This window comes from Xanthomonas sp. NCPPB 3569 (genome assembly GCF_041475645.2).
GTDB classification, from domain to species: Bacteria; Pseudomonadota; Gammaproteobacteria; order Xanthomonadales; family Xanthomonadaceae; genus Xanthomonas; species Xanthomonas phaseoli.
In genome coordinates, this window is sequence record NZ_CM192969.1 from 631047 (window position 1) to 746100 (window position 115054).

Below are 115054 nucleotides of genomic sequence, written 5' to 3' on the forward strand. Positions count from 1 at the left end.
GCAGGCGCCTGGACCGGGGTCGGCTCGAAACCTTCGACCACACTGGTCGGCACGCGCAGGCCCTGGCGTTTTTCGATCAACCGCCACTGTTGGGCGCTATCTGCGGTGACCAAGCTGATCGCCACGCCGCTGGCACCGGCGCGTGCGGTGCGGCCGATGCGGTGGGTGTAGTCGACAGTGGAGCGGGGCAGATCGTAATTGAGCACCGCCGGCAGGGCGTCGACGTCGATGCCGCGCCCGGCCAGGTCGGTTGCCACCAGCACCTGTACCTCGGCCTGTTTGAAGGCGCGCAGCGTGCGTTCGCGACGGCCCTGGCTCAATTCGCCGTGCAGCGGCAAGGCGGCGATGCCGGTCTTGCTCAGTTTCTCTGCCACCTTGTCGGCGCTGTGGCGGCTGGCGACGAACACCAGCAGTTGCGGCCACGCGTGTTCCAACAGCAGGTGACGCAGCAGCTGGGTACGCTGGCCGGCATCCACTGCGATGGCGCGTTGCGCGATCGCCGGTGCGTGTTCGGGCATGGCATCGATGGTGATGCGCAACGGATCGCGCAGCCGACGCTTGGCCAGCGACGCGATGGCGGCTGGAAAGGTGGCCGAGACCAGCACGCTTTGCCGCTGCGCCGGCAGCAAGGCCAGGATGCGATCGAGCTCGGCGCCAAAGCCCAGCTCGAGCAGGCGATCGGCTTCGTCCAGCACCAGCGTGCTTACCTGCGAGAGGCGCAGCGCGTTGTGCTCGACCAGATCCAGCAAGCGGCCGGGCGTGGCCACCACAATGTCGGCGCCGCCACGCAAGGCCAGCAACTGCGGATTGATCGAACTGCCGCCAGTGGCTACCACCGTCTTCAGGCGACGCGGAAGATGCGCGGCCAGCTGGCGCAGCGTGTCGTCCACCTGCGCGGCGAGTTCACGCGTAGGCACCAATACCAGCGCACCCAGCACGCGTGGGGCACTCTCGGGTGCCAGGCAGCGTTGATGCAGCAATGGCAGCGCATAGGCCAGGGTCTTGCCCGAGCCGGTCTGCGCCATCGCAATCAGGTCGCGCCCGGCCAGCATCGGCGGAATCGCCTGCTGCTGGATCGGCGTGGGCGTGCGCACGCCGGCCTTGGCCAGCGCGGTAGCAAAGAACGGCTGTAGCTGCGGCGACAGCGAGAGATCGGAAAAGGGCATGCGCCCATTATCCAGGCATTCGTGCCGCAATGGCCGGTGGTGCCGCACGCCAGGCTGCTGTCGGGTAATGCCTCGATGGTCCGTGATGAGACGATGGCGACAGCAGCCATGTCTGGTAGCCCAGCGCCGTCGATCGAAGACGACTCGCATGCGCTGGGCAAGCGCATTGCATGGGACGCCCGCCCACTGCGCAGCGCTCACAACCCTGCGCACCGACACCTCCACTGGCCCTTGCACGCCAATCGGCAATGGATCTTTTGCAGCATAGATGCCGCAGAAGAGCAGAGCCGGCTGCGCTCACCTGGCGGTGAGCGAGGGGGTGTGCGAGCTGCTCAGTTGGCCAACGCCAGATCGTCCAGCAAGGCGCGCAGGAAGCGCGCCGCTTCACCGCCGGTGGCGGCGCGGTGATCGAAGGTTAGCGACAGTGGCATCACCTTGTGCGTTTCCACGCCGCCCATCACCGGGGTGAGCTGGTAGCGCGCACGGCCGGCGGCCACGATCGCCACGCAGGGCGGCACGACCACCGGCGTGGCGTAGCGACCGGCGAACATGCCGAAGTTGGACAGCGAGATGGTGTAGCCGCTCAGTTCGGACGCGGCGATGCTGCGGCTTTCCACCTGCTGGCGCAGCCGGTTGACGCCTTCGCGAATGCCGTGCGCATCCAGCATGTCGGCGTTGCGCAGCGCCGGCACGAACAGGCCTTCTTCGGTATCCACGGCAATGCCGATATCGACCTGGTGGTGCAGGGTACGGCTGAGGGCGTCGCCGTCGAACCAGGCGTTGAGTGCGGGCACTGCCTGGCAGGCGCGCACGATGCCGCGCACCAGACGCACGGTGACATCGTTGCCGGGCTGCCAGGCATGCAGGTCGGCGTCGTCGTTGAGCGTGGTCGGCACCACCTTGGTGTGTGCATCGGCCATCACGCGTGCCATGTTGCGGCGCACGCCCCTGAGTTGCTCGGGCTGGCCCTTGACGCTGGTGCCGGGCGATTGGGTGCGCATCGGCTTGCCGCTGGCAGAGAGTGTGGAACGCGCCGAGCTGCCCTCATCCGCCCTGCGGGCACCTTCTCCCGCAGGCGGGAGAAGGGTCGCCGTTGCCGGTCGATTCCTGCCGTCGGCAGCCATGTCAGCGGCTCTGCCACCTTCACCGAGCGGACCACCTCTCCCACTGTCGCCGAGCAGGCCACCTCTCCCGCTTGCGGGAGAGGTCGGCGCGCCTTGCGCGCCGAGTGAGGGCCGCGCGGCCGAGAGTTGCGCGGTCCCGGCCGCTGCGGCCTGCTGCACATCGGCCATCGTTACCGTGCCGTCCGGCCCGGTGGCTTGCACCTGTGCCAGGTCCACGCGCAGCTTGCGTGCGAGCGCCCGCACCACCGGCATGGCGCGCACGCCGCCGACAACGATGGCCTGTTCAGTCTGTACCGCATTGGAGCTTTGCATCGCACCGACCACGGTGCCGGCATCGTCGCGATCGCCGCTGCCCGTCTCACCGGCATCGGCAATCTCGCCGCCGTTGTCGGAGGCCACCACGCGCGCCGTGGGGCCGGCCGCGCTGTCGCCGGTGCTCGGTGTGGGTGAGTGCGTCGGCGCCGGCCCGTGCGAATGGCCGGTGTCTTGCCCGTCGGCGCGTTGCGGCTGCGAGGCATCGAGCGCGAACTGCGCCAGCACCGAGCCGGTCACGATCACATCGCCGGCGGCGCCGGCGAGCTTGACCACGGTGCCGGAAAACGGCGAGGGCACTTCGACCACCGCCTTGGCGGTTTCCATCGACACCAGCGGGTCGTCCAGGCGCACGCTGTCGCCCTCCTTGACGAACCATTCAACGATGGTGGCGTCGGGCAGGCCTTCGCCCAGGTCGGGCAGGTGGAAATTTTTGTTGTCGCTCATGGCAGGTTCTCTTGCGCGGCAGGCAGCTGCGGCGTGGTGTCGTCGAGGAGTTCAAGGTCGGCGGCCGGCAGCCAGCCCTGCGTGCCGTCGGCACGCTCGGACCACCACCAGCCACCGTGTTCGTGATGCAGCAACACGTCCTCGCCGGTCTGGGCATCGAGTTCGCGTGCGTCGTAATCGCGCAGGGCTTCGGCCCGGCCGTCCCCCGACGGGCGCAACCAGGCCAGCGGCGCCCAACCGGCGCGGCCGCTATCGGTGGTGACCCAGGCAAACGCCGGCCATTCTTCGTCGCGTACTCCCACGCCGACCTGCTGGCCGGCCTGGAAGCGGACCGGGTTGGCGTAGGCAGCGCGATGGTCGCAAAGCAGACGGGCGCGCATGTCAGCCGGCAGCCACCGCGCGACGTGCCGCGGTGACGATGCGCTCCACGCTCGGCAGGAACTTCATTTCCAGCCGGAATAGCGGGATATGCGTGTCGTAACCGGTCACGCGCTCGACCGGCGCCACCAGGTCGTACATCGACTGTTCGGCCAGGCGCGCGGCAATTTCCGCACCGAAACCGGCGGTGCGCGGGGCTTCCTGCACGATCACGCAGCGGCCGGTCTTGGCCACCGATTCGGCGATGGTCTCGAAGTCCAGCGGGCGCAACGTGGCCACGTCGATGACTTCGGCGCTGATGCCTTCGCCAGCGAGTTTGTCGGCCGCTTCCAGCGCCTCTTTCACTTGCGCGCCCCAGGTGACCAGGGTCACATCGGTACCGTCGCGCAACACGAAGCACACATCCAGCGGCAGCGCTTGCCCATCGTTGGCCACCACTTCCTTGTACTGGCGGTAGATGCGCTTGGGCTCCATGTAGATCACCGGATCCGGGTCGCGGATCGCGGCCAGCAGCAGGCCGTAGGCGCGCTGCGGCGAGGACGGCAACACCACGCGCAGGCCCGGCACGTTGGTGAAGATGGCTTCGTTGGCTTCGCTGTGATGTTCCGGCGCGCGGATGCCGCCGCCCCACGGCACGCGCAGCACCATCGGGCAATGCAGGCGGCCACGGGTGCGGTTGCGCAGGCGTGCGGCGTGGCAGATCAGATGGTCGACCATGGGATACACGAAGCCGTCGAACTGCGCTTCGGCCACCGGCTTCATGCCTTGCGCAGCCAGCCCGACGCTCAGGCCGGCAATGGTGGTTTCGTCCAGCGGCGTATCCAGCACGCGGTCGCTGCCGAAGCGTTGCTGCAGGCCGGCGGTGGCGCGGAACACGCCGCCGTTGATGCCGACGTCCTCGCCCAGCACCAGTACCGCGGGGTCGTGTTCCAGCTCCCAGGCCAAGGCCTGGGTGATGGCTTCGATCAGGGTAATGGGCGAACTCATGGCGATCTCTCCGCGCGTTGCCGCAGCGTTGTAAGGGGCACTGGCGTGCTGGGAGGTGTCGGCGGGCACATGGGTGAGCTCATCCATGGCGCGACTCCAGCGCCATCACCTCGGCGCGCTGTGCCAGCAACTCGGCCGGCGGGTCGCCGTAGAGGTAATCGAACATCGCTTCGACCGGCTGCACCGGCGTGTTGAGATAGGCGTTGACCTCTTCGTCCACGCGCGCGCTGCATTCGGCCTTCCAGGCGTCTTCCTGGGCGTCGTCCCACAGACCCTGCGCGGTGAGATAGCGGCGCAGGCGCAGCAGCGGTTCGCGCGCCCAGCCCTGCTTGACCTCTTCTTCGCCGCGATAACGCCGCGCGTCGTCGGCGGTGGTGTGGTCGGACAGGCGATAGGTCAAAAACTCGATCACCGTGCCGCCATCGCCGGCCAGTGCGCGCACGCGTGCCTGACGCATGGCTTCGAGCACGGCCACCAGGTCGTTGCCGTCCACCTGCAGGCAATGCAGGCCGCCGGCCAGGCCCTTCTGCGCAAGCGTCTGCGCGCCGGTCTGCGCCGAGCGCGGCACCGAGATCGCCCAGCCGTTGTTGATCACGCACAGGATCAGCGGCAGCTTGTAGGCGCCGGCCGAATTGAGCGCGGCATAGAAGTCGGTCTTGGAGCTGCCGCCGTCGCCGCAGCAGGCCACGGCTACTTGCGCTTTGCCCTGCAGTTTGAACGACAGCGCCGAGCCGGCGGCGTGCAGGCACTGGGTGGAAATGGGCACGCAGATCGGGAAGTCGATCGCCGCATCGGCATCGCGCGGATAGTCGCTGCCGCGCTCGTCGCCGCCCCAGTACAGCAGCACATCGCGCGGGCGCACACCGCGTTCGAACATGGTGCCGTATTCGCGATAGCTGGGTGCGAACACATCGCCGCTGCGCATCGAAGCGCCGATGCCCACATGCGTGGCCTCGTGGCCGATGCAGGCCGCATAGGTGCCCAGCTTGCCGGTGCGCTGCAAGGCCACCGACTTGGTGTCGAAGGTGCGCACGAACAACATGCGCTTGAACAGGGCGAGTAGCTGTTGCGGGTTGGCGGCGTCGGCCGGAAGGTCGTCGCGGACCCATTGGCCGTCCGCGTCCATGTATTGCAGATAGTCGATCTGGAACTGCGCGGCTACGCTCATTGCGACGACACCTTCATCAAGAAGTTTCAAATGATATGAGTTGCCATGTTAAGGACGGCGAAGCAAAACGCTGTCCTGCACCGCAGCAGACCATCATGCTGGCTTGCACAAAAAAAGGGCGCGGACCAGGCCGCGCCCTTTGTCGCAGTAGAAAACTGCGACGTGTTGCACTGCGATCAGCGGCGCCCATCACCTCCGCCGATCGGGGTGACGATCAGCGCAGTGTTGTCGGCTGGATTGGCATCGGGCGAGCTGGACGTAGCCGTGGCTTGCACCCGCACCGCGCCTTCGGCCGGGACGGGTTTGGCCGCGACCGTCAATTGGAAGGCTGCCTGGACGCCGGGCAATACCACCGCCGCCGTGCCGCACACAAAGCGGGCGCTGCGCAGCGACTGCACCTGCTTGTCGCAACGCCATCCCTGCGGCGGTACCAACTGCGACAACGCCGACACCGTATTGCCTTCGATCACCAGGCTGGGGCCTTGCGCCGGTGCGGCACCGACGTTGCTCACCAGCACACGATAGGTGGCGTTGAAGGCGGTGGTCGGCAGGCTGGCAGGGCCGTCGAAACGTACCGCCAGGTCGCTGCGGGGTTGCGGTCGTGCCTGCACCGTGACGGCCGCAGTGTCGGTGTTGTTGTCCGATTGCGGATCGGGCGATTGCGAGGCGACCGACCCGGCCAGCATCAAGGTGCGGCCTGCCAGTTCCGAGCCAGTATCGAGTTGCACCGCAAAGCTCTGCATGACGCCAGGGTTCAATGCGGGCAGATTGCAGGTGAACGTGGTCTGCGTGGCATTGGTCTGGTTCTGGCAAATCCAACCCGTCGGAGCCGTGATACGTGCCCGCACCGGCAGGTCGAACACCAGCGCCAGGGCCGTGAACGGTGCCCGATCCGGCCCGCGGTTTTCCACATCCACCGTGTAGTCGATGCGCTCGCCTTCAGTGACCTGCGCGCGTGCCGCCGTGACCGCCACGCCCAGGTCCGCGTTGACCTGTTTGCTCATGCGCAACAACACCACGGTGGGATCGTGATCGGACAAGCGCGTGGGCGTATTGGCATCGTTGCGCGCGGTGCCGGGGAAGTCGGCATTGATGCGCGCATGGCCTACCAACAACGAGGCGATCTGCGGCGAACGCATCAGCGCCTCGTTGGCCAGGATGTGATCCAGCGACTGCACGTTGCCGTCGAAGGCGTACGAATAGCTCTGGTCGGGCGTGTTGAACCAGGTCAGGTCGGTGTAGTCCGGGTTGACCAGATCGGCACCATCGCCGCCCACCACGGTCTGCGCATCCGGCGCCGGTTTGCCGGTGACCGTGCCCATCGCATCCACATAGCCGTCGTTGAATTCGAAGGCGTTGAAGTCGCCCATCACCAGTACTTTTTCGTCAGGGTTCACTTGCTGACGCGTCTGCAGCAGGCGCGCCAGATACTCGGCCTGCGCCTGGCGCTTGGCGCGGATGCGCATGCCGGCCGCATCGTCGGTCTCGGCGCCGTTGAGCGAACGCTGGTGCACCACGATGGCGGTCAGCGGCAGCGTGCGGCCATCGGCCTGATGCACGTTGGCGGTGAGCACCAGCGGTGGGCGGTCGTTGAGCAGGCTCACGCCGCCGCCCGGCTCGGTCCAGGTGGCGGTCTTGCCTTCCTGGGCGATGGAGAGCACTTCCACCCGCGGCACGCCGCCGGCGACCCAGGCGGTCTTTACCAGAAAACCGACGTCGATGCCGCCCACGTCGTTGCCTTCCTGCAGGTAGGCCACGTATTGCGGATTGGACTGCCCGCCGGCCACTGCGTCGGCATTGATGCGCGCCGCCAACGCCTGCAATACGCTCAGGCTTTCCACTTCCACCGTGCCCAGGATATCGGGCAGATGCAGATAACGGCGGATCGCCAGCGAGGCCTTGTTTAGGCGGGCCTGAAAGGCGGCCGGCGTGAGCACCGGTTCGCCGATCGCCGGGTCGTTCTGGTCGTCGAAGAAGCGCTCCATGTTGTAGGTGGCCACGGCCACGTCGTCAGCCTGCGGCATCGGTGCCGGACGCGGTTTATCCGCATCGTTACAGACCACCTGCGGGGTACGTTCCGGGTATAGCGTGTAGCGGCGGAAGCTGTAATCCAGCGGGCCGACCACGTTGAACACCATGCAGCCGGAGGCCAGATCCAGGCGCTCGGCGCCGACGCCGGCACTGCCGACCGCGATCACTTCCGGGTTGGTATTCCAGCGCGGCACCCCGGCTGGCGAACCGGCCGGCAGCGGGTCGGGCAACTGCACGCCCGGCTCGCGGAAGGCGCGCGGCACGCCGGTGACCACGGCATGGAACACGCCATTGCTGGTCGCCGTGGCATTGGTCTCGTTGACGCTGCCGCCGGTGGGGGTATTGACGGTGAGGCTGGCGGCGGCCACGCGCATGCCTTCCAGTGCTTCGAGCTGGTCATAAGCGCCGTTGCGGTTGGGAAGGTCGGGGCGCAGGATTATCGGCGACGGCAACGGGTTGCCGGTGGAATCGGCCAGTACGGTGACGCTGCCGCCGATCTCGGTCAGCGGTGGCTGGGTGGGGTCGGCGGTGGGTACGTATTCGATCACCGTGCCTTGCACGCGCACGCGGTTGCCGATGGCGGCCGCTTCCGGCGGTGCGCTGCCGGTGTAGACGTACACGCCTTCGGAGGTGGACGGGTCGGCGTCGGCCTCAATATCCGGCGCCTGCAAAAAGAACCCGGCGCTGCGGCGTGCCGTCACGATGCCCGAGGTGGCCACCACCTGGCCCTCCAGCGGCGAGCGCGCACCCTTGCCCTGGATGGCGTGGATCGGCAGCAGGCTGAAGTCGTCGTTGAGGATGATGCCGGTGGCACTCAGCGTTGCCGGCAGCGCACCGGTGAGGCCGCTGATCTGCAAGCGGAAGCTTTCATCCGGCTCTGGCGCGGTGTCGCCCAGCACATCGACGGCAATGGTGGTGCTGCGTTCGCCGGCGGCGATGCGCAGGCTGGTGGCGGGCAGGGCGACATAGTCGCTGCCGGCGGTGGCGGTGCCATCGACGGTGGCGGCGGTGAAGCTCACCCCAGCCGCACCGGCCGGCTGGCTCAGGCTTAGCGTGAACACCAAGCTGCGGGTGCCGGTATTGCCTTCGGCCTGGCTGACATCGGCCATGGTGGCAATCGGCTGGCCGCCGCCGCTGCACAGGCGCGCGGGGCTGGCGGCACTGCGCGGGGCCGGCGCGCCGGTAGCGAAATCGGCTGCGTTGTTGTCGGTGTCGGTGCAGCCGTCGTTGCCGCGCAGGACCGCCAGCGTGTTGCTGGGGGCCGGCGTGGGTGCGTTGCCTTCGGCGCAGCTGGCCGTGCTGCCATAGCCGACCAGGTCGGCATTGCCGGTAGGGCAGGTACCGCTCAGCGCGCCCGCCGTGGTACTCAGCGCCACCTTGCCGGCGGTGCCGCTCATGGCCAGCGTGCCGGTGGCGTCGGGTGCGGGCAGCGCCACGCTGCCGCCGCTGCCGTCGGCCTGCTTGATCAGGTAATAGCCGCCGGCCGCGACAGTGCCCGCCAGCGGGGTGACCTGCCAGCTGCTGCCGGCGGCGGAGGCGTACTGCACCGACCAGCCATCCAGGCTGACCGGGGCACTGCCGATGTTGTGCAGCTCGATGAAATCGCTGCGGAGGGTGGCGCCGCTATTGCCGCCACCGCCGTAGACCTGGCTGATGACGACCTGGGCATTGGCGTGACCGGCCACGGCCAGCGCACACAAGAATACGGCTGCACGACGCTGCAACACATGCATGAGATGAGAGTCCCCTGATCCTTGAGACGTGAAACGCTCCCCTGGTCCGGCCACGTCCCTGGCCGGCAGCGCCGTTCGATTCTGCATGAATTTGCAGACCTAGATTGACGATACGGTGACAGCGGCGCAGTGGCTGAGACCCCACCGCGCGCCTGCTGAGTGGTTCAGAGGTGAACGAAGCGGGCTCGACGCTGAGGCCTGCGCGTGCCAATCGTGCATACGGATTTTCTACGAGGCACCTGCGCAGGTATCTCGCTGGCCCAGATCCCCTCAAGCAATCCCGCCGGGGCTGCAAGCAGCCAGCCAGGGCCGGCGATGGCCGTGGCCCAATACGCTTCGTCATCTGCAATCTGCAATCTGCCATCCGCCATCCGCCATCCGCCAATCCCGAATCCCGAATCCCGAATCCCGAATCCCGAATCCCGAATCCCCGCCGCCGCTGCGCTACCCTGCGTGGCCCGATCTTCAGCGCGATGCCATGCCCGTCGACAAGAACCTGCGTGACCTGGAACCTGGCATCCACACCGACCTGGAGGGGCGGCTGACCTACGGCGGCTATCTGCGGCTGGACCAATTGCTGTCTGCGCAGCAGCCGCTGTCCGAGCCGGCGCATCACGATGAAATGCTCTTCATCATCCAGCACCAGACCTCCGAGCTGTGGCTGAAGCTGCTGGCGCACGAGTTGCGCGCGGCCATCGTGCATCTGCAGCGCGACGAAGTCTGGCAGTGCCGCAAGGTGCTGGCGCGCAGCAAGCAGGTACTGCGGCAATTGACCGAGCAGTGGTCGGTGCTTGAAACGCTCACCCCGAGCGAATACATGGGGTTTCGCGATGTGCTGGGGCCCTCCTCGGGCTTCCAGTCGCTGCAATACCGCTACATCGAGTTTCTGCTTGGCAACAAGAATCCGCAGATGCTGCAGGTGTTCGCCTACGACCCGCACGGTCAGGCGCGGCTGCGCGAGGCGCTGGAAGCACCCAGCCTGTACGAGGAGTTCCTGCGCTATCTGGCGCGCTTCGGTCACGCGATTCCGCAGCACTACCAGGCCCGCGACTGGACCGCCGCACATGTGGCCGACGACAGCCTGCGGCCGGTCTTCGAGCGCATTTACGAAAACACCGACCGCTACTGGCGCGAGTACTCGCTGTGCGAGGACCTGGTGGATGTGGAAACCCAGTTCCAGCTGTGGCGCTTCCGCCACATGCGCACGGTGATGCGGGTGATCGGCTTCAAGCGCGGCACCGGCGGCTCCAGCGGCGTGGGATTCTTGCAGCAGGCGCTGGCACTGACGTTTTTCCCGGAACTGTTCGACGTGCGCACCTCGGTGGGCGTGGATAGCCGCCCACCGCAAGGCAGTGCGGACGCTCGGAACGATTGAGCAGGGCGCCCAGCCGAGCGGGAGCGAACACGTCTGATGAGGGGTCGAACCGAGCAGCGCGAGCAGCTGAGCAGGGCAAGCGGCTCGGCGAGGCGAACGCTGCGCAGCGGTAAGGTGGAGTGCGCTGGAGCCCCTCTCCCGGCGGAGCGATAAGGCATTGCTGGCGCGCACGGGCGCGCGTGGATTGGCGCGCCCGCGCCGCCAGCGCGTGCCGGGGCGCGGAGCAGGGGGTGGGGTGAGGGTACGGGCTTCATCCTCTTGGATCAGCCTTGGATCAGCCAGCGCCGAGGCTGGTCCCGCAATCTGCGCTACCCAGTGAAACCGCACCCTCATCCGCCCTACGGGCACCTTCTCCCGGTGGGAGAAGGGAAGGCGGGCATATTCTCAAAGCCCCTCTCCTTTCGGGAGAGGGGTTGGGGTGAGGGTGCGCTTCAGCCTTATGGCTCAGCCAGCACCGAGGCTGGTCCCGCAATCGGCACCAGCCAGTGATACCGCACCCTCATCCGCCCTTCGGGCACCTTCTCCCAGTGGGAGAAGGGATGGCGGGCATGGCCGCCACCTTCTACCGGCGGGACAAGGGGGACGGTGCGGCGACGCAGGAGGTAAGGGCGGTGGGCACTGCCGACGCAGACGCCCCGTACCATCCTGGGGCCTGGAAAAGGTCTCCGCCCCGCTGACGGCAGACCCATCGCACCCGCCAAATCCCGCTTACGCCACCCACGGTCATCAGGCCGCTGACTCCGGCGAATTTGACGCGTACATGACGTCTAAGTGATCCTCGCGCGTCGCCCGGGCTCGCCTCGGTGCACCCAGCCATCACTGAATACGCAAGGGACCTCTATGAGCGTTGACGCGACCGCGCCGACATCCGCCTCCAAACCGCCGCAGCCGCCGGCGCCTCCCGAGTTCCCCACGTTGCTCGGCCACCCCCGGCCGTTGTGGCTACTGTTCATGACCGAATTCTGGGAGCGCTTCGCGTTCTACGGCATTCGCTGGGCGCTGGTGTTGTACATCGTGGCGCAGTTCTTCAATGGCGATGCCACCGGCCAGGCGCCGGCGGGGCGGACCTATGGCGCCTACCTGGCGCTGGTGTATGCGGCGGCGATCTTCGGCGGCTACGTGGCCGACCGCGTGCTCGGTTACCAGCGCTCGATCCTGGTCGGGGCGGCCGTCATGGCGACCGGCCTGTTCCTGATCGCCATTCCCGACCACACCATGTTCGAGATCGGCCTGGCCACCGTGGTGGTCGGCAACGGCTTGTTCAAACCGAACATTTCCACCATGGTCGGCAAGCTGTATTCGGTGGCCGATCCGCGCCGCGACAGCGGCTTCACCATCTTCTACATGGGCATCAACCTGGGCGCGATGATCTCGCCGGTGTTGACCCAGTTGCTGGCCGAAAAGGTGTTCGGCACCCAAGCCATGCCGTCCTACAAGATGGTGTTCATGGCCTCTGGCGTGGGCATGCTGATCAGCCTGGTGTGGTTCTGGTTCGGCCGCGTCCAGCTCAAGGGCATCGGCGCGCCGGCGCCGAACGCGCAGGGCATGGGCCGCTTGCTGATGGTGCTGGTGGGCTGCCTGCTGGCGATTCCGGGCGTGTACTTCCTGCTCGCGGTCGGCGCGGATGTGTTGCAGATCGTGCTGACCGTGCTGTTCATCGGCCTGTCGGTGATGCTGCTGGTGGAGGGCATCCGCGAAGGCAAGGTACAGCGCGATAAGGTGATCGCGATGCTGATCATCTTCGCCTTCAACGTGCTGTTCTGGATGTTCTTCGAACAGGCCGGCAGCTCGTTCACGTTCCTGGCCGACAACATCGTCAACCGCAACTTCGGCAGCTGGACCTTCCCCACCGCGTGGTTCCAGTCGGTGAACTCCATCGCCATCATTGCGCTGGCACCGGTCATTGCGTGGATCTGGGTCAAGTCCGGCCGCTTCAATCCGTCGATTCCACGCAAGTTCGGCCTGGGCCTGCTGTTCAACGGCCTGGCCTTCCTGCTGCTGATGTTTGCGCTGTCCAGCCTAGTCAACGACGCCGGCAAGATCCCGTTCTGGACCTTGTTCATGGTCTACGTCATCCAGTCGGTCGGCGAGCTGTGCCTGTCGCCGATCGGTCTGTCGATGGTGACCAAGCTGGCCCCGGTACGCCTGGTCGGTTTCGGCATGGGTGGCTGGTTCTTGTCCACCGGCATCGGCAACAACCTATCGGGCATTTTCGCCGGCCATGTCAGCGGAAACGAAGGCATGAGCGTGTCCTCGGCGCTGGGTGGGTATACGTTCGGGTTCTGGGCGCTGGTGGGCGCCGGCGCGTTGCTGTTCCTGATCGCGCCGCTGATCAATAAATTGATGCATGGTGTGAAGTGAGGAGAACAGCGATGCCGATCAAACCCCTTGTCTGTGGCCTGCTGCTGAGCGGTCTGTTGAGCGCCTGCGGGCAGACCAGCAGCCCGCAGGAGGCGCCAAAGCCGTTGGATACGTCGATGCAGAAGCCGCCCAGCGCCGATCCCAGCCAGCCGGTGTCCTCGGGCAACACGCCGACCGCGGCCGACATCGCCGCGGCCGCTGCGCTCAATGCGCAATACGACCCCTCGCGCGATCCGGCGGCCGATCTGGAGACGGCCAAGGTCGAGGCCAAGCGCGGCGGCAAGCGCATCGTGCTCAATGTCGGCAATGCCGCCTGCGAGCCCTGCAAGGCGCTGGACGAGTTGATGGGCGGCGATGCGGAGCTGCGCAGCTTCCGCGACGCGCACTTTGTGGTGGTCAAGGTCAATCGCGATGCAGCCAACGAGAACGCCGCCTTCCTGTCGGCGTTCGCCCAGCTCAACGATGCCCCGTCGCTGCTGGTGCTGGACAGCGACGGCAAGCTACTGACCACACAGTCCGGCCCGGAGTTGCGCAAGGGCGAGGGCTTCGACCGCAAGAAGCTGTTCGACTTCCTCAAGCAGTGGGCGCCACCGCAGGCCTGATTCTGCGCGGACGCGTCAAACAAGAACCCCCGCACTGCTGCGGGGGTTTTTGTTTTGCATCGTGTCGATGGCGATCGCCCTTGCGCGAACGCGGCCGGTTGCTTCGACGCGCGCAGACTGGCGCACCGTGATGATGTCTTGCTGTCGAAGTGGCGCACGCCGGCATGTGAGGCTCCGCGGCGATGCGCGCTGTGCGAGCCACCCCAGCGCCGCTGCCCATCGCGCGCTTACTACCGATCGAAATCCCGCCGACAGCGCCGCGGCACGGCCATCGATGCCAGTGCTGCGCCGGCGCTGTGCACCAGCATCCATGGCAACTGGAGCAGATCCTGCGCAGCGCCAAGGCACCGCGCATTCGCTCCCAGCGTGGCGCTGCTCAGTCCTTGCTGGCCATGCGCGGAAGACCGTCCTTGGCCAGCCGGTCGATCAGCTTTTCCAGCACTTGCTGTTCTTCGGCGCTGAACACCGACATCAGCCGTTGTTCCATCTCGTTGACCAGCGGCGCAACGGTCTCGTAGACCTGTCGCCCGGCCGGCGACAACGCCAGCATCGAGCGGCGGCGATCATCGCCGTGGGTCTCGCGGCGGATGAAGCCCCGCTCCAGCAGGCGCGCCACGGCGCGGCTCACTGCGACCTTGTCCATCGCCGTGCGATCGGAGACCTCGCTGGCCGACGAACCCGGATACAGCGCCAGGATCGTGATCACCCGCCACTCGGGAATCGCGATGCCGTAACGATCGCCGTATACCTTGGCAATGTTGCTGCTGATACGGTTGGACAGCACGCTCAGGCGATACGGCAGGAACTGCTCGAGGTTGAGCAGCACGGGATAGTGCGGCGGGTGGGGGCTGTCGAGATCGCTCATGTTGCACTGTGTCTTGATTTTGGTTTCATTTGCAACTACAAACCGAGGGTGGCCTGCGCATTCTCGCGGGTCTTCTGCTACTCCGCATAGCCCTGCGGCCCCCCAAGCGTGGAGAAAACGAAGATGAGCGCACAACCGAACACCACCGCAACCCGCCCCGATCCGGGCATGCAGGTCACCACCTTCGACAATCCGATGGGCATCGACGGCTTCGAATTCGTCGAGTTCGCCGCACCGGCCGGCCAGGGGGAGCAGCTGCACGATTATTTCCGCAAGATGGGCTTCAGCGCGGTGCTGCGTCACCGCAGCCGCCCCATTACCGTCTATCGCCAGGGCGGGGTCAACTTCCTGCTCAACGAAGATCCCGATTCGTTCGCCGCCGATTTCGCCGCCGCGCATGGCCCCTGCGCCTGCGGCTTTGCCATCCGTTTCCGTACCCCGGCCGAGACCGTGCTGCAGACCGTGCTGGGCAACGGCGGTGAAGCGGTACAGAACAAGCCCGACACCCGCGCGGTGCCGGCGCCGGTGGTCAAGGGGATCGGCGATTGCATGCTGTACCTGGTGGACCGTTATGGCGAGGCCGGCAGCATCTATGACGCCGAGTTCGAACCGATCGAAGGCGCCGACCAGCACCCGGCCGGCTTCGGACTGACCTTCATCGACCACCTGACCCACAACCTATATTTCGGCAACATGCAGCGCTGGTCGGACTATTACGAGCGCCTGTTCAACTTCCGCGAGATCCGCTACTTCGACATCAAGGGCGCCAAGACCGGGCTGGTGTCCAAGGCGATGACCGCGCCGGACGGCATCGTGCGCATCCCGCTCAACGAATCGTCCGACCCCAAGAGCCAGATCAACGAGTATCTGGACGCGTATCAGGGCGAAGGCATCCAGCACATCGCCTGCTTTACCGACGACATCTACACCAGCGTGGAAAAGATGCGCGCCGCCGGCGTGAGTTTCCTGGATACGCCGGATACGTATTTCGATGTGGTGGACCTGCGCATCCCCGCGCATGGCGAAGACGTCGAACGCCTGCGCCGCAACAAGATCCTGATCGATGCCGACCCCGACACCAAGCAGCGCAAGCTGCTGCAGATCTTCACCACCAACTGCATCGGCCCGATCTTTTTCGAGATCATCCAGCGCAAGGGCAATGAAGGCTTCGGCGAAGGCAATTTCCAGGCGCTGTTCGAGAGCATCGAGCGCGACCAGATGAAGCGTGGGGTGCTTTGAGGGCGGGGATTGGGGATTCGCTATTCGGGATTGGTGTCAGGCGCTGCGGCTTGGTTGTTAACGCCAGGTTGCATCGTTGATGCCAAAGCGTGATGTGGTTTGAGGGCCAGGGTTGGTGAGTCGCGATTGACCTCGGGGGCTGCAGTCTGGCCGCCAGTCGCGTTAGCCGAGGTGATGCGAATCGTAGGTGCATGAGGGCCGGTTAGATGGTACGAAGCGTGAAGTGCATCGAGGGCCAGTCATGTTCCGGCGTGGTGATGCAAGACGTGACCTTTCCGGCCATATCCCAGGGCAATCTGACTGATCAACGCAGTAAAGCCGCATGTGATCGAAGCCCCTCTCCCCGACGTGAGAGGGGTTGGGGTGAGGGTACGGTGGAGCGATGAAAATCAAACCGCCGTTACCCACGTTGCACTCGCCCACGCACGCGCATTGCGTCGCGATATGACCGACGCAGAGCGTGCACTATGGCGCGGTCTGCGTGGGATTCAGCTCCAAGGCTTCAAGTTCCGAAGGCAGCATCCGATTCCGCCGTACATCGCAGATTTTTGTTGCATTGAAGCCAAGTTGATTGTCGAGCTGGACGGATCGCAGCATCATGCAGTCGGCGATCAGACAAGAACGCGGTGGCTGCAATCGAAGGGCTGGGCGGTGCTGCGCTTCTGGAACAACGATGTGTTGCTTTCGCTGGATGCTGTGGTTGAGGCGATCTCCACGATAGTCGCGCCGCCGTACCCCCACCCCAGCCCCTCTCGCGGAGGGAGAGGGGCTTGAGCATTGCGCTTCTCTAATATCGCACCTCCCTGCAACGGTGGTGCCACAACCGAAGAGCCTACGCCCATGCATGACCAGACTTCCTACATGACCGGCTTCGGCAACGAGTTCGCAACCGAAGCGGTGGCCGGCAGCCTGCCGGTCGGGCAGAACTCACCGCAGCGCGTGGCGCATGGCTTGTACGCCGAGCAGTTGTCCGGCACCGCCTTCACCGCGCCACGCGGCGAGAACCGGCGCAGCTGGCTGTATCGCATTCGTCCAGCGGCCGTGCATGGCCGTTTCTCGCCGATCGAACAGTCCCAGCTCCACAACGACTTCGGCAGCGGCCCGGTGCCGCCGGACCAGATGCGCTGGAGTCCACTGCCGTTGCCGGCCACGCCCACCGATTTCGTCGATGGCCTGTACACCATGGCCGGCAACGGCAGCCCGGAGGCGATGACCGGCGTGGCCGTGCATCTGTACGCGGCAAACGCGTCCATGCACGGGCGGTTCTTCTACAACGCCGACGGCGAGCTGCTGCTGGTGCCTCAGCTCGGCCGGTTGCGGGTCTGCACCGAACTGGGCGTGCTCGAACTGGAGCCGCAACAGATCGGCGTGATACCGCGCGGTGTGCGTTTCCGGGTGGAACTGCTCGATAGCCAAGCGCGTGGCTATGTCTGCGAAAACTTCGGCGGCCTGCTGCGGCTACCGGATCTGGGGCCGATTGGAGCCAATGGCCTTGCCAATCCGCGCGATTTCGAGACCCCGTGTGCGGCGTTCGAGCAGTGCGACGGCGCGTTCGAGCTGGTGGCCAAGTTCCAAGGCTATCTGTGGCGGGCGGATATCGATCACTCGCCGCTGGATGTGGTGGCCTGGCACGGCAATTACGCGCCGTATCGCTACGATCTGCGCCGCTTCAACACCATCGGCTCGATCAGCTTCGACCATCCCGATCCCAGCATCTTCACCGTGCTGACCTCGCCCAGCGACACGCACGGTACCGCCAATATGGATTTTGCGATCTTCCCGCCGCGCTGGCTGGTGGCGCAGCACACCTTCCGCCCGCCCTGGTTCCATCGCAACGTGGCCAGCGAATTCATGGGCCTGGTGCACGGCGTCTACGATGCCAAGGCCGAGGGTTTCGCGCCCGGCGGTGCGTCGCTGCACAACTGCATGAGCGGGCACGGCCCGGATGCGGCCACTTTCGACAAGGCCTCGCAGGCGGATCTGTCGCGCCCCGACGTGATTGCCGACACCATGGCCTTCATGTTCGAGACGCGTGCGGTGTTGCGCCCAACGCAGCAGGCGCTTGACGCCGCGCATCGGCAAGCCGATTACCAGCAGTGCTGGTCCGGACTGCGCGCCGCGTTTCAACCGCCGACGCAGGAAGACGCAACCTAGCGCGCTCAATACCCCGCAAGCAGTGGCAGGTGGTGCGGACGTTGCGCAGGCGCGAAGTGCCTGGAGTGGACGGCGGCTAGCGGCCTGACCGAGTACCAGCCGCCTCCGCCTGGCCGAGCAGCAGGCTTATCAGCTGCGCTCATGCCAGGCCGCAGCTACGGTGCTGCAGCTGCGCTGTCTGCGCGTCGGCGCTGTGATTGCCATTGGCGTTGCCGGTGCGCAGGCTGCTGTCGTTGCGGTAATGCGGTAATGCGGTAATGCGGTAATGCGGTAATGCGGTAATGCGGTAATGCGGTGATGCGGCGATCAGCGCTAGCCCTCGCTGCGTGTTGCGATTCGGCAAGCGCCAGTTGGCGCGCGCTGGACAGGACTGCCAGGTCACGCGGCTTGCAATGTCTCCGGCAGCAGCTCGCCGATCCGTGCGCGGACGCGTTCGGCATAACTTGCCGACGTGATCTGCGGCAGCGCGTGCAACGCCTCGGCGATGGTCGTGCGGATCTGATCGTCGTCGCGCGCGGCGTGCAGTTGCCGATGCAGCGCAACGGCGAGGTCATTGCGTTGCAACTGCAGGATATCGAGCAGGTACAGGCGAGCATTGGTCGCTGCACGGCGACGCAGGCGCTGCAGTTCTTCTTCGCTGGGCCCAGCGTCGGATAGGGCCGCAGGTGCGTGGTCCGCGTCGGGCAGCGCGGCAGTGGCTGCCGTGCGCGTTTGACCCGCAACACCGCCTGCAGCGCTACCAAGATCCAGATACCCCATCGCGCACAGGCTTTGCAGCAAGCCGGTACCGTCGCTGCCCAGCAGCATGGCGAGCGTCGCCAGGTCGCGCTGGCCGTCGGCCAGGATCAACGCGCGCTTTTGCAGCAGCGTCAACGGGCTGCGGTGCGATTGCAGCGTGGTTAGGGCGAGCTCGGTCTTGCGTGGGATCATGGCGACGGTCCTGCGGAGCCAATAGCGTGACGCCCGCCAATGAAGCGCCGATGACATGGCGGCGACGGTGTGTCGCCACGCTCTCCACATGCTCGCGATGGCGGCTGTGTACGCTGGAGCGCACCTCCAGGGAACGCACGCATGACATCCAGATCATTGGCACTGATGAGCGCATTGCTCGTACTGGCCGGCTGCAACCGCGCCGATCAATCGCCCGCACCGGCCGCGTCCGCCAGCGCCGACCACGCACCGGTTGCGGCCGCTGACGACCAACCGGCGGTCACTGTGCCACCGGCCACAGCGCCAACAGGCACATTTCCATCGCACACCCAGCCGGACCCCGCTGCGCTTGCGCGCATGGACGGTTACGGCGACTTGCGCTTCGGGATGGATGCCAGCCAGGCGCGGGCTGCCTGGGGTGGCGATTTGCAGGGCGAAGCGGCAACCGATGATGGCTGTTACCTGCTGCGCCCACGGTGGGCCAGCGATGCGCGTCGCTTCGGTTTCATGTTCGAAGGCGGGCAATTGGTGCGCGTGCAGACCGGTGAACCGAAGGAGACGGCGCCGGGCGGCGGCAAGGTGGGCATGACGTTGGCGCAGCTGCGCGCGTTGTACCCCAACGGCCTGACCGAGCAGCCGCATAAGTACATTTCAGGCGCGCTGACGCTGCGTCTGCCCGACGCTGACACGCAGACCGCGCTGGTGTTCGAGACCGATGCAGACGGCAACGTCACCAGCTGGCGCGTGGGCAAGCCGCCGCAGGTGGATTACGTCGAAGGCTGCGGCTGAAACGCAACGTGCGATGGTGGTGGCGTCTTGCGCAGGCATTTGCATCCTGCGCTAGGGGAGGGCGTGCAATTGCTGCTGCGATACGACAGCTCGCCGCCATCTAGATCAGCTGCGCAATGGCGCGTGCGTCACGCTGCGGCAACGTCGACCAACATGGGCATCACCCTGATCGGCCCAAGCGTCGCGACCGGTGAGCGATGGCGTGCGGTCGCAGCAGTGCTCTGTGCAACGGCGGTACAGCGCTGCCCGTGATTGTTGAGCTGCGCAACACTGCAGGTGCATGCCCATGTGCGGTTGGCGAACGCACGCAGCGAGCGCGCGTGAATCGATGCCCCATGTGCTGATTGCCGCGCCAGTCGGTCGTGCCGTTGAGAAGGTCTTGATCAGCAACCGGACCTTCCCGGGAAACGATCCACGCCGAGCAACAACGCCTCAGTCACCCTCAGACGCAGGCCCCGGATGCTGCTTCTCGCTTTCTTCGTTCTCGCCAACGTCGCCTTTGACCTGCGGCAACCCCTCCTGCTGCGCATCGCCGTGGTTGGGCACTTCCGGGCGGTTTTCCATCATCAACGACAGCGCTGCCTTGGCCATCAAGTGCGCGCTGATCGGTGCGGTGATGAACAGAAACACGGTGATCAGCAATTCGCGCGGTTGCGGATCCACACCCAGAAACAGGTGGTAGCCCACCGAGGCCAGCAGCACGCAGCCCACGCCCAGTGTGCTGGCCTTGGTCGGTGCATGCAGGCGCTTGAAAAAATCCGACAGCTTCACCAGGCCGAAGGCGCCGATCAGGATGAAGAACGTGCCCGCCAACAACAAGGCGCTGAGCAGGTATTCGGTCAGCGCGATCATTCGACGATGCTCCGCCGCAACACGTACTTGCTCAGCACCACGGTGCTGCCGAAGCCGAGCATTGCAATGACCAAGGCCGCCTCGAAATAGATCGGCGAATCCAGGTACATGCCCAGCAGCATCAGTTCGGCGATGGCGGTGACCGAGAGCGTATCCAGCGCCAGGATGCGGTCTGGCACGGTCGGCCCGCGCAGCAGCCGCCACAAGGCCATCAGGATGGCCAGGCCCACCGCATGCATGCAGATCACGATGGTCGATTCGATGAACATGTGGCCGGTCATGGAAAGATCTCCATCAGGGGCTTTTCGTAGCGGGTCTTGATCTCGGCGATCAAGGCCTCCGGATCGTCCAGATGCAGCACATGCACCAGCAGATATTTGCGGTCGTCCGATAGCGCGGCCGAGACGGTCCCCGGCGTCAGCGTAATCATGCTGGTCAACGCGGCGATGCCGTGAATGTTGGCGATATCCAGCGGCACCCAGATGAAACCGGGATGGATGCGCGCTTCCGGCCCGAGCACCTGCGCTGCGACCTTGATGTTGGAGCGCACGATGTCACCCGCGGCGACCAGCAGCATGCGCGGCACCGAGCGCAGCGAGCCGATCTGTGCGAACTCGCGGTCCAGCCGCGCTGCAAAGATCGGTACCACCACGCCTAGCAGCATGCCCAAAACCCATTGCTGCGGGCCGAAGCTATCGCTGAGCAGCAGCCAGAACACGAAGACCGTCACGCTCAAGGGCGGCGAGGGGAACAGGCGGCGACGCAGTGGCAGAGGTGTATTCATGGCTGCCTCCGTTGCGGCGTGGTGGCGCGTACCTGGTCCACATACGCGCCGGGATCGCGCAACTGCGCGGCGGCCGCGTCGGTGTAATGCATCAGGGGACCTGCGGCGCCGGTCATCGCAACCAACCCGCCGAGTAACAGCACCGTGGCGGCGGTCTCCACCGGACGCATGCGGCCACGTCGCGGCGGCTGCAGTTCCGGCGCAGTTTCCGCCGCGGCCGGCACCCGCCAGAACAACCGCACGCCGGCGCGGGTGAGGCCGATCACGATCAGCAGGCTACTGCCCAGCACCGCAGTCCACACCGGTCCCACCAGCCCCTCAGGCACGTGTTGCAGCAATGCGGCCTTGGCCAGAAATCCGGACAGCGGCGGCAACCCGGCCACCGCGACCGCGGCAATCATGAACATCGTGCCCGGAATGGCTCGCCCGGGCAGCGGCGCCACCACTTCCTTGCGGTCGCTGGCACTGCCGCGGCGGCGGCGGATCAGGTCGGAAATCATGAACAACGCAGCGGCCACAAAGCTGCTGTGCGGCAGGTAATACAGCCCCGCGCCCAGCGCGCCGGCATCGTCCAGCGAAAACGCGATGAACAAGGTCGCTGCCGAAAACACCACCAGGTACGACACCATCACCCGCAGCCGTGATGCGGCCATCACCCCGAACGCGGCCATCAGCAGCGTCGCGATGCCCAGCCACAACAGCGCATGGCGACCGAAGCCTTGCAGTGCGCCGGCGCCGAACCACAACGACGATACCCGCAGCACTGCGTACAGCCCCACCTTGGTCATGATGGCGAACAATGCGGCCACCGCCGCCGGCGCTCGCGAATAGGTTTCCGGCAGCCACAGATACAGCGGCAACAGCGCGGCCTTGCTGCAGAACACCAGCAGCAACAGGCCGAGCGTGGCCTTGGCCAGCGGCACATCCTGCGCCGGCAGATCGGCAATGCGCTGCGACAGCTCGGCCATGTTGAGCGTGCCGAACACACCGAACAGCAGGCCCAGCGCAATCAGGAACAACGTCGATGCGCACACGTTGAACACCACGTAATGCAGGCCCACCCGCATCTGCAATCCGCGCCCGCCGCTGAGCAGCAGGCCGTAGGAGGCGATGAGCATCACCTCGAAGAACACGAACAGGTTGAAGATGTCGCCGGTCAGGAACGCACCGTTCAAGCCCATCAACTGGAACTGGAACAATGCATGGAAATGCGGTGCGCGCCGGTCCCAGCCTGCGCAGGCATGCAGCAGGCACGCCGAGCCCAGGATCAAGGTCGTCAGCAGCATCCACGCCGACAAGCGATCGCCCATCAGCACGATGCCGATGCGCGCCGGCCAGTCGCCGAGCAGATAGACCAGGATCTGGCCGTTGGCAGCGCGTGCGAACAGGGCGATGACCGCCGCGGCCAACAGGGCGATGCTGACCCACGCCACGCTGCGCTGCACGCGCGGCCCATAGCGGCGGTGTTCGACGAATAACGATGCCGACGCGCCCAGCATCGGGATCAGGATGGGCAGGATCAGCAGATGGTTCATCGCCGGGCCTGCCGCGTATCCGTGCCGGTGGCGGCATCTTCGTGCGCATCCACATGGTCGCTGCCATTGTCGCTACGGCTGCGGATCGCCAGCACCAGGCTCACCGCGGTCATCGCAAACGCAATCACGATGGCGGTCAGCACCAAGGCCTGCGGGAGTGGGTCGGTGTGGTGCATCAGCTCGGCCGGCACGCCGTCGCGCAACACCGGCGCCTGGCCGCTGCGCAAGCGCCCACCGGCAAAGATCAGCAGATTGGTCGCATACGACAGGAAGGTCATGCCCAGGATCACATCGAAGCTGCGCGCACGCAGCAGCAGATAGATCGCCAATGCGGTGAGGACGCCGATTGCGCTTGCCACTGCCAATTCCATCAATGCTGCTCCGCGGTGCGTGTCGAACGTTGGGTGGGGTCGATCTCGCCGCGCTGCGAACTGCGCGTACGCGAGGGTTTGATCGTGCCCATCATCGACAGCATCAACATCGCCGCACCGAACACCACCAGGTACACGCCGGTATCGAAGCCCAGCGCACTGGCCAGTTCCAGTTCGCCCAATAGCGGCAGCGGAATTTCCAGGTGCCCGCTGCTCAGGAACGGCAGCCCGAACACCAGCGAGCCGGCACCGCTGACCAGCGCGCACAACAAGCCGATGCCGATCAGGCGGATGTAGTCGAAACCAAAGCGCGACTCGACCGAGGCCGTCCCCTGAATCACGTACTGCATCAGCAATGGCACCGCCAGCACCAGCCCGGCAATGAAGCCACCGCCCGGCGCGTTGTGCCCGCGCAGGAACAAAAACAGCGACACCGTCAGTGTCAGCGGGAACATGATCTGCGCCAGATCGGCCGGCACCGGCAACTTGATCGGCGGCCCCGGCATGGTGCGCTCCGGTGCCATGCGCGTGCGGCGCAGCAGGGCGTGCACCACCAGCCCGGCGATGGCGAAGACGGTGATCTCGCCAAAGGTATCGAAGCCGCGGAAATCCACCAGGATCACATTGACCACATTGCGCCCATACGCTTCGGGCAAGGCGCGCTGCAGCAGTTCGCCGGCGACCGAATGGCTGGGTTGGGTCATCAGGGTATACGCCAACGCCGCCAGACCCGCACCGCCGGCAATGGCAAGTGCGGCATCGCGCAGCTTGCGCAGCCGCGCAAGTTCGGGCAACGAGCGCTCGGGCAGATAGTTCATCGCCAGCAGCATCAGCACCAGCGTGACCATTTCCACCAGCAACTGCGTCAGTGCCAGATCCGGCGCCGACAGGAACACGAACGTCAGGCTGACCGCCAGCCCGGTGCCGCCAAGCACCAGTACCGCCAGCAGGCGCTGCTGGTACAGGAAAAGGCTGCCCAGGGCGCACGCGATCATCAACAGCCACACCATCCATCCCAGCGCCGGCATTGGCATGGGGGCGGGCCATTGCGGCAATGCACCGCCTTGCAGGAACGGCACCAGCGCCACCACGACGGCGCTCAGTACCAGCAGCATCAACATGCGCTGCAGGTTGCCGTTGGTGACTGCGTCGGTCATGCGTGCGGTGGCAGCGAACAAGGCGCGCAGGTTCCATTGGAACAGCGCCTTGCCCGGCGAACGGTTCTGGATCGCGTAAAGATCCAGCGTGCGGCGCAACGCGATGTACAACAATGCACCGCCGACGATGCCGGCAACGCTCATCGCCAGCGGCAAATTGACGCCATGCCACAGCGCCAGGCTGTAGTCGGGCAGCCGGTCGCCCAAGATCGCGGTGGCACCGGCGCGCAGTACGGGCGCCACTGTCCACGCCGGCACGATGCCCACCGCCACGCAGGTCAGTACCAGCACGTCGACCGGAATCCGCATCCAGCGCGGCGGCTCGTGCGGCGTGGTGTCCAGCGCGCGCGGGCCTTCGCCGAAGAACGTGTCGTGCACGAAGCGCAGGCTGTACGCCACGCCCAGCAAGCCGGCCAGCAGCGCAGCGGTGCTGGCCAGGATGCGCATCAGTTGCGGCGCTTCGGTATCCAGCGCAACGGCGAAGAACATTTCCTTCGACAAGAAGCCGTTGAGCAGCGGAATGCCGGCCATGGCCAGCGAGGCGGTGATGGCCAGCGCGCTGGTCACCGGCATCAACCGGCGCAGATTGCCCAGCTTGCGCATGTCGCGCGTGCCGGTCTCATGGTCGATGATGCCGGCGGCCATGAACAACGACGCTTTGAAGACCGCATGGTTGATGAGGTGAAACACGCCGGCCACCACAGCCATCGGCGTGGACAGGCCGAACAGCATCGTGATCAGGCCCAGATGCGAAATGGTCGAGTACGCCAGTACGCCTTTGAGATCGTGCTGAAAGATGGCATGCCAGGCGCCCAACAACACCGTGATCGCGCCGATGCCGGTCACCGTGTAGAAAAACAGATCGGTACCGGCCAGCGCCGGATGCAAGCGCGCCAGCAAAAACACGCCGGCCTTCACCATCGTGGCCGAATGCAGATACGCCGACACCGGCGTAGGCGCCGCCATTGCGTGCGGCAACCAGAAGTGGAACGGGAACTGCGCGCTCTTGGTGAAGATGCCCAGCAACACCAGGCCCAGCGCGTACGGATACAGCGGGCTGGCGCGGATCACATCGCCGGCGGCCAGGACGGCATCGAGCTGAAAACTGCCGACGATGCGGCCGATCATCAACACGCCGCCCAACAACGCCAGGCCGCCGCCGGCAGTCAGTACGAAGGCCATGCGTGCGCCTTCGCGCGCGTCCTTGCGGTGCGACCAGAAGCCGATCAACAAGAACGAGCTGATACTGGTGAGTTCCCAGAACACCATCAACAACAGCAAATTGCCCGACAGCACCATGCCGAGCATCGCGCCCATGAACAGCAAGAGATAGGCAAAAAAACGCGACGCGCTATCGCGTGCGCTCAAGTAGTAATGCGCGTAAAGCACCACCAGCGCGCCGATGCCCAGCACCAGCAGGGCGAACATCCAGGCCAGGCCATCGAGCCGCAGCGAGAACATCAGGCCAATCTGCGGCAGCCACGCGTGTTGGCTGGCAATCACTTCGCCGCGCAGCACCGCTGGCGTCGCCAACGCCAGCACCAGCAGCCCGGCCAACGGCGCGGCCGCAGCCAACCACGCAGTGATCGAACGGGATGCGCGCCAGAGCAGCGCAGCGGCGGCGGCCATGACAAATGGCAGCGCCAGCAGAATTTCCAGCGAGAAAGGCATGCAGGGAACACAAGATTCGCGAGCAGGCCCGAGAGCTTAACAAACCGTTGACTGACGTCCGCGTCAACGCCGCCAGCGCGCATCGCCCGTGATCGGCTTCACCCCGCCATCGGCCTCACTGGGCTGCCCATCGCCATGCCGCACTCGCTGAGGTGAGTACGAAGCGTCCTGTGCCGCGTCGAGACACGGCGTGTGCGAACTCCCAGGCCGGCTGCCTGGGTAAGTCGCGCAACGCGGTATCCGCACGCCATAGGGCGCTTCCCGGAGGATTGGCCGTCAGTGGCACGGAGCGCGCGCCGCGCGGCTTGCCGTGGCGCCAGCCAAGCCGGCGGCATGCAACACCCGCACCGCACCGCTGGCGGCCAACGCACATCATCTGAAGATGCGTAATACGCTCTAGTAGCGCCAGCCCAGCTGGCGATACGCCTTGGCCAGCACCCAGATCGGCCCGATCAGCAGATAGGTGAGATCGGTCAGGAAGCTCGGTTTGCGGCCTTCGATCTTGTGGCCGACGAATTGGGCAATCCAGGCCAGCACGAACACCGTCAGCCCGGTGGTCAACAGACCGGCAAGCCCGATGCGGCCTTCGATCAACCGGCACAGACAGCCGAAGAAGAAAAAGATCCCCAGCATGCCCAACCCCAGCGGGCGCGACAGCCGGTTGTAGTACGACCACGCCGCAAACATCGACAGCGCGGCCCACACGCCGCTGCTGAACCAGCTGCCGCCGACCGGGATGCACCACAACAGCGCCACCACCGACCACAGGATCGCAGGCACCGCCAGCACGTGGATCTGCTGATTGGTCGCGTTTTGATGGTCGTCTGAATAGCTGGCGAAATAGCGCTCGATCGGTCGCGCGGTCGTGGTGCTTTGGCTCATGTTCCCTCCCAGGAATGACCCAAGCATACGCGCGCGGATGGCGCCATGGCAGATGTATCCCCCGTCACGCCTTGGCGGCGCGACGAGGGTGCACCGTCAGTTCACCGAAACTGCGCTCCACGCCGCCGCTACCGCGCGGTATTGCGTGGACGTGCTGCCGTACAGATCGGTGGCCGCGCTCAGCGTGGCCCGACGGGCCGCCGCGTAGTTGGTGGACGAGGTCATGTAGACCGTCAGTGCGCGATACCAGATGCGGCTGGCCGCGGCACGGCCGATCGCGGTGAGCGCCGTGGAGCCGCTGCAGACCAGACTGGTCGGGGTCAGGTTGTAGCTGGTGCCGGAACCGAATCCGCTCGGCACCACCGTCCCTTCGGCCAGCAGATAGTAGAAATGATTGGCCACGCCCGAGCTGTAGTGCACATTGAGCGAGCCCAGGCTGCTGCTGTAGCAATCGGGCGATTTGCCATCCAGGCTAGGCTTGAACATATAACGCAACGCCAGTGTGCCGGTGCTGTTGTTGGGGATGATCTTCTCGCCAATCAGATAATTGCCCGGCTCGGCACTGTTGGCAGCGGAGTACTCCACCATGGTGCCCATGATGTCGGACGTGGCTTCATTCAGCCCGCCCGATTCGCCCGAGTAGGTCAGCGCGGCGGTCCGGCTGGTCACGCCATGGGTCATCTCATGGCCGGCCACATCCACCGACACCAGCGGCGTGAACGTGCTGCCGTCGCCATCGCCGAAGGTCATGCAGAAACAACTGTCCTGCCAGAAGGCGTTGTTGTAGCGGCTACCGTAATGCACCCGGCTCCGTGCACCGGCGCCGTCGTTTGCGATGCCTGTGCGCGAATGCGTAGTGCGGTAATAGTCCCAGGTCAACGCCACGCCGTAATGCGCATCGACCGCTGCGGTGACCGTATCGCCGGTGGTGCCGCTACCCCAGGCATTGTCGGCATCGGTGACCAGCGTGCCATTGCCGGAGGTGCTGTTGCGCATGTTGTAGGTCGCACCGCTGCCGCGACTGAGATCGGTCATCTCGTAGCTGGTGCTGCTGCAGCGCGTCGTGTTCACCGTCACGCTGCCTGCATACAACGAACGTCCTGTACCAGCGGTGCTGGTGCCGCCGCTACACGCGGTATGCACCGTATCCCAGGATTCGAGGATGCGCTGGTTCACCGCATCGACGATGTAATGCATCTCGGTCGGTGTCTGGTCGGGTTTGACACCGCTGTAGATCACCTCGTACACCAGGCGCGGCGCGCCTTGGCGTGCATACAGCGCCAGACTTGCACGTGGCGCAGCATCCTGCGCCACATCGAATTGCGATCCGGCCACACGCAATGCGGTTGCCGCATCGATACCCGGCACCAGGCTCGGACGCACCGTGGTGTCCATTGTCTGGCTCAATTCACGCATCACCCCACGGCGCGAGTGCACGACCACGTCGCCACCGATCACGGGCAGTCCCTGATAGGTACGATCGAAGCGCACATGCTCGGTGCCGTCGGCATCGACGATGCTGTCGCGTGCGATGAAGGCGTCGGCCGGCGCGCGATTGGCCAATGCCGACGCGTTGTTCCCCAATAACGATTGCGCGCGCGAAACGGCGGCATTGGCCGACAGATCCGCAGCGGTTGCGGCAGCAGAAAACGTGAGCGCGCAGCAGATTGCCGCGCCCAGGACATGGAATTGCATGACGACTCTCTCCAGAAAACGTGCAATGCAAAGACCGGCAGCCCCCCGACGGCCGGTCGCCGATGGCACCTTGGGTGCCGGCAGCTACGCTTGCACAGTCACGAACTGGACAGTAGTAAAAATTACTGATGTATTGCGTTCTGTGCGCCCGGCCACTTTCCGCTGTGGCGTACATCGCAGAGGTGCAGCGGATGCATGGTGTCATTGGCCGCTGCGGCCATGCATGCGCGCAACGCAGTGATTTCAGGCCGGGTTGCGCCGCATCGTTGCGCCGACGCAGGGGCGCTGCGGTATCCCATCGCCACGCGCTGGCCGTCGAACGATGGTCAGTTTGCGCGATGTCATCACTTCCGCGGCGCATGCGCAAACAAAAACGCCGGCCAATATCCTGGCCGGCGTTTTCTTGATCTATCGCTGAAAGATCAGCGAACTCCCATCGCAACCTTTTGCTGTTCTTGCTGGGCCTGTTGCTGCTGCGACTGACCAGCCAGCAACTGCGCGCTGGTTTGCTCAAGTGGCTGGGCAGGTTGGTTCAGGTCCACCGCCGCCCGGAAGCCCGGCGTGGTGCCCACGACGAACGCCTTGCCGTCCTGCACCGTCACGTTCTGCAGCTTGTCGGCGCTGTCGATCCCATTCTGCTTGGCCTGCAGCGTGACATGTGCCGCGGTCTCGTTGGAGATCATGCTGGGCAGCTTGCTGCGGATTGCGTTATGCAGCGCGTGGTCGGGATGCGATGCATCGTTGAGCGAAGGCCCCTTCGGCGCAGCAACCTGCGCCTCGCGGGTCTGCACCGGTTGCGCAGACAACGCTGCCCGCGTGTCGCGGCCAACAACACCGTCCTGCTGCAGCCCATGCTGCTTCTGAAACGCCATCACCGCCTCGCGCGTGTTGTCGCCGAAACGCCCATCCTCGGCCAGCCGGTTGCCCTGCGCATCGCGCACGCCCAGGCGGTTGAGGTCCTGCTGCAGCTTTCCCACATCCTGACTGTTGTCGCCATGCCGCAAGGCACCTGTGCCGCTTGCCGGTGCTGCATGGGTGTTGTGCGCACCTGCATCGTGTTGGCGACCCTGATTCCAGAAGGTCTCGGGGCTGGTCAGTTTTCCGTTGGCATCGCGCAATTGGTAATGCACATGCTGGGCATATTGGCTTGCGCCATTGGGTCCACGTCCCCCCATCGTGCCGATGGCATCGCCTGCCGACAGCGTCTGACCTTCTTTGACCTTGACGCCATCCAGATGCAGGATCTCGTGCGAGTTGCCTTGTGCATCGCGAATCTTGACGGTGCCGTAGCTTCCGCCTGCAAAGGTCACCGTCCCGGCGATCGGCGAATGCACGGTTGGATGCTGCAGATTGCGTCCTGCCTGACCGCCCTGATAATTGAAGTCGGTGCCGCCGTGGTCGCGCGCGCTGCGGTGCTCGCCGTAATGCCCGGTGACATGCGGCGCGGTGCCGCTCTGCGGCGGAAGCATGCGCTCCATGGTGGCCTGGAACGACTGCGCGTTCGAACCGGCATGCGGTGTTTGCGCCGGTGTCGCATGCTGCGCAGGCGCAACAGTCTGTCCGAGCTGACCGTGTTCGAGCTTGTGCATCACATCGGGCGTGAGGTCGCGCTGCCAGCGCGCGAAGCGGCTTTCGCGATCAGCCAGTCCATTCGGCGGGTCGCCACCGTTGATCGCAACGCCTGCTGCATGCGCATCTTGCCTGGCCGCTTGCGGCACATTGTGCTGCCAGTACCAGGTTGCGATCCGCGACGCATTTTCCGGTTGCGCGGCCAGTTCGGGGTGCGCGACCAGGTCGAGTTTCAACGCTTCGCCGGCCTCGCGATACTGATCCTTGCCGGTGAGCTGGATGTAGCCGCGACCACGGTAAAGATAACCATCGCCGGGCTCGTTGTTGCCCATGCGCCCGCCATACATCAACTCGGCAAGTTTCTCCGGCTGGCCGCGCAATGCCTCCAGGCGCGCTTCTTCCAGCGCCTCCGGTCCTTCGCGCAGTGCAGAACGCACTTTCGAACTCACTTGCGAGGGGCCGCGGGTGTAGCGGAACCCTTCTTCCAGGCGGTTGAGTCCGCCCGATTCGTGGCCTACCTGGGCCATGAAATTGGCCAATTCGGTTGGCCGGGTGATTCCCGCTGCATAGTCTGCCTGCAGCAGCCCTGTCTCGCGATCGGTTGCCATGGTGTAACTCCTCATTTCTCAGCAACATCAAAAACGGACCCATCCTTGTCCGTGTAAGCCATTACTTCCTTTTAATTTTGCTTATGGGCTCCAGCCTCATCCAGCGCGGCGACTTTCTTGAGCGTGGCGGGGTCGAAGTCCTGGAACGTCACCGTTCCAAAATCCTTGTCGGTTAATTCCAGGGTGTTGTGTTGTTCGGTCTCGGTATCGGAAAGATCGCGCACAACCTTGTCCAGCAACCAGGTTTGCTTGTCTGCCGAATACTTGAACGTGAAGTCGTCGGCCCAGCGTTCGCGCGACCCGCCTGAAATGGAGATGGTGAATTGCCTGGGCTGGACGCGCGAAAACGCATACGGGTCGCCTGCCAGACCGCCGCAGCGGGCACAGGGCACGATGCGATCATTTTCAGCGGCCTTTTGCAGGCGGCCATCGGCGTTCTGGGTCAGCAGCAGGACGCGACGTGGCTGCCCTTCGCCGAGCTTTTCATTACCGGTTGCCGGCGGAGAAATCACCACAAGTGCGTCCGAATGTCCGGCGCCAGTCAGATCGCCGCGTTGGGTATCCAGCGCCTTCGATCCTGCTGGAACGAAGGAGTCAATCGTTGCCATGGGTACAGTCCCTTGTGTCGGTGTGGCAGGGGGTGACGCGGCCGCGGCGGGTGATTGAGCCGCGGTCGTCGGTGCACTGGCCGGCGTGCCAGGCGCATCGGCGGCCTGCGGACCGTTACACGCGGCAAGCGCTAATGCCAGCACGGGGATGAGCAGTCTGAAGCGGGGCACGGCCGTCTCCTGATGTGGGGGAGTTGCATGGCGCGGTGTTGCCTGCGCCGTTACAGCGACTGGTCGTCGACCTTGACCAGGGTCCAGCATGGGCGCTGGGCGAAGTGGTAGACCTGTTGATCGCCGCTGTCAGGTGTGCGGACCAGCACCTGACGACCGCCTGCATCCTCGGACACCGCCACCTCGCGTCCCGTGGAGCGGGCCACGTCCAGATTCGGGATCACCGGCCATTGGACGTCGGCCAGCGCAACCTGGCGAGTGATTGGCGCCGGTTCCGGCTGCGCATCCGGATCGATCCGGATCATGGTCAGCGGGTCGGCCGTGGCTTTCTCCTGGGCCGCGATGTCTGCACTGAAGCTTTTTAGAAATGCAGAAAAGTCGGTCGTGGGGCAGGCTGTCGGCTGAGCGGGCGTGGCCGCCGCTGTAGCAGGCGTTGAGGCGGCAGGCGCGGCACTCGCTGCCTCTGCTGTCGCCGCGGGCATTGCCGCGCCTGCTGGCTCTGCTTGCGGTTTGCAGGCAACCAGCGCCAGGCTTAGTGCGATGGCATGCAGGGACGTTCGTAAAAGGGCCAACGGATCCTCCTGATCGTATCGGGCGATGTGCGAGCGGGCGGAATGGTATCCGCGCATTGCGTGCAAATGCGTGAAGGCTTGCGGGGCGAGCGTGCAGCGGGCCGGCCGGCACGCGGCAGGCCCGCACCCCGGGAGAATGACCGGCGTGACAGTGGCCGGTGCTCAAACGAATCCAAGACCGATGATGGTCATCAACACAGGCCAGGTACCGCATCTCGATCCATCGCAAAGTCGTCAGTGATGGATGGATTACCTTGAAATCACCCGTTGGCGCGAACAACTAAATTCCGCTCGAAAATACATCCAGTGCATACGCACTCACCCAGCCTTGCGCGCAATTGCCAACGGATTGTCCTGGTGCAGCCGCGTGGCAGCCCTCACCACTTTCAGGCTTGATCTGCTTGATCGGCCTGTCGCCATAGGTTTTGCACAATGCGTTGTTCTTGCACTTTGCAATGGTGTCCGCTCGAATTGCGGTGACGTAGTAATAACGCGGGTTCTGTCCGGCGCGGCCGATCGCCTGGACGCAGACGAGCTGACCTTGGGTCAGGTTTGCCGTAGCCGTTGCGCTGCTGCCGGTGGTGGGCACCACGTTCAATAGATCTACTCCGTTCACCTGGGCGACTCCGGCGAAAAATCCCTCATTGCCGCAATCGGGCGAAAACTCCACGTCATAAAAATCACCACGATCGACATTGCCTGCTGTGCATCCCTTTGCAGCCTTCGCATCCGTGCAGCTGACGCCAGCGGCCTGTATCAATGCGCCAAGTCTGTCGGTGACCTGCGAGACCGCAGCTGTGTTGTTTTTCACAGATGCTACCGGCGCTGCTGCTGGAGCGGACGAGCTTGCAGATTGGCCGGCCGTGCAGGCGCTTAGCGCGAGCAACAAACTGGACAGTGCCGCATTGCGGAAGGCAGGCAACGTGCGAAAGAAGTGACTTGACCGAGCCATTGCGACCTCGTTGGGCAAGAGCGCACACCATCGTGGCGAGCATGGTGGAATGAATTAGATACGATTGTGTGCAGTGCCCGTCATGAAGTTTCACGCACCACCGCCAGCTTGGCCTTGGTTGGCAGGCGATGGGCTCGGAGCACGCCGATTATTTCAGCGCTTCAGTCATGGCGGCGTCTGCGTACTGCGCCGACTCGCCCCCTTCAATCGGGGGCAGGCCATCAATCCACCGAAATGTCCGCCAGCCGCTGCAGCGCTTCGGCATATTTCGCACGCGTGCGATCGATGACGTCGGCCGGCAGGCGCGGGCCGGGCGCGGTCTTGCCCCAGTCCAGGGTTTCCAGATAATCGCGCACGAACTGCTTGTCGTAGCTCGGCGGGCTGGTGCCCGGCTCGTATTGGTCGGCCGGCCAATAACGGGAGGAATCCGGGGTCAGCATCTCGTCCATGATGTACAGACGGCCATCGGCATCGGTGCCGAATTCGAACTTGGTATCGGCCAGCAGGATGCCGCGTTCGGCAGCAAAATCGGCGGCAAAACGGTAGATGCGCAAGGTGGCGTCGCGCACCCGTTCGGCCAGCTCGGCACCGACCGTCTTGACCATTGCATCGAAGTCGATGTTTTCGTCGTGGTCGCCAACCGCTGCCTTGGTCGAAGGCGTGAAAATCGGCTCGGGCAGTTTCTCGGCCTGACGCAGGCCGTCGGGCAATTCGATACCGCTGATCTTGCCGGTACGCTGGTAATCCTTCCAGCCGCTGCCGATCACATAGCCGCGGGCGATGGCTTCCACCGGCACCGGCTTGAGCTTGCGCGTGACCACGGCGCGCTTGGCGTACAAGGCCCGGTCGACACCCTCGGGCAATACCTGCTCCACGCGGATGTCCACCAGGTGGTTGGGCATCAGGTGCTCGGTCTTGTGGAACCAGAAGTTGGATACCTGGCATAGCATCTCGCCCTTGCCGGGAATCGGGTCGGGCAGCACCACGTCGAACGCAGACAGGCGATCGGTGGCCACCATCAACAGATAGTCGCCGGGGGGCGCATCGGCGGGCAGGCGGTCGCGGGGAATATCGAAGACATCGCGGACCTTGCCACGGTGACGCAACGGCAGGCCGGGCAGATCGGATTGCAACAGCGTGGTCGACACAGGCACTCCTAAGGACGTCGCTATGACGCTGTCCCCGGGACCCGGCGGGCCCGCGGGTAGGCAGCGGGCCGCGTAGTGTACGGCGCTTCGCCGCCGCCCGCAGAATTTATTGGAGCCCGCGCGGTAGGGCCTGTGCAGGCGCCGTCAGCCAGGCCGGGCGGGCGTTCGGGTAAGATCGCCAGCCCGCCTCCCGCCCCCGATCGCCCCATGTCCTGGTACGGAAAACTGCTCGGCGCATTGGCCGGCGCCTTGCTGTTTCGCGGGGCGCCGGTGGTGGGGCTGATGATCGGGCTGGCGATCGGCCACGCGGTCGACGCCGGCTGGTTCAAACGGCGCGCGGAAAATCCGTACGAAGCGCTGGGCCTGGAGCCGGATGCCACCACCGCCGAGATCGACCTGGCCTATCGCCGGCTGATGTCGCGCTACCACCCGGACAAGGTCGCCAACGCCGACCCGGAAGCCCGCCGCCAGGCCGAGAAGAAGGCCAGCCAGATCAACGCCGCCTACGACCGGATTCAGCGGCTGCGCAGGCGCTGAGCGAAGGGGCGCACCGACATCTGCTGCGTCCAGCAGTGCCGGGCGTCAGCGCAGCGTGTTGTTCCCCCGGAAAGGCCTCACCCAATAAAACGCCTGATCGTCACGATCAGGCGCCGCGGGCACGCACGCACCCGGCTCTCAGAACCTGTAGGTCACGGTCAGGCGTAGCGCATTGGTCGAAAGATCGGTATCGGTACGGCGCAGATCGGTACCGGCCGGATTGACGCGCAGGAAGGGGTTGGTGGGTGGTGCGGAGCCGGGCCCGACGCGCACGCGGGTGTCGTCGTCCTGCAGGCGGGTGAACAGGTATTCCACGCCGACCGAGACCTTGTCGCTCAAGCGCCGCTGCAGGCCGATGCCGGCCTGGTAGCCATCGGCACTGTCGCCGCCACTGCCGGTGAAGCTGTTGGCGGTATTGCTGCTGGCAAAGCGGTGGTCGAATTCGCCACGCGCCAGACCGGCGGTGATGTAGGCCAGGTAATCGCCCTGGGTGCCGAAGGCGTAGCCGATGCGGCCGCGCAACGCCGCGGTGCGGTTGAGCTGGCGGGTGAAGGTGTAAAACGCGGGCGTCGTGCTGAAGGCGCTGACGCTGTCGCGGACATCGTTGCGGGTGTATTCGGCGAGCACGCCATAGACCCAGTTGCCGGCCTGCCAGTCGTAGCCCAGCCGTGCGCCGTATTCGGCACCGCCCTTGTCCTTGCTGCAGCCGCTGGCCGGGGTGCGCCCCGCCGCTGCGCCACCGCAGAAACCGGGCGAAAACGCATCGGCACCGGTCGCGGTGCTGACCTGGTCGCCGTCGCGGCCATCCAGATTGGTATCGAAGCCGAAGCGGCCACCGGAGACGCCGGCCGGATCGGCACCACCGACGTTGGCACCGATGGAAAAACCGGACCAGTCAGCGGGGCCGGATTGCGCCCAGGCCGAGGGCGCCAGGACGAGAAGGGCCAGAGTGGCGGAAGCGAGCGGGGTGGGTTTCATGCGATCTCCTTGCATCTGGCGCGGCGCGCCGGTCAGGTACGTACGCGCTCGCGTTCGCTCCGGATGCACGTGGGCTGACGTTGGGGGCGGCATTGCACAGCGGTAGAGCCGCCGGCGCCGCGGCAGGTGCGCGATCGCGCAATGACTGCGAGCTGCCGGCCCTAGCCTGCGGTGGTAGCGGCGGCCTGCCCGCGGCGTGCGCCCCAAGCGCCCAGCGGCGTTCGGCTTTCCTCGCCGGGCCACGGTTGCGACAATGGCGCTCCTGCATTTTTTTCCGAGCTGCCCATGCAACCGACGGCGATCGCCCCGTCCATCCTGTCCGCCGATTTCGCCCGTCTGGGCGAGGAAGTGAATAACGTGCTCAAGGCTGGTGCCGATTGGGTGCACTTCGACGTGATGGACAACCACTATGTGCCCAACCTCACCATCGGCCCGATGGTGTGCCAGGCGCTGCGCAAGCACGGCATCACCGCGCCGATCGACGTGCATCTGATGGTCGAGCCGGTGGACCGTATCGTGCCGGATTTCGCCGACGCCGGTGCCACCACCATCAGCTTCCACCCCGAAGCCAGCCGCCACGTGCACCGCACGATCCAGCTGATCAAGTCGCATGGCTGCCAGGCCGGGCTGGTGCTCAACCCGGCCACGCCGGTGGACATCCTGGATTGGGTGCTGCCGGAGCTGGACTTGGTCTTGGTGATGTCGGTCAACCCGGGCTTCGGCGGGCAGGCCTTCATCCCGTCTGCGCTGGACAAGCTGCGCGCGATCCGCCGCAAGATCGACGCGACGGGCAAGCCGATCCGGCTGGAGATCGATGGCGGGGTCAAGGCCGACAACATCGGTGCGATTGCCGCCGCCGGCGCCGACACCTTCGTCGCCGGCTCGGCCATTTTCAATGCGCCCGACTATGCGCAGGTGATTGCGCAGATGCGCGCGGCGGTGGATGCCGTGCGATGAGCCGGCCTGCGCCGCAGATCCGCAGCGCCACGCCTGCGGATGTGCCGCTGCTGCATGAACTCATCACCGCGCTGGCGGTGTACGAGCGCGAGCCGGATGCGGTCAAGGCCAGCCAGGAGGAGTTGCGCGCCAGTCTGTTCGGCGAAGGGGCCACCGCGCATGCGTTGATCTGCGAGCGCGACGGCCAAGCGCTTGGATTTGCGGTGTATTTCTTCAACTACTCCACTTGGCTGGGCCGTAACGGCTTGTATCTGGAAGACCTGTTCGTGCGGCCGGAAGCGCGCGGCAACGGCGCGGGCCTTGCGCTGTTGCGGCACTTGGCGCAGCTGGCCGTGCAGCGTGGTTGCGGGCGGTTCGAATGGTCGGTGCTGGACTGGAACCAGCCGGCCATCGACTTCTACAAGGCAGTCGGTGCGCACCCGATGGAGGGCTGGACCGTGTACCGGCTCGACGGCGAGACGGCGAGCGGCTGGCCGCGTTTGCGGCGGGCGGCTGAGCCGGCTGCGTCGGGAGGTCAGCATCCCGTAAAAGGAAGCCGCTCCCGAGGAAGCGGCCTTCAAGAAAACTGGAGGCTGATCCTGCCTCCGCCCGTCGTCCCTGCTATGGCCTTCTACTCTCCTGGTTATCGATGACACCGCAATGACAGTGTGCCGGCGGCGCCCATTCACGATCTGCCCATTGGCCCGCTGCTAGCCTGCGGACATTCCCCTCACGGCATCGGCAGCGCGCATGGCCCCGTCCCACTGGCGTCTGATCCTCAACGGCAAGTCCACCGATAATCTGGACCTGCGTGAGGCAGTGGGAACGCTGCGCGAGCGCGGCATCCAGCTCGATGTGCGGGTCACCTGGGAAGACGGCGATGCCGAGCGCTACGTGGGCGAGGCGGTGGCCGATGGCGTGCACACGGTGGTGGCCGCTGGTGGCGACGGCACCCTGAGCGAAGTGGCCGCCGCGCTGGCGCACCACGAAGGCGATGCGGCCACGCTGCCGTCGCTGGGCTTGGTGCCGCTGGGCACTGCCAACGATTTTGCCACCGCCGCCAACGTCCCGATCGTCCCGCTGGAAGCGTTGAACCTGATCGCCGAGCGCGTCGCGCAGCCGGTCGACCTGCTGCGGATCGACGCCGACCATGGCCCGCACTGGTGCGCCAATGTGGCCAGCGGCGGCTTCGGTACCCAGGTCACGGTGGAAACCGACGAAGGCCTGAAGAAAATGCTCGGTGGTCTGGCCTATCTCATCACCGGCATGTCGCGGCTGGGCCGCATCGACCCGATCAGCGCCCGTTTCAGCGGCCCGGAGTTCAGCTGGGAAGGCGAATTCATCGCACTCGGGCTGGGGAACGGGCGCCAGGCCGGTGGCGGCCAGGCGCTGTGCCCGGAGGCCCTGATCGACGACGGCCTGCTCGATGTCACCATCGTCCCGGACCTCGACGGCGAGGTGGCTGCCACCCTGGGCACCCTGGTCACCGGCGGCAAACAGGCCGCGCTCGAACGCGTGGCCGTGCGCGCCCGCGTGCCGTGGCTGGAAATCGTGTCCCAGCAACCGCTGACCTTGAACCTGGACGGCGAACCGGAAACCTCGCGGCACTTCCGCATCGAATGCGTCCCGGCGCGGCTGCGGATGCATTTGCCTGCCGACTGTCCGTTGGTCGGTGGGTGAGTGCGGGGAATCGGGAATCGGGAATCGGGAATCGGGAATCGGGAATCGGAAGAGCGTGATCGGCCCGCGCTGATGTGCGGTCGTCCGGTTGATGCATGCGCGCGAGCCCATGCAGTGCCATGCCTCCACCATGAACGAGTCCGGTAGCCCCGGACAATCGCATGCCAACCCAAGCGGCGCCGGCTCAACGACGGCTAAAGGGGGCGCTGCGGCTCAGCGGAGCAACGATCGGCGCAACGCTCCGGCTAAAGCGGAGCAGCGCTGCGGCTGAAACGGAGCGACGATTGGCGCAACGGGTTGGCTGCAGCTCAGACGAAGTAGGGCGGCAGAAACGGAGCAATGACAAGCACGCGGCCCTAAGCCCCTCTCCCGCCGGGAGAGGGGTTGGGGTGAGGGTCCCTGCGCCGACACTGGTGCCGCTGCCACGACCCAGGCCGCACGGGAAATCAACCCGTGCAGCGCGCAACACCCGACGCCTGTCGCCAACCGCAGGTTATTCGTGCCAGATATCAGCCGGTGCGCAAGGCTACGTCCGCCAACCCCCTTCCGTGCTTCGCATTCCGAAGCGCGTTGGCCGCGGCCTGCTGCCCTCGGCCGACACTTGCGCTACAGTACTCGCGTGTCCCGCCTGACGACTCCACGCTCCTTCTCTTCCGCTCGCCGCTGGTGGCGATGGTGGCCCGTTGCCGTCGTCCGCCCCGCCACAGAGTCCCGGAAGGAAAGTCGTCTTGATCACTGCAGAGCAGTTCCAGCGCCAGGCCGCTGAAGGTCACACCCGTATCCCCGTTGTCCGCGAAGTGCTGTCCGACCTGGACACGCCGCTGTCGGTCTATCTGAAGCTCGCCGACGGCGCCTACACCTATCTGTTCGAATCGGTCGAAGGCGGGGAGCGCTTCGGGCGCTACTCCATCATCGGCCTGCCGGCGCGGCGCGTGTACAGCTTTCGGGGCCACACGCTGGAGGTCAGCGAACACGGTGAAGTCGTCGACACCCGGCAGGTCGCCGATCCGCTGGCCGAAGTCGATGCGCTGCGCGCCGAACATTCGGTGCCACAGCTGGATGGGCTGCCCGGTTTCACCGGCGGGCTGGTCGGCTGGTTCGGTTTCGAATGCATCCAGTACATCGAGCCGCGCCTGGGCAGCGGCGACAAGCCCGACGAACTCGGCACGCCCGACATCCTGCTGATGCTCTCCGAAGAGCTGGCGGTGTTCGACAATCTCAAGGGCCGTCTGTACCTGATCGTGCATGCCGACCCGCGCCAGCCGCAGGCCTATGTGCGCGCCAACCGGCGCCTGGACGAGCTGGCGCATCGCCTGCGCCAGGGCGGCGCCGGGTATCCGCAGGCGCAGATTTCCGACGCCATCGACGAAGCGGACTTCCATTCCTCGTTCACCCGCGAGCAGTACCACGCCGTGGTGCGCAAGGCGCAGGAATACGTGCGCGCCGGCGATATCTTCCAGGTGGTGCCGTCGCAGCGCCTGCGCGTGCCGTTCCGCGCGCGCCCGGTGGATGTGTATCGCGCGCTGCGTGCGTTGAACCCGTCGCCGTACATGTATTTTCTCGATGTCGGCGGTACCCAGGTGGTGGGTTCGTCGCCGGAAATTCTGGCGCGCCTGCGCGATGGCGTGGTCACTGTGCGCCCGATCGCCGGCACCCGCCCACGCGGCGCAACGCCCGAACTGGACAAGGCGCTGGAAGAAGAATTGCTGGCCGATCCGAAGGAGCGCGCCGAGCACGTGATGCTGATCGATCTGGGCCGCAACGATGTCGGGCGCGTGGCCGAACCGGGCACGGTCAAGGTGGGCGAGCAGTTCGTGATCGAACGCTATAGCCATGTCATGCACATCGTCAGCGAAGTGACCGGCACCTTGAAGGCCGGCCTGAATTACAGCGACGTGCTGCGCGCCACCTTCCCGGCCGGCACCGTCAGCGGCGCGCCGAAGATCCGCGCGCTGGAAATCATCCGCGAACTGGAGCCGGTCAAACGCAATGTGTATTCCGGTGCGGTCGGCTACATCGGCTGGCATGGCGATGCGGATACCGCCATCGCCATCCGCACGGCCGTCATCCAGGACGGCCATCTGTATGTGCAGGCCGGCGGCGGCGTGGTCTACGACTCCGATCCCGACCTGGAATGGCAGGAAACCATGAACAAGGGGCGCGCGCTGTTTCGCGCGGTGGCCCAGGCGGCCAAGGGCCTGTGATGGACGGGCAGGGTAGCGCGACCCGCATCAGCTTTCGCAACGACTACAGCGAAGGCGCGCATCCGCGTCTGCTGCAGGCCTTGGCGCAGGCCAGCGCCGAGCAGCACGCCGGCTACGGCACCGATCGGCACACCGCGCGTGCGGTTGCGTTGATCCGCAATGCAGTCGCGCAGCCGCAGGCCGACGTGCATCTGCTGGTCGGCGGCACGCAGACCAATCTGATTGCGATCAGCGCGTTCCTGCGCCCGCATCAGGCAGTCATCGCCGTGGACGCGGCGCATATCGCCACGCACGAAACCGGCGCCATCGAAGCGACCGGGCACAAGGTGCTCACCGTGCCGGCGCTGCACGACAAGCTGACGCCTGCATTGATCGCGCCGGTGCTTGCGGTGCACAGCAACGAACACATGGTGCAGCCGCACCTGGTCTACATTTCCAACAGCACCGAAAGCGGCACGATCTATACTCGCGCCGAACTCGAAGAATTGTCTGGCTTCTGCCGCGCAAACGATCTGCTGCTGTACCTGGATGGCGCGCGCCTGGGGGCGGCGCTGACCGCCGATGGCAACGATCTGGATCTGCCCACCATTGCCGCGCTCGCCGATGCGTTCTACATCGGTGGCACCAAGAACGGCGCGCTGCTCGGCGAAGCGCTGATCATCGTCAATCCCGCATTGCAGGCCGATCTGCGTTACCTGATCAAACAGCGTGGCGCATTGCTGGCCAAGGGTATGGTGCTCGGTTCGCAATTCGCAGCGTTATTCGAAGACGGCCTGTTCTTCGAACTGGCCGCGCACGCCAACGCCATGGCGCAACACCTGCGCGCGGGACTGCTGGCCGCTGGCGCGCAGTTCACCAGCGATTCGCCGACCAATCAACAGTTCATCGCCGTCAGCGCGCAACACGCTACGCAGCTGGCACAACGCTACGACTTCGAGCGCTGGGAAGTGCGCACCGATGGCAGTCAGGTGATCCGCTTCGTGACCTCGTGGGCGACCACGCCCGAGGCGGTGGATCGCCTGTGTGCGGATTTCGCAACACTGCATCGCAGCGTGTACTGAGCATGCACGCCATTCACCCAAGGAGAGGACACATGAAGCAACTGACGCGTTGGATGCTGGTGGCGTTATGCGCATTGCCGCTGCTTGCTGTGGCGCAGGTCAACAGCCTGCCATCGCAGCCGCATTTGCTGGTGAAGGGGCAGGCGGAAAGAACGGTCATGCCCGACCGCTTTTTCGTAACGATCAACTTTCGCGCAGTGGACATGCAGCCAGAACTTGCACGCAGCGCATCCAGACGGCTGCCGAACAGATCCTCGCCGCCTTGAAGACGCATCATGCCCTCAAGGACAGTATCGAAGCTTCGTCGCTGCAGATACAACCGTTCTATTCCTATGTGCCGGATGGCAGGCAAAAGTTTGAAGGCACTGAAGTCAAGCGTGGAATCGGTGCGGCATTCCAGTCGCTGGAAGATGCACGGCAGCAGTTTCTCGGTGAAATGAAAACGAGCAGCGAGATTCAGCTATCGGGTATCAAGACGTCCTACAGCAAGGAGGCCGAGATACGTGCGCAACTCAAGCGCGACGCCGCTGACCAATCGCGCAAATCGGCCGCCGAACTTGCCAAGGCGTATGACGTCAGGATTCAGGGGCTTTACACGATTTCCGAGGTCGCTCCGAACTTCGCCTACGGCATTCAGGCAGGCAGTTGGCCGATGCAGGTCGTCAATGTCTCCGGATCGCCGGCGCCGCCAGCGCCTGTTGCTGATCGAAGTGCAGTGGTCGAGTCACTCGAAGCCAGCAGCATCACCCTTACCGAAAACATCTATGCGGTCTTCCTGATCGCGCAATGAGTCCTTTGCCATGCTGCTGATGCTCGACAACTACGACAGCTTTACCTACAACCTCGTGCAGTACCTGCAGGCGCTGGGCGCCGAGGTCACGGTGGTGCGCAACGACGCCATGAGCGTCGACCAGGTCGCCGCGCTCAAGCCCGAGCGCATCGTCATCTCGCCCGGTCCCTGCACGCCCAACGAGGCCGGGATTTCGCTGCAATTGATCGAGCAGCTGGGTCAGACCACACCAATCCTGGGCGTGTGCCTGGGCCATCAAAGCATCGGCCAGGTCTACGGTGGCGATGTGATCCGTGCCGGCAACATCATGCACGGCAAGACTTCGCCGATTCGCCATGAAGGCAAGGGCGTGTTTGCCGGACTGCCGGACAGCTACGAGGCCACGCGCTATCACTCGCTTGTTGTGGACAAGACCACCTTGCCGGACGCACTGGAAGTCACCGCCTGGACCGAAAATCCGGATGGTTCGATGGAAGAGATCATGGGCCTGCGCCATCGCCAGTTTCCGGTCGAAGGCGTGCAGTTCCATCCCGAATCGATCCTGACCCAGCACGGACATGCCTTGCTGAAAAACTTTTTGCAGCGTTGATTGCGATGCGTCTTTGCCACCGTGACGTAGCGCACTGCGGCATCGGTGCAACGACATGCGAAATCGCAATGTCGCCCGACGCGCGCCGTGCCGCGCACCGTGTTTGAACACCGCGCCACCTTCCACAGCATCCGGATCACGATGAGCACACCCGACGACAGCATCCATTTCTACGAGCCGACGCAGGGTCACGGGCTGCCGCACGATCCGTTCAACGCCATTGTCGGCCCGCGTCCCATCGGCTGGATCGGCTCGCGCAGCGCCGAGGGCATTGCCAATCTGGCGCCGTACAGCTTTTTCAATGCGTTCAACTACGTTCCGCCGATCGTCGGCTTTGCCAGCATCGGTCGCAAGGACAGCCTGCGTAATATCGAAGCCACCGGCGAATTCACCTGGAATCTGGCTACCCGGCCGTTGGCAGAAGCAATGAACGCCAGCGCGGCGATGGTGCCTGCGGAGGTCGATGAATTCGATCTGGCAGGCCTGCAGGTGGCGCCATCGCGCCTGATCGCTGCACCACGGGTCGCTGCCAGTCCAGTCAGTTTCGAATGCCGGCTCAGCCAGCTGCTGCCGCTGCAAACCGCTGCCGGTCACGCCATCCAGACCTGGTTGGTGCTGGGCGAAGTGGTCGGCGTGCACCTGGCCAGGTCGGCGCTGCACGAGGGCATCTATGACCCGGGTGCAGTGCAGACGATTCTGCGCGCAGGCGGGCCGGCCGATTACTACGAAGTGCAGCCGCAGGCGCGTTTTCGCATGACACGTCCAGGCCAATGATCGTCGCCGCTGCAACGGCAGGCGCGTCGCCTGGCGCTTGCGCTTTCCTGCACTGATCGCGCGCGTCGCAAGCCGCCTGCGTCTCCATCCATCACGTTCTGCCACGGTTGTTTCCATGCCCATCACGCCGCAAGAAGCCCTGCAACGCACCATCGAACACCGCGAAATCTTCCACGACGAAATGGTCGAGTTGATGCGGCAGATCATGCGCGGCGAGGTCTCCGACATGATGGTCGCGGCCATCCTCACCGGGTTGCGGGTCAAGAAGGAGACCATCGGCGAAATCGCCGGTGCGGCCACGGTGATGCGCGAGTTCTCGCGCCGCGTGGAGGTGAGTGATCGCAGGCACATGGTCGACATTGTCGGTACCGGCGGCGACGGTTCGCATACCTTCAACATCTCCACCTGCGCCATGTTCGTCGCCGCTGCCGGCGGTGCCAAGGTCGCCAAGCATGGCAATCGCAGCGTCTCGTCCAAATCCGGCAGTGCCGACGCACTGGAAGCATTGGGTGCGGTGATCGAGCTGCAGCCCGAGCAGGTTGCCAGCGCATTGGCGCATACCGGCATCGGCTTCATGTATGCGCCAGTGCATCACCCGGCCATGAAGGTGGTGGCGCCGGTACGGCGCGAAATGGGCGTGCGCACTATCTTCAACATCCTCGGGCCGCTGACCAATCCGGCCGGCTCGCCGAACATCCTGATGGGCGTGTTCCACCCCGACCTTGTCGGTATCCAGGCGCGCGTCTTGCACGAGCTCGGCGCCGAACGCGCATTGGTGGTGTGGGGGCGTGACGGCATGGACGAGCTCTCGCTGGGCGCCGGCACGCTGGTTGGCGAATTACGCGATGGCCAGGTGCGCGAATACGAAGTGCACCCGGAAGATTTCGGCATTGCCATGTCGGCCAGCCGTAACCTCAAGGTGGCCGACGCTGCGCAATCGCGCGCGATGCTGCTGCAGGTCTTGGACAACGTGCCCGGCCCCGCGCTGGATATCGTGGCGCTCAACGCCGGTGCTGCGTTGTACGTGGCCGGCGTTGCCCACAGTATTGCCGACGGCGTGCTGCGCGCACGCGCGGTCATCGCCGACGGCTCCGCGCGCGCGCGGGTGGACGCCTATGTCGCCTACACCCGCCAGCTCGCCGTGCAATCCTGAGCCATGCCGGCAACCGCCACGCAACGGCCATCACCCGCCAGCATCCTCACAGTCGCGCTGGCATGCTGCGTGCTGGCGCGCAGCCGCACGCCGGTGCGGCCGTCTTGACCGATAATGCCCGCCCGCCAGGACCCGATACGATGAGCGACATCCTCAACACCATTCTTGCCCGCAAGGCCGACGAAGTCGCCGAGCGCAGTGCGCGCGTGCCGCTGGCCGAGCTGATCGCGCGCAGCGCCGACCTGCCGCTCACGCGCGGATTTGCAGCTGCCATGCAGGCCAGCATCGCCGCCGGCGACCCGGCCGTCATTGCCGAAGTGAAGAAGGCCAGCCCGTCCAAGGGTGTCATCCGGCCGGATTTCCAGCCGGCCGATATCGCGGTCAGCTACGAATTCGGTGGCGCCACCTGCCTGTCGGTGCTCACCGATGTGGATTTTTTCCAGGGATCGGATGCCTATCTGCGCCAGGCGCGCGATGCCTGCACGCTGCCGGTGCTGCGCAAGGATTTCACCGTCGACCCGTATCAGGTCTACGAAGCCCGCGTGCTCGGCGCCGACTGCATCCTGCTGATCGTCTCCGCGCTGGAAGACGCCCAACTGGCCGATCTATCGGGCCTGGCCATGCAGCTGGGCCTGGACGTGCTGGTGGAAGTGCACGATATCGACGAGCTCGAGCGTGCGGTGCAGGTGCCGGTGCCATTGATCGGCATCAACAACCGCAACCTGCGTACCTTCGAAGTGACGCTGCAGACCACGTTGGACATGCGTGCCGCGGTGCCGCGCGATCGCGTGCTGGTCACCGAGAGTGGCATCGTCACCCAGGCCGATGTGCACCTGATGCGCAGTCACGATGTGAACGCGTTTCTGGTCGGCGAGACCTTCATGCGCGCGGCCGAACCCGGCGAGTCGCTGCGTCAGCTATTCTTCGCGCATGACTGAGTCGTATCCCGTACCGCGCGAAGACGCACCGCTGGTGGTGTTCGACTTCGACCACACCTTGTACGACGGCGATTCCGGCAGTCATCTGTTTGCCTGGCTGATCAAGCGCAACCCGTTGCGCTTGCTGGTTGCGCTGTTGGCCTCGCCCATTCTCGGCCCAATGGTGGCGATGCTGCCAACCCGGCGGCGCGGCGTATCCGGCTATGTGTGGATCGCCACGTTCGGCCTGCACCGCGCACGCGAGTTCAACCGTTTCATCGACGCATACGTGCTCAAGCATGAAGCGCAGATCCGCCAGCGCCTGCTCCCGCATGCCTTGCAGGTCTTCACCCAGCACCGCGCTGCCGGCGACCGTGTGGTGGTCGCCACCGGCGCACCGCCGGAGTTGGCGCGCGCCATTCTGGGTTTCGTGGCCCATCAGGACGTGCCGGTGATCGGCAGCCTGGTCGGCCCGCGCCTGGGCGCCGTCACCGCGCGACGTCACTGCCATAACGAAGAAAAGATGCGCATGCTGCGCGAGCGCGGCTACGCCGATATCGCCATCGCCTACTCGGACAGCACCGCAGATCTGCCGCTTTTGAAGGCCGCGCGCGCACCGGTGGTGGTCAATCCCAAGGCCAATCGCGAAGCGCTGTTCCGCCAGGTACTGCCGACAGGCACGCCCATCCTCAACTGGGGTTGCCGCGACCGCGGCGGCAAGGCGCTGTAGGCGAGCGCACCATCCGGGCAGACAGGTCGTTTCGCGCGGAGCGAAACCAGTGCGCAGTCCAGCTTGCGATTTCGAATCTGGGCGTCGATGTGCGCAGGCAAACCGATGCGACCTGTAGCGCAACCAATTTTCAGGATCGTGACGCAGTCGCGATGCAGATCGTGCGGTTCGACTGCTCGAAGACGCTCTTATAAGAGGTATCGCGCAGAAGTGTCGCTGCAGGGGCATGAAAGTGCCGATGTCGGCACCGTCGCGATCGCTTCAAACGGAGCCAAAACCGGCATGCAGCCAGTGCACACGGCACCGGCTGCACAGCGCCATCAGCGGGTGCCGTACAGCACGACGGTCTTGCCGCGGGCGTGCAGCAGGCCGTCGGCCTGCAACTTCTTGAGCACGCGACCGGCCATTTCGCGCGAGCACCCGACCAGGCGTGCCAGCTCCTGGCGTGAGACACGCAGCTGGGTGCCCTGCGGGTGGCTCATCGCTTCAGGCTCTTTGGCCAGGTCATGCAGCGTGCGCACGATGCGGTCGGTCACGTCGAGGAAGGCCAGGCGGCTGGCTTTCCTTGTGGTATCGAGCAGTCGTTTTGAAAGCTGAACACCGATCGCATACAGGATCTTCGGCGCATCCGGCGACAGGCTGGTCTGGAACAGCTGCTGCAGCCGCTCGTAGCTGATCTCGGCAAGCTCGCACTGGGTGCGGGTGCGCAGGATCACCTCACGGGTATCGGATTCGATGAATAACCCCATCTCACCGACGAATTCCCCGCTGCCGAAGTAGCCCAGCACCAACTCACGGTCGTCATCTTCCTCGGCGATGATGCTCACCGAGCCGCTGATCACGTAGTAGAGGGTGCCGGCCGGGTCTCCTGGCCGGAACACATCGGTCCGGGTCGGATAGCGCCTTCGGTGGCTGTGCGCCAGGAAACGCTCGATGGTGCCCGCGTCCAGCGCCAGGGAAGGGGTAGCGTTACGTACCGTCGTAGTGACAACCGTCGTATTTCCTGGGCTCATGGTAGTTCCGCGTGTGATTCCTGAAGCTTAACGGCATGAGTCATGCAAGGTAAACCACTCTTAACATCGGCATTTCGTTAGCTGGGATCTTTGGCTCATAATTGACTCCTTTCCCGCTTTCCATAAGGACAGACCGACGTGGTCAAGCCGTTGCCTCGTCTGAGGCTACAGGGGTTCAACAACCTCACCAAGGCGTTGAGCTTCAACATCTACGACGTCTGTTATGCGCGTACCGAAGAGGAGCGTCAGCGCTACATCGAGTATATCGATGAGCAATACGACGCCGATCGTCTGACGCAGATCCTGACCGATGTGGCCGAGATCATCGGCGCCAACATCCTCAATATCGCACGTCAGGACTACGATCCGCAGGGCGCATCGGTGACGATCCTGATCTCCGAAGAACCGGTGATCGACAAGAAGCAGGCCGGCAAGGAGTTGATCTCCGATGCCGTGGTTGCTCATATGGATAAGAGTCATATCACTGTCCATACATATCCGGAAACGCATCCGCAGGAAGGCATCGCCACGTTCCGCGCCGACATCGACGTCGCGACCTGCGGCGTGATTTCGCCGTTGAAGGCGCTCAACTACCTGATCGAGAGTCTGGAATCAGACATCGTGATCATGGATTACCGCGTGCGCGGCTTCACGCGCGATGTGAAGGGCAAGAAGCATTACATCGATCACAAGATCAACTCGATCCAGCAATTTCTCGCCAAGAACGTGAAGTCGCGCTACGAGATGTTCGACGTCAACGTCTACCAGGAAAATATCTTCCACACGAAGATGCACCTGAAGGACTTCGACCTGGATCAGTACCTGTTCGAAGAGCGCGCCAAGAACCTCTCGTTCAAGGAGCGCATGAAGATCGAAACCCTGCTCAAGCGCGAAATCGAAGAACTGTTTCACGGACGCAACCTGAGCGAATAAGCGCAGGAGCCTCCTGTTGCGTGCTTGCTTGCAAGTGCGCAAACGCCACAAGGCGGGACGGCCCGCCACGCGACGACCTCGCGTTCCACAGCCGACGGCGGCCCAGTGTGCAAACACTGGGCCGCTTTTTTTTTGTCTGTTTTTTTCTGTGAGGAGTACTGCAATGCCCTGGATCCATCTGTTGCTGGCCGGCCTGTTCGAGATCGGCTTTGCCATGGGACTGAAATACAGCGACGGCTTCACTCGCCTGTGGCCGACCGTGCTGACCATCGGCCTTGCTGGCACCAGCCTGTGGTTTCTGACGCAGGCGCTGAAGACCATCCGGTTGGCACCGGCTATGCGATCTGGACCGGCATCGGCGCCCTGGGCGTGACCATTGCCGGTATCGCGCTCTTCGGCGATAGCGCCTCTTGGTCGCGCTTGGCGTGCATCGGTCTGATCGTGGCTGGCGTGATCGGGCTGAAGCTGGTCGGGTAGTCAGTCCCCCAGCGTTTGCGGCGCAAACCCCGGACTCCGACTCGGAGTCTGCCTATCCCCACGCGCTCGGCCGTGCCTGCATCCGCAATGCGGGCACAGCCCCGGCGTTCGCTGCGCAAGCCTTGTGCCCCGACTCAAGGTCTGCTTCTAACCCACGCCTCCGGAGCGCGCCCTCGACAAAGGGGCCCTCCAGATGTCGTGCTGGGGAGGAATGGCTCGCTGTGTCGGGCGCACGGGGTGCGGTTAGATTCCGGTCGCCGGTCGCCGGTTCCCAGCGCCAATTTCCAATTCCCGACTAGAGGCGGTAGGCAACCGTCTTCATCAGCTTGGAGGCCAGGGCCATCGCGCTGGGGATCGGAGCGGGGAGCGGGCGGGCGCCGGCCTGCTCGGCCTGGTCTGCATGGCGGGCCTCGTCGATCTTCATCACGCGCAGGATGGCCCGGCTGCGCTGGTCGCTCTGGGGCAGGGTTTCCAGGTGCTCGTCCAGGTGCGCTTCGACCTGGCGTTCGGTCTCGACCACGAACCCCAAGCTCCAGTCGTCGCCGCGCAGCCCGGCCAGCGCGCCGAGCGCGTAGCTGCCGGCGTACCACACGGGGTTGAACAGGCTGGGGCGGCTGTCCAGCTCGTGCAGGCGGTCGGCGCACCAGGCCAGGTGGTCCGTCTCTTCCTGTGCAGCTTCCAGCAGGTGATGCTGGGTATGCACGTCGCGGGCGACGGCCGCCTGGCCAAAATACAGGCCTTGCGCGCACACCTCGCCGACATGGTTGATGCGCATCAGGCCGGCCGCGTGGCGGCGCTGCTCCGGGTCCAGAACGACGTCGGGTGTGTCGGCAGCAGGATTGGGGCGCTCGGCCGGCGGATTGCCGAAGACGGTATCCAGCGCGCGCTGGGCTTCGACCAGCAGCCGGTCGAGCGGACTATGCAGGCGGGTGGGGGAGATCTGGGTCATATGGCGATTCTGGCCCCGCTCCGCCGTGCTGCCAACCGCCATGGTGCAGTCGTTGCTGCAACTTGCGCCGCCGACGAACGTCCCGTACAATCCCGCCTCTTCTGTTTCGCCTTCACAACGCGTGGCAAAGTTCCAGTGGTCATCGGCCGCTGCAATCCGCCCGACCACTCAAGAGTTTTCTCATGACTACGTTCACCGCCAAGTCCGAGACCGTCCAGCGCGACTGGTATCTCGTTGACGCCGCCGGCAAGACGCTCGGCCGTCTGTCCACCGAACTGGCCCGCCGCCTGCGCGGCAAGCACAAGCCGGTTTATACCCCTCACGTCGATACTGGCGATTACCTCGTGGTGATCAACGCCGAGAAGATCGTCGTCACGGGCAACAAGCTGAAAGACAAGAAGTATCACCGCTTCACCGGCTACATCGGTAACTTGAAGACCGAGAGCCTGGAGCAGGCGCTGCAGCGCCACCCGGAGCGCGTGATCGAAATCGCCGTCAAGGGCATGCTGCCGAAGGGCCCACTGGGTCGCACCATGTACCGCAAGCTCAAGGTCTATTCGGGTGCCGAGCATCCGCACGCCGCCCAGCAGCCGCAAGTTCTGGATATCTAATCATGGCTATCACGCAAAACTACGGCACTGGCCGCCGCAAGTCCTCCACCGCTCGCGTGTTCCTGCGCAAGGGCACCGGCAACATCACCGTCAACGACCGTCCGCTGGACGAATTCTTTGGTCGTGAGACTGCGCGCATGATCGTGCGCCAGCCGCTGGAACTGACCAAGAACACCGAAAGCTTCGACATCATGGTCACCGCTTCGGGCGGCGGCACCACCGGCCAGGCCGGTGCGATCCGTCTGGGCATCGCCCGTGCGCTGGTCGAGTACGACGAAACCCTGAAGTCCGAGCTGCGCAAGGCTGGCTTCATGACCCGCGACGCTCGCGAAGTCGAGCGTAAGAAGGTCGGCCTGCACAAGGCCCGTCGCGCCACCCAGTTCTCCAAGCGCTGATCCATCGCGTCTGGCGCATCCCGGTTCGCCGGGATGCCTGCTTCAAAAGCCCGGCCATGCCGGGCTTTTGTCGTTTGGGATCCGGGTGTCCGCTCTGTACGAGCGCGTGGCCAAGATCGCTCTGGAAACTGAGCGCAATGCGCATGCGCGCCGTGCGTGATGTGCCGCCACCGGCACGGGGCAACAAAAAAGGCCCGATCTTTCGATCGGACCTTTTGTGTTTGGCTGCCCCGGATGGATTCGAACCACCGAATGCCTGAGTCAGAGTCAGGTGCCTTACCGCTTGGCGACGGGGCAATAAAACGTGTTGGTCCAAGATTATTGCATGCCGGTGAGGGCGTGAATACCTTGGTGGCTATGGGTGGACTCGAACCACCGACCCCAGCATTATGAGTGCTGTGCTCTAACCGGCTGAGCTACATAGCCTAGGGAGCCGGCAATTCTCACGATGCGCCGTGCTGTTGTCAAGCATTTCGTTTTCAGCTTGTGAGCCGGGCGTCGCCGTGGCAGAGTCGGTGGCAGTAGATTTTCAGGAGTCCGCATCGTGATCGATCCGGACGGTTTCCGGCCAAACGTCGGCATTGTGCTGATGCGGCAGGACGGTCAGGTGTTCTGGGCACGACGTGTGCGCAGGGACGGCTGGCAGTTCCCGCAGGGTGGCATGAACACCGATGAGACGCCCGTTGAAGCCATGTACCGCGAGCTGCGCGAAGAAACCGGGTTGTTGCCCGAGCATGTGGAATTGCTCGGCGCCACGCCTGGCTGGCTACGCTATCGGCTGCCCAGCCGGGCAGTGCGCCGCAATGAGCGGCAGGTGTGTATCGGACAGAAGCAGGTCTGGTTCCTGCTGCAGTTCACCGGCGACGAATCGCATCTGAAGCTCGACCATACCGACACTCCGGAGTTCGACCATTGGCGCTGGGTGGATTTCTGGTATCCGGTCGAGCACGTGGTGATGTTCAAGCGCGGTGTCTATGCGCGCGCGCTGCGTCATCTGGCGCCGCTTGCGCAGAGCCTGGCCGGCTCGGCAGCAGTGGGTGCGATGCCCGAGCGTGCGCTGGAGGCGTGGTTGCCAGGCAGCAGCGCGGCGGGGCACGACAGCCCACGCAAGCGGCCACGCAAGCGCAACGGGGCTCGCGCGTTGCGGATTAATAATGATTAACGGATGGAATTGACACCTATTCTCGTTTGCGGTGCAATCAGCTCCGGTCCTTTCCGGATCGTCAACGTCCGACCGATACTGTGTACGTCTGCATCTGTAATGGGGTCACCGACCACCAGATCCGCGAAGCGGCCGAGAATGGCTGCGCGAGCCTTGCCGAACTGACCATGCGCACCGGCTGTGGTTCCAATTGCGGCTCGTGCCTGGAGATGGCGAGCGATCTGTTGAACCAGGCACATGCCACGCGCGCATTGCCGTTGCCGCTCTTGGGGCTGGCTAGCGCTGCCTGAGGCAGGAACTCGGGACCGAGGTCCCGACGATGGCTGGTCCGCGATGTCCACGCGGTACCTGATGCCAGGTGTATCTGCCGGCCGGCACCGCCGATGCCAGTAGCATTCTGCATCTGGTGCCAGCTGCAGCGAAGTGGTCGCCCGTAGACGGACGGCACACGAATGCAGTCGGTTGCCCCGCCTGATCTGTCGTGGCAGCTGGCAGCTGGCAGCGGCCAGGCGCCTGGCATCTCCTTGCAGCGCGCGGCGCGTCCCGCAACTGATCACGATTCGCGTTCCTTCATGCCCTGCGCCAACGCGCTAAAGTGCGGCCGGCTCACTGTCTCGGAGACATCGCATGAAGGGCGATACCAAGGTCATCGAGTACCTCAACAAGGTGCTCTACAACGAACTCACTGCGATCAACCAGTACTTCCTGCACGCCAAGATGCTGAAGAACTGGGGCCTGAAAGAACTGGCCGAGCATGAGTACAAGGAATCCATCGACGAGATGAAGCATGCGGACAAGCTGTCCGATCGCATTCTGTTTCTCGAAGGTCTTCCCAATTTCCAGGCCTTGGGCAAGCTGCGCATCGGCGAGAACCCCACCGAGATGTTCCGCTGCGATCTGGCCCTTGAGCGCGAGGCGGTTGTCGTGCTGCGCGAGGCGGTGGCGTATGCGGAGACCGTCAAGGACTACGTGAGCCGCCAGTTGCTGGTGGACATCCTGGAGTCCGAAGAAGAGCACATCGACTGGCTGGAAACCCAGCTGGACCTGGTGGCGCGCATCGGCGAGCCGAATTACCTGCTGACCAAGCTGGACGACTAAACGCGCCTCTGGTCGGGGTTGTCTTGTCTGGCCCTGACTAGCGGGTACGCGGTGCTGCTGCCGGTCGGTGTTCTCAGCGATTGTTCGCTGATGGTGTGCTTCTACAGATTCTGTTGCCGGGTGAGCGCGCGGCTTCGTCCGTACCCTCACCCCAACCCCTCTCACGCAGGAGAGGGGCGCTGGTGCCCTTCCGGGAATGGAGAGGCTTGAGCATCCTTGCGTGTGAGAAGGCGTTGAGTATCAGGGCGATTTGAGCATCTTCTGTGGCCGGGTGAGCGCGCGCGGCTTTGCCCGTACCCTCACCCTAACCCCTCTCCCGCAGGAGAGGGGCGCTGGTGCCCTTCCGGGAATGGAGAGGCTTGAGCGTCCTTGCGTGTGAGAAGGCGTTGAGCATCAGGGCGATTTGAGCATCTTCTGTGGCTGGGTGAGCGCGCGCCGCTTTGCCCGTACCCTCACCCCAACCCCTCTCCCGCAGGAGAGGGGCTTTGGTGCTCTTCCGGGAATGGAGAGGCTTGAGCGTCCTTGCGTGTGAGAGGCGTTGAGCACCAGGGCGATTTGAGCGTCGCGTTAACGACTGCAGATGCTCGGTGCACAGAGGCCAGATGGTCGGCATAGCGCTGTCGGCGCTTGCTTGGTGACGCTTGCTCTCGGCGACGTTCCCATTCCTGGTGATGCTTGCTCGATGATTCGCCGCTCTTGTGGGTGGCGGCCTGCAGGCGCGCCAGCAGCCTGGCAGGACGACGACGCGCCGCCAGATGTAGCGATGATCCCGGATCCGCTCACCGAGCTGTCAGGGCAACCGTGGCCGCATGGCGTTCGTGGTCAGGGCGGCTCTACCCAAGCGTGTGCGCGGTCCGGATTACATCCCTAAGCAGTTCGAAGCAGGTGACGGCGCCGGGTTTCTTCTGATGCTTCGACAGCGCTGATTGCGATTACGGATTTGCGGTGCTGGCGGTGGCTTGCAGGCGGGCGACCTGGCCTAGCAGCGCCAGGCGGGCGCGGGCGTATTCGGCGATGACCAGGGCGACCATCACCGAGGGGCGTTCGATGGTGCCGGTGCGGGCGGCCAATTCGATGCGCCGGGCCGCGTTGGACACCGCCTGCGCACCGACGTTGGCGCTGGAAGACTTGAGGGTGTGGGCGAGGTCGCGCAGCTGCATGCTGTCGCGGTTGGCGGCGGCCGCTTCCAGTTGTTCGATGATCAGCGGTGCGTCTTCCAGGAACAGCTGCAGGATGGTGATGGTGTCCGCGCCGGCCACTTCGTACAGCTCGTCGATCACGCTGTTGTCCAGGATCGGCAGTGCGCGTGCCTGCGCAGCGGCGCTGGCGCTTTCGGGATCGTGGGTTGCCTGGCCGGCGCTGCTTGGGCCGGGCAGCAGCGCCTGGCGCGGCAGCCAGCGCTGCAGACAGGCGTCGAGCTGTTCGCGTGCGACCGGCTTGGAAAGATAGTCGTCCATGCCGGCGGCCAGGCAGCGTTCGCGGTCGCCGGCCATGGCGTTGGCGGTCATGGCCACGATCGGGATCGGGCGGCCGCCGCTTTCGGTTTCCATGGCCCGCCAGCGCCGAGTGGCGGCGTAGCCATCCAGCACCGGCATCTGGCAATCCATGAACACCATGTCGTAGCGGGTGGATTCCATGCTGGCCAGTGCGGCTTCGCCATCGGTGGCGGTGTCGGCCTCGAAGCCAAGTACGGCCAGCAGCTTCTGCGCGACCAGCAGATTCACCGGGTTGTCTTCGACCAGCAGGATGCGCACCTCGCGCGCATTGGCCATCGGTGGCGGCAATGGCTCGGGGATCATCGCCGCCGCCAGCGTGGTGACGTGGGCGGGCTTGGGTTCGGGCGGCAGCACCAGGGCGCGCAGGGTTTCGTCCGGGCTCTGGCGCGGCACCAGGGTGGCATGATCCTGCAGTTCGGCCGGTACCGGTTCTTCGCCGTACAGCCAGATCAGCCGCGCGCTGTTGGCGTTTTCCGGGCGGGCGAGCGCGCGGTGCACCGCGCGCGCGCTGTAGCGCAACGTGTCGTGGTCGGCGATGACGCAGCGGAAGCCTTCGCTGTCGCTGTGCCGGCGCACGCGTTCCAGCGCTTCCTGGGTGGTTTCCATGAGCACGTGCGACACCCCCCAGCTGTCGAGCAGGCGCTTGAGGCGTTGCGACAGGCGCGCGTCGGAGCTGATCACCATCACGCGTGCGGCGTCGGCGCCGCTGGCTTGCTGGAGGTCGCCGATGACCTTGAGCAGCGGGATTTCGAACCAGAAGGTGGAGCCGCGCCCGGGTTCGGATTCCACCCCGATGCGACCGCCCATCAGGTCGATGATGCGTTTGCAGATCGCCAGGCCCAAGCCGGTGCCGCCGTACAGCCGCGTGGTGGAGGCATCGGCTTGTGCAAAGGAGCGGAACAGGCGTGCCTGCTGGTCCGGGGCGATGCCGATCCCGGTGTCGCGCACCTGGAAGCGCAGCAGATGCTGGGCGCGCGTTTCGCCCAGGCGGCGCAGCTGGATATCGACGCTGCCGCGTTCGGTGAACTTGATGGCGTTGCCGATCAGATTGCCCAGCACCTGGCGCAGGCGGATCGGGTCGCCGCGCACCAGCAGCCGCACCGACGGTTCGATATCCAGGCTCAGGCGCAGCTGGCGGCCTTCGGCGGTGCGCTGGAGCAACTGGATGACGCCGTCGAGCAGCTCGCGCAGGTTGAAGGTGGTGATTTCCAGTTCGAGCTTGTTGGCCTCGAGCTTGGAGTAATCGAGGATGTCGTCGACGATGCGCAGCAGCTGCAGCGAGCTGCCGGTGGCGGTCTGCAGCATGTCGCGCTGATCAAGGCTGAGCTGGCCGCTGGAGATCAGCTCCAGCATCGGAATGATGCCGTTGAGCGGGGTGCGGATCTCGTGGCTCATGGTGGCCAGGAATTCGCCCTTGGCCAGGGTGGCTGCCTCGGCGGCCTGTTTGGCGCGCAACAGTTCCTGTTCGAGTTCGCCGTGACGCCGCAGTTCCTGCTGCAGGCGTTCGCGGGCCAGGTCGGCCTCTTCCAGGCGCTGTGCCAAGGCACGCTGCGCCTGTGCGGCCCGGTGGGCGGCAAGCGCGGCGCACAGCCCGCAGACCACCGCCAGCACTGCCGAGACCGCGCTGACCGCGCGCCAGGGGCCTTGCAGCGACGACCACTGCAGACCTGCGCCGAGGGCGGCCGCCAGCGCGGCCAGCACTGCCAAGATGCTCCAGGCGCGGAGACCTGCTGCCCGCTCTCTCACTCAGAGCACCGCGCTCGTGAAGTCGAAGTCCAGTTCCTTGCCGACGGTCTGCACCAGGTTGCCCTGGATGAAGTCCACGCCGCTCATCCACATCGCGGCCGCTGCCTGCGGATCTTCGATGCGTTGGCCGATGATCTGCAGGCCGCGCTGGTGGGCGATGTCGATGACGCCGCGCAGTTCGTCGCGTACCGCCGCATTGCCGTGCGCATCGGCGAAACGGTTGGCCATGCGTACGAAGCTCAGCGGCAACTGGGCCAACAGTGCATTGGCTTCGTCGCCGGGCTCGAACTGGCTGAGGCAGAACTGCACGCCGGCCGGCATCAACTTGGCGCAGAACTGCTCTACGGTGACGGCGTGGATCAAGGCATCGTCCAGGCGCAGATCCACGATCAGCGACTGGCCGGCCACGCCACGTTCGGCCAGTGCCTTGAGCAGCCAGTCGGCGAATGCGTCGCGCGCCAGCGTGCGCGGCGATTGCGACACGAACAGGCGCAGCGGCGGGCTGGCGTGCTGGTACAGGTGCAGCAGGCCCAGCGCATGGTCCATGACCTGCTGGTCCAGATCGGCGATGCGACCGGCGGCTTCTGCGGCAGGAATGACCTGGCCTGCCGAGAGCAGGGTGCCATCGGCCTGGCGCAGCCGCAGCAGCACCTGGTACTGCGCGGTGTCGCCGCCGGCCACGGCCACGATCGGTTGATAGGCCAGTTCCAGCTGTCCTTCGACCAGCCGCAGTTGTTCCTGCTGTTCGGCCTGGCTGGGCGCCAGGTAGGTCTGCACGCCGTCGCTGCGCAGGCGTGCCTGCAGCGCGGTGCGTTCGACCGCTTCCAGCGCGCTGCCGGTGTCGTCGAAGCCCAGGCCCAGCGGTGCCACGCCGATAGCGCAGCGCACATGCACGGATTCTTCTTCGCGCACCGGGAAGGCGTTGGCCGACAGCCGCTGGCGGATCTCCAGTGCCTGCTGTTCCAGGCTGGCTTCGGGCATCTCGACGGCCAGCAGCAGGAAGCTGTTGTCGTTCAGGCGCGCCAGCGGATAGGGCTGGGCGGCGCTGGCCAGGCGGTGCCCGGCCTGGGTCATCAGGCGCTCGTAGGCGGCATAGCCGTAGCGCTCGCGCAGACCGAGCGCACTGGCGATCTCGATGAAGAACAGGCCGCCGGACTGCTTGCGCTCCAGCGCGTCGGCGAGCAGGTCCATCACGTGGCCGCGGGTGGGCAGGCCGGTTTCCGGATTGCTGCGCACGCTGACCTGTTCGCCGACTTGCTGCAGCGCCTGCTGGCGTGCGCGGCGGATGCGGTTGGACACCGCAGCGATCAGATGGCGCGGGCGGATCGGCTTGGTGAGGAAGTCGTCGGCGCCGCTGTCGAGCACTTCGAACTGGCGCTCCGGGTCCGGGTCGCCGGTCAGGAACACGATCGGCAGCAACTGCTGACCGGGCTGCTGGCGGATCAGCGTGGTCAGGCGGATGCCGTCCAGCTCGGGCATGTGCAGATCCATCAGGATCAGATCCGGGTGATAGTCCTGGATCGCCTGCGGCACGCTGGCGGCGGTCATTTCGACCTGCGCATGCATGCCGGCGCCGTGCAGCACGCTCTGCGCAAACAAGGCCTGCGAGCGGTCGTCCTCGACGATGAGGACGCGGTAGGGCGCATCGGCGGCGACAGTGTCCTCGCCGTCGTGCGCCGCGGTGGGCGCTGCCGATGTGGGTGACGCCGTGGGCGCCGGTGCTGCGGCAACCCGTGCGCTGCCGCTGGCCGCCACCGCGCGCGGCGCCGCCACGGCCGCGGCCGGGTGGGCCGCCGCTGCCGTGGCAGGCGCAGGAATGATCGCCGCGCTCACCGGCACGGCGGTGTCGGCCGGCGACGCAACCTCATCGGCCCAGCGACGCCAGTGGTCGGCCGGCGGGGTCTCGGCGCGAAGTGGACGATTACGCGTGGCGGTGTCGTCACGCGTGGTGGAAGAAACCGGATCTCGGGCGGCCATCGATACTCCCTACAGTCGCTGTGATTATGCGATGAACTTCACGGTAGCGGGGAGCTGCGTGCAGTTGGCGTGGCGGCGGGGCGCATCGGCGCAACCAGCCGACGCATGCCGCGCCACAGCAATCGCCAGACCCACCACACCACCAGCCCCGCCAGCAGGCTGGAGCCCACCGCAAGACCCAGTGCCAGCCAGGGGTGCGCCAGTGCCAGTGCCAAGGCCGTGGTGGCGATGGTGTCTTCGGCCAGGGAGGCGACCCAGTTGCTGGCCGGTTCGGGCGAGGTGTTGAGCAGTGCGCGGGTGCCGGCCTTGAGCGTGTGGCTGGTGAGCGCCACGCCTGCACCGGCCGCCAACGCGCCTGCGCCCAGGTCGCCGTCGGGCGAGAGCGTTGCCGCGGCCAGGAAGGCACCGGCCGGCACGCGCGCCAGCGTCTGCAGCAGGTCCCAGCCCGAGTCCACGCCCGGAATCTTGTCGGCGAAGAATTCGGCCACCGCCAGCGCGCCGGAAGTACCCAGCACCCACCACGACTGCGCCGGATGCAGCGCCGGCGGCAAGTCGATCCAGCCCAGCAGGCCGGCCAGGCCGACGCCGAACACGGTGAGATAGACCCGGATGCCGGCCAGCCAGGCCAGCAGGATGCCGATCACGAACAGATGCGCTTGGCTCATGGCGCGGTTCCCTGCAAACAATTGCAGAACTATCGCAGAACTTTGGGATAACCGCCGGTCCAGCGCCAGCGCGACGATTGTCGGGGCTCTGGCACACTACGCCGCCCATGATTGCGCCGGCCCGTCCGGACCCGATGCCCATGAGACCAGCCGCACGCGTACAGATCGTCCAACGTGCCTCCGGCGGTGGCCGTTCTAGTGGCCGCTGGTGGTGGCTGGTGGTCGCCATCGTGTGGCTGGCGTCGCTGGGTGGGGTGTGGTGGATGGCCACCCGCACGGCCGCCCCGCGGCTGGTGGAGGCCGAGGCAGCGCTGCAGCAGGCGCGACGCAGCCAGGCCCAGCAACGTCGGCAGATCGAGCAGTTGCAGCAGCGCCAGGTCAATCTGGCGATGTCGGACAAGATCAGCCGCGCGGCCAATACCGAAGTGCAGGCCTCTCTGGCCGAGCGCGACGAGCAGATCGCCGCGCTGCGCGCCGACGTGGCGTTCTACGAGCGGCTGGTGGGCTCCACCGCACAGCGCAAGGGGCTCAACGCGCACTCGGTGCAATTCACCGCCGAAGCCGGCGGCACCTGGAATTACAGCGTGGTGCTGACCCAGAACCTCAACCGTGGCGCAATCAGCCAGGGCCAGCTGCGCTTTGCGGTGGAAGGCGTGCGCGCCGGCAAGCTGGTGACGGTGAGCTGGAACGAGTTGCACCAGAAGCCCGATGCTGCCGGGCAGCCGTACTCGTTCCGCTATTTCCAGCAGCTGGACGGTAGCGTGATCCTGCCGAAGGATTTCACCCCGCAACGTGTCAAAATCTCCCTGAGCGGCGATGGGGCGCCGGTCAGTCAGACATTCGATTGGAAAGTCGCCGGCAACGGCGCGGGGGAGTAGCTCATGTTCGGAAACAAGTCCAACCGTGGTGCGCAGACCGTGGTCGATACCTTGATCGGGCCGCAGGTGGTCATCCGCGGCGACCTGATGTTCAGCGGCGGGCTGTATGTGGAAGGCCGCATCCTGGGCAAGGTGATTGCCGAAGACGGCGCCAGCGCGACCCTGACGGTGGCCGAGCAGGGCAGCATCGAGGGCGAAGTGCGTGCGCCGGTGGTGATCATTAACGGCCAGCTGATCGGCGATGTGCATGCGGCCGAGCGGGTCGAACTGGCCGCCAATGCGCGCGTGCAGGGCAATGTGCATTACCAGGTGGTGGAAATGAGCGCCGGCGCACAGCTCACCGGGCGACTGATCCATGCCGCTACGGCCGGCGCAACCGCGGCGCTGCCAGCGCCGGAAGCCAGCCGTGCCGAGCCGGTCACGGCATTGCAGGCCGAAACCGCCGACGCCTGAGTGACGCATGCGCGGTGAATGCCGTGGCAGCCGATGCGGCGGCCTGGCTTGAAGTGGGGCCGTCTGGCCCCCATGCTGGCGCCATGAGTACGCTCGTTTCGCTTCCCACTGCCGCCCCGGCGCCGGACTACCAGTCCATCGGCCGGCCACTGAACTTTTCCGTGGCCGCTGCCGCCAAGGTGCGCGAGCTGATCCAGGAAGAAGGCAACGCCGACCTGGCATTGCGCGTGTACATCCAAGGCGGAGGGTGTTCCGGTTTCCAGTACGGCTTCGAGTTCGACGAGAACCGCGCCGAGGACGACCTGGCCGTGGCCACCGATGGCGTGACGCTGCTGGTGGATCCGCTGAGCCTGCAATACCTGATGGGTGCCGAGGTGGATTACACCGAGAGCCTCACCGGCGCGCAGTTCGTGATCCGCAATCCCAATGCGAAGACCACCTGCGGCTGCGGGAGCAGCTTCAGCGTCTGATTGCATCGGGATAGATGCGGATTGTTCGACGCATCTGGGTAAACGCGCATTGCTGGCGCCTAGCGCGTGTTCCTGTGGTGCATCTGTATTGTTGACAGGCTGATTGCCGAACGTGCGATCGATCGCGGCAGCGTTGCGCGCTGTGCGCTAGATGTTGACCCGCTGGCGATGCGGTGGGCGCGGCGCAGATGGCGGGACTGGCCGGGTTGGCTTGTTTGTCCGCGGTGTGCGCTGTGATGAGGGCGGTGCATCGCTTGCTGCGCGGCTGCAGCGCGTCGGGCAACTGCCGGCCGCCATCACCAGAATGCGGCCAATGCGAGCTGCGTAGCGCGCGAAGGGCGGCCGCTGGTCTGGCATGCGTGTGAGCGCCTTCACGTTGAGCAATGACTGCGGCAATCCTTCAGGACGATGGCAGCGCTGTGCGCCTTATAGAGACGCGTAAAACGGCGAACCGGCCGCGTAGTTGCGAGCCACGTGCGTCCTTCAAGGCGCCTGCGCCACGCGCGGCGCCGTAGGGTGCTTCAGTACGACGACAGCGCTGCAGCGAGTCGCTGGCTATCGATCGCGAGGCACGCACATGATTGCTTGGGTTGCGCCTGCACGCGCGCATAACGCGCTACGACATTTTCAGCGCTGCAGGTTTCGCAGCGCGCGCGTCGGCTTCGTGCGTGAGTGATGGTGCATAGATCCAGATGACCATACTGCGTGCGTGCTTACCGCTGGCGCCACGATATGCGCGTTTTCTCCAGGCATTGCCGCTTGTCCACGCTGATCCACCGCAGGCGTGTGCGACACCGTGCTGATGCGCATGCCATGCGTTGCGTCGATTCCAAGCCGTTGCGCAGTGACCTCTCCCGCTCCTTCCGCACCTCGATCGGGCACCGGTACCGATCGAGTGCCGAGTGATTGCTGCGCGTCTGTTCCGTCCTTTCCCCAGAGAGCATCACTTCATGTTGCAGACCAACTCCCGATCGGTGTTTGGCCTGGCGGCCCTGTTGGGCATTGCCAGCGCAGTGTTTGCGCCCGGCGCGCAGGCCGCGCCCGCGCGCGGTACCTTGCTTGGACAAGCAGCGCTGACGCCTCGGTCGTTGCTTGACCCTGCAAGGGGTTTGCAGGTGCGGGCGTATCCCAGGCCCGCACCTGCATGGTTCTTCCCTGCCACCGCTGCAATGCATTGCCGTGATCATTGGCGAAGGTGCGTGTGCTGACATGGCCGCACCTGCGCGCGGTCCGGTGATGGGGCCGCGCGAGCTGCCGTGAACCACATCCATACCGGCGGCCAGCGCGGGCGGCGTCCGCGTCTGAACACGCACCGCAGGCGCGCTCGGTAGAGTGCGTGCGACGGTTGCAGGCGCTGCCGATTATCGTCAGGCTTGCGCCGATGTCAGAGTCTCTTTTTTCATCTTCCGGTTTTGCCTTCACCCACGCGCCGCTCGATCGCGGCGATGTGTTGCGTGACGATCCCGACGCCCTGGCGCGTCTGTGGCCACAAGGCCGTGTGCTGTTGATCGACGCCAAGGGCGCGGCGCTGGCCGATGCCGATGGCCAGCCGCTGCTGCTGGATGGCGCCGAACTGGGCGACGGGCCGGAGGCCGCGATCTTCCTGGGTCTGCGCGATGCGACGGGCTGGTTTTGTGTGCCGGCCGACAGCGTGCCGGTGCAGGCGCCGCAGCGCATCGATCTGCGCCAGGCCGCTGCCGACTGGCCTGCCGAGATCGCCACCGCCTTCGCCTATGCGCGCGCGATGTTGCACTGGCAGTCGCGTACGCGCTTTTGCGGCGTCTGCGGCGGTGCGATCGCATTCCGGCGCGCCGGCTTCATTGCGCACTGCACGCAATGCCAGACCGAGCATTACCCACGCGTGGACCCGGCCATCATCGTGGCGGTCAGCGATGGCGCGCGCTTGCTGCTCGGGCGTCAGGCCAGTTGGGCGCCAGGACGTTATTCAGTGATTGCCGGGTTCGTCGAACCGGGCGAGTCGCTGGAGCAGACTGTGGTGCGCGAAGTATTCGAGGAAACCCGCGTGCATGTGCAGGACTGCCGCTACCTGGGCGCGCAGCCGTGGCCGTTCCCGGGCGCGCTGATGCTGGGCTTCACCGCGCGCGCCGCGGCGACCGAGGTGCCGCAGGTCACCGGTGAACTGGAAGACGCGCGCTGGGTGAGCCATGCGCAGGTCAGCGCCGCGCTGGCCGGCGAGGGCGACATCGGGTTGCCGCCGCGGATCTCCATTGCGCGGGCATTGATCGAGCAGTGGCATCGTGCGCATGGCTGAGCCTGGCCGGCTGTTGCGGTGTTGCAGCGGCGCTCGCGTCCGCTCGGCTAGACTCGGCTGAGGAGGCCTGCCCATGTTCACCACCCTGGTTGCCGTCGTCGTCGCACTCACGCTGGGCCATCTGGTGCCGGCGCAGGTGGCCAAGCTGCGCAATTTCGCCTGGTTCGGCCAATGGCTGCGCCGGCTGGACAGTTACGCGGCCGGGCGCGGTGCGTGGCAAGGGCGCTATGGCGTGCTGCTGGCCGTGCTACCGGCGCTGTTGGTGTTGCTGGTGCAATGGCTGCTGGACGATGTCTGGCACGGCTTTCTGGACCTGCTGTTCGGCGTGGCGGTGCTGGCCTGGACCTGGGGCCCGCGCGATCTGGATCGCGATGTGGAAGCGGTCATCGACGCCGACGAGCCGCACACGCGGCGCGAAGCGATCTCGCACCTGCAGGCCCCCGGCGGCAGCGTGCACGAAGACGCGCCATCGCTGGTGGAAGCGGTGGTGGTCAATGGCCTGCGGCGCTGGTTCGCGGTGCTGTGGTGGTTTTTGCTGCTGGGGCCGTTCGGCGCGGTGCTGTATCGGCTCACGGCCCTGGCGGTGGAAAGCCCGCTGGCCGTGTTGCTGCCGCCCCGCAATCTGGCCGGCGCACGTTGGCTGCTGGCGGTGCTGGAATGGCCGGTGGCGCAGTTGATGACGATGTCGATGGCGCTGGTGGGTAACTTCGACACCGTGTTCCGCGCCTGGCGCGAGGCGCACGGCAATCGCTGGTCGTTGGAACCGCATTTTCTGGGCGCGGTGGCGCGTGCCAGCGTCAGCGCCGAGCTGCGCGAGGAAGCGCACGACTACACCGATTCGGGCCTGGTGCCGGTGTGGCGCCGCCTGCCGGAAGTGCGCGATGCGATGAGCCTGGTCTGGCGCGTGCTGCTACTGTGGTTGGTGGTGCTGGCGTTGTTGGTGATTGCCGGGTGGGTGCGATAAGCGGTGCACGCATTGCCAGTTGTGAGCACTGCAGAAGACTGCGCGCAGCGACTTGTGAAGCACCAACTGATCACGCAGCTGTTCCCTATCGGGCCTGCATCAACGCGATTCGAATATCGCGTTCAATCTGCGCAGTTGTTGGAGCAACGATCTGATCAGAGGCGGTCTCTTAGTCGTTACTGCAACCAGTAATGGAAAGCTCAAGCGCACCTTCTCTGACATCAGCGAAGATCCGACTTCCATCGGTAAACTGGATAACGAGCTCCCCGGATCGGTGACGCCAGATCGTTTGAACGATCTTTCCGGCGAGCAGCGCGGTAGCGCGGTCAGCTTCTTCTTCCAGCGTCACTGTGTTGTCCTTTCCGGCCTAACCCGGCGCCAGCAGCGTAAACGGGTACCACGGCAGGTTCCTTGCGATCCAGTACGCCGGCAAGGCCCATAGCCAAAATTTCGGTGCGGACATCACGGCCACCACCGGGGCGAACCAGCGCGCGCGCCAGCCGGCTTTCCAGGCGATCAGGCCGGGCAGGGTGAACAGGCCCAGCACCGCTGCCGGGTTCATCGCGAAGGCGCCGGGCAGGTCGAAATGCACCAGCGCATACAGCGCGCGCGTCATGCCGCAGCCGGGGCAATAGCAGCCGGTCACGGCACGGAACACGCAGGGCGGGAACGGGCTGTTGCCCGCATTCGGATCGAAGCGATACAGCAACGACACGCCAAGGGCGGCCACGCTGGTGGCCGCCCCCAGTCCAAGCCAGTGGCGTGGACGCAGTTCCATTACTGCATGTGCTGCAACTGCTGCATATAGTCCATGTAGCCCTGCATGCCGCCGGTGGCCACCATGCCGATGTTGATCAGCAGGCCGATCGCGGCCAGCACGCTGGTCACGATGCACCAGGTCTTGGCGGTGTTGGAGGCGCGACGTGCGCCGTCGATGTCGCCCTGGTTGAGCAGGCCGTTGACCTTGCTGGAAAACACGATCGCCACGATGCCGGAGATCAGGGCCGGGCAGCACAGGCAAAAGCCCAGCACGGTGGAAACGATCGCCCAGATCAGGTGATTGGGCACCGGGCCGGGGGCGGCGCTGGACGAGGGATGGATCGGCGGTGGCATGGCACTCATGGTGAAGCTCCTTGGGTGGTAAACAACAGCGAACTGATGGTGAGTGGGGTTGGATTATCGGGCGCCATGCGCGGCGGTGATGCGCCCGGTGTGCGCTGACGATGGCCGGATGGCCTGCGTGCAAGGGGTGGCGCGCGTGTGAGCCGGGGCCCGCGTGTCGGTCGCGGCAGCGGCCAGTCGCGCTACGCGACGCCGGATCTTTGCTCGCGCCAGCGAACTGGCGCTCCACCACTGAGCAGCGGACGCACGCAGTGGCCTGCCCATCGCTGCCGGCACAGCCAGCCGCTGGAATGCGCGACGCCCGCCGGTCACGGCAGACGCCTCAGGCGCGATGATGTTGAGCACAATGACGTCCCCCGGTACGGCCGGCCGCGTCCGCTTGGCGGCAGCGACGGCAAAGCGTGCAATGGCGCACAGGCTACTCGCGGCGCGCCATGGACGCAAAGCCTGCACCCGCTGGGCTCAGGGCTGATCCTGCCGCAGCGCGCGCACCTGTTGTTCGAGCAGCGCGGCACTGGCCTGATCGCCGGCAACCGCTGCCCCTGCCACCACTTCGATCCGCGCGCGCATCCGCCGCGGCACCCGCATGCGGCCCAGGCGCGTGTCGCGCCGGCTCCACATGCTCGACCACATGCCGCGCAGCGCCATCGGAATGAGCGGCACGTTGCGGCGCTGCAGAATCTTTTCCACGCCGGACTTGAAGGGTGCAATTTCGCCATCCTTGGTCAATGCGCCCTCGGGGAAGATGCACACCAGCTCGCCATAGGCCAATGCGGCATCAATGCGATCGAAGGCCTGCTGCATCAAGGCTGGGTCTTCGCGCGCGCCGGCGATCGGAATGGCCTTGGCGGTGCGGAAGATCCAGCGCATCACCGGGATGCGGAAGATCTTGTAGTACATGACAAAGCGCACCGGGCGCGGAATCACCGCTGAGAGGATCAGCGCGTCCATGTAGCTGACGTGGTTGCATACCAGCAGGGCGGCGCCCTCGTCGGGCACGTGCGCGTCGATGTCGCGCGCGCGCAGGCGGTACAACACGCTCACCAGCACCCAGCTGAGAAAGCGCATCAGGAACTCGGGCACCAGGGTGAAGATCCACAACGCTACCAGCGTGTTGGCGATCGCCAGTGCCAGGAACACCTGCGGAATGCTCAGGCCCGGCAGCGGAATCCGCACCCCGAACAGCACCACCTGCGGCAACTGCAGCGCGATGCCGATCACCGCCGCGGCCACGATGAACAACGAGTTCTGGATATTGAGCCCGGCGATCACGCGCGACAGCTCGGCCTTGGGTGTGCGGCTCTGGATCAGCGCAAACAACGGCACCACGAACAGGCCGGTGAACAGGCCGATGCCGACCAGGTCGATGATCAGCCGCACGCTGCCGGGCTGCTGCACGAACTGGCCGATCGACAGGCCGGCGACCGGCGCCGCGCCAGGCCGGGCGAAGTACAGGTCCAGCAGGAAGGCGCTGATGCCGAACGCGCCCAGCGGCACCAGGCCGATTTCCACGGTGCGGCCGGACAGCCGTTCGCACAGCAGCGAGCCCACACCGGTGCCGATCGAAAACAGCGCCAGCGCGAATACGTAAAGGTCTTGCTGGCCGCCCAGGTTGAGCTGCGCATAGGTGGGCAGCTGCGCGGTCAGCACGGTGCCGATGAACCAGAACCACGACACGCCCAGCACCGAGTTGCGCACCGCCAGCGTGCGCCGGGTCAGGCGCATGATGGCGCGCGATTCGGGAATGGGGTTCCAGTTGATCTTCAACTCGGGCGCGCCGGCATCCACGCGCGGTACCAGCCGCGCCACCAGGTTGCCGGTCACCGCAATCGCAATCACCGCAGTGGCCGCAGCCTCCGGCCCATGACTGCCGGCGATCTGGAAGATCAGCCCGCCGAAGATCATACCGCACAGGATCGAAATCGAGGTCCCCATTTCGACCAGGCCATTGCCGCCGGTGAGTTCTTCCGGCTTCAGCACCGAGGGCAGGATCGAATATTTCACTGGCCCGAACAGCGTGGACTGCAGGCCGGTGCAGAACAGCGCAACCAGCAGGATCACCATGTTCTCGGTGATGAAGCCCACCGCAGCCAGCGACATGATGGCGATCTCCATCGTGGTGGTGATCACGATGAGCTTCTGCTTTTCCAGCTTCTCGGCGATCTGCCCGGCCAGCGCGGAGAACAGGAAGTACGGCAGGATGAACAAGGCCGGCGCCAGGTTCGTATACAGCGTGCGCTGGGCGGCATCGATGCCGAGATAGAACAGCAGGCCGATGATGGCCTGCCGATAGACGTTGTCGTTGAACGCGCCCAGCGCCTGGACAGCGAAGAACGGCAAGAAGCGGCGCTGCCTGAGCAGGGCGAACTGACTGTGACCGGACATGCAGTTTCCTTTGCGAACGCGCGCAGCCTAGCAGGCTTCCATGGCGTGCTGGTGGATGGCGGCTGCGCTCAGCGGCTTCTACGTGCTGGTGGCCTGCGTTGCGCGAGCTGGGCGCGCAGCAAGGCCACGAAGGCGCGTGCGGCCGGGCTGGGGTCGGGCCGCCACACTGCGTAGGTCAGAAAGCGGTAGCGCTCCTTCAAGGCCACCGTGAACACGCCGCGCATGGCCTCGGCCATGGTCTGCGGGACGATGCCCACGCCGAGGTTGGCAGCGACCAGTTCGCGCACCAGATCGGCATGGGTGACTTCGTACTGCTGGCGTTGCCGCAGGCCCCCCTGCGCAAACGCAGCATCGATGATGCCGCGCACGCCGGCACCGGGAACCAGCCCGGCCATCGGTTCGTCATCCAGCTCGGCCAGCGCCACCCGCTTGCGCGCGGCAAAGCGGTGGCCGGGCGCCACGATCAAGGCTAGCGCCTCTTCATGCAGCAGCAGGCGCTGCGCCGGCACCGCAAGCTGCGGGCCGACACCGACCAGGGCGACATCTAGCCGGCCTTCGCCCAGATCGTGCAGCAAGGCCTCGCTCATGGCGGTGCGCAGATGCACGTCCACCCGCGCATGCGCGCTGCGGAACTGATGCAGCAACGCTGGCAGTTGCACGGTGGTGAGCGAGGAAATCTGCCCCAACGCCAGCCGCCCACGCACGGTGCCCAGGGCCTGCGCCATTTCCTCGTGCAGGCGCTCGGCAGCGCGCAGGGTCTGGCGGGCGTTGTGCAGGAACACCTCGCCGGCGGTAGTGGGCCGCACCTGGCGGGTGCCGCGTTCGAACAGGCGTGCGCCGAAGGTCTCTTCGATCTTGGCGACCTGGTGACTGAGCGCCGATTGCACGGTGTTGCAGCGGCGCGCAGCAGCGGTGAAGCCGCCTTCTTCGGCGACGGCTACGGCAAATTCCAATTGGCGCAAGGTCAGCATGCAATCTCGAAACACGATGGCAACGGTGAAAACAATACATTGGAAAGATGCCTGCCGGCTGCCCACACTGTGCGCATTCCTTGACCAGGCAGCCGCCATGCAGACCGAGCCTACCTCCCACCCGCCCTTGCCCCGCCGCCTGGTGCTGCTGATGGCGGCCGCCACCGGGTTGGCGGTGGCGAGCAATTACTACGCCCAGCCGCTGCTGGAAACGCTGGCGCAGGCGTTCGGCATCCAGGTGCGCAGTGCCGGTGCGGTGGTCACGGCGGCGCAGCTGGCCTACGCGGCGGGGCTGCTGTTGCTGGTGCCACTGGGCGACCGGCTGGAGCGACGCGGCCTGATCGTGGGCCTGTTCGTCCTGAGCGCGCTTGGGCTGTTGGTGAGCGCCAGTTCGCACAGCTTTGCGATGTTGTTGGTGGGTACCATCGTGACCGGCGCCAGCTCGGTGGCGGCGCAGATCCTGGTGCCGTTTGCCGCCACGCTGGCGGCGCCTCACGAGCGTGGCCGGGTGATCGGGACGGTGATGAGCGGGTTGCTGCTGGGGATCCTGCTGGCGCGCACCGCCGCCGGCGTGCTGGCCGGCGTTGGCGGCTGGCACACGGTGTACTGGATCGCCTCGGTTGCGTTGTTGCTCACCGCCGGGCTGTTGTGGCGCGGGCTGCCGCGCCATCCCGGCAATGCGCAACTGGCGTATCCGCAGTTGGTGGGCTCGGTGCTGACGCTGCTGCGCGACGATGCGGTGCTGCGTTCGCGCGCGGTGCTGGGCGGGCTGATCTTTGCCGGCTTCAGCATGTTCTGGACCACGCTGGCGTTTTTGTTGTCCGGGCCGAGCTATGGCTACGGCACTGCGGTGATTGGCTTGTTCGGCCTGATCGGTGCGGCCGGTGCACTGGCGGCCAATCGCTCCGGGCATTGGTCCGATCGCGGCCATGGTGACCGCGTGAGCTGGGGCGGGCTGGCGATGTTGCTGCTGTCGTGGGGCTTGCTGGCGTTTGCGCCGCAGTCGATCGCGTTGCTGATCGTCGGCGTGCTGCTGCTGGATATCGCAGTGCAGGGCGTGCATATCGCCAACCAGAGCGTGATCTACCAGCGCAACCCGGCGGCGCGCAATCGCATCACCTCGGCCTACATCACCTGCTATTTCATCGGGGGTGCGGTGGGGTCGACGTTGGGCACGGCGGCGTATGCGCAGGCCGGGTGGATGGGGGTGGTGATCGGCGGCGCGGTCCTGGCTGCAGCGGCATTGGGTTGGGTGGGGCTGAGCGTGGCGCGCAAGCAATGGAAGTGAGCGCAACCGCTGGCGACAACGCAGCGAACGCACGAAGCCGGCGATTGCGCGGCATCACCATGTTCCACATCGCTTACCGTATCGAGGCTGCATGGGCGGCGCGGCGTCCACCCGTGCCGCTGACGGCCAACCCCCGAGAAACGCCCTGTGGCGCGCCGATACCGCGTTGCATGGCAAGCCTGGGCCGCAGCGCACGCCTTGTCTCGACGCGCCACGACACGCTTCGCACTCGTCTCAAGGGACATGACACGCCTTAGGCCTTGGCAGTCGCCAGACGCGGCGCGCGCTCTGCCGGTGCCGTTGTCACTGCCAGCGCGGCAGCGCGCAACTTGGGCAGCAGGCGCAGCGTCAATGCCAGCTGGTCGCGCACCAGGCGTTGCTTGGGCGGTAACTGCACGGGGTGATGTTCCAGCGCCTCGGCGGTGGCCAGTTCTTCGCTTTCGTCATGCGCCGGCAGCGGTTGCCGTTGGCCAAGGGCGCTGGCGATCTCGCTCAGTGCGCGCTGCAGATACTCGCCGGCGTGCGCGATGGTGGCATCGTGTTCGCCCTCCAGCGCGGCGCGGTGCGCGCCCAGTGCCGACAGATAGCCGAGCAAGGTGTTGGACAGCGCCAGGAAGCGAAAGCCCGCATCCAGATTGCGCCGATAGCGGCCGGGTTCGCGCAGCATGTTGGATAACGCCACCGACAACGCGGCATCGGCGTTGTGCATGTCGCGGCGCGCAATGCGGTAGGGCAGGTCGTCGCGCTTGCCGCTGGCGTACTGCTCCAGCACCTGGGCCAGATATCGCGCGCAGCTGGCCAGCACCGTGGCCATCACCTGGTTCAGCCGGCGGCCCTGCCAGTCCGGCAGGATCAGGAACGAGGCGGCCGCGGCAATCGCGCAACCAATCAGGGTGTCGATCAGGCGCGGCCAGATCAGCACGAAGCCATCGCCCAGCAGGTTGAAGCAGAACAGCGCCATCACCGTGATGCCGGCGGTGGCCAGCATGTAGCGATCGGTGCGGGTGATGAAGAACACCAGCGCGCCGGCCAGCGCCAGCAACAGTTGCACTTCGGTGCCGGGGAACAGCTGCATCAGCGCCCAGGTGGCGACCAGGCCGATCAAGGTGCCGGCAATGCGCTGCACCAGCCGCAAGCGCGTGGCGCCGTAGTTGGGCCGGCAGACGAATGCGGTGGTGAGCAGGATCCAGTAGCCGTTGTCGGCATGGATGGATTGCATGATGGCGTAGCCCACCAGCAGCGCGATGGCCATGCGCAGGCCGTGGCGGAACAGCACCGAGCCGGGTGTGAGTTGCTGCACCAGCCGCGCACCCATTTCGCGCAAGGTATGCGGCGAGGAGTCGCGCAGCCGGGTGTCGAGGTTGTCGCTGGTGGAATCGGATTGCGCCGCTTCCGACAACCTGCGTTCGATGCTCTGCAGGTTGGTCACCAGCAGTTCCAGCGCGCCGAGCAGGCGGGCCAGTGCGGGGTCGGCGCGCGCGTGCAGATAGTCCAGCGATTGGCGCAGGTCTTCGGTGGCCAGGCGGCTGCTGTCGCCGTAATCGAACGGATGGCGCAGGCGAATCGCCTCGCCCAACGCCGCGCACGCTTTGCCTTGCAGGGCGAGCAGGCGCTGGCAGCGATACAGCACGTCGCTGTGGAAGAACGCGTCGGTCAGCGCCTCGTAGGGATAGTGCGAGGAGCTGGCGCGCTCATGGAAGTCCTGGGCCATGTAATACAGGCGGAAATACAGGCCCGATTGCACGCCCGGCCGCCCCGAGCGGCCGAAGCGGCTCATGATGGCGGTCTTGGCCGCATTGAGCGCGCCAACCACCTTGGCGTTCTGCTCGGCCAGCGCCAGCCGGCGTGCATGCAGGTCGCTCTGGCGCACCGGTTCGAACAGATCGGCCTTGAGCTTGAGGTAGCGGCCCAACTCGAAAAACAGCCGCGACAGCCGCTCGCGCACTGGGCGATTGGCGAACAAGATGGTCCACAGGATCGACAGCACGCCGTACCAGGTGGCACCGATCAGCAGCAGCGCCGCGCCGTGCCAGGCGATCAGCGGATCGTGGCTGCCATGCTGGTCCATGCCGATCATGGCGTAGATCGACAAGGCCACCGTGGCCTGCGCGATCGAGGCATAGCGCTCGCCCAGCGCACCGAGCAGGGTCAGCGAGAACGTGGCCAACGCCATGCCCAGCACGAACGGTAATGGGTACGGAAACAGCACCACCACGGCGGCGGCTGCGGCGGCGAAACACAGCAGCGAGAGCAGCACCGATTTGATGCGGCCCAGCCAGTTGTCGTCGGTCTCGGCAATGGCGCTGGCAATGGCGCCCAGAAACAGCGCCGGCACCGCAGTGAGCTGTTGCCAGTGCCAGCACACGCCCATCGCCACCGCCAACGCGATGAACACACGCAGGCCATAGCTGGCCTTTTCATGAGCCCACAAACGGCTTAAGCGGGTTTCGAAGGAGGGAGTGGCCACGGTCTCTACAAGGCGGGGAGCCCGGGCATTATTGCCGCAGCTACGCGCCGGCGGTGTGGACGACGGCTAGTTCTTTGTCAGTAGCCGGCAGCTGTGCGGACTGGAGCGGAGTGCACGATTGCGCCGCAACCCCCGCTGCAGGCGCTGCGCGCAGCCATGCGAACTGCGCGTCCGCCCAGCTGCACGGCCGTCGTTCGCGCTTGGCGACCTTGCAACCTGTGGCTGCGCGCTTGAACAGCGCCTTGTCGGTGAGTACCAGCAAGCTGTTGCGCTGTTCGGCCGATACCAAGGGGTGTTCGAGCTTGCCCCCTCCGCCCTTCAGGCAGCTTCCCCCGCCGGCGGGAAAGGACGCGGTTCAGCCCTGCGCCTGCCGCTCGCGGGCGATGGCCCGCCAGCCGATGTCGCTGCGCTGGAAGGCGTTGGGCCAGTGGATCGGCTCGAGGCCGGCATAGGCGTTGCGCTGGGCGTCCCGCACGCTGTCGCCCAGCGCCGCAACGCACAGCACGCGGCCACCGGCGCTGATCACCTCGCCGGCGGCATTCAGCGCAGTGCCGGCGTGGAAAACCTTGGCGCTGGCCGGCACCGCGTCCAGCCCGGTGATGACCTCCCCGGTGACCGGGGTGTCCGGGTAAGGCTTGGCAGCGATGACCACGCCCAGCGACGGGCGCGGGTCCCACTGCGCGTGCGCGCCATCGAGCTTGCCGTCGATGGCCGCGTCGAGCAGATCGACCAGATCCGACCGCAGGCGCAGCATCACCGGCTGGGTTTCCGGGTCGCCGAAGCGCACGTTGAATTCGATCACCTTCGGCGCGCCGTGCGCATCGATCATCAGCCCGGCATACAGAAAGCCGGTGAACGGCACGCCGTCGGCGATCATGCCCTGCACGGTCGGCTCGACCACCTCGCGCATCACCCGCGCATGCACCTCGGGCGTGACCACCGGCGCCGGCGAGTAGGCGCCCATGCCGCCGGTATTGGGGCCGGTGTCGCCGTCGCCGACGCGTTTGTGGTCCTGGCTGGTCGCCATCGGCAGGGCATGTTTGCCATCGACCATCGAGATGAAGCTGGCTTCTTCGCCATCGAGGAATTCCTCGATGACCACGCGTGCGCCGGCATCGCCGAACGCATTGCCCGAGAGCATGTCGCGCACCGCCTCTTCGGCCTCGGCCAAGGTCATCGCCACAATCACGCCCTTGCCGGCAGCCAGGCCATCGGCCTTGACCACGATCGGCGCGCCTTTCTCGCGCACATACGCCAGCGCGGCGTCCACGTCGGTGTGCACGGCGTAATACGCGGTGGGGATGCCATGGCGGGCCAGGAAATCCTTGGCGAAGGCCTTGCTGCCTTCCAGCTGCGCGGCCTTGGCGGTGGGCCCGAAGATGCGCAGGCCGGCGGCATGGAAGCGGTCGACCACGCCCAGCACCAGCGGCACTTCCGGGCCGACCACGGTGAGCGCGACGGCTTCGCGCTGCGCCAGGGCGAGCAGCCCGTCTAGGTCGTCGACCTTGAACGCGACATTGCGGCATTTGGCTTCGGTGGCGGTGCCGGCGTTGCCCGGTGCCACCAGCACCTCGCTCACGTGCGCGGACTGCGCGATCTTCCAGGCCAGGGCGTGTTCACGGCCGCCGGAGCCGATGACGAGGATTTTCATGCCTCAATTCCTAACAGTTTCAATGCTGGTTTTGCTAAGCCCTTCAAGCTTGAAGAGATGGCAATCGCATTCGCAAGGATTGACAGCCCCTTCTCAAGTTCATCAATTTTTGGGAAATTTTTTCGATTGTTTTTACTGCGGCAAGATCAAATGTGGTTGCTTTGAATTTACTAAAAACTCCAGGGTTTCCGACAAATTCATAGTCCTCTATGGCTGCGACCAATTCGCGCAATTGCCTTACCAGTTGGATTTTCTGTTCGCGAGGAATGTCGGACTCTACAAGTAGCCGGATTGCCTCTCTCAAGTTGTCTACAGCTTCAGTGAGAATTTCGGTCGAAATCGGTGAGTCACTTAGCTTGCCCTCAATAAGCGTTGCCTGGAGCTCTAGGTAGCTCAACGTGTGATCGTCAAAGGCTTTTCGGAATCCCTCCCAGTGTGTGCCAGGATTCGTCAGCGCAGCTAAAATCTGTGTTCGCCAATGATTAGTCGAGCGCGCGCTTACTTTTGAGGAAATCGACTCAATTTCTTGCTTTGCGCTATCAGTAAGCTGGTAGATGAGGCCTATCTGGCGCAGTACGTCATTGTTGTCAGCGCTAGGAAATATCTGCTTCCAGCCTGTGTAGAAGTCTACTCCCGATCGATGGCCCGTTATCTTGACGAGGATTTCATAGAGTGCTGAAGTTGAAGAGGCTGGCATTGAACGAATCCTTTTCCTTTCTTAATAGCTCTGAGCGAAACCAATCAATGCCGGAAATGGCGCACGCCGGTAAACACCATCGCGATGCCGTGTTCGTCGGCGGCGGCGATCACCTCGCCATCGCGCATCGAACCGCCGGGCTGGATCACCGCCTTGATGCCGGCCGCAGCCGCAGCATCGATGCCGTCGCGGAACGGGAAGAACGCATCCGATGCCATCACCGAGCCGGCCACGGTGAGCTTGGCTTCCTCGGCCTTGAGTGCGGCGATCTTGGCGCTGACCACGCGGCTCATCTGCCCGGCGCCCACGCCAATGGTGCGGCTGTCCTTGGCATACACGATCGCGTTGGATTTGACGTACTTGGCCACGCGCCAGGCAAACAGCAGATCGCCCAGTTCTGCCTCGTTGGGCGCACGCTGGGTGACCACGCTCAACTCGCCCAGCGACATGCCGCGGTTGTCGGCCGACTGCATCAACAGGCCCGAGCCGATCCGCTTGGTGTCGTAGTTGTTGAGGCCATTGCCGTGCGGAATCTTGAGCACGCGCACGTTGGCCTTCTTGGTGGCGTAGTCCAGCGCACCGGCTTCGTAGTCGGGTGCGATCAGCACTTCGACGAACTGGCGGTCCAGAATGGCCTTTGCCGTCGCTGCGTCCAGGGTCTTGTTGAACGCCAGGATGCCGCCGAACGCGCTGGTGGGGTCGGTGGCGTAGGCCAACTCGTAGGCATCGCCGCAGCCCGCGCCTACTGCCACGCCGCACGGGTTGGCGTGCTTGACGATCACGCAGGCCGGCGCATCGAACTGGCGCACGCATTCCCACGCCGCATCGGCATCGGCCAGGTTGTTGTAGCTGAGTTCCTTGCCCTGCAACTGCTGGAAGGTGGCCAGCGTGCCCGGCACCGGGTACAGGTCGCGGTAGAACGCGCCGGACTGGTGCGGGTTTTCGCCGTAGCGCAGGTCCATCACCTTGACGAAGTTGGAATTGATCTGCGCCGGGAACGGGCTGCGCGTGGGCACTGCCTCGGCGCTGTCGGCCACGGCCGAGAGATAGTTGCTGATCGCCGCGTCGTACTGCGCCACGCGGTTGAACGCGGCCACCGACAGCGCAAAGCGCTTGGCCGCTGACAGCCGCCCGTCGTTTGCCTCCAACTCGGCCAGCAGGTCGGCGTACTGCGCCGGATCGGTGGCCACGGCCACGCGCGCGAAATTCTTGGCCGCGCTGCGCAACATCGCCGGGCCGCCGATGTCGATGTTTTCCACCGCATCGGCCAGGGTGCAATCGGCCTTGACCGTGACCGACTCGAATGGATACAGGTTCAGCACCAGCAGGTCGATCGGCACGATGCCGTGCTCGGCCATCACCGCTTCGTCGACACCGGCGCGTCCGAGCAGGCCGCCGTGCACCAGCGGGTGCAGGGTCTTGACGCGGCCATCCATCATTTCCGGGAAACCGGTCAGCTCGGCAACGTCTTTCACCGGCAGGCCGGCTTCGCGGATCGCCTTGGCGGTGCCGCCGGTGGACAGCAGCTCGACGTTGCGCGCCACCAGCGCGCGGGCCAGATCGATCAGGCCGGTCTTGTCGGAAACGGAGAGCAGGGCCCGGCGCACGGGCAGGAAATCAGAGGCCATCGGTGGGGGATGTCGTTGCGGAGCAGCCGATATTGTAGGCTGCGCCAGCGCTCGAATGGACTCAACACCCCGTATGGCTTCGATCTATGCACTGAAAGGACGCTTCCAGGCGCTGCTGCGGCCGATGGTGGGCGCGCTGTATCGCGGTGGCATCACCGCCAATCAGGTCACGCTGATCGCTGCGGCGGTGTCGCTGATGGTGGCGGCAGTGGTGTTGCGCGGCGGCCCCAGCTGGCCGGTGCTGTATCTGTTGCTGCCGGTGTGGATGCTGGTGCGCATGGCGCTCAATGCGGTGGACGGCATGCTGGCGCGCGAGTTCGGCCAGCAGTCGCGGCTGGGCGCCTACCTCAACGAGCTCTGCGATGTGGTGGCCGATGCGGCGTTGTACTTGAGCCTGCTTGGCGTGCCCGGTGTGAGCGCAGCCTGGCTGTGGATCTTCGCGCTGCTGGCCGCGCTGACCGAATACGCCGGCGTGCTCGGCCTGATGGTCGGCGCCAGCCGCCGCTACGACGGTCCGATGGGCAAGAGCGACCGCGCCTTCGTGATCGGCGTGCTGGGCGTTGGCCTGGCCTGTGGCTTGCTCGGTGCGCGCGGCGTCACCTGGGTCGCCATCGCCTTGAGTCTGGCCTGCACGGCCACGGTGTGGCGGCGGGTGCGCGCCGGGCTGGCGCAGGCGCCCGCAGGCACCTAGCGATCCAGTCCTGCAGCAATGCCGCTGGCCGCGCTGCTCTGTGGTGATCCCTGCGATTCAACCTTTCGATCTTTCAGGATGCTTCGATGCGCACAGTGCTAGAGCGCGAGTTCGTCAGTTTCGATGGTGTGCCACTGTTCTACCGGCATTGGCCGTTGCACGATGCCGCTGCGACCGGCACGCCGAAGGCGGTGGTGCTGCTGCATCGCGGCCATGAGCACTCTGGCCGTGTGATGCATCTGGCCGAAGAACTCGACATGCCCGACGCGCAGTTCTTCGCCTGGGACGCACGCGGCAACGGCCGCTCGCCCGGGGTGCGTGGCGATGCGCCGGGCTTCGAAGCGCTGGTGCGCGATCTGGACAGCTTCATCGCGCATCTTCGCGCCACCCACGGCATCGCGGTGCAGGACATCGTGGTGATTGCGCAAAGCGTGGGCGCGGTGGTGGCCGCCACCTGGGTGCACGATTACGCCCCGCCGCTGCGCGCGCTGGTGCTGGCATCGCCGGCGTTCAAGGTGAAGTTGTATGTACCGTTTGCACGCGCCGGGCTGGCGTTGCTGCATGCGTTGCGCGGTAACTTTTTCGTCAACAGCTACGTCAAGCCGCAATGGCTCACCCACGATACGCAGCGCGTGGAAAGCTATCGCACCGATCCGTTGATCACCCGTCCGATTTCGGTGCGCGTCTTGCTCGGCCTGTACGCGGCCGCCGATCGCGTGGTGGACGATGCGCAGGCCATTACCGTGCCGACCCAGTTGCTGGTCTCCGGTTCGGATTTTGTGGTGCATCGCGGCCCGCAGGACCGCTTCTACGAAAACCTGCGCGCGCCGATCAAGCAGCGTCACTGGTTGCCGGGGTTCTTCCACGACACCCTGGGCGAACGCGATCGCGCGATGGCCGTCGCGCATATCCGCCAGTTCGTCCAAGCGCGTTTTGCGCAACCGCCGGTACGTGCCGCGCTGCGCGATGCGCACCGTGCCGGGCCCAGTTTCGAAGAGGCCGAACGGCTGGCCTGGCCACCGCAGCGCAATAGCCTGCAGGACCTGCGCTGGCGTGGCGTGCGTGCCGGCCTGCGCCTGGGCGGCAAGCTCTCCGAGGGCATCGCGCTTGGGTTGCAGACCGGTTTCGATTCCGGCAGCACGCTGGATTACATCTATCGCAATCAGGCACGTGGTCGCGGGCCGCTGGGCCGCATGATCGACCGCACGTATCTCAACGCGATCGGTTGGCGCGGCATCCGCATCCGCGGCAGCCATCTGGGCGAATTGCTGCGCGATGCAGCGGCGCGCTTGCGTGGCGCCGGCAAGCCGGTACGCGTGCTGGACATCGCCGCCGGGCATGGCCGCTATGTGCTGCAGGCGCTGGGCAGCGGCGTACAGCGTGCCGATGCGATCGTGCTGCGCGACTTCAGCCCGCTCAACGTGACCCAGGGCACTGCGTTGATCCAGACGCTGGGCGCTGGCGACATCGCGCGTTTCGAGCAGGGCGATGCGTTCGACCCGGCAGCGCTGGCAGCAGTGCAACCGGCGCCGACGCTGGCGGTGGTATCGGGCCTGTACGAGCTGTTTGCCGACAACGACCAGGTCGCGCGCTCGCTGGCTGGCCTGGCCGCGGCGGTGCAGCCGGGCGGTTATCTGCTCTACACCGGTCAGCCCTGGCATCCGCAGCTGGAATTCATTGCGCGCGCACTGACCAGTCACCGCGATGGCGTGGCCTGGGTGATGCGCCGGCGCAGCCAGCAGGAGATGGATGGCCTGGTGGAAGCGGCGGGCTTTCGCAAGGTGGCGCAACGCATCGATGCATTCGGCATCTTCACCGTGTCGATGGCGCAGCGAATCGACGCATGAGCCAAGTTGCGCGCCCATTCGGCCGTGCCGCGCTGTGGCTGGCGTTGCTGGGGCCGTTCTTCTTCCTCAGCTACGGCCTGGCCAACACGCTGGCCGGGCGGGCGGCGCAGGTGCCATCGGTGGTGTTCGGCTGGGAACACGGCGTGCCGTTCTGGCCGTGGACCATCGTGCCGTACTGGTCGATCGATGTGTTCTACGCGGTCTCGTTTTTTGTCTGTCGCACGCGTCGCGAGCTGGACACGCATGCACGACGCCTGCTCAGTGCCCAGCTGATCTGCGTGGCGTGTTTCTTGTTGTGGCCGTTGCGCTACAGCTTCGTACGGCCTCAGACCGAGGGCGTGTTCGGTTGGCTGTTCGCGGTGCTGCTGGGCTTCGACAAACCCTTCAATCAGGCGCCATCGCTGCACATCGTGCTGTTGGTGGTGCTGTGGGTGCGCTATGCGCAGCATCTTTGCGGGGTGTGGCGCTGGCTGCTGCATGGCTGGTTCGCACTGATCGGGGTGTCGGTGCTGACCACCTACCAGCATCACTTTCTCGATATTCCCACCGGGCTCGCGGTGGGCTGGCTCTGCGTGTGGCTATGGCCGGAGCGGATCGCCGCACCGTTTGCGCAGGCACGGTGTGCACGCGACCTGCGTCGCTGGCGCCTGGCCGTGATGTATCTGGCCGGCGCGTTGGTCAGCGCTGCGCTGGCGCTGTGGAGCGGCGGTGCAGCCCTGTGGTTGCTGTGGATCACCCTGGCCTTGCTGCTGGTTGCGTTGAATTACGCTCTGCTTGGCCCGGGCGGATTCCAGAAGCGCAGCGATGGGCGCCTGAGTCTTGCCGCGCGCTGGTTGTATGCACCATACCTGTTGGCGGCCTGGTGCAACTCGCGACTGTGGACGCGGCGTGCGCCGTCGCCGCGCGCGGTCTGCGATGGCGTGTGGCTGGGGCGGATTCCGTTGCCCGGCCAGCGCGACAAACGTGCCGCGGTGGTGGACGTGTGTGCAGAGCTCTCGTTGTACGCCGCGCAGGCGCAGGATCGTGTGGTGCCGATGCTCGATCTGGTCGCACCGTCGCCGGCGCAGTTGCGCGAGGCCGCGCAGGCGATCGCGCAGGCGCAGGCGATCGGGCCGGTGCTGGTGTGTTGTGCATTGGGCTATTCGCGCAGTGCTGCCAGTGTGGCCACCTGGCTGGTGCGCAGCGGTCGCGCCCAGGACGCGGCTGCGGCCATCGCACAGCTACGCACCGTGCAGCCGTCGATCGTGCTCGGGCATGCGCATCGCGCGGCTATCGTGGTGGCATGCGATGTTCATGACGGCGACAACATCCCCGAACGGAGAGTGCAATGAATCCCTCCCCGCTGACCTTGGCGACCATGCGCGCAGCGCTGCGCCAGGGTGCAGCACTGGACCGCTTTTCACTGCTGCTGCTGGCGGCGGCCATCGGCTTGCTCGGTGTTGCGCAGGCGCCGCCCTTGGTTGAGTTGAGCTATGCCATCAGCGTGCTGGCCGGTGTGGTGCAGCGCTATTGGGCGTTTCGCGTGGGCCTGGATGCCGACCTGCTGGCGGCCTCCATCGCGCATCTCGAACGCTGCGGCGGCACCGAGCAAGACGCCGCGCACCAGCTCGATGCGGCCATGCATGCCATTGGCCTGGTGGCGAAGCGTGCACCCACCCGCGACTGGGCATCGCGCTGGACCGGCATGCGCCGCCTGCTGCGTTGGCAGTTGGCAAGCGTGGTGGTGCAACTGCTGTTGGTGGCTGCGGCGCTCGCCCTCAGGATGTTCAGATGAACAACGCACCCGATTCCGCCCAGCGCGAACCGCGCCACGCCACACCCGCGCAGCGGGCGCTGTGGCAACGGCTGCAGGGCTATCGTTTTGGCCAGGACGAAGCAGCGTTTGCCGCCTTTGTTCGGCGCGTGGCCAAGCAGGCACAGTGCACCACCGCGCAAGCGCAGGCCTTGGTGGAGGAGTACCGACGGTTCTGTTTTCTTGCCTGCACCGACTCCCACGACGTCACCCCCAGCCCGTTGGTCGACCAGGTCTGGCACACGCATCTGACCGACACCCGCGAGTACTGGCAGCAGTTCTGCCCGCACGTGCTGCAGACCACGTTGCATCATCAACCCGGACGCGGCGATGCCGGTGAGGACGCGCGGTTCCAGGCGCAGTACCGCCAGACGCTAGAGCGTTACCGCACGCAGTTTGGCGAGCCGCCGGCGCAATGGTGGCCTGCGGCGCGACCTCAGCAATCGACGTTGCATCCGCCGCACGAGGACGCTGCCGAACAGACCTTGCAGGCCTTGCGTGGAGCGCCGCAATTCGCTGGGCCACAGTGCGGTGTGCCGTATGCCGTCGTCGCGTGGGCAATCATCGCGGTGGCAGTGGGCATGGCCTGTCGCTCGGCCAATGGCGGGGCGCTGTCGCCGCTGCACTGGCGCGGCGTGTATTTCCTGCCGCTGTTCATCGCGCTGATCGGTCTGGCCTGGTCGATGGCGGCATGGTTGCGACGGGTGCTGCGCCGCGGTCGCACCGCGGCAGCAGTGGATGCCAGCGAGCTTGCATATCTGGGCGGCGGTGCCGATCGCGTGGCCGACCTGTGGTTCACCGAGTTACTGGTGCGCAATGCGGTGTATCTGGAGCGCGATGCCACCGAACCGGCGCGTTACTGGGTACGCTGCCACCGGCAGATCGCAGTGCCGCCTGCGCTGCAGCCGGCACTGGAAGCGGTGCGCACCACCGAAGACCCGGTGGGGGCCTTGCGCGCGTTGCGTGCGCTGGCCGCACCGCTGGAGCAGCGCTTGATCGACAAGGGCCTGTGGCTGAGCCAGGCGTGGGCACGCGTGGTGCGTCTGGCATGTACCGTGCCGGTGGCGCTGGTATGGCTGCTTGGCGTGTGCAAGCTGGTCATCGGCGTGCAGGGCAACCATCCGGTGGGCTATCTGCTGTGTCTGATGGTGCTGACCACCTTGCTGGTCCTGGGCTTTGCGCTGGTGCGCGTGCGGCGCACGCTCGGCGGCGAAGCCCGCCTTGCGACATTGCGTCAGACGCGGCGACGCGATGCCGCGCGCACCGGCGGCGATCCAGGCGAGGTGGTGGCGCTGTACGGCACTGCGGCACTGATCGGAACCCCGTGGGCCGACTACCACAGCTTGCGTGCGCCGCACGGTCACGCCGGTGGCAGTGGCAGCAGCTGCGGCGGGGGCGGTGGCGACAGTGGCGGCGATGGCGGTAGCAGCGATGGCGGCGGCTGTGGCGGCTGCGGCGGAGGAGGCGACTGATGCAACACCGACAGCAACAGCGGCGGCTGCACTGGGCGCGCGTGCTGCGCGGGCGTGGCGCCACGCCCAATGGCGTGTCGTGGGTGGGCATCGCATGTGCGGCGCTGGCCGGGCTGATGTTCTACATCGGCTTGAGCGCGCCTGCGCGCGAAGGAGCCATGCCACTGCTGCTGGCGGTGCTCGGGCTGCAGGGCCGGCTGTGGTGCAACCGCATGGATGGTGTGCTGGCACGCCAGGCGCGCATGGTCTCGCGCGCCGGTGAGGTCTACAACGACGCGCCCGATCGGTTGTCCGATGTGCTGGTCTGCGTGGGCCTGGGCTACGGACTGCAGTCTGGCCTGCCGTGGGCTGCGCACCTGGGGTGGGCGGCGGCGCTGTGCTGCGTGGCCACCGCGTATGTGCGCATGCTGGGCCTGGCCTGCGGCACGCCAGAGCCGCGGCAGGGGCCGATGAGCCGCGTGCAACGCATGCAGTGGTTGTCGCTGGCAGGCGCGCTGGCCTTGCTGCTGCAATGGATGGGCCAGCCGCGTCTTGCGGCCTGGTTGCTGATCGGAGCGCTGGCGGTGTTGATCGTCGGTGCCTTGCTGACGGTAGCGGTACGACTGCGCACGATCGTGCGCACCCTGGAGCAGAGATGATTGCCCGTTTGATCGCGCGCGGCTGCAGCTGCGCCATTCGTACCCTGACCGGCGCGCGTGCGTTGTGGCGCGGTTGCGCGCCCTCCAACGAACGCCGCGTGTATTACGGCAACCACGCAAGCCACGGCGATTTCGTGCTGATCTGGTCATCGCTGCCGGCCAGCCTGCGCCGCGAAGTGCGCCCGGTGGCGGCGGCCGACTACTGGCAGCGCACCGCACTGCGGCGCTATCTGATCCATGCGGTCTTCAACGGCGTGTTGATCGAACGCGACCCGGCGCAACGCACGCGCGACCCGATCGCATGCCTGTGCGATGCGGTGGATGCCGGCGATTCGTTGATCCTGTTTCCCGAAGGCACGCGCAACCCGGATGAGGGGGTGCTGCCGTTCAAGAGCGGGCTGTATCACCTGGCACGGCAACGCCCGGAACTGGAGTTCGTGCCGGTGTGGATCGATAACCTCAAGCGCGTGATGCCCAAGGGCAAGTGGTTGCCGTTGCCGCTGCTGTGTACCACCACCTTTGGTGCGCCGTTGCGCCTGGATGCGGACGAAACCAAGGATGCGTTTCTGGCGCGTGCACGTGCGGCGTTGCTGGCGTTGTCGCCGGATCAATTGGAGACCCGCGCATGAGCCTGTATGTGTATAGCGGGCAGTTGCAGCAGTCTTCGATGCATCAGCAGACGGTGTGGCTGTTCAGCGGTATCGCGCTGGTGCTGGCAATCGCCACGCTGATTTCCGAAACCCTGCGCTGGCGCGCACGCGAACGCCCCAGCGCCGTGCTGGATAACCTGGTCGCCCGCATCCGTGCGTGGTGGGTGATGGCCGCGGTGGTCGGCCTTGCGTTCGTGTTTGGTCGCGCCGGCGTGATCGGCTTGTTCGCGCTGGTGTCGTTGTTTGCGCTGCGCGAGTTCATCACCTTGACCCCGACCCGGCGTGGCGACTACTACGCATTACTGGCCGCGTTCTACATCGTGCTGCCGTGGCAATACGGCCTGGTGTGGACCGGCTGGTACGGCATGTACACCTTGCTGATTCCGGTCTACGCGTTTTTGGTGTTACCCATCCTGGCCACCATCGGCGGCGACACCACGCGTTATCTGGAACGCACCGCCAAAGTGCAGTGGGGCCTGATGATCTGCGTGTTCTGCATTTCGCATGTGCCGGCGCTGTTGAACCTGGACATTCCCGGTTATGCCGGGCGCAATCTGCTGCTGATCGCCTTCCTGGTGATCGTGGTGCAGTCCTCGGACGTGCTGCAGTACGTGTGGGGCAAACTGGCCGGGCGCCACTTGATCGCGCCGAAATTGTCGCCGTCCAAAACGGTGGAAGGATTCATCGGCGGCGTGTTGTCGGCCAGCCTGCTCGGCATGGCGCTGTGGTGGATCACCCCGTTCGCGCCGTGGCATGCCTTCGGCCTGGCGTTGGTGGCCAACCTGATGGGATTTTTCGGCGGGTTGGTGATGTCGGCGATCAAGCGCGATCGCGGCATCAAGGATTGGGGCCACATGATCGAAGGTCACGGCGGCGTGCTGGATCGCCTGGATTCGGTCTGCTTCGCCGCGCCGGTGTTTTTCCACCTGATTCGCTATGGCTGGGCGTGATCGCCTGCAACATTGCTCGTCAGAAGATCGCAACATGTGCATCGCGTGCCGTTGGCACCTGCAGCATCGGATCTGCGCAGCGCGTCGGTCGGCCGCCGCGTCTGGCCAACCGGAAGGCTGACCCGCACGAAACCACGCCGTGACCGGGAACCCGTGCCCGCACCGTCTGGCAGAAGCACGCTTTTACGATTCCCGATTCCCGAATCCCGAATCCCGGGCCTACGTCAGCCCGTACTCCTTGAGCTTCTTGCGCAAGGTCGCCCGGTGAATGCCCAGCAGCGCCGCAGCGCGGCTCTGGTTGCCTTCGCAATGGTTGAGCACTTCCACGAACAACGGGATCTCCATCTCGCGCAGCACGATTTCGTAAACATCGTCCGCGTCGCTGCCGTCCAGGTCGCGCAGATAACGGCGAACGGACTGGGCCACGTGTTCGCGCAGGGGCGACTTCGGGGCGCCACGACTGGTGTCAGGACGAGAGGGGGCTGCGTTCAAAGGAGGTTCCCAGTGTCACGAAGCCGGGACGCGTGGCCGGCGAGGGGGAGTGAGTCTAGCGCGTGACCTGATCGCTCGCCACGCCCATGTGGCGGTCGCGCCCGTTCACCGGAAGTCGAAACTGAAGGCGGCAGTGCTCGCGGCCGGCTCGCGCACCCGAAACGCGACCTGCACTGCCTGACCTGGCGCCAGCGTGTCCTGCACAGGCGGCGATGGTCCCAGATACTCCTGCGGCGACAGGATGCGGGTGCCGATCACCCGGCCGTCGGCATCGGACAGCGACAGCTGCAGCCACGGCCAGGCCTGTGCCCAGCGCGCGTCGTTGCGGAAGCTGGCCTGGATCTGCAACACCCCGGCCATACCAGGCAGCGGGCGCACGTCGCGGTTGAGCAGGGTCAGCGCCTCCGGCTCGCGCCAGACCGGCAGGCTGCAGCGCGCCAGCGTGCAGGCCGTGCCGACCAGCGGCCGCCAGCGGGCGTTGGCGGCCAGGTGCGCGCGGTCGGCGATGACGATCTGCACTCCGAGCACGCCGACCAGCCCGACCAGCCCGACCAGCAGCGCCCACTGGCGCCCGCTGGCGCGCAGCCGCGGCCGGGCGATGCCACGCCGCGCAAAGGCGGGCGCGGCCAAGGCGGGAGTGGGCAAGGGCTGCAATTGCGCAGCGGTGGTGCGGGGCGGCGCGACGCCGGCATCGGACGGCGCGTCCTCGCCTGCCGATGCGCTGCCCGTGCCGAGTTCGGTGGTTGCCGGGTCGGGATGGCTGGAGGGCTGGCCCGGCTGCAGCCTGCCTTCGGGTGTGTTCGCCGTCTGCTCGCTGGCGCTGGTGTCGGCTTGTGTCGCGGCCGCCGCTGTCGCCACAGCCGCTGTCGATCCCGCCGGCGCTGCTGGCGTTGCGACTGGAGCCTCGCCTGCCAGCGGGCTCGGCGTACCCGCTGCATCCCGAGACGACAGGTCTGCAGGCGCTGACGCACGGAGCGCGCGTTGCTGCGCGGAATGCAACGGGGCAGGTGCAGTCCGCGCGGTGTGGTCCTGGAGCGCGTCAGCACCGGCCGCGGCCAGCCCGTCGTCGCCCGCTTGGCCATCGCTGGCGGCCGACACCGGGCGAGATGGATCGAGCATCCCATCAGGGACGTGTCCGGTTGCGGGCGCGGTCGCCGAAGCGGACGGCATCGCGCTGCCGGGCGCGGGCAGTTGCGGCTGGCCGGACACCGGCGCCTGGAGACCAGCGTGCCCGGGCGCAGCCGCTGCGCGCTGCGGCGATGGCGCCACCGCTGCAGCAGGCGATGGCACGTGCGGCGCCGGTAGCGCGTCCACCTGCGGCGGTGTTGCCGGCGGCAACGCGGGGCCCGCGGCCGGTGCGGCCTGCTCCCACGGCTCCCCAGGCGGAACCACCGGGGTCGGAACCAGCGGCGGAGCAGCCGGCGTCGCACGCAGGAACGTGGCCAGGGGGCGGCGCGGTGGCGGAGTCTCGGACATCGGCAGGCGTGCAGCGGGAAGACCCCTATTCAACCACGCGCACGTCCACCGGCGAACCTGTGCCGATGGCGATGCGATCGAGCCGCAGCGCGCATGCCTGCAGGTGTTCGTCTCCGGCCCACACGGTCATGGCCCCGTCTGCGCCGATGTCGACGCAAGGCGCGCAGCGCATGCCTTCTCCGATAACGGCCGCCTCCACATCTACGCAAGCCGACCAATACGGCCAGGCGCATCCAGGATCAGGAGACGACAGCTAGCGGAAACACGGCCTTGGAATTTCGGCGCCGATCACGTCAGCTCGCCGATTCCCGATTCCCGATTCCCGATTCCCGATTCCCGATTCCCGATTCCCGATTCCCGATTCCCAATTCCCGATTCCCGATTCCCAATTCCCAATTCCCAATTCCCAATTCCCAATTCCCAATTCACCGCCTGCGCCGCGTCTTGCCTTCGGCCAGCAACAGATCCAACAGGCCGGCGCGCTGGCGCGGCGTCAGGGTGTCGAAACGCGTCAGCAGCACGCGTTGCTGGTCATCCAGGCGGCGGTACTGCGCCGGTTCTTCAGCGATGGCCGACACCGGCGGGCCAAACACGCGGTCGCCGCGGCCGGTGGCCAGGTATTCGAACGCCATGCCGCTGCGCCTGGCCAGGCCGATCAGGTTTTCCACCGACGGTGCGGTGCCTTCGGCCATCTCCCATTGCGCCACCGCGCTGCGGGTGACACCCAGCTCGCCGGCCAGGGCTTCCTGGGTCAGCTTGGTGAGGCTGCGGGCTTCGCGTACTCGTTCGTACAGCTTGCTCACACGGCACCGTTGGAGGGCAGGCAGGGGCCGGAGATATAGCCCTAGCAGCGCCCGGAGATAGTTCGTATGACTTTCATATAGCCATATGTTTGCGATACTGTCTGTCGATCCATGATGGTCCCATCACAGCGAACTCAAGGAGGATGTTCATGGTCGAGCCCGCCGTTCGGAAATCCGATCCCCAGTGGCACCGTTCGCCCCCGTCCGCCGCGCCCGCAGACGCGCCGTGGCCGGCCCATTCGCCGGTGGACCCTGCAGTCAGGCGTTTTCGTGGTGCGGCCCGGTATGCGATCTGGCGGCGTGGCGCCGAGTGGACTGCCGTGGCCGATGGTCCGCACTGGTCAGCAGCGCTGGCACCGCGCGTCTGGGCGCTACGCCAGCGGCACTGGCCGCTGCTGGCGGTGAGCGCGCTGATGTTTGTGGGGGCCGGCGCTGTGGCGCTTGCAGGTGTGCAGGCGTGGTCGCCCGTGGCCTGGACGGCGTTGCTGGCGGCCGAGGTGCTGCTGCGGGTCTGGGTGGCCCGGCAGGCCGGGGCCGTGGCGCACGGCGGCGCTGCACCGCAACGGCTGGCAACCGGTGACCCGGTTGCGGGCGATCAGCGTGGCCGATGCAGTGACCACCGCGCAGATTCGCGCCGGCCGGCCACAGCGCTAGCCGGCGTGGACGATCAGCCGGATCAGCCGGATCAGCCGCGGCGCACGCCGTCGATCCGCATCCAGTCTTCGTCGCGTTCGCAGCGCAACTGTTCGAACCAGGGGGCGTAGCGTTTCAGCAAGTCGTCTTCCTGGCCGTGCAGGATGCCCGACAGCGCGATCCGTCCGCCCGGCGCCACGCGCGCGGCCAGGGTGTCGGCCAGGGCGTCCAGGGCCGAGGCCAGGATGTTGGCCACCACCACCTGGTAGGTCTGCACCGGTTCGTCTTGCGGCATGTAGACCGTCAGCTGCGCGTCCACGCCGTTGCGTTGTGCATTGTCGGCGGTCGCCAGCAGCGCCTGCGGGTCGTTGTCCACGCCGACCGCGCCGCTGGCGCCCAGCTTCAGCGCGGCGACCGCCAGGATGCCCGAGCCGCACCCGAAATCGAGCACGCTGCGGCCCTGCAGCTCGCCGCTGCCGGCCAGGCTGTCCAGCCAGCGCAGGCACAGCGCGGTGGTTTGATGGGTGCCCGAGCCGAACGCTAGGCCCGGGTCCAGCCGCACCACGGCGGCATGCGGGCTGTCCGCGGCTTCGGGCAGCGCGTGATTCCACGGCACGATAAAGGTGCGTTCGCCAAACTGCATCGGCTTGAACAGGTCCATCCAGGCGCGTTCCCAGTCGCTGTCTTCGACCATGCGAAACGCCACCTGGCTCCAGTCCAGGCCAGGATCGAAGGCTTCCAGCGCTGCCAGCACCACCAGCGCGTCGCTGTCGCCATCGAACAGCGCGGTCATTGTCAGCCGGTCCCACAGCGGCATTTCGCCCACACCGGGTTCGAGAATGGCGCGCTCGTTGCTGGTATCGGCATCGGCGTCGAGCATGGTCACGGCCAGTGCGCCCACATCGTCCAATGCGTTCTGGAAACGGGGAAGGGTGACCTCGGAACAGGAAAGCGTCAGTTCAAGAAACGGCATCGTGGCGTTGGGCAATTCGAAAGCACGCATCCTAGACCATTCGTGCCGGCGTGCCTGCCGCACCGCAGGCGACGGCATGACGCAGGCGCCGTCGACCTGGGCGGTGTGTCTTCCCCATGCAGGCGGTGAAATATGGCCTTGCCGATCAAGATGCGTCCGCTGCCAAGCGGACGGCGTGCTGCTGGCGAATGGACAATCGCTTGGTGTGGCGCTGCATGGACGCGTATCTGCGGTTGGATGTGGTGCCCTGCGTGCGGAGGGCGGTAGGCCGATGCCGCCGCACTTGACGCTGAACCGATGATGCTGCCGAGCGATCGAGCACGGGCTTGTCGACGGCCGCGTCGAGCAACCGGGACGAGACGTTGCTTCCTTGCGCAAATGTGCAGTCGCGTGCGCAGGCAGCTGCCTTGTGTGCTGCCGTGTTCCGTCCTGCCGTGCAGCGCGATGCGTGTGGGGCGATGCGTCCACCATGACACGACAGCGCTGCAACTGGGCACCGCCGCATCGGCGAGGCGACGTTGCCAACTGGCAGGCTCGGTCAGAGGCGGCTCTCTTCAAGATGCGCTGCTGTCGGATGCGCAACCTGCGAGATCGATCTCGCATTCGGAATTTGCAACCGATCAACGCAGCAGCAAGCCGGCAAGCAGCCGAGCAACATCAGCACCAACACACACCACAGCACAAGCAAACAGCACAGCGCAGCACACAGCACACAGCACAGCGCAACCGAACGCATGCAGCGCGCCACTCACGTGCAGTCCGCGCAGGCCGTTACGCATGTCGCCCCATTCTCGACACCTCCACTGGCAGCGTCTGCTTGGCGGCGGCTGTGCGCGTGGGTGGGTGCTAGACTCCGCGCCGTCGCTGCGGGTGGTTCCGCAGCAGGGTCGCCGTCATCCATGCCGCTCGCTCGTGCCCGCCATCTCTGGCTGCTGCTTGCTCCCGCTGCGCTTGCGGCGGCCGCGTGGTGGCATGTGCGCGCGCAACCTGCCGAGCGTGATGTCGACCGCATGGTGCCGGTTGCTGCACAGGTGGCGCCGGTTGGCGCTGCCACACCGCAGCCGCACGCAGCGACCGAGCACAGCGCCGCGTTGCAGTTGCCGCATCGCGATGCGGTGGAAGCGCAACCGGATCTGTATCGCTACGCGCAGCAATTGCAGCAGCAGGTGCGTGCCGGCGATGCACAGGCCGGGTGGCGCTTGAGCCGTGTCTACGATTACTGCGCGCCCTATGCGGCCAGCCCGTCCGGCTATGCCGCCGACAGCGCATGGATCGCCGCGCAACACACGCCGGGAGTGGCAGCGATGCATGCCGCACGCGAGCGCCTGGCGCAGCGTTGCGCCGGCTTTGCCCCCGCCGACGGGCTGGGTCCGCGCATGGTTGCGCAGCAACGCCTGGCTGCGGCGCGCGCCGGCAGCCTGGCTGCCGAGGCCGCCCTGCTGGCGTTGGGCGAACCGTTGCAGGCATCGCCCGGCTACAAGCGCGCGCTGGTGCAACGCGTGCTGGCCTCGCGCGATCCCGAGGCCTATCTGGCCCTGGCCCCGGCGATGGGCGCGCGGGCCAGCGGCGATGACAGCCTGCAAGGCTATGTGGCCGGCGATCAGTTCGCCGAGCTGGCCTGGCAAGTGGCTGCATGCCGGCTGGGGCTCGATTGCAGCGCCGGCAGCACCTTGGTCACCAGTTATTGCGCCAACGCGGGCATCTGCTCGCGCGACAGCGCACAGGATTTCGTGTCGTTCGTATTCGATGCCGCGGTGCCGCGGCAGGGAGCAGACAGGGTGGATGAGATGGTCGATACATTGGTCTCCGATCCGGGAGCGCAGTCATGAATTACCGTCGGTTGGCGCATGGCGCCAAGTTCTGGTTATGGGTGGCGTTGTTCGTGGCGTATTCGGCGGCGGCAGTGAGCATCGTGATGATCGATACCGCCGATCACCGGTACCAGCCGCTGTCGGTCAAATCCACCAGCGTCACCGCCGACGAACAGCAGCGACGGCATGGCGCAAGCCAGGTCGCTGCGGTGTACCGCGCCAGCAGTGCCATGCCGTTTTCCACCTTGCCGGCTGGCTCCACGTTCCAGGTGGTGTGGCCGGACGGTTCCACCGAAACCATGACCGTGGTCGACCCGTCATCGGCCAGCGGCATCGTGCCGGTGCCCGGCAGCCAGCAGGCGCCTTCGCCGCGGCGGTGAACGGTGCGGCGCGTTGCAGATCGACATTGCCGCAGCCGCTGCGTCTGCGGTAGCGCAGGCGGCGACGGCGGCTAGCTGCGGCCGCAGCTTTCGTCATTCTCACGTGTGCACACGACCGAGGGTCTGCAGATCGGATCCAGCGCTGGCTGCCCCATCCGGGCGTCGAACCCTGGGGCTCTGTAGGAGCGCACCCGGGCGCGACCGGGCTTACCGATAAAGCCAGGTCGCGCCCGGGTGCGCTCCTACGCATGGACCGGCTGGCGACAGGGCTGGTGGCGCGACGCAGTGTCGGCGCGATGCACCGGGAAACAACAAAAAAGCCCGGTTTCCCGGGCTTTTTTGCTTCATCGCTGCAGCGGCAGGCGCGATCAGGTCAACGCGATCGACTTGTTCTTGCGCTCGGCCAGGCGCTTTTCCAGGTAGTGGATATTCTGCCCGCCGGCCTGGAAGCCCTTGTCGCGCATGATGCGCTGCTGCAGCGGGATGTTGGTCTTGATGCCGTCCACCACCATCTCGCTCAGCGCCACGCGCATGCGTGCGATCGCGGTTTCGCGATCGGGCCCATGCACGATCAGCTTGCCGATCATCGAATCGTAGTTCGGCGGCACCTTGTAGCCGCTGTAGATGTGGGTATCCACCCGCACGCCCGGACCGCCCGGCGGATGGAAGGCGGTGATCAGGCCCGGGTTGGGCATGAAGGTCTCCGGGTCTTCGGCATTGATGCGGCATTCGATCGCATGCCCGCGCAGCACGATGTCGCTCTGCTTGATGCTCAGCTTGTGGCCGGCGGCGATGCGCAGCTGCTCGCACACCAGGTCGATGCCGGTGATGCGCTCGGTGACCGGATGCTCCACCTGGATACGCGTGTTCATTTCGATGAAGTAGAACCGCCCGTTCTCGAACAGGAATTCGAAGGTGCCCGCGCCGCGGTAGCCGATGCGGATGCAGGCGTCCACGCAGACCTTGCCGATCTCGTTGCGCAGTTCTTCGGTGATGCCCGGTGCCGGCGCTTCTTCCACCACCTTCTGGTGGCGGCGCTGCATCGAACAATCGCGTTCGCCCAGGTGGATCGCCCCGCCCTGGCCGTCGGCAAGCACCTGGATTTCCACGTGACGCGGATTTTCCAGGAACTTCTCCATGTAGACCTGATCGTTGCTGAAAGCGGCCTTGGCTTCGGACTTGGTGGTTTCGATCGCCGCCTTCAGCGCCGCCTCCGAATGCACCACGCGCATGCCGCGTCCGCCGCCACCGCCGGCCGCCTTGATGATCACCGGGTAGCCGATTTCGCGCGCCACCTTGGTGTTGGCGACGATGTCATCGCCCAGCGGGCCGCCCGAGCCGGGCACGCAGGGTACGCCGGCAGCCTTCATGGCGCGGATCGCTTCGACCTTGTCGCCCATCAGGCGAATGGTGTCGGCCTTGGGGCCGATGAAGATGAAGCCGGATTGCTCCACGCGCTCGGCGAAATCGGCGTTTTCCGACAGGAAGCCGTAGCCGGGGTGGATGGCCTGCGCATCGGTCACCTCGGCCGCGGCGATCAACGCCGGGATGTTGAGGTAGCTGTCGCTGGAGGCGGCCGGGCCGATACACACCGACTCATCGGCCATGGCCACGTGCTTGAGGTTGCGGTCGACCGTGGAATGCACCGCGACCGTGCGGATGCCGAGCGTGTGGCACGCGCGCAGGATGCGCAGCGCGATTTCACCTCGGTTGGCGATGACGACTTTATCGAGCATGGGAATAGGGAGTCGAGAATGGGGAATGGGGAGATGCGGGCTTCATGGCGCGGCTCCGCGTCTGCGTAAGGCATTCATCAATGCAGTGAGCTTGGCGAAGACCTGGTCGACCTGCTGGCTGACAATGTCCTCGTCTTCGGTGTTGCTATAGCCCAGTCTTACCGCGATCTGGACCTGTGTATCCAGCTCGGAGAGCGAGCCGCGCGCAATCGAGAGAAACCGCGCGTAATCGGGAGTGGAGCGCCGCGCTGCACCTTCGGCGATATTCGACGGGATGCTGACGGCCGCACGGCGCAATTGCGCCATCAGGCCGTAGCGTTCGTGCTCGGGAAAGACCTCGGTAAACCGATAGATCATTTCCACCAGCTCCATGGAATCGCACCACGCCTCCAGACGTTCATGAGGCCGCTTTGCCGATTCCCGATTCTCCACTCCCGATTCCCGGCTCTCAACCAATCACAAACAACGGCTGATCGAATTCCACCGGCTGGCCGGTTTCGCCGAGGATGGCGACGATGGTGCCGGAGGCGTCGGCTTCGATCGGGTTGAACATCTTCATTGCCTCGATGATCGCAAGGGTATCGCCCACCTTGACCTGCTGGCCGACGGTGACGAACGCCGGCTTGTCCGGGGAGGGCGAGGTGTAGAAGGTGCCGACCATCGGGGCCCGCAGCACGTGGCCGTCCGGCAGTGCGGCGGCGTGCTTGGCGCCGCCAGTGGAGGCTTCGGTGGGCGAATGCATCGGCATGCTGGCCGCCGCCGGGGCCTGCGCCTGCACGGCCGGCGCGGGTGCGTACTGCTGCACCGGGGCGCTCATCACCTGGGTGCCCTTGGGCACGCGCGCCAGGCGCACGCTCTCTTCGCCCTCCTTGATCTCGATTTCGGCGAGATTGGATTCTTCGAGCAGGTCGATCAGTTTCTTGATTTTGCGGAGATCCATAAGGGCCTCTGGAAGTGAAACGGTGGGGAGTGCCGGCGGCTGCCGGCGGAATGGGATCAGGACGCCGGCACGCTGGCCGAGGTCGATGCGGCAGGGGTCATGCGTCGCGCTCCAGGCGCGCGATCACCGCTTCCAGCGCCAGCCGGTAGCTGTCTGCGCCGAAGCCGCAGATCACCCCGTCGGCCTTGTCGCTGAGATAGCTGTGGTGCCGGAACGGCTCGCGCGCGTGCGGGTTGGACAGATGAATTTCCACGAACGGCAGCCCTACGCCCAGCAGCGCATCGCGCAGCGCTACCGAGGTATGGGTGAAGGCGGCCGGGTTGATCAGGATGTAGGCGGTGCCGTCCTCGCGCGCGGCGTGGATGCGCTCCACCAGCACGTGCTCGGCATTGGACTGCAGGCAGTGCAGCACGTGCCCGGCCGCTTGCGCGCGATCCACCAGGGCCGCGTCGATCTGCGCCAGCGTGGTACGCCCGTAAACCTCCGGCTCGCGGGTGCCGAGCAGGTTGAGGTTGGGGCCATGCAACAGCAGCAGATGGGCCATGGGATCCGGAAGAGCGGAAAGGCCGGAAGTCTGCGCGATGTTGCCGATGCTGTCCAGTTCGACGAACTTAGGTCTGTTTAAAACGATTGTTTTAAAATTCGAATGGTTTGGCTGGGGCGCTAATGGTGGCGGGCAATCCTGCGCCGGAGGTCATGCTGCCGGGCCTGAATAGCCACAGGCCGCTGCGAGCAGAACCGGCAGCCGGCCCTGCGCATGCGGAGCAGCATCTGCGCCTGGTGCGATGCGGCGCCGTCCCGGCCGTCCCGGCCGTCCAGCGGCAACAGTTGTTGTCGGCATCCTCTCCTGTCGGGCGTCAGAATGTTGTGCCGGTGGCAGCAATTCGGTGAGTGCCCGGTTTGTTCGTGGCAACGGCGCAGGAGGCGACGCTGCGGCAGGCTGCGATCTGCGCGCAGATCCAGGCGCCAGCAACGCGGCACCTGGCCGAGCGGGGCCGGCGTACCAAGAGGAGGGCGATCGGCGCGATCGATCCCGTCCGCTGCCTCGCCTCATGCAACTGCCCGCCGTGCAGGCCGCGGCCGCTGTTGCCCGCGATGCATCGCATGCATCCGGGTTCTGGAGGTGTCAGGAACACCGAACAGGCGACGCCGCGCGCAGCCTGGCGCCGCGCCTGCCCCATGCGGGCACGGCCAGTCAGATCTGCGGAGCGCCGGACGCGCAGGCACCGGCCAACAGGGGCCGACCTCGCGCTTGGACGTGTCGCAATACGCCTGATGGCGCAGGCGCCGGTCTACATGGTGCGCAAAATCTTCGAGCTAGCCCGCCAACAGGCTGCCGCCGAGGTCGCCAGTGGCAGCGAAGACGCGCCTCACCGCGCTGCGCGCAGCAAGGCATCTTCGGTAATCGCGCCGGTCAGCACGGTCGGCAGGATCGCCGGCGGGGCGCCGGGGCCGTAGACCACGTATAGCGGCACGCCGACGGCCTGATGCTGGTCCAGGAAGGTGCTGATGGCGGGATCGACATTGGTCCAGTCGCCCTTCATGTAGACCGCGTCGACGCGGCGCAACGCGTCGCGGAATTCGGCGCTGCTCAGCACGTTCTTTTCGTTGGCCTTGCAGGTCACGCACCAGTCGGCGGTCATGTTGACGAAGACCACGCGGTTGTCGGCACGCAGGCGGTCCAGCAACTGCGGCGAGAACGCCACCACGCCATCTGCCGCGGTGGCTGCCGGCAGGCTCAGGCGCGTGACCGCGACCACCGGCACCAGTGCCAGCACCAGCATCGCCGTGGCCAGGCCCATGCCCAGGCGGTGGCTCTTCCAGCGGCTGCGCTCCAAGCACCACAAGCCCAGGGCCAGCAGGGTGGCGCCGACTAGCATCAAGGCCAGCGCATCCACGCCGCGCTGCTTGCCCAAGACCCACAGCAGCCAGATCGCGGTGAGATACATGGGGAACGCCAGCACCTGCTTGAGCGTTTCCATCCACGCCCCGGGGGTGGGCAGGCGCCGCGCCAGCGAAGGAACGAAGCCGATCAGCAGGAACGGCAGCGCCAGGCCCAGGCCCAGCACCAGAAACACCAGCATCGCCAGCAGCGCGGGCGCGGTGAAGGCGTAGGCCAGTGCCGTGCCCATGAACGGCGCGATGCAGGGGCTGGCGACCACGCAGGCCAGCACGCCGGTGAAGAAGTCGCCCAGCGGCCCGTTGCGTGCGGCCAGCGACTGGCCGATGCCGCCCAGGTTGGTGCCCAAGGTGAACACGCCCGACAGGCTCAGCCCCACCGCGAACATCAGATACGCCAGCGCCGCGACGAACCACGGCTGCTGCAGCTGGAAGCCCCAGCCGGCGGCCTGCCCGGCGGCGCGCAAGCCGATCACCAGCCCGCCGACGGCGGCGAAGGACACCAGTACGCCCAGCGAGTACCAGATGGCATGGCGACGCGCATGGCTGCGGCTTTCGCCGCTGTGCGCCAGGCCCAGCACCTTCAGCGACAGGATCGGCAGCACGCAGGGCATCAGGTTCAGCACCAACCCGCCCAGCAGGGCCAGCACCAGCATGCCCAGCAGGCCCTTGTCGGTATGCGGCGGTGGCGTGCGCTCCGGATTGCCGGCCGAGGCATCGGCGACCGGGCCGGCAGTGCTGGCAGCCGGCCCGGGCTCGACCGGTGCCTGGCCGGCGGCCAGTGGCGAAATCATCAATGGCGCAGCCTGCGCCTGGTTCTGCGGCGACACGGTGCCGGCCGGTACATCGAGGGCGACGCGGCGGGTCATCGGCGGATAGCAGATGCCGTCGGTCTGGCAGCCCTGGAAGGTGGCCACCAGGGTCACGTGGGCCGGATCGGGGTGGTCGCGCAGCAGCGGCAAGGTCACTTCGGCCTGGTCGAAATACACCACCACATCGCCGAAGTGTTCGTCGCGATGGGCCTTGCCTTGCGGCCAGCGCGGCAGCCCGGGGCGCACGCCGCCGGCCCCTTCCAATGCCAGCGAGGTGCGGTCGCGGTAGATGTAATAGCCCGGCGCCGGGGTGAAGCGCAGCAGCAGGCTGTTGCCGTCGCCGACGATGGCTTCGAAGTTGAACGCCTGCTCGGCCGGCAGCGGCAACGCGTCCATGCCGGCGGTCTGGCCGGGGGCGCCGAACAGGCGCGGGCCGGTGGCGCTGCGTGGCACCAGCGCGCCCAGGTTTTCGCGTGGCGCAGCGGTGGCCTGCGCCCCGGTGGTGTCGGCCGCGGGCAGGTCGACGCGGATTTCGCGCCGCTGCGGCGGATAGCACACGCCGGCATCGGCGCAGCCCTGGTACTGCACCTGCAGGACGGCGGTCTGCACCGCCGGGTCGGCCTTGCCGGCCAGGGTGGCCTGCAGGTGCTTGCGGTAGGTCTGCACCTGGCCGAAGAACTCGTCGTGCTTGCTCTCGCCTTCCGGCAGCGCCAGTTCGCCCGCGGCAAACCCCTTTCCGGACTTGACGCTGATGCGATGGCGATACAGGTAGTAGCCCGGTGCGATCTTCCAATTCAGCGCAATGCGGTCGCGGCTGTCGGCAGTGGCGCTCAGCGCGAAGGCCTGGTCCACTGGCAGCAGGTCGGCTTCGGTCACGGCGGCCTGCGCGGGGGTGGGCGCCAGTACCGCCAGCGGCGCGGCGAGCAAGGGGGCGGCCAGGAGCGCACAGCGGGCGATCCAGCGGGACAGAGACTTCATGGACGTCGGAATTCCTTGCGGGTTTCGGCCCGGACCCAATCGAGATACGCCGGCAGCCCGGCGCTGGCTTGGACAGCGACCGCCTCCGGCAGTTCATACGGATGCAAGGCCTGCAGCCGCGCGATGGCGTCGGGCAGGCAGTCGTCCCAGGTCTTGATCAGCAACTGCACCTCGGTGCTGCGCTCGATCGCGCCTTTCCAGCGGTACAGCGATTGCACGCCGGGCAGGACGGTGACGCAGGCGGCCAGCCGTTCCTCGAGCAAGGCCTGCGCGATGCGCTCGGCGCTATCGGCATCCGGGCAGGTGCTCAATAGCAAATGGAGGGAAGGTGCGCTCATTGGACCTGGCAGTGTAATCCCCCTGTTTGCGGGGGATCGACCGCCGATTCCGGAACAAGACGTTAACTTCGTGGGCCCGGGCGGGGGGGGGCTCAAGCGAACTCACGGTCGGCGCGCTGCGCGTTGGGGGTGTGCGATTCACTCGCGCCCTGCCGTGCATGGCAGGGCGCTACCTGGGTTCGGTCGATGGGGGTGGATCAAGGGCGTGGTGCCTGCCGGCGACACGCGCCGTCTGCATTGGCCCCCGGGATCACGGGTTGGTGGACAAGCCGACTCACGCGACCGCCCCGGCCTGCGCCTCTCTCGCCCCGCCGGGGTAGTCCAGACCAATTGGCAACCCGGTTGCGCGCACCGCCAGGCGGGTGCGCGCGGGGGCCCGGAATCGGGCAGGTGCCACGCGTACAGTGCGGCTCCGAGCGCGCCGTCCACTCCCGCCTGGCGGTGCGCGCGCCATAGGTGAGCCGGTCTCAGTTGGCCAACTGGCAACTGGCCGGCTTGGCCGAGTTGAACAGGCTGGCAGTGGCCCATTCGGGGTGATCCACGAACGGGTTGCGGTTGCCCTGGAAGCTGAAGATCACCTCGTTGCGGGCGCGCTCGGCATCGTCCGGCGGATCGGCCTGGTGCCAGGCTAGCAACGTGGACAGCAGGCCCATGTAGGCGGGCGAGGACGAAGTCTGCACGATCTTGCTGCGGTCGTCGGTGAGCTCCAGGTCCGGCTCGGACTGGCCGCTGGCCGCATCGGTGCCGCCTTCGTAGCGGATCGCCATGTACATCACCGCGCGCGCCATATCGCCCTTGCGCCGGCCCCACACCTCGAAGGTGCCGCTGTTGCCGTCCGGCGTGCGGACCCAGTTGGAATTGCCCGGGTAACGCCCGCTGCCGCCGCCACTGCCGTCGTTGACTTCGGTCACCCGCTCGCCGCAGCTGCTGGTGCAGGTGGCATAGGGCTTGTTGCCACGGTCTGCGTTGAAGCTGGTGTCGGTCAGGTACAGCATGTGTGTGTCGGTGTAGGGCGCGTACGGCAGGCCGCGGTCGCCGGTGGCGCTGCCGAAGCCCAGCGAGTTGGGCCAGGTGTGCTCGCGGTTGTAGGTGAGTCCGCTGCCGGTGCCGGCCCGGTCGCTGACCTTGGCGTAGCTGCGGTTGCGGTAGGCGTCCAGGATGCGGCCGCTGTTGTTGGGATCCTCGTCGGCCATTTCCAGGATGGTCCAGGTGCTGGTGCCGCTGCCGCTGTACGGGTAAACGGTGTGGCCGCGAATGGTGGTGTTGAGCGAGCAGCGCAGCTGGCTGGGGCTGGTGGTGTTCACCCGCGAGTAGTAGCCGGTGGCGCCGCCGCTGGCGGTGGCCACGGTGAAGGCGATGGACTGGTTGGCGGCCGGGCTCAGGCCGCTGGCATCGCGGATGGCGCTGGCGGTGATGGCCAACGCGCAGCGCTCGCCGCCGACCAGGGCAGTGTTGGTGGACAGCGTGAAGCGGGTGCCGCTGGTCGGGTATGTCAGTGCCACGTTGCCGGAGCTGGCGCAGCTCAGCGCAAACGCGCCGCTGCCCAGCGTCACCGCTTCGCTGAAGCCCACGGCCAGATCGCCGGCGGCCGGGAAGCCGGTGGCGCCTTGCGTCGGTGTGGTGCTGCTGATGGTGGGCGCACCGGTGCTGCCACCGCCGTCGCTGCCGGCGAAGGTCTGGCCGCGGTTGCAGGCGCCGAAGGTCTGCGCCGCCGAGCCGGCCCAGCTGAAGTTGGCCGCGCTGCTGCCGGTGCCGGTCAGTTGCAGCGAACTGCCGACCGCGGTGCTGTTGCTCTCGCTCACCGGCAGGTTCTGGCTGGTCACGCCGGCCGCCGGACCGCCGCTGCCGGTGATGGCGCCTTCGTAACTGAGGAATTGCACCAACTGCCCGTTGGGGTCGACCAGCGCCACGCCATCGTTGGGGCCGTTCTGCACGCCGTTGCTGGCGTAGCTCACCGTGGCGATACGCACCTGGCTGCCGCAGCTCACCACCGTGCCTGCCGGCACCGCCGTGTTGGCATACACCACTGCCGCACCGGGGGCGGCGCCGTTGTACAGGTAAATGCGATAGCCGCTCAGCGATTCGCCGGCGGTGGCCACCACTTCCACGCCTTCGCCGCTGTCGCCGGAGGCGCCCGCGTCGTCGTAGTGCAGTTCGTTGATGAAGACCGCGGCATTGGCGGAGGTGGCGCCGAGCGCAAACGCGCAGGCCAGCGGAAGGGTGCAACGCAGGGACACGAAACGGGACGGCAACCTCATCGACAGCTCCTTGTGATCGGGGAATGCGTTCCCGACTGTAAGGCGCGCGCATGACAAGCGATGGAACCTGGTTCCATTTCTAGAGCGTGGCGGAAACGCGCGGGCCTGCGGTGGCAGCAAGGCATTCAGCGCCGCCGCCCCGGCATGCCTTCCGGCTCTGGGCCATCGGCAGCGCGTCAATCGCGGTCAACAGGCATGGCCGTGCATTGTCCCTGGGCCCGCGCCGCACTCGCAGTGGCCTCTGGCCGAGACCGCCGCTGTCGAAAAATTTTTGCCGCCAGGCCTTGAAAGCCGCCCACGCAGCACAATCTCTGGCCCGCACCCGCTCTGTCGGGTTTTTCCCGCGCGCTGTGCTGGCAGTCGTCATGTGCGAGTGCTAACATCGCCGATAATTTCCAGGCCAATCAAACACTTAAGAGGTCTTCTCTATGAGCATCAAGCCGCTTCACGACCGCGTTGTAGTCAAGCCGATCGAAGCCGACGAAGTTTCCGCCGGCGGCATCGTGATTCCGGACTCCGCCAAGGAAAAGTCCACCAAGGGTGAAGTCGTCGCGATCGGCGCCGGCAAGCCGCTGGACAACGGCAGCCTGCGCGCGCCGGTGGTCAAGGTTGGCGACAAGGTCATCTACGGCCAGTACGCCGGCAGCAGCTACAAGTCCGAAGGCGTCGAGTACAAGGTGCTGCGCGAAGACGACATCCTTGCCGTCATCAGCTGATCAGGCGCTATGCGCCGGGAATCGGGAGTAGGGAATTGGGAATCGGTAGAGCGGCCAGCGCCCTCGCCATCCCGCCCAGCCCCGATATCCGCCCTTGATTGACCGATTCCCCATTCCCCATTCCCAATTTCCGGAGTAACAACCAATGGCTGCTAAAGACATTCGTTTCGGTGAAGACGCACGTACCCGCATGGTCCGTGGCGTCAACGTGCTTGCCAATGCCGTGAAGGCCACCCTGGGCCCGAAGGGCCGCAACGTCGTGCTCGAGAAGAGCTTCGGCGCCCCGACCATCACCAAGGACGGCGTCTCCGTCGCCAAGGAAATCGAACTGGCTGACAAGTTCGAGAACATGGGCGCGCAGATGGTCAAGGAAGTCGCTTCCAAGACCAACGACAACGCCGGCGACGGCACCACCACCGCCACGGTGCTGGCCCAGGCCCTGATCCGCGAAGGCGCCAAGGCCGTGGCCGCCGGCATGAACCCGATGGACCTCAAGCGCGGTATCGACCAGGCCGTCAAGGCTGCGGTTGTCGAGCTGAAGAACATCTCCAAGCCCACCACCGACGACAAGGCGATCGCCCAGGTCGGCACCATCTCGGCCAACTCGGACGAGTCGATCGGCAACATCATTGCCGAAGCGATGCAGAAGGTCGGCAAGGAAGGCGTGATCACCGTTGAAGAAGGCTCGGGCCTGGAAAACGAGCTGGACGTGGTCGAGGGCATGCAGTTCGACCGCGGCTACCTCTCCCCGTACTTCATCAACAACCAGCAGAGCCAGTCGGCCGACCTGGACGACCCGTTCATCCTGCTGCACGACAAGAAGATCTCCAACGTGCGTGACCTGCTGCCCGTGCTGGAAGGCGTGGCCAAGGCCGGCAAGCCGCTGCTGATCGTGGCCGAAGAAGTCGAAGGCGAAGCGCTGGCGACCCTGGTGGTCAACACCATCCGCGGCATCGTCAAGGTCGTGGCCGTCAAGGCACCGGGCTTCGGCGACCGTCGCAAGGCGATGCTGGAAGACATGGCCGTGCTGACCGGCGGTACCGTGATCTCCGAAGAAGTGGGTCTGGCGCTTGAGAAGGCGACCATCAAGGACCTGGGCCGCGCCAAGAAGGTGCAGGTCTCCAAGGAAAACACCACGATTATCGATGGCGCCGGCGACACTGCCGCGATCGAATCGCGCGTGGGCCAGATCAAGACCCAGATCGAAGACACCTCCTCCGATTACGACCGTGAGAAGCTGCAGGAACGCGTGGCCAAGCTGGCCGGCGGCGTTGCAGTGATCAAGGTCGGCGCCTCGACCGAAATCGAAATGAAGGAAAAGAAGGCACGCGTCGAAGACGCCCTGCACGCCACCCGTGCAGCCGTCGAAGAAGGCGTGGTCCCGGGCGGCGGCGTGGCCCTGGTGCGTGCGCTGGTGGCCGTGGGCGAGCTGAAGGGTGCCAACGAAGACCAGACCCACGGTATCCAGATCGCCCTGCGCGCGATGGAAGCCCCGCTGCGTGAGATCGTGGCCAATGCCGGCGAAGAGCCGTCCGTGATCCTCAACAAGGTCAAGGAAGGCAGCGGCAACTACGGCTACAACGCCGCCAACGGCGAGTTCGGCGACATGGTGCAGTTCGGCATCCTGGACCCGACCAAGGTGACCCGTTCGGCACTGCAGAACGCCGCCTCGATCGCCGGCCTGATGATCACCACCGAAGCCATGGTGGCCGATGCACCGAAGAAGGACGAGCCGGCAATGCCGGCCGGCGGTGGCATGGGCGGCATGGGCGGCATGGATTTCTAATCCACGCCACTTCGGCTGTTGCGTTAAAAAAACCCCGCCAAACGGCGGGGTTTTTTATGCGCGTCACTCACGCTTGCGCATGCACGCGGCAGTTGCCGATGACCGGCGCTCGTCCCGTCAGGACGAAGGCGCTGTGCTGGTTGCGGCCTGATCCGGCGACCGATGCGCGTGCGCAGGCGAGCGTTGCTCAGGCGAGGCGCTGGCTGCGGCCAACGCAGCGTCGTCGTTCGTCTCTTCGATATCGGCGATGTCGTCGATCTCGGTGATCGTGACGCTGCTGCTGGGCCTGGTCTGCGCCTGCGCGCCGGCGTCCTCGATCCCCTGCAGGGCGCTATCGGCAACGGTCTGCGCGTACTCCTGCGCCTGGTCCGGCGACAGGCTTTGCACATATCTGGCGGTGTCCTGCACGTGCTGGATGAGCTCCTCGGGCGAGGACGGCATACGGGTTGCGAGCGTGGTGCCGTCGGGCCCTCTGAACACCCGCATGACCTGCGCGCCGCCCCAGTTCATCGCCAGCTCTGCGCCACGCGCCATCGGGCCCGGCATGGTCATCGACATCAGCGACATGATCGCGCCGGCGTAGTAGGGCGATGCCGACGAGGATTCGATCAGGCTCTTGTCTGCCAAGGTCTTGGACAGTTTCTCCACGCCCAGGGCCAGCGCCATCACCAAGCTGCCGGAGCACATGGCCTTGAAGCGCTCCATTGCGTCCTGGCGGGTCGCATGTGCGTTGAGCGCCGACTGCATCATCACGGTCGTGACAAGGATGGAGTCGGCAACCAGGTCGACCGTGCCGATCCGATCCGGTTGGATCAGGTAGACCGTTAGCCCGGTCACTCCGGCCGCCAGCGTCGCCAGTGCCAGCTTGGGGGCAATGTCGTGGTTGGTGACCTGGCGCGGGATGGTGGCTGGCTGGTCCTGATTCTGGTTCTGGTCCACTTGTAGCGCAGTGCTCAGTCGCTTGCTGCATTGGTCCAGCGTCTCCAGCAGGTGCGTGCACTGGGCATTGAGCGTACGGGTGAGCTCGTGCCCTTGGCTCGGGTCGGTGAACGCGCGACGTGCCTGTTGAAACGCTTCTCGGCCGTTCTCCAGAGCGGCGCAGATCTCGTTGAGTTGCGTGCGCAGTTGCGCGCTGATCTGGCCGGGCGTCAGGCGTGCACGCAACCGCTGCGCCTGGCTTTGAAAACCGGCGCTTTCTGCAATGCTGGCGCCCAGGTGCGACACCTTGTGTTGCAGTCGATTGCCGAGCACGTTGAGGCTGTTCCAGAGGAAGGGCGTGAGCACCATCGCCGCGCACGCGGTCGATGCGGCCGCGGCAAATCCCGGGTTGTTTTCCACTGCTTCGGCCTGGTGCCGCATGGACGGGTTGCCGAATTTCTTGGGCAGTTCGGTGGTGAGGAACAGTCCGTTGAGCAAGATGGCGTAGAAATGCATTTCGTTGGCGTCTCGCCCCAGCTGCCCGCCCATCAGCGGGAACGGAAGTCCGTCGGCGGTGGGACGCAGCGCAGAGGCCGAAAGCGTCATCACGCCCTTGGTTGCCGCGGCGATGGAATAGGCGAAGGTCTTGGCCTGGTTGCCCAGAAACGGACTGGGGACGACCAGGGGCCACAGATTGACCAGGTTGGCCAGCGACTTCAGCGCCCGCCCGGCCGCAGGTGTGCCGTGCTCCAGCGGCTGCAGCGCGTCTTCCACGGCCTTGATGTCGCCGAGCAATTGCTGGCGGAAGCGTGCTTCCAGACCGGTTGCCGCTTCGATGACATCGCGCAGCTGGGTGATCTGCTGGCGGCACGCGGCCAGACTGTGCGGCGCCTGCTGTTCCGGGTCGGTGTGACGCACCATCTGCAGGAATGCAGGATCGTCCGCATGGATCTGCAGCATTGTGCGCAGATCCGCCAGCGACCAGAGATCGGACGCCCCCTTCGATACCGCAGCGTAAGCCTGCTGCACGCCGCTTGCCAATGCAGCGTTTGCGCGGGCGGCAAGCGAGGGGGCGGTGGACGGGCCGGCGGCGCGTTCGGGTGAATGGGCTGGCGGTTCAGCGTCGTGCGAGGGCACCGGCGAAGCGCCGTGCTCGGAGTCGGCGGCGGACGCGCGCGAACGGCTGCGCGGAGTGAGCGCCGACAAGCTGGGGTGGAGCGGCGTTTGCGTCGGCGACGTGGCGTCGGCGACCGGAGCGTCGTCGGTAAGGGTGTCGTGCAATGGCGCCAGGGAAGAGGGGCCTGCGCTTTGCTGTTTCTTGTTCTTGATCTCCATGGTGGGTTTCCTTGATGGGAGGGAGCGGCCAGCGGGTACTGGCTGGCGCACATGCATCATTCGAACAAGCCTGCCCGGCCGGCATAACGCGATGCGAACTCCTGCGTTGCAGGAAGAACCAACCAGGCAGGACGGTGGCAACTTGTGATCGCATGACCTGTTGAATCTGCGCAGGGTCGAGTGCGCTGGGTACGCAGAAATCGTGGTGGAGGCACCCCCAGCCCGCCGCATCGTCGTTCGCCGTCACACTCTGTCACCACCTGTTGACACCGATGTCATCACAGCCTTAGCGTCGCTGGGCAGGCGTTTGCGCCGAGCGGTCGGGGGGCCATCGGACAAGGGGCAGCGGTGCACGCATCGCTGGCAGGCGTCGTTGCAGTGCACTGCCACGCCGGCCGCGTCCGGCCTCTCCCGGGGATCTTATGAACTGCCGCAGTCATCGCCTTGCCTTGTCGATTTCCGTCTCCCTTGCCGTGACTGCTGCGTGCGCGCCGCCGCTCATGGCCCAGCAAACCGAACCCGATGCCACGCGCGCCACCTCCACGCTGGATGCGGTCAGCGTCACCGGTTCGCGCATCAAGCGCGCGCAGGTCGAAGGTGCGCAACCGGTGGTCACCATCAGTGCGCAGCAGATCCAGCAGGAAGGCTTTGCCACCGTCTACGACGTGCTCAACAGCATGAATCAGCAGGGCTCGGTGGAAGCCGATACGCAGTGGGGCTCGCATACGCCCAACGCCTCGCCGATCAATCTGCGCGACCTCGGGCCGGGGCGGACGCTGCTGCTGGTCAACGGGCATCGCGTGGCCGATTACCCGCTGCCCTACGGCGGCGAGAGCAACTTCTCCAACTACAGCAATATTCCTTCCGCCGCAGTGGAGCGCATCGACATCCTCACTGGCGGTGCGTCGGCGATTTACGGCTCGGACGCCGTGGCCGGCGTGATCAACGTGATCCTCAAGCGCGACTATCAGGGCGACCAGGTGCGCCTGCGTGGCGGCACCGCCACCGAAGGTGGGCGCGACAGTTTCGATGTGTCCTGGGCCGGCGGGCGCACCGGCGAGAACTGGAGCCTGACCTACGCGCTGCAGGCCACCCGGCGCGACCCGTTGAGCGGACGCGATCGCCCACAGATGGATGATTCGGACGACATGTCCTACTCCAACTGGACCGGCCAGAACCGCCTGTACGGTTTCAATCCGTTTACCGGTTTGAGCCTGATCGATGCCAATACCAACGAGCGCCTGGCACCGCCGGCCGGCACCTGCGCGCGCTTCGGGGGCGAGTTCATCGACGCGCAGCGGCTGAGCTACAACCAGAACACCGGCGCGCTCACCAACGCCGGCGATTACTGCGGGGTGGCACGCGATTACGGCGACTGGGGACTGGTCACCGGCAGCGAGGATTATTCGGCATATCTCTACGGCACCTGGAAGTTCGGCGAACACACCGAAGCCTGGGCCACGTTCTCCGCCAACCGCAGCATCGGCCGTTGGACCTACGCCCCGCCGTACGCCTAACCTGGGCCCGTTCCAGGACGCGGCCACCGGGCGTTCGTTGAACCTGATCCGCCAGCTCACCCGGCGCGAAGCCGGCGGCTGGGACCGGCTTGCGAATTACAACAAGGAGCAGTCCTGGGATCTGAGCGCCGGCTTGCGCGGCGTGTGGGCCGACCGTTTCGATTGGGAGTTCAGCGTAGGCCGCTCGCGCTACACCGTCGACGAATACATCCGCACCGTGGACACCGCGCGCGCCACCGACTACTTCCTCGGCAGCTCCCTCGGCACTGCCGCCGATGGCACGCCGATCTATGCGATCAACCAAGCACGCCTATACACCCCGTTGTCGTCTGACCAGTAGGACACGCTGGTCGCCAAATCGCATAATTCGGCCTATTCGTGGGTGAATCAAGCCAGTTTCAGCGTAAGCGGCGATGTGGTGCAGGGCTGGGCCGGGCCGATCCGTTTCGCCACCGTGGCCGAAGTGGCAAAGCAGGGCTATCAACTCTCTCCCGACCCCTGTGCCAACGAATGCTACCCGGTGGACGTGGTGGACAGCGGCGGTGGCGAACGCATGCGCAGTTCGGCCGGTCTGGAATTCCAGATTCCGTTGCTCTCCACGTTGAGCGCGAATGTGGCCGGCCGTTACGACCGCTACGGCAATTACCGTTCTTCGGCCGCCATCCCCACCGATGTGGGCACGCAGAGCGACACCACCTGGAGCGCGGGTCTGGAATGGCGGCCGGTGGAAAGCCTGCTGGTGCGCAGCACCGTGGCCACCAGCTTTCGCGCGCCGGACATGCATTACGTGCTGGGCGAACCCAGCTCCACCAATCAGACGGTGATCGACCAGTACCGCTGCATTTCCTCGGGCGCGTACCTGACCGGCGGCTGCAACGACGAGAACAACAACATCTTCTACACCGTGGACGTGAACCGCCGTGGCACTCCGGACCTGCGCTCGGAAACCGGCCGCTCGTTCACCGGCGGCGTGGTGTGGGACATCGCGCAAGGGCTGTCGTTGAGCGTGGATTACTACCGCATCCAGCTGGAGGAAATGATCAAGGACCTGGACCGCGACGAAATCCTGTCGGCCGAAGCCGGTTGCCGTACCGGCACCACCATTAGCGGCGGCACCTGGAACAATCCCGGCGGCGCGGGCTATTGCGACACCATCACCTCGCGCGTGATGCGCAATGCCGACGGCACCATCGCCAGCATCGAGCGCGGCCCGATCAACCTGGCGCAGATGGAAACCTCCGGCATCGATGCATCGCTGAAATATCGCCTTGCCACCGCCGGCTGGGGCAACTTCCAGCTGTCGCTGGACTACAACAATCTGATCGCCTACCGCGAGCAGATCTACCGCACCGACAGCGACGAAAACCGCCGCGACGAACGCGTGCGCAGCCGCGTGCGTGGCAGCGTGCATTGGGACAACGGCGGCGCCTGGGACTGGACCGTGTACTTCCGCAGGATCGGTTCCGTGCGTGCCGTCAACTGGGGCACTTGCGAACGCTTCGACGACGGCTATCAACCCAGCGCCTCCGATGCGTGCCTGGTGACCGATACCGGCAACGTGCACCTGGGCGAAACCAGCAAGCGCTACTTCGGCCGCGTGGGCCCGGCGATCTACTGGAACCTGAGCACCGGCTACAAGATCACCGACCACGCCAAGGTCAATTTCTACGTCAACAACGTCTTCAACGAAGTGGGCTACGACCACAAGGAACGCTTCTACGGCTACGGCTTCTACAACACCACGCTGTTCAACCCGATCGGCCGCGAAGTGGCCGCCGAATACGTGTTTACGTTCTGAGTGACGTGTGCCCCACTGCACGCCATGGCCTCATCGCCGTGGCGTGCAGTGGTGTGTCACGGTGACGCACTCATATGCAGGGGAAAACTAGCCATGGCGCGATGTCAGGCAAGTCGCGATGCGGTTCGGCGCAAGCTTGCCTGCGTTCATGGGCTGGAAAAATGCCCGGAGCGTACCTGGCGCAGAGCCGGACGGCGCCAGCCACGCTTGGGGACTGACACGTCGGCAGTGCGACATCGTTCATGTCACGGCTGCTGGACACGGTATCCGTCTCCGCTTGCCACGAAGAGCAGGCCTGAAACGCCGCAAGGTGCGCCGGGGTAAGGGCGCACCTTGCGTTTGGTGCGCGCGCTGTCAAGGCGGGTCAACCTCCACGCCAGCGCCTTGATCGCACCGCCCCAGTGGCGTGCAGCACATCCCGCCACACTGCCGCTGCATGTAAGGCCATCGGCAGCTCAACAGCGATCGGATTGCGTTCTGTTGCCCTGATCAACTGTTGCTGCCATGTCTCTGACGACGCGCTGCGCCACCCAACCACTGCATCGAGACACATGGTCCGTTGCCGATGAAACAGTGGCAATGCGCAAAAACGCGTGGTATCAATGCATCCCATGAACGCACCCCGCAGCCAGTTTTATTTTTGGTACTACGGTTTTCCGATGCCGCTGGCGGAGGAAGGATTGCGCTCACCCTGAAGGAAACTTCAGCAGCATTCCCGAAAAGCCGCCAGCGCACACCTGGCGGCTTTTTTGTTGCCGCAACGCCTGGCTCCCTGATGCAACACCGCCCACCGAGACACTGTGATGCCGCCCGTAACCGATGACCTGCGTATCCGCAAGATCGAAGCCCTCGCACCGCCTGCGCAGCTGCTGTCGCTGCTGCCCTGCGATGAGCGCGCCTCCGAAACCGTGACCAACGCGCGCGCCGCGCTGCACGACATCCTGCACGGGCGCGACGATCGCCTGGCCGTGGTGATCGGCCCCTGCTCGATCCACGACCCGGTCGCGGCGATGGAGTACGCACAGCGCCTGCGCCCGTTGCGCGATCAGTTCGGCGACGCGCTGGAGATCGTGATGCGGGTGTACTTCGAAAAGCCGCGCACCACCATCGGCTGGAAGGGCCTGATCAACGATCCGGACCTGGACGGCAGCTTCCAGATCAACAAGGGTCTGCGCGTGGCGCGTGGCCTGCTGCGCGATATCAACAATCTCGGCCTGCCGGCCGGCGTGGAATTTCTCGACATCATTTCGCCGCAATACATCGCCGACCTGGTGGCCTGGGGCGCGATCGGCGCACGCACCACCGAGAGCCAGGTGCATCGCGAAATGGCATCCGGGCTGTCATGCCCGGTGGGCTTCAAGAACGGCACTGGCGGCGACGTCAAGATTGCGGTGGACGCGGTGGGTGCGGCCTCGCATCCGCATCATTTCCTGGCCGTGACCAAGGACGGCCACACCGCCGTGGCAGCGACGGCGGGCAACCCGGATTGCCATGTGATCCTGCGCGGCGGCAAACAGCCCAACTACGATGCGGCCAATGTGGAAGCGGCCAGCCAGGTGCTCAATGCATCCGGACTGCCTGCGCGCCTGATGATCGATGCCAGCCACGCCAACAGCAGCAAGAATCCCGAGAACCAGCCCAAGGTCGTCGAGGACATCGCCAATCAGCTGGAAAGCGGCGAAACGCGCATCGTCGGCGTGATGGTGGAAAGCCACCTGGTCGCTGGGCGTCAGGACCTGTTGCCGGGGTGCGAGCTGACCTACGGCCAGAGCATTACCGACGGCTGCATCGGCTGGGACAGTTCGGTGCAGGTGCTGGAACGCCTGGCGAGCGCAGTGCGCGCACGGCGCACGCGCCGGATTGCCGAGGCTGCGTGAGCTGAGGCGCAGCAGCATCGGCAGGCACTTGCTGATGCTGCATGGGGCATCGCCAACGCGGAATGATTGCGAGGCAGCGCGTTGGCTGGTCTGCGGTGAGCGCGGGGCCTCGCGCGTCCCCTCATTTGCCGCTACGCGTGACCTTCTCCCTGAATGACCGTAGCGCCAATCGCGTTGATGGCGTCTATGAAACCGATCCGGGCCTGGTGTCCAGATGGGAAAGGTCTGGTGGCTGGCACCTGCGTAGATGCACCAAATGTCGGCAACGGCGCAGGCAATCAAGTGGGTGCGCTGGACGCTCGGCCACTGCTCGCCGAGGAGACAAGGCTGCGCTGGCGCGCCGCAACTATGCACGCGCGTCGCGTTGGACGTGGCGCCCCGCGGTGCCATCGGCGGCGACGATCAGCGACGACCACTAGCTGCATCGATCGGCTTGGTCGTGGGCGCAGGCGTCTGGCTGGCCGCTGCAAGCCAAGAACGTCGGGCCGGCGCAGGGAGCCGGCCCGACGGGTTGGACACCACCCAGTGATGGCCCGTTTCGCGCAGTGGCAGCAGGGGGAGAGAGCCTTCCTGTCACATGAAGCGAGCGGGCAGGACTGTTATCCACCTGGCACGTGACCCTGCGATGTCGCTGCATGTCGTGCGCAGCAATGAAGTTCGAGAAGCGTTAAACACCAGGAGGGCGCGATGGCAGCGGTTCGGCGAATCGCCGGTGCGGCACCGGTCACTGGCCGTGCGCCAATCTCCCAGCTCGCCGCCGATTCCCAATTCCCAATTCCCAAGTCCCAATTCCCAATTCCCAATTCCCGAATCCCGAATCCCGAATCCCGAATCCCGAATCCCGAATCCCGAATCCCGAGTCCCGAGTCCCACAACGGCACCAGCCTTGTTCACGCCTCGCGGTCAGCGCAACCGGGATAGTGGCGGAAGACTCCTTCCTGCCTGCGCCCCATGCCCTCACTTCGCGACCGCTTTCAGCGCTGGCCACGGCCGTGGCGTCGTGCAGTGGGCGTGGTGTTGGCGCTGTACGCGCTGTATCTGCTGGCCGGCAACCTCTATCTCAATACCCCGTTGTTCGACGCCAGCACCAATCGGCAGCCGCACAAGTTCACCATGCAGACCGGCCCGGCACTGACCCTGTTCCCGGGCGAGGTGATCGCCTGGAACGTGCGCATGCGCGGGCAGGCCAACCGTACCGTGTACGTCTTCCACGCCGACCGCGCGCATGCGCGTATCTCCTTGCTGGCCTTGTTTCGGCGCGAAGTGCGCCTGCCGTGGCTGCATGCCACCGGCGTGAGCGCAGAAGTGGAAACCTCCGACACGCCCATTCCGCCACCGCCGCGGGGTCACCAGGGCTGGACGTTGCGCTTCGATGCAATCACCAGCAACAGCATTCGCAGCGCCCGCCTGGGCAAATTGCTGATCGCCGGGCAAGGCCACGGCAAGGTCGGTTTTCTGAAGCAGCTCAAGGGCGGGCCGTCGGAATTGTTTCCTTCCGAAGCGGGCTTTACCGATGCGGTGGTCAGCTACGACGGGGTGCAGGTATTCAACGGCGCGCAGCTGGATGCGCAGTTCCAGTTTCCGCGCCATTACCGCGACCAGGCACCGGGCCTGCGCAAGCTCGGCATCACCAACGCCCGGCTACAGCTGAAGGCCAACTCCGTGGCGCTGAAGATCGATACCGGGGCGCCGCATGTGGACATCGGCAGCGGGCCATCGGCCGCGCGCGTGGAGGCCGATGTCCGCCTGGCCAGCGGCGCGCTGCAGCCGGGCAGCCGCGCGGTGTGGCGGCTGCCATTGCTTGCGGGCGTCGGCGCCACCGACCGCGGCATGCTCGCACTGCAACTGGATGTGGCCCAGGACATCCGCGTGCAGGCGCGGCTGCCGCGCGATGAGAAGACCGGCAGCGAGCTGCACGCCGATCTGCGCATCGCCGGGCGCAGCGTTCCGTTCGAACAGCCGGCGCAGCTGTTGCCGCGCTTGTCGGGGCAGGTGCGTGGGCGCTGGAAGTTCGAATCCTTGAACTGGATCGCCGAGCTGTTCGTGCGCAAGCCGTGGTTCCAGCTGGAAGGCGGCGGTCTGGTCGAAGCGGACCTGCGCCTTGCACAGGGCCGGCTGAGTGCCGGCAGCACGCTGGATATTCCGCGCGTGGAGGCGGTGGCGCAGGTGTTGGACACGCGCCTGGCCGGCGTGGCCAAGGCGCACGGGCGCATCGACGATGCCGCCACCCCGCAGGCGCATCTGGATGTAAGCATTCCCACCTTCAAGGCGGCACCGCGCGATGCGCCCAAACAGCTCCTGCTGGACGGCCGCAACCTGCAACTGGCCATGCATGGCGATGCCGAGCTGGCGCGCCTGAGCGACACGCTCAAGGCGCAGCTGCGTTTCAGCGATGCGCGTGTGCCCGATCTCACCGCCTACAACCGCTACCTGCCAGGCAATACCGTGCGCCTGCTCGGCGGTAGCGGCAGCCTGACCGGCGATGTGGCGCTCAATGCCTCCGGCGATGTCGGTACCGGCCATGCGAACCTGCGTGGGCAGGGCGCGCATCTGGCGTTGGCTGGGGTGCAGATGCGCGGCGATGCCGAGTTGCAGGCCACGCTGCAGCGCGCCGACTTCAAGAACAAGTTCTTCGACCTCAGCGGCACGCGCGTGCGCCTGCGCAACATGCGCGTGGGCGAGGACGGCAAAGACGCCGACTGGTGGGGCGAGTTGCAAGTGGGGGCCGGCACCATCCAGGCCGAGGCACCGTTCCAGGTGGATGCCGACGCAGCCCTTCGCATGCGCGATATCGCACCACTGCTCTCGGTGTTCGCCCAGCGCGCCGACTATCCGCGCTGGGTGCTGGGCTTGCTGGATTCGGGCGAACTGGATGCCACCGGTCGGCTGCGTTGGCGCAAGCAGCAGGTGCTGATCGACGACCTGCACGCGGAAAACGCGCGCTTGTCGCTGCGTGCGCGGCTGGCCTTGAACGATGCGCAGCGGCGCGGCGATCTGTATCTGCGCTGGGGTGTGCTGGGTGCCGGCATCGAACTCGATGGCAAGCAGCGGCAGTGGCATCTGGCCGGCGCGCGTGAGTGGTATGACGCGCAGCCCGGACTGCTGCCGGCGGTCTACAAAACCAAGTGATGCGGCCGCTGGCGTGATCGTGCTGCGCCCTGCTCACGGCTGGCTTGGCACACTGTGCCCAGCCGCGTGCGCGGTTTTCAGGAGCCCGCCGTCATGACGATGCCTGTTCGCGCCCGCTGGCGCGCCTCGCCACGCCTACTGCGATGGCCGCTATCGGCCCTGATTGCGCTGTACGTAAGCTATTTGCTGCTGGGCAATCTGTTGCTCAACACACCGCTCGGCCCGGCTGCGCTGAATCGCTCGCCCGACAAGTTCACGATGCAATGGGGCCCGGCGCTGACCTGGTGGCCCGGGCGTGTGGTGCTGTGGGATGTCGATCTGCAAGGCCATTCGGAGCGCACGAACTGGAGTGTCGGTGCGCAGCGGATGAGTGGGCAGATCCGGCTGCTGCCATTGCTGCACCGCCAACTGCTGGTGCCGGAGTTGCACGCGCGCGGTGTGCGTGGCGGTCTGCAGGCTGCGCTCGCAACGCCCGGGACGGTGGCGATGCGAGCGCCTGCGGCGATGCAAGCGCCGCGTGCTGCTGTTGCGGCGGCGAAGGGTATCGCTGAGACGCCGGCAGCGTCGGCAAACGCGGGGACGTCAACCGCAACGCCCAATGTCGAACACACGGCGACGCCACCGCCCGCGCAGAGTCTGCGCATCACGGCTACGACGAACGCAACGTCCGCAACGCCCACCAACAGGACGCCGGAGTCAGCCAAGCGCGCCGATGCTCAAGCCAGGACACCCAGGTCATCAACCGCCTGGACCCTGCAGTTCGACCGCATCGTTGCCGAGCAGGTGCAGGCCGTGTCGCTGCGTCAGCTGCACATCGAAGGGCAGGGCCAACTGCAACTGGGCCTGTTCAAACAACTGCGTGGCGGGCCGATGGAACTGTTCCCCTCGCGTGCAGTATTCGAATCGGCACGTGTGCGGTGGGGGCAGGATGAAGTGATGCGCAATGGACAGCTGCGTATCGAAGCCAGCATCGCGCGGCACGCACCGGATCAGGCAGGGGCAAGCGCGGTGCTGCAACTCACCGATGCGCTGATCGCCGTGCATGGCGACACCGCAGCGCTGGATATCACCCGTCATGCGCAGGGCCGGCACACGCTGGCGACGCGTGCCGGCAAGGGGCGTGCAGATGGCGAGCTGCGCTGGATACGCGGCGCCTTGCAGCCTGGAAGCCAACTGCAATGGCGCGCGCCGTTGCACGACAGCACGCGCGTGCCGGCCGCATTGCTGGGCGAACTGACGGCGCAGTTGCAGGTCGATCAGAACCTGCGGCTCAAGGTCAGCATGCCCGAGCCGGCCGATGCCGGGCTGACGCTGGACGCCGACATACGCGTGCAAGGCAGGCAACTGCCCGTGCACTCCATGCGCAGCCTGTTGCCGCGCACGTCCGGGCATGCACGGCTGCATTGGCAGCTGTCTTCGTTGAGCTGGATTGCTGCGCTGTTTCCGGATGTGGATTGGCTGACCCTGGAGGGCGAGGGCCTGGTCGATGCGGATCTGCGGATCGATCGCGGCCAGCTTGCTGCCGGCAGCCGCCTGCAGGTGCCGCACGTACAAGCCCAGGTGGGCGTGATGGGGCATGCGATCACCGGACAGGCCAGTGCTGATCTGCGCGTGGACGCCGATGCCAGTGGGCAGTTGCTGCCGGCGCTTGCACTGCAGATGCAGCAGTTTTCGATCGCGCAGACCGATGCACCCACGCGGCCGTTCGTGCAAGGCCGCGATTTGCGCCTGGATCTGCGCACACGCGCCGACGCGCACAACCTGAGCAGCCTGCGCGATGCCACCCGCGCGCATCTGGTGTTCGCCAATGCCCGCGTGCCGGATCTGCGCGCCTACAACCGCTATCTGCCGCAACAGCAACTACGCTTCGACGGCGGCAGCGGCGTGCTCAGCGGCGATCTGCAGATCGAGCCGGGTGGGCGCATCGGCAAGGGCGGTGTGCGCATCGCGGCGCGTGCAGCGCGGCTGCAGTTTGCCGGCCTGGCGTTGCGCGGCGATGTGGATGCGGATCTGCGCCTGCAGCGCGGCGATCTACGCGCCGAACAGTTCAGTCTCG

General features: G+C 65.9%; 93 protein-coding genes, 2 tRNA genes, 1 other RNA gene and 7 pseudogenes (2 of these 103 only partly in view). 51 read left to right on the forward strand and 52 right to left on the reverse strand.

All coding sequences use genetic code 11. The features are described 5' to 3' along the window. The 6 genes from ACCQ03_RS02580 to ACCQ03_RS02605 form a co-directional block, all read right to left on the reverse strand. Window positions 1-1166 carry the 5' portion of a DEAD/DEAH box helicase gene (locus ACCQ03_RS02580; protein WP_057680104.1) on the reverse strand. Its footprint begins 127 nt before the window's first position, so the window shows 1166 of its 1293 coding nt (coding positions 1-1166); its start codon is at window positions 1164-1166; the stop codon falls past the left edge of the window. 332 nt (window positions 1167-1498) lie between these two features. Then, on the reverse strand, window positions 1499-3049 hold the full coding sequence (locus ACCQ03_RS02585) for a dihydrolipoamide acetyltransferase family protein (RefSeq protein WP_209225234.1): 1551 nt from the start codon (window positions 3047-3049) through the stop codon (window positions 1499-1501). Continuing rightward, window positions 3046-3429 carry an SH3 domain-containing protein gene (locus ACCQ03_RS02590; protein ID WP_209225236.1) on the reverse strand — a complete coding sequence of 128 codons (384 nt, stop codon included), beginning with the start codon at window positions 3427-3429 and terminating at the stop codon, window positions 3046-3048. Before ACCQ03_RS02590 ends, ACCQ03_RS02585 begins: the two co-directional genes overlap by 4 nt. A gap of 1 nt (window position 3430) precedes the next feature. Beyond that, window positions 3431-4501 (reverse strand): alpha-ketoacid dehydrogenase subunit beta, encoded by a 1071-nt coding sequence (locus tag ACCQ03_RS02595; RefSeq protein WP_209225238.1) that lies wholly within the window; start codon window positions 4499-4501, stop codon window positions 3431-3433. Continuing rightward, a complete protein-coding gene (gene pdhA / locus ACCQ03_RS02600; RefSeq protein ID WP_017156547.1) occupies window positions 4494-5582 on the reverse strand; it encodes a pyruvate dehydrogenase (acetyl-transferring) E1 component subunit alpha in 1089 nt (362 codons plus the stop codon). Before pdhA ends, ACCQ03_RS02595 begins: the two co-directional genes overlap by 8 nt. 176 nt (window positions 5583-5758) lie before the next feature. Next, on the reverse strand, window positions 5759-9346 hold the full coding sequence (locus ACCQ03_RS02605) for a lamin tail domain-containing protein (protein ID WP_209225240.1): 3588 nt from the start codon (window positions 9344-9346) through the stop codon (window positions 5759-5761). 478 nt (window positions 9347-9824) lie between these two features. Between ACCQ03_RS02605 and ACCQ03_RS02610 the strand changes: the two genes are divergently transcribed. The 3 genes from ACCQ03_RS02610 to ACCQ03_RS02620 all read left to right on the forward strand — a co-directional run bounded on the left by ACCQ03_RS02610 (window position 9825) and on the right by ACCQ03_RS02620 (window position 13684). Then, complete coding sequence (locus ACCQ03_RS02610; protein WP_057679451.1) at window positions 9825-10721, forward strand: tryptophan 2,3-dioxygenase; 897 nt, start codon at window positions 9825-9827, stop codon at window positions 10719-10721. A gap of 840 nt (window positions 10722-11561) precedes the next feature. Beyond that, on the forward strand, window positions 11562-13082 hold the full coding sequence (locus ACCQ03_RS02615; protein WP_057677365.1) for a peptide MFS transporter: 1521 nt from the start codon (window positions 11562-11564) through the stop codon (window positions 13080-13082). Window positions 13083-13093: 11 nt separating this feature from the next. Beyond that, window positions 13094-13684, forward strand: a complete 591-nt coding sequence (locus tag ACCQ03_RS02620) for a thioredoxin family protein (protein WP_017157955.1) — start codon at window positions 13094-13096, stop codon at window positions 13682-13684. Window positions 13685-14060: 376 nt separating this feature from the next. Here the strand turns inward: ACCQ03_RS02620 and ACCQ03_RS02625 are convergent, their stop codons facing one another. Then, complete coding sequence (locus ACCQ03_RS02625) at window positions 14061-14549, reverse strand: MarR family winged helix-turn-helix transcriptional regulator (protein ID WP_209225242.1); 489 nt, start codon at window positions 14547-14549, stop codon at window positions 14061-14063. Between the two features lie 123 nt (window positions 14550-14672). Here ACCQ03_RS02625 and hppD point away from each other — a divergent pair, with 123 nt between their 5' ends. The 3 genes from hppD (at window position 14673) to hmgA (ending at window position 17942) form a co-directional block, all read left to right on the forward strand. Beyond that, the gene (gene hppD, locus ACCQ03_RS02630; protein ID WP_039567387.1) at window positions 14673-15788 is read left to right on the forward strand and encodes a 4-hydroxyphenylpyruvate dioxygenase; all 1116 of its coding nucleotides are present in this window, start codon (window positions 14673-14675) and stop codon (window positions 15786-15788) included. Between the two features lie 444 nt (window positions 15789-16232). Continuing rightward, window positions 16233-16562, forward strand: a complete 330-nt coding sequence (locus ACCQ03_RS02635; protein WP_209225244.1) for an endonuclease domain-containing protein — start codon at window positions 16233-16235, stop codon at window positions 16560-16562. A 66-nt stretch (window positions 16563-16628) separates the two neighbouring features. Next, on the forward strand, window positions 16629-17942 hold the full coding sequence (hmgA, locus tag ACCQ03_RS02640; protein WP_057677367.1) for a homogentisate 1,2-dioxygenase: 1314 nt from the start codon (window positions 16629-16631) through the stop codon (window positions 17940-17942). Between the two features lie 139 nt (window positions 17943-18081). Here the strand turns inward: hmgA and ACCQ03_RS02645 are convergent, their stop codons facing one another. Continuing rightward, on the reverse strand, window positions 18082-18324 hold the full coding sequence (locus ACCQ03_RS02645; protein ID WP_209225246.1) for a hypothetical protein: 243 nt from the start codon (window positions 18322-18324) through the stop codon (window positions 18082-18084). After that, entirely contained in the window at window positions 18321-18872 is a 552-nt protein-coding gene (locus ACCQ03_RS02650) for a hypothetical protein (protein WP_209225248.1), read from the reverse strand. Before ACCQ03_RS02650 ends, ACCQ03_RS02645 begins: the two co-directional genes overlap by 4 nt. A gap of 165 nt (window positions 18873-19037) precedes the next feature. Between ACCQ03_RS02650 and ACCQ03_RS02655 the strand changes: the two genes are divergently transcribed. Then, window positions 19038-19661 carry a hypothetical protein gene (locus tag ACCQ03_RS02655; RefSeq protein ID WP_057677370.1) on the forward strand — a complete coding sequence of 208 codons (624 nt, stop codon included), beginning with the start codon at window positions 19038-19040 and terminating at the stop codon, window positions 19659-19661. Window positions 19662-20093: 432 nt separating this feature from the next. Here ACCQ03_RS02655 and ACCQ03_RS02660 read toward each other — a convergent pair whose 3' ends face one another. From ACCQ03_RS02660 to ACCQ03_RS02720, 13 genes are all read right to left on the reverse strand, one after another. After that, window positions 20094-20513, reverse strand: coding sequence for a Na+/H+ antiporter subunit G (locus ACCQ03_RS02660; protein ID WP_039567396.1), 420 nt, complete (start codon window positions 20511-20513; stop codon window positions 20094-20096). Then, window positions 20510-20794, reverse strand: coding sequence for a K+/H+ antiporter subunit F (locus ACCQ03_RS02665; RefSeq protein WP_003486364.1), 285 nt, complete (start codon window positions 20792-20794; stop codon window positions 20510-20512). The genes ACCQ03_RS02660 and ACCQ03_RS02665 overlap by 4 nt, the downstream gene beginning before the upstream one ends. Next, entirely contained in the window at window positions 20791-21297 is a 507-nt protein-coding gene (locus ACCQ03_RS02670) for a Na+/H+ antiporter subunit E (RefSeq protein WP_017157947.1), read from the reverse strand. The genes ACCQ03_RS02665 and ACCQ03_RS02670 overlap by 4 nt, the downstream gene beginning before the upstream one ends. Beyond that, complete coding sequence (locus ACCQ03_RS02675) at window positions 21294-22832, reverse strand: monovalent cation/H+ antiporter subunit D (protein ID WP_057677371.1); 1539 nt, start codon at window positions 22830-22832, stop codon at window positions 21294-21296. The genes ACCQ03_RS02670 and ACCQ03_RS02675 overlap by 4 nt, the downstream gene beginning before the upstream one ends. Next, a complete protein-coding gene (locus tag ACCQ03_RS02680; protein WP_011346152.1) occupies window positions 22829-23203 on the reverse strand; it encodes a Na+/H+ antiporter subunit C in 375 nt (124 codons plus the stop codon). Before ACCQ03_RS02680 ends, ACCQ03_RS02675 begins: the two co-directional genes overlap by 4 nt. Next, complete coding sequence (locus tag ACCQ03_RS02685) at window positions 23203-26031, reverse strand: monovalent cation/H+ antiporter subunit A (protein WP_209225250.1); 2829 nt, start codon at window positions 26029-26031, stop codon at window positions 23203-23205. The genes ACCQ03_RS02680 and ACCQ03_RS02685 overlap by 1 nt, the downstream gene beginning before the upstream one ends. A 396-nt stretch (window positions 26032-26427) precedes the next feature. Beyond that, window positions 26428-26913, reverse strand: a complete 486-nt coding sequence (locus ACCQ03_RS02690; RefSeq protein WP_057678391.1) for an Mpo1 family 2-hydroxy fatty acid dioxygenase — start codon at window positions 26911-26913, stop codon at window positions 26428-26430. Between the two features lie 96 nt (window positions 26914-27009). After that, window positions 27010-28608, reverse strand: coding sequence for a M4 family metallopeptidase (locus ACCQ03_RS02695; protein ID WP_209225252.1), 1599 nt, complete (start codon window positions 28606-28608; stop codon window positions 27010-27012). Window positions 28609-29030: 422 nt separating this feature from the next. After that, window positions 29031-30785 carry a peptidoglycan-binding protein gene (locus tag ACCQ03_RS02700; RefSeq protein ID WP_209225254.1) on the reverse strand — a complete coding sequence of 585 codons (1755 nt, stop codon included), beginning with the start codon at window positions 30783-30785 and terminating at the stop codon, window positions 29031-29033. A 71-nt stretch (window positions 30786-30856) separates the two neighbouring features. Further along, window positions 30857-31393: a hypothetical protein gene (locus ACCQ03_RS02705; RefSeq protein ID WP_209225256.1), complete on the reverse strand. Its 537-nt coding sequence runs from the start codon at window positions 31391-31393 to the stop codon at window positions 30857-30859. Between the two features lie 221 nt (window positions 31394-31614). Next, the gene (locus tag ACCQ03_RS02710) at window positions 31615-32193 is read right to left on the reverse strand and encodes a hypothetical protein (RefSeq protein WP_244664112.1); all 579 of its coding nucleotides are present in this window, start codon (window positions 32191-32193) and stop codon (window positions 31615-31617) included. A gap of 223 nt (window positions 32194-32416) precedes the next feature. Then, window positions 32417-33088, reverse strand: coding sequence for a hypothetical protein (locus ACCQ03_RS02715; RefSeq protein ID WP_209225312.1), 672 nt, complete (start codon window positions 33086-33088; stop codon window positions 32417-32419). Window positions 33089-33309: 221 nt separating this feature from the next. Further along, window positions 33310-34236 (reverse strand): phosphoribosylaminoimidazolesuccinocarboxamide synthase, encoded by a 927-nt coding sequence (locus ACCQ03_RS02720; protein ID WP_057678398.1) that lies wholly within the window; start codon window positions 34234-34236, stop codon window positions 33310-33312. A 207-nt stretch (window positions 34237-34443) separates the two neighbouring features. Between ACCQ03_RS02720 and ACCQ03_RS02725 the strand changes: the two genes are divergently transcribed. Next, entirely contained in the window at window positions 34444-34773 is a 330-nt protein-coding gene (locus tag ACCQ03_RS02725) for a J domain-containing protein (RefSeq protein ID WP_017157937.1), read from the forward strand. A gap of 138 nt (window positions 34774-34911) precedes the next feature. Here the strand turns inward: ACCQ03_RS02725 and ACCQ03_RS02730 are convergent, their stop codons facing one another. Beyond that, window positions 34912-35751 carry an outer membrane protein gene (locus ACCQ03_RS02730; RefSeq protein ID WP_057658745.1) on the reverse strand — a complete coding sequence of 280 codons (840 nt, stop codon included), beginning with the start codon at window positions 35749-35751 and terminating at the stop codon, window positions 34912-34914. A gap of 285 nt (window positions 35752-36036) precedes the next feature. Between ACCQ03_RS02730 and rpe the strand changes: the two genes are divergently transcribed. From rpe to ACCQ03_RS02785, 11 genes and pseudogenes are all read left to right on the forward strand, one after another. Continuing rightward, window positions 36037-36708 (forward strand): ribulose-phosphate 3-epimerase, encoded by a 672-nt coding sequence (gene rpe, locus ACCQ03_RS02735; RefSeq protein ID WP_011346163.1) that lies wholly within the window; start codon window positions 36037-36039, stop codon window positions 36706-36708. Then, window positions 36705-37204 (forward strand): annotated as a pseudogene (locus ACCQ03_RS02740) (GNAT family N-acetyltransferase). The gene rpe and the pseudogene ACCQ03_RS02740 overlap by 4 nt, the downstream one beginning before the upstream one ends. Window positions 37205-37437: 233 nt before the next feature. Next, window positions 37438-38367, forward strand: coding sequence for a lipid kinase YegS (gene yegS / locus ACCQ03_RS02745; RefSeq protein WP_017157934.1), 930 nt, complete (start codon window positions 37438-37440; stop codon window positions 38365-38367). Between the two features lie 728 nt (window positions 38368-39095). Further along, on the forward strand, window positions 39096-40571 hold the full coding sequence (trpE, locus tag ACCQ03_RS02750) for an anthranilate synthase component I (RefSeq protein WP_057658738.1): 1476 nt from the start codon (window positions 39096-39098) through the stop codon (window positions 40569-40571). Next, a complete protein-coding gene (locus tag ACCQ03_RS02755; RefSeq protein ID WP_057658736.1) occupies window positions 40571-41632 on the forward strand; it encodes a threonine aldolase family protein in 1062 nt (353 codons plus the stop codon). The genes trpE and ACCQ03_RS02755 overlap by 1 nt, the downstream gene beginning before the upstream one ends. Before the next feature lie 32 nt (window positions 41633-41664). Then, window positions 41665-42422: pseudogene (locus tag ACCQ03_RS02760) on the forward strand (SIMPL domain-containing protein). A gap of 10 nt (window positions 42423-42432) precedes the next feature. Next, window positions 42433-43011: an anthranilate synthase component II gene (locus ACCQ03_RS02765; RefSeq protein ID WP_057658733.1), complete on the forward strand. Its 579-nt coding sequence runs from the start codon at window positions 42433-42435 to the stop codon at window positions 43009-43011. A 141-nt stretch (window positions 43012-43152) separates the two neighbouring features. Beyond that, window positions 43153-43785 carry a flavin reductase family protein gene (locus ACCQ03_RS02770; RefSeq protein WP_057658901.1) on the forward strand — a complete coding sequence of 211 codons (633 nt, stop codon included), beginning with the start codon at window positions 43153-43155 and terminating at the stop codon, window positions 43783-43785. Between the two features lie 115 nt (window positions 43786-43900). After that, on the forward strand, window positions 43901-44938 hold the full coding sequence (gene trpD, locus ACCQ03_RS02775) for an anthranilate phosphoribosyltransferase (RefSeq protein WP_057658730.1): 1038 nt from the start codon (window positions 43901-43903) through the stop codon (window positions 44936-44938). A 140-nt stretch (window positions 44939-45078) separates the two neighbouring features. Continuing rightward, window positions 45079-45876: an indole-3-glycerol phosphate synthase TrpC gene (trpC, locus tag ACCQ03_RS02780; RefSeq protein WP_057658899.1), complete on the forward strand. Its 798-nt coding sequence runs from the start codon at window positions 45079-45081 to the stop codon at window positions 45874-45876. Next, window positions 45869-46585: a haloacid dehalogenase-like hydrolase gene (locus tag ACCQ03_RS02785; RefSeq protein ID WP_003483057.1), complete on the forward strand. Its 717-nt coding sequence runs from the start codon at window positions 45869-45871 to the stop codon at window positions 46583-46585. Before trpC ends, ACCQ03_RS02785 begins: the two co-directional genes overlap by 8 nt. 320 nt (window positions 46586-46905) lie before the next feature. Here ACCQ03_RS02785 and crp read toward each other — a convergent pair whose 3' ends face one another. Then, a complete protein-coding gene (gene crp / locus ACCQ03_RS02790) occupies window positions 46906-47598 on the reverse strand; it encodes a cAMP-activated global transcriptional regulator CRP (RefSeq protein WP_005914205.1) in 693 nt (230 codons plus the stop codon). Between the two features lie 138 nt (window positions 47599-47736). Between crp and speD the strand changes: the two genes are divergently transcribed. Continuing rightward, entirely contained in the window at window positions 47737-48531 is a 795-nt protein-coding gene (gene speD / locus ACCQ03_RS02795; protein ID WP_007967854.1) for an adenosylmethionine decarboxylase, read from the forward strand. A gap of 163 nt (window positions 48532-48694) precedes the next feature. Continuing rightward, window positions 48695-49008: pseudogene (locus ACCQ03_RS02800) on the forward strand (DMT family transporter). 295 nt (window positions 49009-49303) lie between these two features. On the opposite strand, the gene coq7 reads toward ACCQ03_RS02800, so the two are convergent. Beyond that, window positions 49304-49957, reverse strand: coding sequence for a 2-polyprenyl-3-methyl-6-methoxy-1,4-benzoquinone monooxygenase (gene coq7, locus ACCQ03_RS02805; protein ID WP_057679863.1), 654 nt, complete (start codon window positions 49955-49957; stop codon window positions 49304-49306). Between the two features lie 182 nt (window positions 49958-50139). On the opposite strand from coq7, the gene rplM reads away from it, so the two are divergent. Further along, window positions 50140-50568 (forward strand): 50S ribosomal protein L13, encoded by a 429-nt coding sequence (gene rplM, locus ACCQ03_RS02810; RefSeq protein ID WP_003483082.1) that lies wholly within the window; start codon window positions 50140-50142, stop codon window positions 50566-50568. 2 nt (window positions 50569-50570) lie between these two features. Further along, window positions 50571-50963 (forward strand): 30S ribosomal protein S9, encoded by a 393-nt coding sequence (gene rpsI / locus ACCQ03_RS02815; RefSeq protein ID WP_003483085.1) that lies wholly within the window; start codon window positions 50571-50573, stop codon window positions 50961-50963. Window positions 50964-51185: 222 nt separating this feature from the next. Here the strand turns inward: rpsI and ACCQ03_RS02820 are convergent. Next, a tRNA-Gln gene (locus tag ACCQ03_RS02820) sits at window positions 51186-51260 on the reverse strand. A gap of 52 nt (window positions 51261-51312) precedes the next feature. Continuing rightward, window positions 51313-51389, reverse strand: a tRNA-Met gene (locus tag ACCQ03_RS02825). Window positions 51390-51507: 118 nt separating this feature from the next. Here ACCQ03_RS02825 and ACCQ03_RS02830 point away from each other — a divergent pair. The 3 genes from ACCQ03_RS02830 (at window position 51508) to bfr (ending at window position 53223) form a co-directional block, all read left to right on the forward strand. Further along, window positions 51508-52125, forward strand: a complete 618-nt coding sequence (locus ACCQ03_RS02830) for an RNA pyrophosphohydrolase (RefSeq protein WP_057679861.1) — start codon at window positions 51508-51510, stop codon at window positions 52123-52125. A gap of 80 nt (window positions 52126-52205) precedes the next feature. Continuing rightward, window positions 52206-52415 carry a (2Fe-2S)-binding protein gene (locus ACCQ03_RS02835; protein WP_039567454.1) on the forward strand — a complete coding sequence of 70 codons (210 nt, stop codon included), beginning with the start codon at window positions 52206-52208 and terminating at the stop codon, window positions 52413-52415. A 337-nt stretch (window positions 52416-52752) separates the two neighbouring features. Further along, entirely contained in the window at window positions 52753-53223 is a 471-nt protein-coding gene (bfr, locus tag ACCQ03_RS02840) for a bacterioferritin (RefSeq protein ID WP_017155002.1), read from the forward strand. Between the two features lie 932 nt (window positions 53224-54155). Here bfr and ACCQ03_RS02845 read toward each other — a convergent pair. Genes ACCQ03_RS02845 through ACCQ03_RS02855 form a run of 3 tightly spaced genes read right to left on the reverse strand, consistent with a single transcriptional unit; the run spans window position 54156 to window position 59107 of the window. Next, window positions 54156-56426, reverse strand: coding sequence for an ATP-binding protein (locus ACCQ03_RS02845; RefSeq protein ID WP_057687067.1), 2271 nt, complete (start codon window positions 56424-56426; stop codon window positions 54156-54158). A 39-nt stretch (window positions 56427-56465) separates the two neighbouring features. Then, window positions 56466-58442, reverse strand: a complete 1977-nt coding sequence (locus tag ACCQ03_RS02850) for an EAL domain-containing protein (protein WP_057678758.1) — start codon at window positions 58440-58442, stop codon at window positions 56466-56468. 38 nt (window positions 58443-58480) lie between these two features. Beyond that, window positions 58481-59107 (reverse strand): DUF4126 domain-containing protein, encoded by a 627-nt coding sequence (locus ACCQ03_RS02855; protein WP_104619798.1) that lies wholly within the window; start codon window positions 59105-59107, stop codon window positions 58481-58483. 140 nt (window positions 59108-59247) lie between these two features. Between ACCQ03_RS02855 and ACCQ03_RS02860 the strand changes: the two genes are divergently transcribed. The 6 genes and pseudogenes from ACCQ03_RS02860 (at window position 59248) to ACCQ03_RS02885 (ending at window position 64144) form a co-directional block, all read left to right on the forward strand. Next, window positions 59248-59985, forward strand: coding sequence for a DUF6776 family protein (locus ACCQ03_RS02860; protein WP_081022997.1), 738 nt, complete (start codon window positions 59248-59250; stop codon window positions 59983-59985). A 3-nt stretch (window positions 59986-59988) separates the two neighbouring features. Then, window positions 59989-60438, forward strand: coding sequence for a bactofilin family protein (locus ACCQ03_RS02865; RefSeq protein WP_017155954.1), 450 nt, complete (start codon window positions 59989-59991; stop codon window positions 60436-60438). Between the two features lie 83 nt (window positions 60439-60521). Next, window positions 60522-60908, forward strand: a complete 387-nt coding sequence (gene erpA / locus ACCQ03_RS02870; protein WP_057678759.1) for an iron-sulfur cluster insertion protein ErpA — start codon at window positions 60522-60524, stop codon at window positions 60906-60908. A 950-nt stretch (window positions 60909-61858) separates the two neighbouring features. Continuing rightward, a pseudogene (locus ACCQ03_RS02875) lies at window positions 61859-61996 on the forward strand (alpha/beta hydrolase); the annotation flags it as partial. Window positions 61997-62289: 293 nt separating this feature from the next. Beyond that, window positions 62290-63180 carry an NAD(+) diphosphatase gene (gene nudC, locus ACCQ03_RS02880; protein ID WP_057678755.1) on the forward strand — a complete coding sequence of 297 codons (891 nt, stop codon included), beginning with the start codon at window positions 62290-62292 and terminating at the stop codon, window positions 63178-63180. A 73-nt stretch (window positions 63181-63253) separates the two neighbouring features. Further along, window positions 63254-64144, forward strand: a complete 891-nt coding sequence (locus ACCQ03_RS02885) for a cobalamin biosynthesis protein (RefSeq protein ID WP_209225258.1) — start codon at window positions 63254-63256, stop codon at window positions 64142-64144. Window positions 64145-64313: 169 nt separating this feature from the next. Here the strand turns inward: ACCQ03_RS02885 and ACCQ03_RS02890 are convergent, their stop codons facing one another. From ACCQ03_RS02890 to ACCQ03_RS02910, 5 genes are all read right to left on the reverse strand, one after another. After that, on the reverse strand, window positions 64314-64493 hold the full coding sequence (locus ACCQ03_RS02890) for a hypothetical protein (RefSeq protein ID WP_081022999.1): 180 nt from the start codon (window positions 64491-64493) through the stop codon (window positions 64314-64316). A gap of 18 nt (window positions 64494-64511) precedes the next feature. After that, window positions 64512-64922 carry a DUF2752 domain-containing protein gene (locus tag ACCQ03_RS02895; RefSeq protein ID WP_057678754.1) on the reverse strand — a complete coding sequence of 137 codons (411 nt, stop codon included), beginning with the start codon at window positions 64920-64922 and terminating at the stop codon, window positions 64512-64514. Further along, entirely contained in the window at window positions 64922-65266 is a 345-nt protein-coding gene (locus ACCQ03_RS02900) for a CD225/dispanin family protein (RefSeq protein ID WP_005920117.1), read from the reverse strand. The genes ACCQ03_RS02895 and ACCQ03_RS02900 overlap by 1 nt, the downstream gene beginning before the upstream one ends. Window positions 65267-65728: 462 nt before the next feature. Further along, window positions 65729-67651 carry an MFS transporter gene (locus ACCQ03_RS02905; RefSeq protein ID WP_209225260.1) on the reverse strand — a complete coding sequence of 641 codons (1923 nt, stop codon included), beginning with the start codon at window positions 67649-67651 and terminating at the stop codon, window positions 65729-65731. A 68-nt stretch (window positions 67652-67719) separates the two neighbouring features. Beyond that, window positions 67720-68622, reverse strand: coding sequence for a LysR family transcriptional regulator (locus ACCQ03_RS02910; RefSeq protein ID WP_150145453.1), 903 nt, complete (start codon window positions 68620-68622; stop codon window positions 67720-67722). 97 nt (window positions 68623-68719) lie between these two features. Here ACCQ03_RS02910 and ACCQ03_RS02915 point away from each other — a divergent pair, with 97 nt between their 5' ends. Continuing rightward, the gene (locus tag ACCQ03_RS02915) at window positions 68720-69910 is read left to right on the forward strand and encodes an MFS transporter (protein WP_150145455.1); all 1191 of its coding nucleotides are present in this window, start codon (window positions 68720-68722) and stop codon (window positions 69908-69910) included. Window positions 69911-70163: 253 nt separating this feature from the next. On the opposite strand, the gene yccS is transcribed toward ACCQ03_RS02915, so the two are convergent. The 5 genes and pseudogenes from yccS to purH form a co-directional block, all read right to left on the reverse strand. Beyond that, window positions 70164-72377, reverse strand: coding sequence for a YccS family putative transporter (gene yccS, locus ACCQ03_RS02920; protein ID WP_209225262.1), 2214 nt, complete (start codon window positions 72375-72377; stop codon window positions 70164-70166). 66 nt (window positions 72378-72443) lie between these two features. Further along, a pseudogene (locus ACCQ03_RS02925) lies at window positions 72444-72639 on the reverse strand (hypothetical protein). A gap of 93 nt (window positions 72640-72732) precedes the next feature. Next, window positions 72733-74028 carry a phosphoribosylamine--glycine ligase gene (purD, locus tag ACCQ03_RS02930; protein WP_209225264.1) on the reverse strand — a complete coding sequence of 432 codons (1296 nt, stop codon included), beginning with the start codon at window positions 74026-74028 and terminating at the stop codon, window positions 72733-72735. Between the two features lie 43 nt (window positions 74029-74071). After that, window positions 74072-74725 carry a hypothetical protein gene (locus ACCQ03_RS02935; RefSeq protein ID WP_372359841.1) on the reverse strand — a complete coding sequence of 218 codons (654 nt, stop codon included), beginning with the start codon at window positions 74723-74725 and terminating at the stop codon, window positions 74072-74074. Between the two features lie 44 nt (window positions 74726-74769). Then, window positions 74770-76353, reverse strand: coding sequence for a bifunctional phosphoribosylaminoimidazolecarboxamide formyltransferase/IMP cyclohydrolase (gene purH, locus ACCQ03_RS02940; protein WP_057678749.1), 1584 nt, complete (start codon window positions 76351-76353; stop codon window positions 74770-74772). A 73-nt stretch (window positions 76354-76426) separates the two neighbouring features. Here purH and ACCQ03_RS02945 point away from each other — a divergent pair, with 73 nt between their 5' ends. The 8 genes from ACCQ03_RS02945 to ACCQ03_RS02980 all read left to right on the forward strand — a co-directional run bounded on the left by ACCQ03_RS02945 (window position 76427) and on the right by ACCQ03_RS02980 (window position 84393). Further along, window positions 76427-77044, forward strand: coding sequence for a CDP-alcohol phosphatidyltransferase family protein (locus tag ACCQ03_RS02945; RefSeq protein WP_057678748.1), 618 nt, complete (start codon window positions 76427-76429; stop codon window positions 77042-77044). 86 nt (window positions 77045-77130) lie between these two features. Beyond that, entirely contained in the window at window positions 77131-78891 is a 1761-nt protein-coding gene (locus tag ACCQ03_RS02950) for a bifunctional alpha/beta hydrolase/class I SAM-dependent methyltransferase (RefSeq protein WP_209225267.1), read from the forward strand. Next, complete coding sequence (locus ACCQ03_RS02955; protein ID WP_057678747.1) at window positions 78888-80222, forward strand: phosphatase PAP2/dual specificity phosphatase family protein; 1335 nt, start codon at window positions 78888-78890, stop codon at window positions 80220-80222. Before ACCQ03_RS02950 ends, ACCQ03_RS02955 begins: the two co-directional genes overlap by 4 nt. Next, on the forward strand, window positions 80219-80665 hold the full coding sequence (locus tag ACCQ03_RS02960) for a hypothetical protein (RefSeq protein WP_209225269.1): 447 nt from the start codon (window positions 80219-80221) through the stop codon (window positions 80663-80665). Before ACCQ03_RS02955 ends, ACCQ03_RS02960 begins: the two co-directional genes overlap by 4 nt. Further along, on the forward strand, window positions 80662-82155 hold the full coding sequence (locus tag ACCQ03_RS02965) for a TIGR04222 domain-containing membrane protein (RefSeq protein WP_057678745.1): 1494 nt from the start codon (window positions 80662-80664) through the stop codon (window positions 82153-82155). Before ACCQ03_RS02960 ends, ACCQ03_RS02965 begins: the two co-directional genes overlap by 4 nt. Further along, complete coding sequence (locus ACCQ03_RS02970; protein WP_209225271.1) at window positions 82155-82793, forward strand: CDP-alcohol phosphatidyltransferase family protein; 639 nt, start codon at window positions 82155-82157, stop codon at window positions 82791-82793. The genes ACCQ03_RS02965 and ACCQ03_RS02970 overlap by 1 nt, the downstream gene beginning before the upstream one ends. Then, window positions 82790-83422, forward strand: coding sequence for a lysophospholipid acyltransferase family protein (locus tag ACCQ03_RS02975; RefSeq protein WP_209225273.1), 633 nt, complete (start codon window positions 82790-82792; stop codon window positions 83420-83422). The genes ACCQ03_RS02970 and ACCQ03_RS02975 overlap by 4 nt, the downstream gene beginning before the upstream one ends. Then, a complete protein-coding gene (locus tag ACCQ03_RS02980) occupies window positions 83419-84393 on the forward strand; it encodes a phosphatidate cytidylyltransferase (protein WP_017155935.1) in 975 nt (324 codons plus the stop codon). The genes ACCQ03_RS02975 and ACCQ03_RS02980 overlap by 4 nt, the downstream gene beginning before the upstream one ends. Before the next feature lie 219 nt (window positions 84394-84612). Here the strand turns inward: ACCQ03_RS02980 and fis are convergent, their stop codons facing one another. The 3 genes from fis to ACCQ03_RS02995 all read right to left on the reverse strand — a co-directional run bounded on the left by fis (window position 84613) and on the right by ACCQ03_RS02995 (window position 87164). Beyond that, on the reverse strand, window positions 84613-84885 hold the full coding sequence (gene fis, locus ACCQ03_RS02985; protein ID WP_025981816.1) for a DNA-binding transcriptional regulator Fis: 273 nt from the start codon (window positions 84883-84885) through the stop codon (window positions 84613-84615). A gap of 105 nt (window positions 84886-84990) precedes the next feature. Further along, window positions 84991-85743, reverse strand: coding sequence for a DUF3426 domain-containing protein (locus tag ACCQ03_RS02990; protein WP_209225275.1), 753 nt, complete (start codon window positions 85741-85743; stop codon window positions 84991-84993). Between the two features lie 1043 nt (window positions 85744-86786). Beyond that, window positions 86787-87164, reverse strand: a complete 378-nt coding sequence (locus tag ACCQ03_RS02995) for a helix-turn-helix domain-containing protein (RefSeq protein ID WP_008571865.1) — start codon at window positions 87162-87164, stop codon at window positions 86787-86789. Between the two features lie 143 nt (window positions 87165-87307). Here ACCQ03_RS02995 and ACCQ03_RS03000 point away from each other — a divergent pair. Beyond that, window positions 87308-87818 (forward strand): annotated as a pseudogene (locus tag ACCQ03_RS03000) (hypothetical protein). Between the two features lie 31 nt (window positions 87819-87849). On the opposite strand, the gene prmA reads toward ACCQ03_RS03000, so the two are convergent. Continuing rightward, the gene (prmA, locus tag ACCQ03_RS03005; protein ID WP_209225277.1) at window positions 87850-88800 is read right to left on the reverse strand and encodes a 50S ribosomal protein L11 methyltransferase; all 951 of its coding nucleotides are present in this window, start codon (window positions 88798-88800) and stop codon (window positions 87850-87852) included. 869 nt (window positions 88801-89669) lie between these two features. Between prmA and ACCQ03_RS03010 the strand changes: the two genes are divergently transcribed. Both ACCQ03_RS03010 and ACCQ03_RS03015 read left to right on the forward strand, forming a co-directional pair. Then, on the forward strand, window positions 89670-90599 hold the full coding sequence (locus ACCQ03_RS03010; RefSeq protein WP_057679084.1) for a hypothetical protein: 930 nt from the start codon (window positions 89670-89672) through the stop codon (window positions 90597-90599). Continuing rightward, window positions 90596-90961, forward strand: coding sequence for a hypothetical protein (locus tag ACCQ03_RS03015; protein ID WP_057660357.1), 366 nt, complete (start codon window positions 90596-90598; stop codon window positions 90959-90961). The genes ACCQ03_RS03010 and ACCQ03_RS03015 overlap by 4 nt, the downstream gene beginning before the upstream one ends. Window positions 90962-91329: 368 nt before the next feature. On the opposite strand, the gene accC is transcribed toward ACCQ03_RS03015, so the two are convergent. The 6 genes from accC to cutA form a co-directional block, all read right to left on the reverse strand. Continuing rightward, window positions 91330-92697 carry an acetyl-CoA carboxylase biotin carboxylase subunit gene (gene accC, locus ACCQ03_RS03020; protein WP_008571860.1) on the reverse strand — a complete coding sequence of 456 codons (1368 nt, stop codon included), beginning with the start codon at window positions 92695-92697 and terminating at the stop codon, window positions 91330-91332. A gap of 42 nt (window positions 92698-92739) precedes the next feature. Next, window positions 92740-93069 carry a four helix bundle protein gene (locus ACCQ03_RS03025; RefSeq protein ID WP_237377076.1) on the reverse strand — a complete coding sequence of 110 codons (330 nt, stop codon included), beginning with the start codon at window positions 93067-93069 and terminating at the stop codon, window positions 92740-92742. 76 nt (window positions 93070-93145) lie between these two features. Then, window positions 93146-93637, reverse strand: a complete 492-nt coding sequence (accB, locus tag ACCQ03_RS03030; protein ID WP_017155928.1) for an acetyl-CoA carboxylase biotin carboxyl carrier protein — start codon at window positions 93635-93637, stop codon at window positions 93146-93148. 97 nt (window positions 93638-93734) lie between these two features. Further along, on the reverse strand, window positions 93735-94181 hold the full coding sequence (gene aroQ, locus ACCQ03_RS03035) for a type II 3-dehydroquinate dehydratase (RefSeq protein ID WP_003483185.1): 447 nt from the start codon (window positions 94179-94181) through the stop codon (window positions 93735-93737). Between the two features lie 826 nt (window positions 94182-95007). Further along, a complete protein-coding gene (locus ACCQ03_RS03040; protein ID WP_209225279.1) occupies window positions 95008-97326 on the reverse strand; it encodes a protein-disulfide reductase DsbD family protein in 2319 nt (772 codons plus the stop codon). Next, window positions 97323-97664 carry a divalent-cation tolerance protein CutA gene (cutA, locus tag ACCQ03_RS03045; RefSeq protein ID WP_039570859.1) on the reverse strand — a complete coding sequence of 114 codons (342 nt, stop codon included), beginning with the start codon at window positions 97662-97664 and terminating at the stop codon, window positions 97323-97325. The genes ACCQ03_RS03040 and cutA overlap by 4 nt, the downstream gene beginning before the upstream one ends. A gap of 388 nt (window positions 97665-98052) precedes the next feature. Between cutA and ACCQ03_RS03050 the strand changes: the two genes are divergently transcribed. Next, window positions 98053-98127, forward strand: a non-coding RNA gene (locus ACCQ03_RS03050) — sX9 sRNA. A 4-nt stretch (window positions 98128-98131) separates the two neighbouring features. Here ACCQ03_RS03050 and ACCQ03_RS03055 read toward each other — a convergent pair. Continuing rightward, the gene (locus ACCQ03_RS03055; RefSeq protein ID WP_057679694.1) at window positions 98132-99922 is read right to left on the reverse strand and encodes an endonuclease; all 1791 of its coding nucleotides are present in this window, start codon (window positions 99920-99922) and stop codon (window positions 98132-98134) included. Between the two features lie 428 nt (window positions 99923-100350). Between ACCQ03_RS03055 and ACCQ03_RS03060 the strand changes: the two genes are divergently transcribed. Further along, window positions 100351-100638, forward strand: coding sequence for a co-chaperone GroES (locus tag ACCQ03_RS03060; protein WP_057660365.1), 288 nt, complete (start codon window positions 100351-100353; stop codon window positions 100636-100638). 145 nt (window positions 100639-100783) lie between these two features. Continuing rightward, window positions 100784-102424, forward strand: coding sequence for a chaperonin GroEL (gene groL, locus ACCQ03_RS03065; RefSeq protein ID WP_017155924.1), 1641 nt, complete (start codon window positions 100784-100786; stop codon window positions 102422-102424). Window positions 102425-102541: 117 nt separating this feature from the next. Here groL and xopX read toward each other — a convergent pair whose 3' ends face one another. Continuing rightward, a complete protein-coding gene (xopX, locus tag ACCQ03_RS03070; protein ID WP_209225281.1) occupies window positions 102542-104677 on the reverse strand; it encodes a XopX family type III secretion system effector in 2136 nt (711 codons plus the stop codon). 500 nt (window positions 104678-105177) lie between these two features. On the opposite strand from xopX, the pseudogene ACCQ03_RS03075 reads away from it, so the two are divergent. From ACCQ03_RS03075 to ACCQ03_RS03090, 4 genes and pseudogenes are all read left to right on the forward strand, one after another. Then, a pseudogene (locus tag ACCQ03_RS03075) lies at window positions 105178-107992 on the forward strand (TonB-dependent receptor plug domain-containing protein). Window positions 107993-108795: 803 nt separating this feature from the next. Continuing rightward, window positions 108796-109869: a 3-deoxy-7-phosphoheptulonate synthase gene (locus tag ACCQ03_RS03080; protein ID WP_057679692.1), complete on the forward strand. Its 1074-nt coding sequence runs from the start codon at window positions 108796-108798 to the stop codon at window positions 109867-109869. Between the two features lie 951 nt (window positions 109870-110820). Continuing rightward, window positions 110821-112998: a translocation/assembly module TamB domain-containing protein gene (locus tag ACCQ03_RS03085; RefSeq protein WP_057678078.1), complete on the forward strand. Its 2178-nt coding sequence runs from the start codon at window positions 110821-110823 to the stop codon at window positions 112996-112998. 93 nt (window positions 112999-113091) lie between these two features. Beyond that, window positions 113092-115054, forward strand: partial view of a hypothetical protein gene (locus tag ACCQ03_RS03090; protein ID WP_057678079.1) — the 5' portion only. The gene runs 476 nt beyond the window's last position; only the first 1963 of its 2439 coding nucleotides appear in the window; its start codon is at window positions 113092-113094; its stop codon lies beyond the right edge, outside the window.

Excerpts from the sequence above, each read along its gene's own strand:
- trpD (WP_057658730.1), top strand. The coding sequence starts at position 43,901 with ATGCCCATCACGCCGCAAGAAGCCCTGCAACGCACCATCGAACACCGC.
- ACCQ03_RS02635 (WP_209225244.1), top strand. The coding sequence starts at position 16,233 with ATGACCGACGCAGAGCGTGCACTATGGCGCGGTCTGCGTGGGATTCAG.
- ACCQ03_RS03085 (WP_057678078.1), top strand. The coding sequence starts at position 110,821 with ATGCCCTCACTTCGCGACCGCTTTCAGCGCTGGCCACGGCCGTGGCGT.
- ACCQ03_RS02770 (WP_057658901.1), top strand. The coding sequence starts at position 43,153 with ATGAGCACACCCGACGACAGCATCCATTTCTACGAGCCGACGCAGGGT.
- ACCQ03_RS03060 (WP_057660365.1), top strand. The coding sequence starts at position 100,351 with ATGAGCATCAAGCCGCTTCACGACCGCGTTGTAGTCAAGCCGATCGAA.
- ACCQ03_RS02765 (WP_057658733.1), top strand. The coding sequence starts at position 42,433 with ATGCTGCTGATGCTCGACAACTACGACAGCTTTACCTACAACCTCGTG.
- ACCQ03_RS02970 (WP_209225271.1), top strand. The coding sequence starts at position 82,155 with ATGCAACACCGACAGCAACAGCGGCGGCTGCACTGGGCGCGCGTGCTG.
- cutA (WP_039570859.1), bottom strand. The coding sequence starts at position 97,664 with ATGAGCGCACCTTCCCTCCATTTGCTATTGAGCACCTGCCCGGATGCC.
- ACCQ03_RS02615 (WP_057677365.1), top strand. The coding sequence starts at position 11,562 with ATGAGCGTTGACGCGACCGCGCCGACATCCGCCTCCAAACCGCCGCAG.
- hppD (WP_039567387.1), top strand. The coding sequence starts at position 14,673 with ATGAGCGCACAACCGAACACCACCGCAACCCGCCCCGATCCGGGCATG.
- ACCQ03_RS02895 (WP_057678754.1), bottom strand. The coding sequence starts at position 64,922 with ATGGAACTGCGTCCACGCCACTGGCTTGGACTGGGGGCGGCCACCAGC.
- ACCQ03_RS02710 (WP_244664112.1), bottom strand. The coding sequence starts at position 32,193 with ATGCGCGGATACCATTCCGCCCGCTCGCACATCGCCCGATACGATCAG.
- ACCQ03_RS02860 (WP_081022997.1), top strand. The coding sequence starts at position 59,248 with ATGAGACCAGCCGCACGCGTACAGATCGTCCAACGTGCCTCCGGCGGT.
- ACCQ03_RS02700 (WP_209225254.1), bottom strand. The coding sequence starts at position 30,785 with ATGGCAACCGATCGCGAGACAGGGCTGCTGCAGGCAGACTATGCAGCG.
- ACCQ03_RS03025 (WP_237377076.1), bottom strand. The coding sequence starts at position 93,069 with ATGGAGCTGGTGGAAATGATCTATCGGTTTACCGAGGTCTTTCCCGAG.
- ACCQ03_RS02935 (WP_372359841.1), bottom strand. The coding sequence starts at position 74,725 with ATGCCAGCCTCTTCAACTTCAGCACTCTATGAAATCCTCGTCAAGATA.
- ACCQ03_RS03040 (WP_209225279.1), bottom strand. The coding sequence starts at position 97,326 with ATGAAGTCTCTGTCCCGCTGGATCGCCCGCTGTGCGCTCCTGGCCGCC.
- ACCQ03_RS02595 (WP_209225238.1), bottom strand. The coding sequence starts at position 4,501 with ATGGATGAGCTCACCCATGTGCCCGCCGACACCTCCCAGCACGCCAGT.
- erpA (WP_057678759.1), top strand. The coding sequence starts at position 60,522 with ATGAGTACGCTCGTTTCGCTTCCCACTGCCGCCCCGGCGCCGGACTAC.
- crp (WP_005914205.1), bottom strand. The coding sequence starts at position 47,598 with ATGAGCCCAGGAAATACGACGGTTGTCACTACGACGGTACGTAACGCT.
- purD (WP_209225264.1), bottom strand. The coding sequence starts at position 74,028 with ATGAAAATCCTCGTCATCGGCTCCGGCGGCCGTGAACACGCCCTGGCC.
- ACCQ03_RS02975 (WP_209225273.1), top strand. The coding sequence starts at position 82,790 with ATGATTGCCCGTTTGATCGCGCGCGGCTGCAGCTGCGCCATTCGTACC.
- ACCQ03_RS02960 (WP_209225269.1), top strand. The coding sequence starts at position 80,219 with ATGAATCCCTCCCCGCTGACCTTGGCGACCATGCGCGCAGCGCTGCGC.
- ACCQ03_RS02910 (WP_150145453.1), bottom strand. The coding sequence starts at position 68,622 with ATGCTGACCTTGCGCCAATTGGAATTTGCCGTAGCCGTCGCCGAAGAA.
- ACCQ03_RS02980 (WP_017155935.1), top strand. The coding sequence starts at position 83,419 with ATGAGCCTGTATGTGTATAGCGGGCAGTTGCAGCAGTCTTCGATGCAT.
- groL (WP_017155924.1), top strand. The coding sequence starts at position 100,784 with ATGGCTGCTAAAGACATTCGTTTCGGTGAAGACGCACGTACCCGCATG.
- ACCQ03_RS02965 (WP_057678745.1), top strand. The coding sequence starts at position 80,662 with ATGAACAACGCACCCGATTCCGCCCAGCGCGAACCGCGCCACGCCACA.
- ACCQ03_RS03015 (WP_057660357.1), top strand. The coding sequence starts at position 90,596 with ATGAATTACCGTCGGTTGGCGCATGGCGCCAAGTTCTGGTTATGGGTG.
- ACCQ03_RS02945 (WP_057678748.1), top strand. The coding sequence starts at position 76,427 with ATGGCTTCGATCTATGCACTGAAAGGACGCTTCCAGGCGCTGCTGCGG.
- ACCQ03_RS02590 (WP_209225236.1), bottom strand. The coding sequence starts at position 3,429 with ATGCGCGCCCGTCTGCTTTGCGACCATCGCGCTGCCTACGCCAACCCG.
- xopX (WP_209225281.1), bottom strand. The coding sequence starts at position 104,677 with ATGGAGATCAAGAACAAGAAACAGCAAAGCGCAGGCCCCTCTTCCCTG.
- ACCQ03_RS02665 (WP_003486364.1), bottom strand. The coding sequence starts at position 20,794 with ATGACCGGCCACATGTTCATCGAATCGACCATCGTGATCTGCATGCAT.
- hmgA (WP_057677367.1), top strand. The coding sequence starts at position 16,629 with ATGCATGACCAGACTTCCTACATGACCGGCTTCGGCAACGAGTTCGCA.
- yegS (WP_017157934.1), top strand. The coding sequence starts at position 37,438 with ATGGCCCCGTCCCACTGGCGTCTGATCCTCAACGGCAAGTCCACCGAT.
- ACCQ03_RS02955 (WP_057678747.1), top strand. The coding sequence starts at position 78,888 with ATGAGCCAAGTTGCGCGCCCATTCGGCCGTGCCGCGCTGTGGCTGGCG.
- ACCQ03_RS02730 (WP_057658745.1), bottom strand. The coding sequence starts at position 35,751 with ATGAAACCCACCCCGCTCGCTTCCGCCACTCTGGCCCTTCTCGTCCTG.
- ACCQ03_RS02755 (WP_057658736.1), top strand. The coding sequence starts at position 40,571 with ATGGACGGGCAGGGTAGCGCGACCCGCATCAGCTTTCGCAACGACTAC.
- ACCQ03_RS02650 (WP_209225248.1), bottom strand. The coding sequence starts at position 18,872 with ATGATCCCACGCAAGACCGAGCTCGCCCTAACCACGCTGCAATCGCAC.
- ACCQ03_RS02785 (WP_003483057.1), top strand. The coding sequence starts at position 45,869 with ATGACTGAGTCGTATCCCGTACCGCGCGAAGACGCACCGCTGGTGGTG.
- ACCQ03_RS02865 (WP_017155954.1), top strand. The coding sequence starts at position 59,989 with ATGTTCGGAAACAAGTCCAACCGTGGTGCGCAGACCGTGGTCGATACC.
- pdhA (WP_017156547.1), bottom strand. The coding sequence starts at position 5,582 with ATGAGCGTAGCCGCGCAGTTCCAGATCGACTATCTGCAATACATGGAC.
- ACCQ03_RS03055 (WP_057679694.1), bottom strand. The coding sequence starts at position 99,922 with ATGAGGTTGCCGTCCCGTTTCGTGTCCCTGCGTTGCACCCTTCCGCTG.
- ACCQ03_RS02705 (WP_209225256.1), bottom strand. The coding sequence starts at position 31,393 with ATGGCAACGATTGACTCCTTCGTTCCAGCAGGATCGAAGGCGCTGGAT.
- ACCQ03_RS02655 (WP_057677370.1), top strand. The coding sequence starts at position 19,038 with ATGAGCGCATTGCTCGTACTGGCCGGCTGCAACCGCGCCGATCAATCG.
- ACCQ03_RS02695 (WP_209225252.1), bottom strand. The coding sequence starts at position 28,608 with ATGCAATTCCATGTCCTGGGCGCGGCAATCTGCTGCGCGCTCACGTTT.
- accC (WP_008571860.1), bottom strand. The coding sequence starts at position 92,697 with ATGCTCGATAAAGTCGTCATCGCCAACCGAGGTGAAATCGCGCTGCGC.
- ACCQ03_RS02680 (WP_011346152.1), bottom strand. The coding sequence starts at position 23,203 with ATGGAATTGGCAGTGGCAAGCGCAATCGGCGTCCTCACCGCATTGGCG.
- accB (WP_017155928.1), bottom strand. The coding sequence starts at position 93,637 with ATGGATCTCCGCAAAATCAAGAAACTGATCGACCTGCTCGAAGAATCC.
- nudC (WP_057678755.1), top strand. The coding sequence starts at position 62,290 with ATGTCAGAGTCTCTTTTTTCATCTTCCGGTTTTGCCTTCACCCACGCG.
- ACCQ03_RS02725 (WP_017157937.1), top strand. The coding sequence starts at position 34,444 with ATGTCCTGGTACGGAAAACTGCTCGGCGCATTGGCCGGCGCCTTGCTG.
- ACCQ03_RS02610 (WP_057679451.1), top strand. The coding sequence starts at position 9,825 with ATGCCCGTCGACAAGAACCTGCGTGACCTGGAACCTGGCATCCACACC.
- purH (WP_057678749.1), bottom strand. The coding sequence starts at position 76,353 with ATGGCCTCTGATTTCCTGCCCGTGCGCCGGGCCCTGCTCTCCGTTTCC.
- ACCQ03_RS02675 (WP_057677371.1), bottom strand. The coding sequence starts at position 22,832 with ATGAACCATCTGCTGATCCTGCCCATCCTGATCCCGATGCTGGGCGCG.
- rpe (WP_011346163.1), top strand. The coding sequence starts at position 36,037 with ATGCAACCGACGGCGATCGCCCCGTCCATCCTGTCCGCCGATTTCGCC.
- prmA (WP_209225277.1), bottom strand. The coding sequence starts at position 88,800 with ATGCGTGCTTTCGAATTGCCCAACGCCACGATGCCGTTTCTTGAACTG.
- aroQ (WP_003483185.1), bottom strand. The coding sequence starts at position 94,181 with ATGGCCCATCTGCTGCTGTTGCATGGCCCCAACCTCAACCTGCTCGGC.
- ACCQ03_RS02915 (WP_150145455.1), top strand. The coding sequence starts at position 68,720 with ATGCAGACCGAGCCTACCTCCCACCCGCCCTTGCCCCGCCGCCTGGTG.
- ACCQ03_RS02850 (WP_057678758.1), bottom strand. The coding sequence starts at position 58,442 with ATGGCCGCCCGAGATCCGGTTTCTTCCACCACGCGTGACGACACCGCC.
- ACCQ03_RS02685 (WP_209225250.1), bottom strand. The coding sequence starts at position 26,031 with ATGCCTTTCTCGCTGGAAATTCTGCTGGCGCTGCCATTTGTCATGGCC.
- ACCQ03_RS03010 (WP_057679084.1), top strand. The coding sequence starts at position 89,670 with ATGCCGCTCGCTCGTGCCCGCCATCTCTGGCTGCTGCTTGCTCCCGCT.
- ACCQ03_RS02585 (WP_209225234.1), bottom strand. The coding sequence starts at position 3,049 with ATGAGCGACAACAAAAATTTCCACCTGCCCGACCTGGGCGAAGGCCTG.
- ACCQ03_RS02950 (WP_209225267.1), top strand. The coding sequence starts at position 77,131 with ATGCGCACAGTGCTAGAGCGCGAGTTCGTCAGTTTCGATGGTGTGCCA.
- bfr (WP_017155002.1), top strand. The coding sequence starts at position 52,753 with ATGAAGGGCGATACCAAGGTCATCGAGTACCTCAACAAGGTGCTCTAC.
- ACCQ03_RS02885 (WP_209225258.1), top strand. The coding sequence starts at position 63,254 with ATGTTCACCACCCTGGTTGCCGTCGTCGTCGCACTCACGCTGGGCCAT.
- ACCQ03_RS02715 (WP_209225312.1), bottom strand. The coding sequence starts at position 33,088 with ATGGCTCGGTCAAGTCACTTCTTTCGCACGTTGCCTGCCTTCCGCAAT.
- ACCQ03_RS02620 (WP_017157955.1), top strand. The coding sequence starts at position 13,094 with ATGCCGATCAAACCCCTTGTCTGTGGCCTGCTGCTGAGCGGTCTGTTG.
- ACCQ03_RS02900 (WP_005920117.1), bottom strand. The coding sequence starts at position 65,266 with ATGAGTGCCATGCCACCGCCGATCCATCCCTCGTCCAGCGCCGCCCCC.
- ACCQ03_RS02625 (WP_209225242.1), bottom strand. The coding sequence starts at position 14,549 with ATGAGCGATCTCGACAGCCCCCACCCGCCGCACTATCCCGTGCTGCTC.
- rplM (WP_003483082.1), top strand. The coding sequence starts at position 50,140 with ATGACTACGTTCACCGCCAAGTCCGAGACCGTCCAGCGCGACTGGTAT.
- rpsI (WP_003483085.1), top strand. The coding sequence starts at position 50,571 with ATGGCTATCACGCAAAACTACGGCACTGGCCGCCGCAAGTCCTCCACC.
- ACCQ03_RS02905 (WP_209225260.1), bottom strand. The coding sequence starts at position 67,651 with ATGTCCGGTCACAGTCAGTTCGCCCTGCTCAGGCAGCGCCGCTTCTTG.
- ACCQ03_RS02855 (WP_104619798.1), bottom strand. The coding sequence starts at position 59,107 with ATGAGCCAAGCGCATCTGTTCGTGATCGGCATCCTGCTGGCCTGGCTG.
- ACCQ03_RS02660 (WP_039567396.1), bottom strand. The coding sequence starts at position 20,513 with ATGATCGCGCTGACCGAATACCTGCTCAGCGCCTTGTTGTTGGCGGGC.
- ACCQ03_RS02690 (WP_057678391.1), bottom strand. The coding sequence starts at position 26,913 with ATGAGCCAAAGCACCACGACCGCGCGACCGATCGAGCGCTATTTCGCC.
- ACCQ03_RS02670 (WP_017157947.1), bottom strand. The coding sequence starts at position 21,297 with ATGAATACACCTCTGCCACTGCGTCGCCGCCTGTTCCCCTCGCCGCCC.
- coq7 (WP_057679863.1), bottom strand. The coding sequence starts at position 49,957 with ATGACCCAGATCTCCCCCACCCGCCTGCATAGTCCGCTCGACCGGCTG.
- ACCQ03_RS03080 (WP_057679692.1), top strand. The coding sequence starts at position 108,796 with ATGCCGCCCGTAACCGATGACCTGCGTATCCGCAAGATCGAAGCCCTC.
- trpC (WP_057658899.1), top strand. The coding sequence starts at position 45,079 with ATGAGCGACATCCTCAACACCATTCTTGCCCGCAAGGCCGACGAAGTC.
- ACCQ03_RS02605 (WP_209225240.1), bottom strand. The coding sequence starts at position 9,346 with ATGCATGTGTTGCAGCGTCGTGCAGCCGTATTCTTGTGTGCGCTGGCC.